The following is a 111,160-nucleotide window of genomic DNA, read 5'->3' as shown; positions in this document are numbered from 1 at the left end:
TCCGGTAGTTCAGTTGGTTAGAATGCCTGCCTGTCACGCAGGAGGTCGCGGGTTCGAGTCCCGTCCGGACCGCCATTAATGTAAACGAAACGATCATGTTTTCGTTTTTTTTGTGTTTTCTTTTACTGTATCTTCTGCTTGGTGTCATAGCCAAGCTTTCTTTATATCGGGAACATCTTGGATATTCCAGCAAAATTCGATAAACTAGGAAGAGCACATATAGGCATAAGCAGGGTTGAAAGGAGATTTTGGTTCATGGATGAATTTGATTTGATACATAGCATTACTCCGCGGACCATTCACCATTCTTCCGTTGATGTAGGAATAGGTGATGATGCAGCGCTCTACACTGCGAAACACGGCGTTCAGGAAATTGTTTGTGTTGATACTATGGTAGAAGACGTGCACTTCAAATTACACTATTCCTCACCTGAAGATATCGGGTACAAGGCGTTAGCCGTTAATATAAGTGATATTGCCGCGATGGGAGGCATTCCTAAGTTTTATCTGGTATCACTTGCGGTACCTTCAAAATGGACTGAATCTGAAATCAAGGCGATGTATGAAGGAATGAATGAACTGGCGAAACTATATCATATGGATCTGATTGGCGGCGATACAGTTTCTACCGCTGACAAATTAGTCGTTACAGTCACTGTAATCGGTGAAATTGAAAAGGGACAGGCCTGTTTGCGCAGCTTGGCAAAACCGGATGATATTGTGTTTGTAACCGGTGAAATCGGTTCTTCTGCAGCAGGGCTTTCTTTATTGCTGGAAGAGACTAATCCTCAAAACTCATCTGTGGAAACGGATTACTTTATCCACAGGCATAAACGGCCTGAGCCAAGAGTAAGCGTCGGCAGATTATGCTCGATTTTTAAACGGGCAGCTTTAAATGATGTTAGTGACGGATTGGCTAGTGAACTGAACGAGATTGCAGAAGCCAGCTGTGTTTCAATTGAAATTGATGAAAGCATGCTTCCAATTCATTCTGATTTGCCTAAGCTTCATCCTAACTGGAAAGAATGGGCTTTGTTTGGCGGTGAGGATTTTGAGCTGACAGGGACGGTTTCAAATGAGGAGTGGGAAGTGTTGAAGCAACAGTGCGCAGCACGTCAACTTCCCATTACAAAGATTGGCCATGTCAGGGAAAAAACAAAATCTAAAGTGATCCTAAAAACAGATCAAACATCAATGATCTTAGAGAAAAAGGGATATAATCATTTTAAATAAGACGGGTGACTTGTGTGAAGCAATTAAAATGGAGAACTGTAAATCCAGAAGAAACAAAAGCAATTGCCAAGCTGACGGCATCGTTTGCTAAACCGGGAGACGTCCTGACATTAGAGGGCGATTTAGGTGCAGGAAAAACGACTTTTACGAAAGGTTTTGCAGAAGGGCTGGGAATTACGCGTGTTGTAAACAGTCCGACTTTTACAATTATAAAAGAATATAACGATGGCTTACTTCCTCTTTATCATATGGATGTGTATAGAATGGAAGATGAAAGTGAAGATTTGGGACTTGATGAATATTTTCACGGACAAGGTGTCTGTCTCGTTGAATGGGCTCATTTAATTGAAGAACAGCTGCCGCAGGAGCGACTGCAAATTGTCATCAAAAGAGCTGGTGATGATGAGCGGGAAATTACCTTTACTGCTGTCGGGAATCGGTATGAAATGCTTTGTGAGGAGTTAAGTAGACATGACAATATTAGCAATTGATACATCAAATTATACATTGGGCATTGCGCTGCTTCGAGAAGACACCGTTATAGCAGAATACATTACATACTTGAAAAAGAACCACTCTGTAAGAGCGATGCCTGCTGTTCATTCATTGCTGAATGATTGTGATATGGCACCGCAGGACCTTTCTAAAATTGTCGTTGCAAAAGGCCCTGGTTCATACACAGGAGTAAGAATAGGTGTGACGTTGGCCAAAACACTTGCCTGGTCTTTAGACATTCCAATAAGTGCTGTATCAAGTCTTGAGACGCTTGCGGCAAATGGCCGGCATTTTGACGGTCTGATCAGCCCAATCTTTGATGCTAGACGGGGACAGGTGTACACAGGTCTGTATCAATATAAAAATGGGCTTTTAGAGCAAGTTGTTCCAGATCAAAATGTGATGCTGGCAGATTGGCTGGAGATGCTAAAAGAAAAGGACCGCCCTGTTTTGTTTTTAGGCCATGATACTTCTCTTCACAAGCAGATGATCGAGGATGTGCTTGGAACAAAAGGGTTCATTGGAACTGCCGCCCAGCATAACCCGCGTCCTTCAGAATTGGCTTTTCTCGGGAAGGAAAAGGAAGCAGCTGATGTTCATGGGCTTGTCCCGGATTACTTGCGGCTGGCAGAAGCTGAAGCGAAATGGATTGAAAGTCAAAAGTAGGGTGATAGGATGAAAACAAAAGCAGCGGTCAGAAATATGCGGCTTGAAGATATAGATCACGTATACGAAATCGAAGCATCCTCCTTTACGTCTCCTTGGACGAAGGATTCGTTTTATCATGAGCTGCTGGAAAATCCGTATGCTCATTATCTCGTGATTGAAAAGGACGGCCATCTTGCTGGGTATTGCGGGATTTGGATTGTGATGGACGATGCCCAAATTACAAATATAGCGATAAAACCAGAGTATCGCGGCCAGTCTTTAGGAGAAACGCTTTTTCGCTCAGCTGTTGAACTGTGCAAAGAAAAAGACGCAAGGCGGCTTTCGCTTGAAGTGAGGGTTTCGAATCATCCTGCTCAAGGCTTATATAAGAAATTCGGGATGCAGCCCGGCGGAATAAGAAAGAACTATTATACTGATAACGGGGAAGATGCGTTAATTATGTGGGTGACGATAAATGAGTGAGCAAAAAGACATGTACGTATTAGGAATTGAAACAAGCTGTGATGAGACTGCTGCAGCTATTGTGAAAAACGGGAAAGAGATCATTTCAAACGTAGTAGCCTCTCAAATTGAAAGCCATAAGCGCTTCGGAGGCGTTGTTCCGGAAATTGCTTCAAGACATCATGTTGAACAAATCACTTTGGTTATAGAAGAGGCGTTTCGCAAAGCTGGCATGACGTATAGTGATATTGATGCGATTGCAGTAACAGAAGGTCCGGGACTGGTGGGAGCGCTTCTTATCGGAGTGAATGCCGCTAAAGCATTGAGCTTTGCACATAACATTCCGTTAGTAGGCGTTCATCATATAGCCGGTCATATATACGCGAACCGTCTTGTAGAAGACATCGTGTTCCCGGCACTAGCATTGGTCGTTTCAGGAGGCCATACAGAACTGGTTTATATGAAGGAACATGGATCATTTGAAGTCATTGGGGAAACCCTTGATGATGCGGCAGGAGAAGCCTACGACAAAGTGGCTCGGACGATGGGATTGCCATATCCGGGTGGACCGCAAATTGACAAGCTAGCTGAAAAAGGGAATGACAATATTCCGCTTCCTCGCGCATGGCTTGAAGAAGGCTCTTACAACTTCAGCTTTAGCGGATTGAAGTCTGCGGTGATCAATACGCTTCATAATGCATCCCAAAAAGGGCAAGAGATTGCTCCGGAAGATTTGTCTGCCAGTTTCCAAAATAGTGTGATCGATGTCTTGGTAACCAAAACGGCGCGCGCGGCAAAGGAATATGATGTCAAACAGGTCCTTTTAGCCGGAGGAGTAGCTGCAAACAGAGGCCTCAGAGCTGCATTAGAAAAGGAATTTGCCCAGCATGAAGGGATTACGCTTGTCATTCCTCCATTAGCTTTATGCACGGATAATGCTGCGATGATTGCTGCTGCTGGTACAATTGCTTTTGAAAAAGGAATTCGCGGTGCATATGATATGAATGGCCAGCCCGGCCTTGAATTGACTTCTTATCAAAGTCTCACGAGATAATAGCGTGAGACTTTTTATATGTTTGTTATTAACAGACAATTCACAATTTATCCACATATCTGGGAGTAATTATAGAGATATTGATGGATAAAGGGCTGAGGTCACTGTTAATAAAGTGGATAAATTCAGAATATTTTGTGGATAGTGTGTATAAAGCGCTTACTTTGTTTATTTATTAGGGGATGTTCTGTGGATAAAAAGCACCTCTAAAAAGAGGTGCTTGACTTTTTTAATCTTCTTCTGTGGATAGTTCTTCCCATTCGGACAAAAGAGATTCCAGCTCCTGATTAAGCTTCTCATTGTCTGCATGGATAGCTTGTACTTTTTCATGATCCTGATAGACTTCAGGGTCACATAGCAATTCATCATTGCGGCTAATGTTCTCTTCAATGGTTTGAACAGTGGTTTCAATTTCTTCAATCCGACGGAGTCGTTGGCGCTCTTTCTTTTTCCATTCTTTTTCTTCCTCGTAGGAACGTTTGGAGTCAGACTTCACTGTAGCTGGCGTTTTATCAGTTTCCTCTTGCTGATTCATTTTCTCCAATTCAAGCTGCTCTGTTTTTTTCTCTGTATAATAATCGTAATCTCCCAGATACTCCTCTATATGGCTTGAAGAAAGCTCCAATACTCTTGTGGCGATTCTGTTAATAAAATATCTGTCATGTGAGACAAATAACAGTGTGCCTGGATAATCAATCAGCGCGTTTTCGAGAACTTCTTTGCTGTCTAAATCCAGATGGTTAGTCGGTTCATCAAGGATGAGAAAGTTGGCTTTTTGAAGCATCAGCTTAGCTAGAGCCAATCTTGCTTTTTCGCCTCCGCTCAGTGAATGAACTGGTTTCAGCACATCATCTCCGGAGAATAAGAAATTTCCGAGACACGTTCTGATTTCTTTTTCTGGGAGCCCGGGGTACTCGTCCCACAGCTCATCAAGGACACGTTTAGAGGAAGTCAACTCAGCCTGTTCCTGATCATAATAGCCGACACTGACATTTGAGCCGTATGAGATCGTTCCTTGATCTGGTTTTAGGGTGTCTATCAATGTTTTCAGTAATGTCGATTTACCAATTCCGTTAGGGCCGACAAGCGCTGCGCTTTCTCCTCTTGTGAGCATGAATGACACTTCTGTTAAAAGCGGCGGCTGGTTTTCATAGCTGATTGTGAGATCCTGAACACGGAGGACTTCATTTCCGCTCTGTTTTGTAATATCAAAATGAAAGTTTGCAGATTTTTCATCGCCAAGCGGTTTTGACATGACTTCCATTCGCTCAAGCTGCTTTCTGCGGCTTTGCGCCCTTTTGGTGGTAGAGGCTCTCGCCAGATTTCGGTCTACGAAGTCCTGCAGCTTTGCAATCTCGTCCTGCTGCTTTTCATACATTTTAAGATCTTTTTCATACTGCGCGGCTTTTTGGTCGAGATAAGCGCTGTAGTTGCCGTGATACTTTTTGCTTTCTGCTCTTGATACCTCGTACACCTGGTTTACTACTTTGTCCAAAAAGTAGCGGTCATGCGAAACGATGAGGATGGCGCCTGAATAGCCTTGTAAATAATGCTCAAGCCAGGTAAGCGTATCAATATCCAGATGGTTTGTCGGCTCATCAAGAATGAGCAAATCAGGCTGTGTTAATAGAAGCTTACCTAAAGCCAGTCTTGTTTTCTGGCCTCCGCTGAGGCTTTGAACCTGTGTAGAATCGTCAAAATGGCTGAAGCCGAGACCATGCAGCACAGATCTAACATCCGCTTCATATTGATAACCGCCCTTATCTTTGAATTCCTGCTGAAGACGGTCGTAGGTTTTCATGATGCTTTCTAATTCACCCGGGTCAGCTGCCGCCATTTTTTCTTCCATAGCCCGCATTTCCTTTTCCATTGCTTTTAAGTGGTCAAAAACAGTCAGCAGCTCTTCTTTTATGGTAAGCTTAGAATCCAAGCCAGTATGCTGGGCGAGATATCCCATTGTAATATCTTTCGGTTTAATAATTTCGCCCTTTTCATACGAAAGCTGGCCTGCGATAATTTTAAGGAGCGTGGATTTTCCGGCGCCATTTCTTCCTACAATGGCGATGCGATCACGATTTCTGACTTCCAGCTTTATATTGTTTAAAATAGTATCAGCACCAAATGATTTGGACAGCTGATTAACTTGTAAGATCATCATATTATTTCACCTCTGCTATAATAAGTTAAGTGTAGCTTATGAACCAGAAGTCAGCAAACAATACATTGGCCATATAAGACATAGAGAAGAAAATAGTGTATGATCTGTTTAAGGAGCGTTTTAATATGAATGGATTTTCTCATTTTAATGAACAGGGCAGAGCCCAGATGGTGGATATCAGCGAAAAATCTTCGACTGTCCGTACTGCGGCGGCTGTTTCAAGCGTACACATGAAGAATGAAGTGTACGAGAAAATACAAAGTCACGATATCGGCAAAGGAGATGTACTGGCTGTCGCACAGGTGGCAGGCATTATGGCCGCAAAGCAAACGTCGAATATCATTCCGATGTGCCATCCGCTTTCATTGAGCGGGGTAGATATATCGTTTGACTGGAAAATAAAAGAAGCAGAAGTTATACTTCATATAAAAGCACAGGTCAAAACGAAAGGGAGTACAGGTGTGGAAATGGAAGCGCTCACTTCTGCATCGGTGTGCGCTCTTACCGTTTACGATATGTGCAAGGCCCTTGATAAGGGGATGGTCATCGGCCCTACTTTCTTGCTGGAGAAGACAGGCGGGAAAAACGGTGACTTTAAAAGAGAACTATCCGAGTATAATTTGGAGGACCAAAAATGAATAAGGATCAATCAAAAATTCCGCAGGCGACGGCGAAACGGCTGCCGCTTTACTATCGCTTTTTAAAGAATCTGCATGCGTCAGGAAAACAGCGTGTATCATCCGCTGAACTCAGTGATGCCGTAAAGGTTGATTCTGCCACGATTCGGAGGGATTTTTCCTATTTTGGAGCTCTTGGCAAAAAAGGATACGGATATAATGTGGATTATTTGCTGTCTTTTTTCCGGAAAACGCTTGATCAGGATGAGATGACAGACGTCATCTTGATTGGTGTCGGGAACTTGGGAACGGCATTTCTTCACTATAATTTCACAAAAAATAATAACACAAAAATTTCTATGGCTTTTGATATAAATGAGAGTAAAATAGGAACTGAGGTAGGCGGCGTGCCCGTCTATAACCTTGATGACCTTGAACAACACGTAAAAGATGAATCAGTTGCCATTCTTACAGTGCCTGCAGTTGCCGCTCAATCCATTACAGACAGATTGGTCGCATTAGGAATCAAGGGAATCCTTAATTTTACGCCGGCCCGTTTGAATGTGCCGGAACACATTCGAATTCATCATATAGATTTAGCAGTTGAGCTTCAGTCACTTGTTTATTTTTTGAAGCATTACTCAGTTTTAGAGGAAATCGAATAGAGGGAAAGGAGGAGCCCAAATATGCCGATCGGTCCTGGAAGCCTTGCTGTTATCGCAATCGTTGCTCTGATTATCTTCGGTCCCAAAAAGCTGCCTGAATTGGGGAAAGCAGCGGGAGACACACTTCGTGAATTCAAAAACGCTACAAAAGGATTAACGAGTGATGAAGAGGAAAAAAAGAAAGAAGATCAGTAAGTTAGGATGACACGAATGAAAGTGAATCAAATGTCGCTGCTGGAGCATATTGCTGAGCTTCGAAAACGGTTGCTGATTGTAGCGCTGGCGTTTGTCGTTTTCTTTATTGCTGGATTTTTTTTAGCAAAGCCGATTATTGTGTATCTGCAAGAAACAGATGAAGCGAAGCAGCTTACGCTTAACGCGTTTAACCTGACAGACCCGCTTTATGTGTTTATGCAGTTTGCGTTTATCATCGGCATAGTCCTGACCTCGCCGGTTATTCTTTATCAGCTTTGGGCTTTTGTGAGTCCGGGTCTCTATGAGAAAGAGCGCAAAGTAACGCTCAGCTACATTCCGATCTCTATTTTGCTGTTTTTAGCGGGCTTATCTTTTTCATATTATATTTTATTTCCTTTTGTTGTTGATTTTATGAAGCGGATTTCTCAGGACTTGAATGTCAATCAGGTGATCGGAATTAATGAATATTTTCATTTTCTTCTGCAGCTGACGATTCCGTTTGGACTGCTGTTCCAAATGCCGGTCATCCTCATGTTTTTGACCAGGCTCGGAATTGTGACACCGATGTTCTTGGCGAAAATCAGAAAGTATGCGTATTTTACGCTGCTGGTGATCGCAGCCCTGATTACACCGCCTGAGCTTCTGTCCCATATGATGGTCACAGTCCCGCTTTTGATTTTATATGAAATCAGTATCCTTATATCGAAGGCCGCTTATCGGAAAGCACAGAAAAGCAGTGCTGCCGATCAGGACGTGTCTTTGGGGCAATAATAAAAAATCCATTTCTCATGAGAGAAATGGATTCAGCGTGTTGACAACCCCCCGCATTCGTTGTCAAGCCTGTGCGTTGGTGCTCACGAATGAAAACATTCGCTCCGCTCCAATGCCCGCCTTTCCTAGACTTCAAGGGTTTTCAATCACGCAGAAAATGACAAAATCCTAAAACGAAAGCCGTTTTAGGATTTAATTTGAATCCATTTCTCATTCAGAAATGGATTTTCTTTATTTTTGGTTCTTTTTGATTTTAAATGAAAAGGCGAACATCTTAAAAGAAATGCTGATGTTGTAAGCGGCGAACACCATCAGCAGGATGGAGTAAAATGACCACATGCTGCCTGGCGAGCTTGCGGCAAGATAAGTAAAGATGCACCCTACGGCAAAGTAGATCATTCCCCAAACTACCGGGTTTCTCATAAAAATAATCCTCCAATAATCAATTGCATTTGTGTGCTCTGCTGTTCAAGGTAATTCCGAACAGGCTCAAGCTGCATGATGACGACGAATGTATTCATCATTAAATGGGCGAAAATCGGCACCCATATCCGTTTTGTTCTGGCATATAAAAAGGCAAAGGTAAAGCCCATTGCTGTATATAGAAGAAGATGCTTCAAATCAGCGTGAACAATACCGAAAATAACCGAGCTGATCAGTCCTGCAAAAAAGAAATTCGTTTTTTCGTACAGCGCGCCGAAAATGATTTTTCTGAAGATGATTTCTTCTAATATAGGCCCGACGATGGAAGAAACGATAATCATGAGCGGGACTGCCTGAATGACATCCAGAATCGCTTGTGTATTTTCTGATTCTCTCCCGATGCCAAAAACATAATATTCAATAGAGCCTGCTATTCCTTGAGAGAAAAGGGCAATGAAAAAACCGGCTATCGCCCAAAGGATAGAAAGTCCGATTGAGTCCTTCTGTCCGTTTCGCAGCGTTTCTTTCGGAACGGTTCTCAGAATGAGCAGAACAACAACGAGACAGGCGATAAAGCTGATAACGGACCATAATCCTTGTGCATGCAGCATATTTTCATCTGTAGGCTGTCCTCCGGCATAACCGAATTTAAATAACAAGGGAATCGCGATTAATGCGGAAAACTGCATGATGATATATGTCAAAATAATAAACCAATACTGTTTTCTCAAATGGTATGTACTCCTTTGTTAAGTGGGTTTCGTTCATCTACAGCTATTGTAACATAATCGGTACGGGGGTGAAAAAGCTAACGGAAAAGGGAGCGGAAAAGAATGATGTAAGCGTGAAAAATTTTTTATCTTATCACTTGAAATTGGAAGGGAGATTCTTTATTATAAGAATTGTGTTAGCACTCTTTAGTGCTGAGTGCTAAAATTACATATTCATACTATTGAGGAGGTTATTACATTGTTAAAGCCATTAGGTGATCGCGTTGTCATTGAACTCGTAGAATCTGAAGAAAAAACTGCCAGCGGAATTGTGTTGCCGGATTCTGCAAAAGAAAAACCGCAAGAAGGCAAAATCGTGGCAGCTGGTTCAGGTCGCGTGTTAGAAAGCGGAGAGCGCGTTGCTTTAGAAGTAAAAGAGGGCGACCGCATTATCTTCTCAAAATACGCAGGTACTGAAGTGAAATACGAAGGTACTGAATACTTAATCTTACGTGAAAGCGACATTTTAGCTGTTATTGGCTAATTCTTAAATAAACAATACTTAAAACATTTGAGGAGGTCTTGTAAACATGGCAAAAGAAATTAAGTTTAGTGAAGAAGCTCGCCGCGCAATGCTTCGCGGTGTCGATGCACTTGCTGATGCTGTTAAAGTAACTTTAGGACCAAAAGGACGCAACGTGGTTCTAGAGAAAAAATTCGGTTCTCCGTTAATCACAAATGACGGTGTAACAATCGCTAAAGAAATCGAGCTAGAAGACGCGTTTGAAAACATGGGTGCTAAGCTTGTTGCTGAAGTAGCCAGCAAAACAAACGACGTTGCCGGTGACGGTACAACAACTGCAACAGTTCTTGCGCAAGCAATGATCCGTGAAGGCCTTAAAAACGTAACAGCAGGCGCTAACCCTGTAGGCGTGCGTAAAGGGATGGAACAAGCTGTAGCGGTTGCGATCGAAAACTTAAAAGAAATTTCTAAGCCAATCGAAGGCAAAGAGTCTATCGCTCAGGTTGCTGCGATCTCTGCTGCTGATGAGGAAGTCGGAAGCCTTATCGCTGAAGCAATGGAGCGCGTAGGAAACGACGGCGTTATCACAATCGAAGAGTCTAAAGGCTTCACAACTGAGCTTGAAGTTGTTGAAGGTATGCAATTCGACCGCGGATATGCGTCTCCTTACATGGTAACTGACTCTGATAAGATGGAAGCGGTTCTTGACAATCCTTACATCTTAATCACAGACAAAAAAATCACAAACATTCAAGAAATCCTTCCTGTGCTTGAGCAGGTTGTTCAGCAAGGCAAACCATTGCTTTTGATCGCAGAAGACGTTGAAGGCGAAGCACTTGCAACACTTGTTGTGAACAAACTTCGCGGCACATTCAATGCAGTGGCTGTTAAAGCTCCTGGCTTCGGTGACCGCCGTAAAGCAATGCTTGAAGACATCGCTGTCCTTACTGGCGGAGAAGTCATCACAGAAGATCTTGGCCTTGACCTGAAATCTACTCAAATCGCTCAATTGGGACGCGCTTCTAAAGTTGTCGTTACTAAAGAAAACACAACAATCGTTGAAGGCGCTGGCGAAACAGACAAAATTTCTGCCCGCGTGACTCAAATCCGCGCTCAAGTAGAAGAAACAACTTCTGAATTCGACAGAGAAAAATTACAAGAGCGTCTTGCTAAACTTGCTGGCGGCGTAGCTGTCATCAAAGTCGGCGCTGCGACTGAAACTGAGCTGAAAGAGCGTAAACTTCGCATCGAAGACGCCCTGAACTCAACTCGCGCGGCTGTTGAAGAAGGCATCGTATCCGGTGGTGGTACAGCGCTTGTAAACGTATATAACAAAGTCGCTGCAGTTGAAGCTGAAGGCGATGCTCAAACAGGTATCAACATCGTGCTTCGCGCGCTTGAAGAGCCAATCCGTCAAATCGCACATAACGCTGGTCTTGAAGGATCTGTCATCGTTGAACGCCTCAAAAACGAAGAAATCGGCGTAGGCTTCAACGCTGCAACTGGCGAATGGGTAAACATGATCGAAAAAGGTATCGTTGACCCAACTAAGGTTACACGCTCAGCTCTTCAAAACGCTGCGTCTGTAGCTGCAATGTTCTTAACAACTGAAGCCGTTGTCGCTGACAAGCCAGAAGAAAACGCTGGCGGCGGAATGCCTGATATGGGCGGCATGGGCGGTATGGGCGGAATGATGTAATACCGACAAAAACCCCTTAATTTACAAGGGTTTGTCGGCAACGGACGTCATTTTTGATGCCCTTTTGATGCCATTTTTAAATTTCGAGGCTTCTCATGAGTTCATTGAACTTGTGAGAAGCTTCTTTTTTTTCTGTCTTTCGTAGTTTGATTTTTTCAGCACTGTTCTATATCGATTTTCAATAGTTTTGATAATCCCGATATGAATTATTCAATTGACCAAAATACAAAATTCCACCGGCTCAGATTCCTGTTTACGTCTTCTTTGACAAACGGCTTACTGTAACTTCAGTAAACTGCACTTCTGTTATGATTAAAAATGGGTTTAAAAATTATTCGTCCAGACCTCTGTTACTTCTCTCCCTATTGCAGACAGGAGATGGTATCCTCTCATAAGACAAAAAAGCCCCAGTTACCTAAATAAATAGTGTCACCAACACTCTTAGACGTTTCCCCAAGGAAAACACTGTCAAAGAGAAAACCTATTAAAATGTCTATTTGTGCTGCTTTTTAGCCACTAAGACGATGTATGTTAAATATATAGACGGCAGAATAATCTGATTCTCAAAAATTCACTGTCAATGTAGTTAGGTTCTTCCACAACATTGATAATATTCATCACGACTCTATGGAGACCGACAATCCAATTATTAACTCTAATATTAGTTTTTTATGATTACCAAGGAGGACTTAATAGTGCATTTCTCAAAAATGATAGATCGCTTGGCTTTATATGATTTACACAGAAAAAGAAGTAAAGATAAACTTTTTTCTGCTGCTATTGCAGCCGATATCGATGATAGAGAGGAATTTTACAGTGCAAATATAGCTGATGTTTCAATTGACTTGAATGAATCTAAAAAAAATTATAGGGTTGGAACATTTCGTTATGAATCCTTAATTCAAACTGGGAATCCTGTTAATGATACTTTAAAAGGGGAGGTTTTTTTAAATGAAAATGATATAGATCAACCCAATGTCATCTTTGTACACGGCTGGCGCATGGATTCGTTCGATAGAATCAAAAAAATATTTCATAAACGTATAATGAACGATTTAGGCTGGAATATGTATTATTATTCTCTTCCATACCATTTTGAAAGAGAACCGGAAAATTCACTGTATAGTGGCGAGTTGATGATTAGTGCAAATATTGATCGTACAATTGAGTCGACAAGACAGGCCATTGTAGATTTACGGGCATTAATTCACTGGATAAAAGCAAATAAAAAAGGCCCTGTTATCATAGTGGGGGTAAGCTTAGGGGGATGGGTTACTAATCTAATTGCAACCCTAGAATCCCAAATTGATGTAGTGGTATCAATCTTTTATGCCAATCGCCTTTCTTATTCAATATGGAACACGATCCCAGGTAAATTCATAAGAGAAGAATTAGAACAAAATGGTGTGACCTATGAAGATTTAACAAAATATTGGAATATCACAGATCCTAGTCAAGCCTTGCCGAAAGTTAATAAAGATAACATTCTGCTGATTTCTGCTAAACATGATCAGTATATTGACTTAAAAGATGCAGATTATTTATGGGAAAGCTGGGGGAAACCCACAAGATACGTCTACAATTGTGGTCATTCAGGTATTGTTCTTTGCCGCAATAAGCTGGCAAATGATACGCTTTCCTTTATACGAGAAAGAATACATACGGGAAAACCTGGTTCAGTACATTTGTAGACTTTAATAAGAAACGAAAGGCCAACTGCAACTTCAGTTGGCCTTTCCTATTTATTGAGTGAGATTGCTGACAGAACTACTATACGTACTAGTCGTTTTCTTTAATCACCATTGCCAGTTCTTCCACCTCTCCCCGAATCCCAATCGCAGGCTCCCACGAATCAATCAAACGAATCGCCTTCTGATTAGATTCCATCGCTTTCGTTTTCTCTCCTTTACGATACAACAGCTGCGCCATTCCGTAGTGATAGTAGATCAGTTCAACTTGATTGGCGTTATGTTTGTCATAGAGCATTTGCTCAAAGGCTTCTTCCGCTTTTTCAAACTGATCACATTTCACGTAAGCGACACCCAGATTGAAATAGGCTTCTATCGTTTTTTCGCCGCCGTATGTGGAGCTGATTTCATTTGCCGCTTCGTATAATTGAATGGCTTCTACATGATAACCTCTCGCAAAGCTTAAGTCACCGCGAACCAATAGAACTCTGTGTTGAATGGTAGGGGAAATCGGTTGATTTTCGATTTCGTTTAAAATGGTCTCTGCTTTTTCCTGTTGCCCGTCTTTTAAAAACAGCCTTGCTTTGAGTGCATGTCCCCAAACCTTTAGATCATAGGCATCGTGAGCGTCTGATTGTTCAAGAATCTTCAGCCCGGCTTCTATTTGCTGAAGCGCTCCGTCTAAATCATTGACTTCCATCAATGCCCAGCCTGAGGTGTCGATTCGGAAGAACGCTTCTCGTGTGTGTTTGCCTAATTGGTGGGCGGCGTCGGCGGCTTTGCATCCGTATTCGATTCGCAGGGGCAGGTTGATTCTGCTTAGAAAATGGCTAATGCGGGTGATGAGTTCGATTAGGATTTCTTTTTGTTCGGTTTCACTTGCCCATTGGATGACCTTTAAGATGTTTGGCCATTCTTTTTTCATTTGATCTAAATTCCGTCCCAGAAGGTAGCTCCAATAGATAGAGTTGGGCTGTTCCCGTTTTAAATGGGTTTCGGCATAATCAATATAATAGTGCGCCCAGCGGCTGCGGGCTTCTTTTTCATATTCGTGATATTCGGATAAGTGCTGTTCTCCGTAAGCGACAACGGTTTGATGCGCTAAGTACTGTGACCTGCCTTCGCTTCGTTCCGGTTGAATCAGCGCATATGACCGCATTTGTTCCATAGCGTAATGAAAACGGCGGGCGTCTAATCCGGCTGCTGCCGCCAGGCTTTTTTCATCAGGCGGCTTGCTGAAAAAGCAAAGCGTCTGCCAGAGCTTTCGCGTATCTTCATTGCATCTGTCCCAGGTGCGGCCAAAGAGGAATTCAAACAATTCCAGCAGTGAGTAGCCTGCTTTTCCAAGCTCATGAATCAACTGCTGAGCGGGGATGTCATCGTCTGACATATAGGCAATGCTGAGTGCCATGGCTTTCGGGTTTCCGGCAGTCGCTGAAATGAATTCGTTTTTCAGGTCAGATGATAGATGTAACAGCTGCTCCAGCTTTTCCCGTTTACGTGGGAGGTTGCATGTTTGTAAGCAGTGATGCACTTCTTGTTGAAAAAATTCGTGGGCATCTGTTTGGTCAAGACCGCTTAGCTGAATGGCTGTCATTTCTCCGAAGCTTTCCCGATAGGTCTGCTTTACGTTTTCCCGCGCTGTGAGGAGGACTTTCACGCCTTGAGGAAGGCTGGTGATAAATTCATGAATGTCACGTTCTGCGGTATCAATACTGTCAACGATCAGCAGGATCGGTTTTTCTCTAGTATAATTGGCTAACGCATTGCGGACGACGAACCGTTTTTCATTGATTGATTTATCGATTTGTTCTGTGCGTCCGAGCTGATAGGCGATCGTATTTAAAAAATCGCTAAAGCTTAATCCTTTCCAATCAGCGCTGACCCAGATGATGCTGTTGAATGCGGGCCAATCTGAAGTATCGCCGACACAGGAATAGGCGGCTTCAAGAGTGACTGTGGTTTTACCCATACCGGCCCAGCCGGTGATTAAACAGACTGGTGACGGAGAAAGCATCCATTGCCGTATCGCTTCCATATCAAAGCTGCGCCCGATAAAGTGTCCTGACCAGCGTGACGGTAGGTTATGCGTGATAGGCTGTTTTGTAAGCGTATTCGTTTCATGGCCGGGTCTGTCATGAAACAGCCGTTTTACTACATTTTCAATTTTATCTTTACTCGGAGCCCCGAATGACCCGTCTTTTCGCAGTGTTTTCGCTTTTTTTAAACAAGACGCTGCCCATACAGGCAGTGCGGGTTTGATGACTGGGATAGTGGTGGTTTCCAGCAGGTCGGTCAACCACTCGATATCCAAGTCGGTCTTTTCGAGAATGATCCAGATCATTCCGAACAGTTTTCCGTCGTCGATTCTCCCGGGAATATAGTTTGCCCCCATCTGTCCGATCCAGCTTTTGATCGTGTTAGAGGAAACCCCCAGCTGGAGCGCGATTTTATCTATGTAAGACTGCCCTGTTTTTTCGTTCTTTTTCCTTCTGACTTTATAATCAGGATGAAGTTTTAGCGTTTTGACGCCAGGTGCCAGCAGTTGTGCAAATTGTTTTCGGTTTTCAAGTTCAGCCATAAGCCTGCACCTCCTATTAGTACTATTTTATCAATCCAGCGTTTTTTGTATATGAAAAAATAAAAGTACAGTGCCGCTGTCCTTTTATACAGCAGGAAAGGCTGTTGAACGTATTGAAAAGCAGATAAAATGGGGGCAGTAACAGAGAAAACAAAAATGTATGCACTTACATTTTATTTTCTAAAGAAAGGAATTTGCCAAATGACTCACACAGTACCTCAGAACATGAAAGCGGCTGTTATGCACAACACAAGAGAAATCAAAATCGAAACATTGCCTGTGCCTGACATCAATCATGATGAAGTGTTGATTAAGGTGATGGCTGTCGGAATTTGCGGATCAGATCTGCATTACTATACAAATGGACGAATCGGCAACTATGTAGTGGAAAAACCATTTATCCTTGGCCATGAATGCGCGGGTGAAATTGCCGCTGTCGGATCATCTGTCGATCAATTCAAGGTGGGAGACCGCGTCGCTGTAGAGCCGGGTGTTACGTGCGGACGATGTGAAGCGTGCAAAGAAGGGCGTTATAACCTTTGTCCGGATGTACAGTTTTTGGCTACACCGCCGGTGGACGGCGCGTTTGTCCAATATATTAAAATGCGTCAGGACTTTGTTTTCTCTATCCCAGACTCACTTTCTTATGAAGATGCTGCTTTGATCGAGCCGTTTTCTGTCGGCATTCATGCGGCGGCAAGAACGAAGCTTCAGCCCGGATCAACAATTGCGATTATGGGGATGGGCCCTGTTGGGTTAATGGCCGTTGCCGCAGCTAAAGCATTTGGGGCAGGCAGAATTATCGTCACTGACTTAGAGCCGCTGCGGTTAGAGGCTGCGAAAAAAATGGGAGCGACTCACATTATTAATATACGTGAACAGGATGCACTTGAAGAGATTAAAACGATCACGGATGATAGAGGCGTTGATGTTGCTTGGGAAACAGCAGGGAATCCAGCGGCATTGCAATCCGCACTGGCTTCTGTGCGCCGGGGCGGAAAATTGGCGATTGTCGGTTTGCCTTCACAGAACGAGATTCCGCTCAATGTGCCGTTTATTGCGGATAATGAGATTGATATTTACGGGATCTTCCGTTATGCCAATACGTATCCGAAGGGAATCGAATTTCTCGCTTCCGGCATTGTGGACACGAAGCATCTTGTAACGGACCAATATTCACTGGAGCAGACGCAAGAGGCGATGGAGCGGGCGCATCAATTTAAGAATGAATGTTTAAAAGTGATGGTGTATCCAAATCGCTGAGTGAACAGGGAGGATCTTTGTATTCTCCCTCTTGTTTACTGGAAATGAAAACGGATTCTTGGGGTGGGAAATGATGATTGAAACAGAAAAAGTAACGGCAATGAATGCGAAGCGTCAGTCAAAATTCAGCACCGGACTGTCCTGGTTTGAACGAATCGGCTATGGATTCGGCGATATGTCGTATAATATAATCTTTCAGTTTGTAAACGCATACTTATTATTTTATTATACAGACGTCGGCGGCATTCAGCCTGCGGTGATCGCAACTTTGTTTCTTGTTGTGCGTGTGCTGGATGCTATTTTTGACCCGATCATGGGATTGATTTTAGATAAAACAAATACAAGGTGGGGAAAAGCAAGGCCATATTTGCTGTGGGTGGCATTTCCTTTTGCGCTATTCACATTCTTATGTTTCACGACGCCTCATTTCGGTGAGACCGGAAATATGGTATATGCGTACGTCACCTATATTCTGCTTGGGATGTCCTTTAGTATGCAAACGATCCCGGTGAACAGCTTAACGGGGAGGATGACGAATTCTGTGGAGGAACGAACGGTTCTGACCACAACCCGGATGATTTTGGTGTATATCGGCATTCTTTTATCCATTTCCTGTGCGACACCGCTTGCAACTGCTATCGGAGGGGAGGATCAGGCGTTTGGATTTCAAATGACGGCGCTCATCTACGCGGCGGTCAGCATCGTTTTGAATCTATTTAGTTTCTTTACTGTACGGGAGCGAATTCAGCCTAAAAAGAGAAAAAAACAAGGGATCAAAAAGACGTTATCCGTTTTATTCCGAAACAAACCCTTGCTTATGTTAATTTCATCATTTTTGGCTTTTGCGATCGGGTTTAATATTAAGCTCAGCACGATGGTGTATTATTTTACGTATAACGTCAACCATAAAGAGTTCGTATTTATGGGCACCGTTTTATTTTTCGGAGCAGCGCTGATCAGCAATTTGTTTATTCCTTTCTTTTCTGAGAAGTGGGGCAGAAAACAAGTCATGATCATCACGGCAGCTCTATCGCTTATTTCTTATGCAGGCCTGCATTTTACGCCGTATTCTTCAATTCCACTCATTTTCATTTGGCTTTTCGCTTCGGGATTTTTCACAACGCCTTTAAATACGCTTGCTTGGGGAATGGTTGCGGATTGTGTCGATTATGCGGAATGGAAAACCGGAATTCGCGCGGATGGTGTGGTGATTTCGAGCATGAGCTTTATTAATAAGCTGGGTGTTGCGTTAGCCGGGTCATTTTCGGCCATTTATTTAGGAATCGCCGGGTATGTGGCGAATACAGACCAGACAGTTGCGTCGTTGAATGCGATTAAAAATATGAATGCTTTGATTCCGGGATTTTTCATTTTGCTTTCTATTATTCTTATCGCCTTCTATCCTTTAACGGAAAAAAGATATAAACACATCATCTCTGAGCTGGAGCAAAGGTCTGCGAGATAAATATATGTAAAATTTTTAATATTCAATGTTGTATTTATGGCAAAAAGTAATATACTGAGACTGTAATCTAGACTTTATAAATGAGTGTGATAATATGCGTAGTCATTCTGTAGTTTGTATTGGGGAATTGTTGATTGATTTCTTTTGTACCGATGTTGACGTTGATTTAATGGAAGGGCGCCATTTCCTGAAAAGTGCCGGCGGGGCACCGGCGAATGTGTCAGCAGCTATTGCCAAGCTGGGAGGAGACGCCGCTTTCAGTGGAAAAGTAGGAAAGGATCCGTTTGGGTATTTTCTGAAGCAAACATTGGACGCTGTACACGTCGATACCTCTATGCTGGTGATGGATGAGAAAGCGCCTACAACGCTTGCTTTTGTTTCATTAAAACAAAATGGAGAGCGTGACTTTGTTTTTAATAGAGGCGCGGACGCTTTGTTTACGCTGGAGGATATTGACCAGGAAAAACTAAACGGAGCGAAAATCCTTCATTTCGGCTCTGCGACGGCACTGTTATCAGATCCATTTTGCTCAGCCTATTTACGGCTGATGTCGATTGCGAAAGACAATGGACAGTTTATTTCGTTTGACCCTAACTACCGTGAAGATTTATGGAGGGGAAGAGTCTCAGAGTTTGTAAGTGTTGCGAAAAAAGCGATCGCTGTAAGTGATTTTGTGAAAGTCAGTGACGAGGAACTTGAGATTATCAGCGGTGTGAAGGATCATGAAAAGGGAGTTGCGATCCTTCATGAGATCGGAGCCAACATTGTCGCTGTGACACTTGGGAAAAGCGGAACGCTTCTTTCCAATGGAAAAGACCGTGAAATCATTCCAAGCATTCCGGTGACATCAATTGACTCAACAGGGGCGGGAGATGCTTTTGTCGGTGCGGCTTTATATCAATTGGCAAACACGGATCAGATTCAATCTGTAGATGCTGATTTTGTGAAACTGCGTGAGATTGTGGCGTTTGCCAATAAGGTCGGAGCTCTTGTGTGCACTAAAATTGGAGCGATTGATGCACTGCCGAGCTTGGATGAGATCGAAGTTTCTTTGTAAATCATTGAAGATGTTTCTTGAAAGTCTTTGGACTTTTGGGGGCATCTTTTTTTATTGCTTACATTTTTGTTCAGGTAAAAAGTTATATATTTTTTGTTTGAAATGTCATTTTTTATTAAAAAAGTGAAACTTTTAACGATAATAAATAGTATATGTAACAAGGGTTACGAATTAGCTTTAGGAGGAACGATATAATGAGTATAATTGGAAGATTTAAAGATATTATGTCTGCGAATATCAATGCTTTATTGGACAAGGCTGAAAATCCGGAGAAAATGGTAGATCAATATTTAAGAAATATGAATAGCGATTTGGCTAAGGTTAAGGCAGAAACAGCAGCTGTTATGGTCGAGGAGCAGAGAGCAAAAAGAGAATATCACGAATGCCAGGCGGATATGGAAAAGATGGAAAGCTATGCAATGAAGGCGCTGCAAGCCGGGAATGAGAGCGATGCGAGAAAATTTCTTGAAAGAAAAACATCTTTGGAGTCAAAGCTTTCTGAGCTGCAGGCGGCCAATCAAATTGCTGCAACCAATGCCGCACAGATGAGAAAGATGCATGACAAATTGGTATCTGACATTGGAGAGCTGGAAGCACGCAAAAATATGATCAAGGCGAAGTGGGCAGTCGCGAAAACGCAAGAAAGAATGAACAAACTGGGCGCTTCTGTTTCAAGTACAAGCCAATCAATGTCTGCATTCGGCCGAATGGAGGACAAAGTAAATAAGGCACTTGATCAGGCCAATGCAATGGCTGAACTGAACAGCGTTCCGCAGGATGATATGGCTGATCTGACTGCAAAGTATGATACTGGCGGTTCAAGCCAGGTTGATGATGAACTTGCGGCGTTAAAAGCGAAAATGATGCTCGATAAGTAATACATAGGAGGCCGCAGCTTTCGGCTGCGGCGTCATTTTATCATAAGATGTGAGAGGGAACGGTAATGATAATATCTTATAAGTGTCCGAACTGCGGCAGTGATATGGCATTTGACAGTGAAACCGGCTCGTTATCCTGCGGCAGCTGCGGAAGACAGGACAATATTGAAAGCCTTCCGAAAGAAAACATTGCGGCGCGGTTTTCTGATGATGAAGCAAAAGAATATCAATGTGAAAACTGCGGCGCCGTTTTGATCACGGAAGCTGAAACGACAGCGACGACGTGCAGCTTCTGCGGAGGTGCTGCAATACTTGCCGATCGTTTATCAGGACATTTGGCGCCGGCGAAGGTCATTCCATTTACAATCAGTAAACAAGAAGCGGAGCAGGCATTTCGAAAGTGGTGCAAAAAAGGCCTTCTGACACCAAGAGGTTTCATGTCGGCTGATCGTATCAAAAGCATCACCGGCATGTATATTCCATTTTGGATGTTTGATTTAAATAGTGAAGTACAGGTGAGAGCAAACTGTACCAGAGTCCATCAATATGAAGAAGGAGATTATATTTGCACGGAAACAGAGCACTTTGAAGCGTTTCGTGATATCAATCTCGATTATTTGAAAATCCCTGTCGATGCCTCTGAAAAAATGAAAGACGAATTAATGGACAAATTGGAGCCTTATTCATACGAAGAGCTGAAGGACTTTCAAACGGCATATTTGGCCGGTTATATTGCGGAAAAGTACAATTATACCGATGAGGAGCTTTTTCCGAGGGCAAAAGAGAAAATCAGCAGTTATATAGATTCATACATCCATTCTACTTTTTCCGGATATACGTCAGTCAATGTGAGGGACAAACATATTCACACGAAAAACGTGAACAGCTTTTACGTTTTGCTTCCCGTTTGGATGGTCAGTTACGATTATGAAAGAGCGGAGCATATCTTTGCGATGAACGGGCAAACAGGAAAGGTTGTTGGAAAGCCGCCGATCAGTCGAGGAAAAGTGGCAGCATGGTTTAGCGGAATAGCAGGCGGGACATTTCTTGCGTTGAAGCTCGTCTCATTGATGATGGGAGGCGGATTTTGATGCGGGGATTTTTAGGGAAAGCGATCTTTGGTGTGCTGGCTGTCTTCATCATGATGCCTTTACTGGGTATCGAAGCGGCAAGAGCCTCTGAATCGCAGCAGCATGTGTACGATCGCGCTCATCTATTGTCAAAAGCGGAGATCGGAAAACTTGAATCTCTCTCGGCAGAGCTGGGTGCAAAGAGAGACACTGATTTCATCATTATTACGACTAAAAGCACAAATGGTGAAGATATTGCCGATTATGCCGGCGATTTTTATGATCGTTACGGAAAAGGCAGTACAGCCATTTTGACCATTGATATGACAAACAGAGAAGTGTTTATCGCAGGCTTCAAAAAAGCCGAACAGTATTTGGACAACAGCAGGCTCAATAGCATCAGAAATACGATTTCATCTGATTTATCCAATGAAAATTATTTTAAAGCTTTTGAGACATATATTCAGCTTTCCTATAAAGATATGGGCATAAAACCGGGAGTAAACCCCGACAACATATTCTTTACATGGTGGTTTCAGCTGATTGCTGCCATCGCAGTCGGGGGAATTGCGGTTTCAATCATGCTTTATCATGCAGGCGGCAAAGTAACGGTTAATGGAAATACATATATGGATCAGCGTACGTCTGATGTGATTGATCAATACGACACTTATATTAGAACGACTGTAACAAGAGAAAGAAAACCATCAGATAAAGACAGCGGCAGCGATGGCGGTGTTACGAAAGGCGGCACGTCATACAGTGGGAGCCGGGGCAGTTTTTAAATGTAAGAAATAGAGAAAGGGAGAGGCGTAATGTCGTTTTTCAGAAATCAATTAGCGAATGTAGTAGAGTGGGAAGAATTTAGAGATGATATGATTTTTTATAAATGGAACAATCGTGAAATCAAAAAAGGGAGCCGTTTAATCATTCGTCCCGGACAGGATGCTGTCTTTTTGAACAATGGGCGGGTTGAAGGAGTCTTTCAAGATGATGGCGATTATGATATTGAATCAGAAATTATTCCATTCCTTTCAACGTTAAAGGGCTTTAAGTTTGGCTTTAACAGCGGCATGCGAGCTGAGGTGCTGTTTGTCAATACGAAGGAATTTACCGTAAGATGGGGAACAAAACAGGCGATAAATATTCCGGCAGCGGGAATGCCAGGCGGGGTACCCATTCGCGCAAATGGCACATTTAATTTCAAGGTGCAGGACTATATCAGCCTGATTGATAAAATCGCTGGCGTGAAAGATCAATATTTTGTAGAGGATATTAAAACCCGTATCATTTCTATTCTGGATCAGCTTCTCATGAAGTGGATCGCAAGAGAAGGGAAAGATATGTTTAATCTTCAAGCAAACGCTTTTGATATTGCCAAGGGAATTCAAGAGGACTTAGATATGCAATTAATAAGCGACGGGATGACGGTCACTGGTTTTCAAATCATGAGCTTTAATTATCCTCAAGAGGTTCAAGATATGATTACAAAGAACGCTTCCTACGGTATGGTTGGGGATGTGAACAGATACCAGCAAATATCAATGACGGATGGAATGGCATCCGGAAAGATGAGCGGAGGCGGAGCGGCTTCGGATATGGCTGGAATGATGATGGGAATGAATATGGCCAATCAGATGATGAACCAAATGAATCAAAATCAGCAGGCACAGTCATCAGGCCCACAGTCAACTGGCAGCGGAAGCAAACCGAATTTCTGTCCAAACTGCGGAACAAAAACGGGCGAAGCCAATTTTTGTCCGAATTGCGGCCAGAAGCTTGTGTAAGACTCATACAGTGAAAAGTCCGGAGTGATCAGCGCTCGGGACTTTTTTATTTAGAAGAATAAGCGTTACCTATTGCTTGCTCCTGAACAGGCCATTTTCGAGCACCCGCTTGGATAATTCCCAGCAGCAATTGACGACGTTCCTTTATTGAATTGACGGCAATTTGAAATGTTTGCTTTGATAAAGCCGGTATGCCTGATTGTTGAAGCTTTGAGATGTCTGGTTCCGGCGGCGCTTGTTCTGCAGGATGGATATAGGCAGTATGAACGGTATCCAGATAGTTTTTGATACTTGAGCGCGCTTCTTTGATATGAAGCTGATTCGGCTGATATTGTTCAGGAATTCCGTATTTGAAAATGGTTAGAGCTTCATCCAATACAGCAACAGCTATAATGGATGATTCCTGATGCTGCGTGCTGTGGTAAAAATGAAGGATGGGGAAGGCGTTATGCTGAGCGGTCAGCTTTCCCAGTTCTGATGAGGCAGCGACAAGAAGAAAATCAATGTCGTGAAAATCTTTGCCATTCCATGCATTATGGACGATTTCTGTTCCGTCATGCCCTAGACTTAATACACTTTGGGCAAAGGAGCGTTTTTGATTAACCGCACTCAAGACGGAAATCAAATACGTGACAGAAAACGTGATCGTAAGCAGTCCTTGAGCTGTTTCAATAATCGTGACAAGCTTCCATAGGCCTCCGTTCGGAGCGAGGTCGCCATTTCCTAATGTAAACATGACATAGCCGGAAAAATAAATTCGGTCTGACCAGGAAGCCGGTTCTTTTGATTGAGTTTCCATAAGTGAGTGAGGGTCACTCGAGTAAATCAAAACCCACCCGCTCCAAAATAGACTGATCCATATCACTAACGTCAGGCATAACAGCAGAGGACCAGCCATACTTAGAACCTTTGCGTGGTCACCGCTGATTTTGCGGCAGCCCTTCCACAGCCAGGCAGACAGGCATCTTGTGATCGGGCCGGCACCGCTCTCTAACCATAACGTGGTCCATAAAAAATCAATCATCCCCGCTGTCAATAATAAAAGGCCTGCAATGATATAACCCTCATTCATTTTGGTTGCCTCCCTTAAGTCAGCCTTCTTTTATTTTCTTCTCTATTTCCTTTTATCCTGAGTCTGAAACAATTGAACGAATGTTTGATTTTACAGAGAAAAATAGGTGGGAGTTACCCAACACTTACTCATTTTTCGATATGAACAGAAAATCACAGGATTTTTGACTTGATTCACACATTTTCATGAAGAAAAACGTTCATTTTCCCCTTGAATTGGTGATTTTCCTTTTATAGAGTAAAAAATTTTCAGAAATTTATATTGACTGAAAGCGTTTTTATAATTATGATAATATCAGATATAACAAAAATGTCACTATAACATCACTACAATTGAACTATTAAGTGACTAATAAATACCAATGAACGATATGCACAAAGAAATGACCATTGTTCTTTTAATGAGAAATGAAATCGCTTCCATCAGGATTGACATGCTAAGAAGAAGGGAAGGTTATGAGGTTATTGGATAAAAACATGAACAACTATTTTCTGAAGCCTGCTTACGAAATGTGAGGAAGGCAGCAGCCCTGGAATAAGTTTTTGACATACGCATTTTGAAAAAGACTGGGGGAAACAGTATGAATAAACAAGGCAATCAAATGTCATTTTTACGTACAATTATTTTAGTCTCCACTTTCGGCGGGCTTCTTTTTGGCTATGATACCGGTGTGCTCAATGGAGCTTTGCCGTATATGGGAGAGCCGGATCAGCTTAATCTCAATGCCTTCACAGAGGGTCTTGTCACCAGTTCACTTCTTTTTGGAGCGGCACTGGGTGCTGTGTTTGGCGGCAGGATGTCTGATTTTAACGGCCGCCGCAAAAATATTTTGTTCCTCGCTGTTATATTTTTTATTTCAACGATCGGGTGTACGTTTGCTCCAAATGTTACGGTCATGATTATTTCCCGTTTTGTGCTTGGTATTGCGGTCGGGGGTGCATCCGTAACGGTGCCTGCCTATTTAGCAGAGATGTCTCCTGTGGAAAGCAGGGGACGGATGGTGACGCAGAACGAATTGATGATTGTATCAGGACAGCTTTTGGCCTTTGTTTTTAATGCGATCCTTGGCACAACAATGGGAGACAACTCCCATGTGTGGAGGTTTATGCTGGTCATTGCGTCACTTCCAGCCTTGTTCCTGTTTTTCGGCATGATCAGAATGCCCGAGAGTCCCCGCTGGCTTGTTTCTAAAGGAAGAAAAGAAGATGCTTTGCGTGTATTGAAAAAAATCAGAGACGAAAAGCGGGCAGCAGCTGAGCTGCAAGAAATCGAATTCGCTTTCAAAAAAGAAGATCAGCTTGAAAAAGCGACGTTTAAAGATCTTTCGGTCCCATGGGTGCGCCGTATTGTGTTTATTGGATTAGGGATTGCGATTGTACAGCAAATTACAGGTGTTAATTCGATTATGTATTATGGGACTGAAATTCTAAGAAATTCCGGTTTCCAAACGGAAGCCGCTTTAATCGGAAATATTGCGAATGGCGTGATTTCGGTATTGGCAACATTCGTCGGAATCTGGCTGCTGGGAAGAGTGGGGCGCCGGCCGATGCTGATGACAGGCTTGATCGGTACGACAACAGCGTTATTGCTAATCGGGATATTCTCACTTGTACTTGAAGGATCTCCGGCACTTCCATATGTAGTCCTGTCATTAACGGTCACATTCCTTGCTTTTCAGCAGGGGGCCATTTCACCAGTGACTTGGCTGATGTTATCTGAAATTTTCCCGCTTCGCCTTCGCGGACTGGGAATGGGTGTTACGGTATTCTGTCTGTGGATGGTGAATTTTGCAGTCAGTTTCACGTTTCCGATATTGCTGGCAGCCATCGGGCTGTCCACAACGTTCTTTATCTTTGTTGGATTAGGAATTTGCTCTGTTCTATTTGTGAAGAAGTTTTTACCGGAAACGAAAGGACTTTCGCTTGAGCAGCTGGAGGAAAACTTCCGCGCTTATGATCACGGCGGGGCGAAGAAGGATTCTGGGGCTGAAGTGATTGGATAATTTAAAAAAGAATCCGCACCCGAGTGCGGATTCTTTTTGGTTTCAAATTAGTTAGGTCTGACAAGGATTTTAACTTGGTTTTTCTCTTTTATAAGAGCCCCGAAGCCTTCCTCGATCAAATCATCTAGTACGATTTTTTTCGTTACGAGTTTGTCAGCTGAGAAATAGCCTTCTTTCATTAATGACAGTACAGCCGGGAAGATGTCACGGTATCCGATAATTCCTTTTACTGAACGTTCTTTGATCACGATATCGTTCGGATGGATTTCAGCACCTTTTTCCCAAATACTGACGATGACGGTTTCACCGGCGATTGTAGTGGACTGGATGGCTTGTCGTAACACCACTGGGACACCAGTGACTTCAAATGCTACGTCAACACCGCCTCCTGTACGTTCTGCAATCTCAGCGACTACATCGTCTGTTTTAGACGGATCAACGATGATCGCGCCAAGCTCCTCAGCTTTTTGCTGGCGTTCAGGAGAAAGCTCAACAGCGTAAATATCGGTTGCACCGGCAGCCTTCAGCGCTTCAATGACAAGAAGTCCGATCGGGCCGCAGCCGAATACAGCCGCTTTGTCGCCTGCTTTGAGTTTGCTTGAGCGGACAGCGTATAGAGCAACTGCAGAAGGTTCAACGAGCGCGCCTTGTTCATATGATAATTCATCAGGAAGTTTGAACAAAAGCTCTTCATCTACAGAGACGTATTCAGAGAAACCGCCGCCTCCGCCGGCTAAGCCGAGGAATCCCATTTGTTCATCAAGGTTGTAGGCGCCTTGGTGGCCGTGTGTAGCAAAAATCGGCTCGACTACGACGCGGTCTCCAACTTTATAATTTTCAACGCCTTCTCCGACTTCGACAACTTCACCGGAGAATTCATGCCCCATTGTGACAGGTGCCGTTTCATTTGTTAATGGGTGCGGTTTGTCAACCGGAATAAAGATCGGGCCGCCTAGATATTCGTGTAAATCACTTCCGCAGATGCCGCACCATTTGACTTTGATCTTTACTTTTCCCGGCTCCGTTTTTGGCTCTTCGATATGTTCAATACGGATATCCTTTTGGTTATGCCATCTTGCTGCCTTCATGGATTACCACTCCTATAACTTTTGATGTGAGTAATTCCGCACCGGTCAATATGAACTGTTCACAAAATCGCCATTTTTAAAACCAAAAAAGAAATGAAATTTTTATATAATATAATCTACGTTTTTTTGAAAAAAGAAACTTTGAAGAAAAAAGGGTCTCGCACACTCTTTTTTCTTTATATGAGAGTATCAATCGTTTACATAGCTATGAATTTGGTTTGAACAATACGGTAATGGTTCGTTCATATTGAATGCGACAACTACTCTATCAATAATTATAACGCTAATACTGCTATTATAATAGGATAATCTTCCATGGTTTATTTTAGCAGAGGTAACTTTTTTGACTTTGTAACATTACTGTAAGGATATTGAAATAAAAAATAGCTGGTTGATCGTGTATAATCTTCCTAGATGTTAACAAACAGGGGGACGAAATGTTGAAGAAAGTCATTTTAGCCGCTTTTATCTTAGTAGGAAGTACTTTGGGAGCTTTTAGTTTTTCATCAGATGCCAGTGCGAAACATGTGAACGGAAATATTACTTGGTATAATGGAGTCGGGAAAAAAGGCTCTTCAGGTAAGAAACTTGGACATTGGGATTGTGCGACCAAAATCGGATTTGACGTTCCTAGAAACGGGACAAAAATCAGAGCTTATGCAAAAGCGAAGCCTAAAAAGGTGATTACGGTTTATAAAAATGATGTTGGCAGAATGCCTAATGCAGTGCTGGATGTTAGCCCTAAAGCGTTTAAAGCGCTTGGATATCCATTAAGCAAAGGTAAAGTAGCGGGGCATTACAGCTATTAATGTACATATATAATCTGGAAAGCAAGAAGTCACATTCTTGCTTTTTCTATTGGTGGAGATAAAAGATGAAAAAAAGAATCATATTTTTGTTAGCAGTGATAATAGCGGCAGCTGCCGCGGGGGTTGCGTTTTATGTTACAAAGGATAAAGGCCATGAGAAGGCTGCTGATGTTTCAGTCAATACCGAAAGCGGTGATGAGCTGCTGGTTTCAATTACAGATACGGATCTGCTGACAAAGTATTATGAAAATGACAAGGTGATCCATGAGGAGAAGCTGACCAGCTATCCGGCATTTGCCTTGGATCAAAAACAGCAGGTGCTCTATTATACGGGCAATAATGAACAGAATGAAATGAGGCTTTTTAAATTGGATCTGAAGTCTCATAAAAAAACGATGCTTTATAAAGGCGCGGAGAGTGCGGACAGTTTATTTTTATCAAAGGACCGTTCAACCATCTATTTCCGCTTAGGAAAAGCGGACGAAAGCAATTTTCGGATCGCCGCTTTTGATCTGAAGACGAAAAAGTATAAAAATCTTTATCCTGCCGCTAATGATCAGGATGACACCGTCAGCAGCTTCTTTTATAACCAAAAAAACGATTCATTTGCATTGCTTCATTATTCTGTAGAAGAAGACTACAAGAAAACAGATGAAGCAAACGAAAAGGGCATCGACCCAGAACCGACAACGATTCATTTTGCGGAAGGCCGCCAACATAAATTTAATGAGCTGAAAAGCCTAAACCAATTTATCAGCGATATTGCTGTTTCTGATGATGATAAACGTATTTTATTCACATCATATACGCAGAAAGGAACGGAGCAAACCGCTTCTATTCAGATGCTCAATGCGGATACGAAAAAGTATGAAAGCATCATCTCAAATCAAAAATCATTTAAGCTGTTAATTGACGCACAGCCTCAGTTCTCTAAGGATGGAAAGAACATTTATTTTCTTGCCGAAGCCAAGGGGGCTAAAAAACTGAAGGATGAAACAGGGCGTGAAGCTAAGGTGCGGACGATTTATTCCTATAGCCTTGAAAATAAGACCTTCAAAAAAGTATGGGAAAATCCAAACGGCATCATCAACAGCTTTTCTGTGATTAACTAATAAAAACCACTCGGCATGAGCTGAGTGGCTTTTTTAATGGATGAGGTGCAGAGCTAATGATCCGAGCCATTTAAAGATATGAATCAGAGGCACTGACAAAAACAGAAGTTCAACATATGAGTTCATTGCAACATTCAGCTTTTTGAACGCAGCTCTTTTTTTCAAGTCTTTTTGCTGCTGGTTTGAGATCACGTTATCACTCCTCTTATATCCATATTATACCATTGAAACAAACAAAAAAGCCCTAAACGTTTACAGTTTTGGGCTTCTTTCTTCGTATTTGGCCTCTTGCAATGAGAGGCTTTTATTCTGAAATATAGAATTTTGTCTCCGTTCGGGGTTTGTTTGCTTGCAGGAGACTGCATTTGTTATAGGGAAGAACTAGCTTGTTTTCGTTTGGCTGTTGTTTTGGAGATTCACTAATGAACGGATGCCGTCGACCATTTTACTTCCGCATAAAGGGCACAATGGCGTATCACTGCTGGCGAAGTTTTTTCGGGTCCAGCCATTACAGTCTTCTTTTGTGCATTCCCAAGTACTCACATCTTCTTTTGGCAGCGGTTCTTGATTTCGTTTGTTATAGTAAGACATAAAGTCACTTCTTCCCTCATGTATTTTACTGCACACTTCTTATTGTCTCATACTTTTCCCTAATCTCCTAATTCCTTTTTCTTTATGACTTTCCAATAACCCCATCTAAAAAGGATAGGAGTGTGCTGTTAAAAGCATCTGGCTCTTCTAAAAACGGGCAATGGCTGCTTTTAGGAAAGGTAACGAGTGTCGCGTTTGGAATATTGCTGCGCAAGTGTTCCCCAGCTGCTGTAGAGAAAAATTTCTTGTCTTCCCCGAAGCACAGCAATGTCGGCACATTGATGTTTTGGAGGGTGCCCCGGTAATCAGCGGCCGTTTGGTTAAATAAAATCGTGCTAGAAATGGCAGCCGGCTGTTTGAGGATTTCTGCCAGCATCCATTCTGTTTCGGTCTCGGCAGGCGGTTCTGCGAACATATTCTGGATGAAGCTTTCGTAGAAAGGCAGCGGGTCAGTTTGAATGGCGTGCATCGCTGTTTTTAAGCCGTCAAAATCAAATGGACCATGTTCCCAGCCCTCCCATTGATAGTCCGAAGCGGATTGATCGATGATCACAGCGGCTTGAATGTTATCATTCCCAAACTGATTGAGATAATCCCATACGACAAAAGCACCCATTGACCAGCCGGCAAGAACGACATGATCAAGCTCCATTGCATTTAGAAATTCCCTTATGTCACGGGCATATTGGGAAATGGTGTGGCCGTGAAGCACTTTGTCAGATTCGCCGTGTCCTCTAAGATCAAGACGAATACATTGATAATTGGCAGAAAGCGCCGAAAATTGTTTGTGGAAAAATTGTCCGCTCATCAGCACCCCATGTATAAACAGGATCGGCGTCCCGCTCCCGTGTGTTTCATAGTAAAGGCGTGTCTGATCTTCTAATGTGATGTATGGCATGTTTCTCCTCCTTTAGTTTCCATCATGAGTATGGCTGGCTGCTGTTGAGCTGATGATGGCAGCTGTCGCGGCTGCCTGCTGCGCTTGAATGACTGTTTCGATAGCGGTGTATAGTCCTGATTCCATCAGCAGATTTTTCTCCATATGCTCACTGAGATAGAGGCTGACAGCAATTTTAAAATTCATTTCCTTTTGCCATTTAAAAGCTTTTTCCTGGTTTAATTCGTCAGTGATGCACAAAACCGTTTTGATATCTGGCTCTTCCAGAAATGTGAGGAGAGCAAGGTCTGGATAATGATAATCCTTTGGTTTTTTGACAGATTCAGTGATCGATTGATATATCTGTTTGCAAGCGGAAACAAGCATTTCGGGCTCTTTTTCACTTTGCAAGGCCAGAATATGGCTGACCTGATGTAAGTACTGTCCTTTTTTAAAGCCGTTGGCTGCCAGCAGCTGATAGCATGTTTCCGCCTTCTGTAGCGCCTGCAAACCTTTTCCGTTTTCTCCAAGCAGTACGGCAAGCGGAACATTCTGAGTTGAAGTGAGGAAATAATGATTTTTCTTCATCTGCTGATAAACAGCTAGCCCCAAGTTCATCTGTTCTTTTTGGTTTGTCGTTTCAGATTTGCCGGTGAGCAAGATCAGAGCGGAAAGGTATGTGAACATATCCCGCTTATATCCTAGCTTCACCATTTCATTGTATACATCGATGAAAGTATGAAATGTTTGTTTTGCCTCATGCTGAAAATGAATGTCCAGAATAGATGCAACAGTAAAGCGGTGGTGTGAATTGAGTGTTGAGAAGCTGCCGATGTTTGATTTGATATAGCTGCTCAAATCATAAAAGCGCTGAAAATCAAACTCTCTTTTATTCACAATATATGCAGAAGAAATGAGCATTAATATCTGATCGTGTGAAACTTTCCATTTTAATTTTGATTTTAATTCAGCATAAATGGAAATGTATTGCTTTGTTTTTTCATGTAGATCGTGTGTGAGCATAAAAAGCAGCTCCTTTTTGTTGTTTTTACGTAATACGATAAATAGGGCCAAAGGTTTCATAAAGAAAAAACTTGCCTGCTAGAGGCAAGTTTGTCGGGTTATTTATGGGGATCAGTTATATCCATCGGTCTCATCATGTCATAGTCTTCATGCTCTAGAATATGGCAATGCCATACGTATCGTCCGCTGTACGGACCGAATGTCGCCGCGATTCTCAGGACTTCACCTGCATGCGCTTGAATGGTGTCTTTCCAGCCCTTTTCACTTGGCGGCGGCGGGACAGCCGGACCGGTATAGGACAATTCCCCGCTTTCTTGATAACGGGCGATATCAAACGGCCGCCGGTCTAATACACGGAAGGAGACTAGATGCAGGTGGATCGGATGTGTTCCGCGTGTCGGGTTGATAATGGACCATATTTCAGTTGTGCCGACTTTTGGTGTTTCTGTGACGGGATCGTGCCAGCGTTTGTTATTAAGCAGAAGGACGGGTCTGCCGTATTCGTCCTGGGTGCCTGCCAGTTTTAACGTTCTGATGTTTTGTATTCTTTCATGCTGTACCGAAGGGTATGAGGCGAGGTACTTCGGCTTTCTGCTTTCGTCTTTTTGTGCCAATGGTTTTGTGACTCTGAATTGCATGATATTCGCATCTGTTTCAGGATTGACGTCACCGCCGCAGCCCGCGCTGTTTGCCAAAATGATCGATTCTCCTTCATATGCTGTGAAGTCAATGATGATATCGTAACGTTCAGCAGGCGCAAGGCTGAAAGAATTCAGTTTAACAGATCGCGGCAGGAGCCCTCCATCTGAACCAATCTGAATAAACTCTCCGCCATTATCGAGTGACAGGTTATAGGTTCTTGTATTGGAGGCGTTGATGACTCGGAATCGGTATTTCCTCGGCTCGACCTCCAAGTATGGCCATACCTTCCCGTTGACGAGTATGGTTTCTCCGCAAAAAGCCGGAACGATTGAAGGGTTAGGCAGTGATGGAGAAGGGTTTTCCGGTGCGCTCGGATAAAACAAAGAACCGTCCTCATTGATCGTGCGGTCTGTGATAAGAAGCGGCACATCGTATTCGTCTGAAGGCAGTTTTAAGCGTTTTTCCTTTGGGTCATGAATGATATAAGCACCGACAAGTCCAGCATAGACATTTAGCCTGGTGAGCGCCATGGCGTGATCGTGATACCACAATATAGCCCCGCGCTGCTGGTTTGGATAATGATAAACCTCTCTTTTGAAATAAGGTCCTGTTTGTTCAAAGTCTTTGGAAAACCAAGCCTCCGGATACCCGTCACTATCATCTGGCGTGACGCCGCCGTGTAAATGAACAACAGTCTTTACCTCGGGCTCTTCATGCTGGCTGTCACTGTGATGAATGGTGTGATCAATTGGAAGGAAATGTGTGGAAGGAAGGTTATTCATCCATTTTACATATACGTTTTCATTTCTTTTAACCTCAATGGTCGGCCCCGGAAATAAGCCGTTGTAGCCCCACAGGCGGGTTGGAGGGAGATCGCGATGGAGCTGATGAGTGCATTCCTCCATGGTGACTTCGTAGTATGTTTTTTCTTTTGATTGCTGTACTGGCTTTAGTGTATCTGGGATTGGGAGAGCATCCACAAATTTTTCAAGTGTCATTTTCATCTGTCCTTATCTAAATTTTCCAAATTGGTATTATAGTTAATGACAATAAGGACGTGATGGTTACAAAAAATCTTCGTGCTGCAGCCCGCCCGAAGAAGAAAATAACAAAATCCTAAACGGCAGGCCGTTTAGGATTTGATCAGCATTAAGGCAGGATATCGGGCTGCTGCTGTGTGACTGGGTTGGCAGCCGCTTTCTCGCTCACCTTGCGTTTTCTGAACACAAGGTAAGAAATCAAAACGATTCCCGTAATGACGCCTGTCAGCAGCAGCTCGTCTCTCATGGAATCAATAAACGCCATGGACACTAAAATTCCGCAAATGGCGATGATGGTCAAGTAGGTTAGGAAAGGGAAGAGCCACATTTTGATCTTCAATGCTTCCGGGTTTGTTTTTTCGAGTTTTTTCCGCATTTTCAGCTGGGAAACAGCGATGACAAGATAGACGAGTAAAGCGATTGCGCCTGATGAGTTGACTAAGAATAAAAAGACGGTATCCGGTGAAAAATAGTTCATTACGACCGCGATATAAGAGAAAAATGTCCCGGCCACAATGGCTTGTACGGGAACGCCTTTTTTGCTCAATTTCATAAAACGGCGCGGCGCTTCGTTTCTTTCTGCAAGAGAATACAGCATTCTGGATGTGGTGTACAAACCTGAATTCAGGCAAGAGAGTACAGCTGTGAGGACGATAAAGTTCATAATCTGTGCGGCTGCCGGCACTCCTATATGCTCAAGTACAGCGACGAAAGGGCTTTCTAAAATATTTGCTGAATTCCATGGCAAAAGCGCCACGACAATGGCGATTGAGCCCACGTAAAAGACGATGATGCGCCATACAACGGATCTGGTGGCTTTTGTCACAGATTCGATCGGGTTGGATGTTTCCCCTGCTGCAATGGCAACGATTTCAGTTCCCATAAAAGAGAAGATGACAACGACAATGCCGAGCAATACGGAGCTGATGCCTTCCGGGAAAAATCCGCCTTTGCCTGTAAGATTCGATAAACCGACTGGCTCACTGCCCGGTGCAAAGCCAAAAATAAAGGCGAAACCAACGATTAGAAAAGCAATGATAGTCACAACTTTAATGAGGGAGAACCAATATTCAAACTCACCGAAAGACTTAACGGAGTAGACGTTTGTCAGGGTGAGCACAATGGTCAAGATCAAACTTGTCAGCCACAGCGGGATATCATGGAACCAGTATTGAATAATGCCAGCACCGGCAATGGCTTCGATCGCGATGACGATCACCCAGAAAAACCAGTACAGCCAGCCGATTGTAAATCCTGCCCACGGTCCGATGGCGTCATGAGCGTATTGAGAAAACGATCCGCTCGTCGGGTTTACGGCAGACATCTCACCGAGCATTCTCATAATAAAAATCACCAATAATCCGGCTAACGCGTAAGAAACAATGGCACCCGGACCAGTCGAGTGAATCACTGAACCGCTGCCTACAAACAGGCCGGCTCCGATTACACCGGCAATCGAAATCATTGTCATATGGCGGGTCTTTAATTCCTTTTTTAATCCTGATTGAGATTGGTTCATAAGTTACCTCCTTTTAAAATGCAATCATTACTGAATATTATGATAATTGAAACTCTATCATAAATATACAGTTTGTCGAAAATTCATGTGAGAAAATATAACGTTTTATTTCAAATTTGTAGTGTTTTGTTTGCGCTTTCATCGAATGCGTGGAAAAAATGTTTCGTTTTTTATTCGCTGTGTGATTTTGCGTAATATTTACAATTCGATAGAATGCGAGAAGCACTGGTGTCATTGGGTTTGATGGGCTTTTTGGCGGAGCAAATAAATTGGATGAGAGAAAAAGTGTTCCATCATCACTATTTTTCTGTGGCGGGTGAATCATGTTTCTGTAGACCCACTGCGGTTCAGCTTTGTAAGATAATAATAGGAAAATGTGAGCGGGGAGGAGGTTTTGTATGGAGAGATATGATGAACTGAAAAAGGGAGAATCCGGGGCGCTGGTCAGCATTGCCGCGTATCTTGTTCTTTCCGCAATTAAACTGATCATCGGTTATCTTTTTCACTCGGAAGCACTTACGGCAGACGGGTTAAATAACACAACTGACATTATTGCTTCTGTTGCTGTGCTGATTGGCCTGCGCATCTCTCAAAAGCCTCCTGACGAAGATCATCCATACGGCCACTTTCGAGCGGAAACGATTGCATCGCTTATAGCATCGTTTATTATGATGGTTGTCGGACTGCAAGTGCTGTTCAGCGCCGGAGAATCTATTTTTTCTGCTAAACAAGAGACGCCAGATATGATTGCGGCTTGGACGGCAGCGGGCGGGGCAGTCCTGATGCTGATCGTTTATCGGTACAATAAAAGGCTGGCCAAAAAGGTGAAGAGCCAGGCGCTCCTTGCTGCGGCTGCTGATAATAAATCAGACGCATTCGTCAGTATCGGCACATTTATCGGCATTGTGGCTGCTCAATTCCATCTTGCTTGGATTGATACGGTCACTGCGTTTGTGATCGGTCTGCTTATTTGCAAGACCGCATGGGATATTTTTAAAGAGTCATCTCACTCTTTGACAGATGGATTCGACATAAAGGACATTTCCGCTTATAAACAGACAATCGAAAAAATCTCCGGTGTGAGCCGTTTAAAAGACATAAAAGCAAGATACTTGGGCAGTACGGTTCATGTTGATGTGGTGGTTGAGGTATCGGCAGATTTAAATATTACGGAAAGCCACGATATAGCCAATGAAATTGAGCGGAGAATGAAGGAGGAGCATGCGATTGATTATTCGCATGTTCATATGGAGCCTTTAGAACACAAATAATTGAGCTTCCTGCCACAGGAAGCTTTTTTTGTGTGTTTTGGCCAGCTTTATTGGAAACAATTTGCTAGAATCGTTTTTTTATACAGATTGCTTTTTGTGGTAAAGTTAGGTTACATTATGATGAATTTTGTAGATGACTAGGAGGAAAAGAATGGCATATCAAGAAGACCTGCATCCTTTGCTGGGGAAAGCAGTTGAACATATTAATAGAGTAATGGTTGGAAAACGAGACATCGCCATACTCAGCTTAGCAGCCCTTCTTGCCAAAGGGCATGTGCTGCTTGAGGATGTACCCGGAGTCGGAAAAACGATGATGGTTCGCGCGCTGGCAAAGTCAATCGGCGCCGATTTCAAAAGAATCCAATTCACTCCGGATTTGCTGCCATCTGATGTAACAGGGGTATCTATCTATAATGCGAAAACGATGGAATTTGAATATCGTCCCGGCCCGATTATGGGAAATATCGTGCTGGCCGATGAAATCAACCGTACCTCTCCGAAGACACAGTCGGCTTTGCTCGAAGCGATGGAAGAGGGAAGCGTCACGGTAGATGGCCATACGATGCAGCTTGCCGCTCCGTTTTTTGTGATGGCAACGCAAAACCCGGTCGAATATGAAGGAACCTATCCTTTGCCGGAAGCCCAGCTTGACCGTTTTTTATTCAAACTTCGGATGGGTTATCCGTCCTTTAATGAAGAGCTTGACGTCTTATCTCTTCAGGAAAAAAGCCATCCGATTGAGACACTTGAGCCGGTTATTGCAAAAGAAGACTTCATCCGTTTACAGCGGGAAGTGCAAAATGTCCGTGTTGATGACAGTATTAAGGAATATATCGTTGAAATCGTGCAGAAAACGAGACAGCATCCTTCTGTTCAATTAGGCGTCAGTCCGCGTGGCTCAATCGCCCTCATGAAAGCGGCACAGGCATACGCGCTGCTGCATCATCGCGACTATGTCATCCCGGATGATATTCAATATTTAGTTCCTTTCACGCTGCCGCACCGGATGATGCTTCATCCTGAGGCAAAATTTGAAGGGATTCAGGCAGAAGCGATCGTAAGGGAGATCATGTCAGCTGTGAAGGTGCCGGTTCAAAGGTCGTCGGTCCGCTGATGAATAAGAAATGGCAATGGCTCGTATATGGTTGGAAGCTGATTATATTAACTTTATTGACGGCTGCTGTTTTTTCTTATGCGATGTTTCAGGGCGGCTTTGTCAGCTGGTTTTTGTTTTACGCGTTTCTCCCTTTTGTCTTGTATGCCGGGCTGCTGGCCTTGTATCCGCTCCGTTCTTTTCAGGCTTCACGGCAAATGGATAAAACACAATCGCATGCCGGGGACAGGCTGGGCGTAACGGTTACGCTGAGAAGGAAGCTGCCGTTTCCCCTGATGTATATGGTAATTGAAGATTGCCTGCCAGAAGGAATTGAGTCCTTCAACCGAGACGAAACCGCGGCCAAACGGCTCGTTTTTCCTTGGTTTAAACGGAGCATGACGATGTCCTATGAATTAGCTCGGATACCGCGCGGAGAGCATCACTTTCATTCTGTCAGGGTGCGAACCGGGGATGTTCTTGGCTTGATTGAAAAAACAGCATTTTTTGAGCTGGATGATACCCTGTTTGTTTATCCATTCTTTCAGCGTTTTTCCTATCAGGTGAATGAGAGGCATCAGGAAGACGGTGTAAGCGGTTCTTCTCCTATTCATCAGCACCATTCCTCAGTCGCAGCAAGTGTGCGGAATTATCAGCCGGGAGACCGGTTTGCTGCGTTAGATTGGAAGACCTCTGCACGGCGGAGCCAGCTGATGACGAAGGAATTTGAGCCTTCTCGCAGCAAAAATCTGTTTCTGCTGATGGACCGTTTTTCCTCAGACGCATTCGAAGAGGTCGTTTCAGTGACAGCTTCGATTCTTCATTCTGTTTTAAAAAACGGCGCGGGTGCTGGTCTGGCTTCCATCGGGAAGGAAAAAAACATTTTCCCTATTCAGGAAGGGGATCAGCATTTTAAGCACATGCTTCGGCATTTAGCCATCGCTCATTGTGATGCGGCAGACCCGATAAGCCGATATGCACGGGAAGAGCTGGGAAAGCCATCTGTTCGCCAAGCTGATCAAGTTGTTGTCACGGGACAGTTAACGGAAGATATGCTGCACCTCGCAGAAATAGGAGGCGGCCGGGTTACGGTGATACTGGCAAAAGAGAAAGATGCTGAGCTCTCTCAAGCTGAAAATGTCATGATTGAACGCATGATGAAACGCCAAATCAGAGTTCGGGTCATGAGGGGCGGGCGAGTTTCGCGTGTTGTTTAGAAAGAGAGGTGACTGGTTCACATGCCGCACGATGATCACAAGGGAAGCCGTTTGAGCTTGCTGTTATTTTATTTTCTGGCTTTTTTATTGCTGTGGGAGTGGCTCAGGCCGCTTGACAGTTTTAATGAAACGAAACATACAGGCTTTTTTAGTGTCTTTATCGGTTTGACGTTTCTGCTGACTTTTTTCAGGATGAGGTGGTTTGTCACCGTTCCTTTTTGTGTCATATTTACATTGATCTCGATACACATCCTGTTTTATCAAGGATCTATATTCGACTTGAGCTGGGTCAGCTCTTTTTTGCAGGATGTCTATCTGAATATCACGCTGATTCAATCTGGGCAATGGAATGACATGATTCCTTCATTTCGGACCCTGCTGTTTTTTGTGCTGCTGTGGCTGCTGGTCTATCTCCTGCATTATTGGGTGATTTACCAGAGAAGAATTTTGTTTTTCTTTATGATGACAGTAGCGTATATTACGATTCTTGATACCTTTACGCCATATGATGCTACTTTTGCCGTCATCCGTATCGTGCTGATCGGCTTCTTTATGCTGGGCCTTTTATACTTGGAGCGCATTAAGCTGATGGAAAGAATCACACTGCCAAAAACATCTGTCCTGAAATGGTTTCTTCCTTTATCTGTATTGGTTTTGGCTGCAACGGGATTCGGACTCGCCGCTCCAAAATCAGATCCAGCCTGGCCTGATCCGGTGCCTTTTCTTAAAAAAATCACTCATCAAGACCGCGTGTCTGCAGGGGAAAGCAAAATCGGATACGGGAATCATGATGAATCACTCGGCGGCCCGTTCCAGCAGGATGCTACACCTGTTTTTACATGGCAGGGAAAAGAGCGTACGTATTTCCGTGTGGAAACGAAGGATACGTATACCGGGAAAGGCTGGATTGAAACAGACACAGGCATGTCGTATCAGCTTAGCAATGGAAAAGTTGAAAATCTGTGGTTTGACCATAAGGTTGCGACAGAGCGCCGCACCGTCCGTGTAAAAGTCGATAAGCACTACGGGTATAACCATCTGATGTATCCGATTGGTGCGGAAATCATTCAGCCAAAGCAGGCTGTCTCACTTGAAATGAACGGCAACACGGAGCAAATTTCTCCGATCAGTGAACAAGCCGGTGAAATCAGAAATATGGGGAATTATACTGTAACGTACAATTCCCCGGTCTATAAGCTGGATGAACTGAGAAAGGTAAAAGTGAGAAAAAACAGTGAGGAGTACACATTCAGCGATCGCTACATGCAGCTTCCAGATTCACTGCCAGAGCGGGTGAGAACCCTTGCGATCAAACTGACTCAGGATCACGACAATATGTTTGATAAGGTGAAAGCGGTTGAGGACTATTTAGGGTCAAATGCGTTCACATATGAAACAGAAAACGTGACCATTCCTAAGAATGATGAAGATTATGTCGATCAATTTCTCTTTGAAACGAAAATGGGTTATTGTGATAACTTTTCTTCCGCCATGGTGGTGCTCTTGCGCTCGGCCGGGATTCCGGCCCGCTGGGTAAAGGGTTATACGTCCGGCGAATACAAAGAAGCAGGAAACAAAAATGGCAACATCTACGAAGTGACAAATAACAATGCCCATTCCTGGGTAGAGGTGTATTTCCCGGAACAGGGCTGGGTTACATTTGAGCCGACTAAAGGGTTTACAAATCCGGCTGAATTTACTTCTTCTGACACAAAGGACTCCGGCAGCGATAACAGCAGCTCGCCGAAGAAAGCAAAACAGAAAGAAGAGAAAAAACAGCCGCAAAAAGAGGAAAAACAAAAGGAAAAGCGGGACCCAGCTGTTTCTAAAAAGCCGTCCGCTTCGCATACCAATGCCGGTGCGGGCTTGTATGCAGCGCTTGCGGTTCTTGCAGTCCTCCTGGTGGCAGCTGTATTGCTGTATGTTTTCCGCTCGTTATGGATTCCTGTTTTCGCCGTGAGGAAATTGAAGCGGCGCAGCGATCAGCACGCGTTTTTTGAGGCATATGCCGCGCTGCTGAAACAACTGAAGAGAAAAGGACTGCCGAAACGAGACAGTGAAACGCTGCGTGATTATGCAAAACGAATCGATGAAAAATACGACATAGAAGACATGTCAAAGCTGACATTAAGCTATGAAAGGGCGCTTTACAGAAATGAAGATTCTTCGGCGCTATGGAATGATTCGAGAGAGTTATGGGAAAATTTAATTAAAAGAAGATGGTCTTGACCACTTATCGACGTGTTGTTAGAATTAGTGAATATTATCGGAGTCTGGGAGCGAGTTGGCCTGACTCCGGCAAACGGCCTTGCCAAAGAGGGCGGAGCGAGCTTCATATCTGTCCTCGTTTTTTTCTGTGTCAAAAAACTTAGAGGAGATTAGGTGACAACCATGACAAAGTTAGTGAATGAAATGATTCTTGTCCTTGATTTCGGCAGTCAGTATAACCAGCTGATTACACGCCGTATCCGTGAATTCGGTGTATACAGCGAGCTGCATCCACATACATTGACGGCTGAAGAAATTAAAAAAATGAATCCAAAAGGAATTATTTTATCCGGCGGTCCAAACAGTGTGTATGATGAAAATTCTTTCCGCTGTGACGAGAAAATCTTCGAGCTTGATATTCCTGTTTTGGGAATTTGCTACGGCATGCAGCTGATGACTCATTACCTTGGCGGTAAAGTTGAAGCGGCAAGCCAGCGTGAATACGGAAAAGCAAACATCCACATCGAAGGCACACCTGATTTGTTCAGAGATCTTCCGAATGAACAAGTGGTTTGGATGAGCCACGGCGATTTGGTTGTAGAAGTTCCTGAAGGCTTCACTGTTGACGCGACAAGCCATCACTGCCCGAACTCAGCAATGAGCAAAGCAGACAAAAAATGGTACGGCGTTCAGTTCCACCCGGAAGTGCGCCACTCCGAATACGGCAATGATCTTCTGAAAAACTTTGTATTCGGTGTTTGCGAATGCGAAGGCGAATGGTCAATGGAGAACTTTATCGAAATCGAAATGCAAAAAATCCGTGAAACGGTCGGAGACAAACAGGTTCTTTGCGCGCTAAGCGGCGGCGTTGATTCCTCTGTTGTTGCTGTTTTGATTCATAAAGCGATCGGCGACCAGCTGACTTGTATCTTTGTAGACCATGGTCTTCTCCGTAAAGGCGAAGCTGAGGGTGTTATGAAAACATTCAGCGAAGGCTTTAACATGAACGTGATTAAAGTAGACGCACAAGATCGATTCTTAGATAAACTAAAAGGCGTTTCTGATCCTGAGCAAAAACGCAAAATCATCGGTAATGAATTCATTTACGTATTCGATGATGAAGCGGACAAGCTCAAAGGCATCGACTACCTTGCACAAGGTACGCTTTACACAGATATCATCGAGAGCGGTACAGCAACGGCACAAACGATCAAATCTCACCACAATGTCGGCGGACTTCCTGAAGACATGCAGTTTGAGCTGATCGAGCCGTTAAACACGCTTTTCAAAGACGAAGTGCGCGCGCTTGGCACAGAGCTCGGCATTCCGGATGAAATCGTATGGCGTCAGCCGTTCCCAGGACCGGGACTCGGAATCCGTGTTCTTGGCGAAGTAACAGAAGAAAAACTTGAAATCGTTCGTGAATCAGATGCAATCTTGCGTGAGGAAATTGCAAATCACGGCTTAGAGCGTGATATCTGGCAATACTTCACTGTTCTACCTGACATCCGCAGCGTTGGTGTTATGGGTGACGCAAGAACATATGATTACACAATCGGAATCCGCGCCGTTACATCAATCGACGGCATGACATCTGACTGGGCGCGTATCCCGTGGGATGTGCTTGAAGTCATTTCGACACGTATCGTAAACGAAGTGAAGCACATTAACCGCGTGGTGTACGATATTACAAGTAAGCCGCCTGCGACGATTGAGTGGGAATAAGAATCAATTAATGGAAACCATCTTTTTGGCAATTTTGCCGGGAAGATGGTTTTATTTGTTTATTACGAACAAAATCCGATTTTGTGTGACTATTGTTCGCTTTTTGTATTGTTTTTTCAAAATGAAGTTGGTACAATAGACACAGAAATCAAATAAGATGAATTCGTATAATCGCGGGAATATGGCTCGCAAGTCTCTACCAAGCTACCGTAAATGGCTTGACTACGTAAACATTTCTTTCGTTTGATATAAATAAAACACGTTTATTTATTCGAACTGAAATCCGTCTGTAGTCAAGCGTCCCAAAATGTATTGGGGCGTTTTTTATTTGGCGTTTTCAGGACAGAATAAATAGCAAAGAGTGAAGGGAGTCAAATAGCTTGAAAACGTTTTTTCAGTTTGATGAGCTGGGCACCAGCTATCGCAATGAAATCATTGGCGGATTAACGACTTTTTTATCTATGGCATATATTTTGTTCGTCAATCCGATTACGCTTGCTTTGGACAGCGTGAAAGATTTTCCGGAGGCGCTGAGAATTGACCAGGGTGCGGTCTTTACGGCGACAGCGCTGGCGTCTGCAGCAGGCTGTATCTTAATGGGATTAATAGCGAGATATCCGATTGCCATTGCGCCGGGTATGGGGCTGAACGCGTTTTTTGCGTTTTCTGTTGTCCTTGGTATGGGTATTTCATGGCAGGCAGCTTTGTCCGGTGTTTTTATTTCAGGTCTTATTTTCGTTGCTCTTTCTTTAACAGGTTTTCGTGAAAAAATCATCAACGCCATTCCGCCTGAGCTGAAATTGGCAGTCGGTGCGGGGATCGGCCTGTTTATTACATTCGTTGGTTTGCAAGGCTCAGGAATCATTACTGCAAATCCTTCTACGCTCGTCACGATCGGAAACATTCACAGCGGTCCTGTGCTGTTAACGATTTTCGGTGTGATTGTCACGGTTATTTTAATGGTGCTTCGCGTGAACGCAGGCGTGTTTATCGGGATGCTATTAACAGCGGTAGCCGGCATGATTTTCGGTTTGGTTCCGGTTCCGACTCAAATTATCGGCAGTGTGCCAAGCCTTGCGCCGACTTTCGGACAAGCGTGGATACACCTCCCGGATATTTTCTCTGTACAAATGCTGATCGTTATTTTAACATTCTTGTTTGTCGGATTTTTTGATACAGCTGGTACACTTGTTGCTGTGGCAACACAAGCTGGTTTAATGAAGGAAAACAAATTGCCGCGTGCGGGCCGTGCGCTTTTAGCTGATTCATCTTCTATTGTGATCGGTGCCGTGCTTGGTACGTCTACAACAACTTCTTACGTGGAATCAAGCTCAGGTGTCGCTGCGGGTGCCCGTTCAGGATTTGCCGCAATTGTAACAGGGATTCTCTTTTTACTGGCTACGTTTTTCTCTCCGCTTCTATCAGTCGTTACGTCAAATGTAACAGCGCCGGCGCTTATTATCGTTGGTGCATTGATGGTGGCGCCGCTTGGCAAAATCGCTTGGGATAAGTTCGAAGTGGCCGTTCCTGCTTTCCTTACCATGATCATGATGCCGTTAACGTACAGCATCGCGACTGGTATTGCCATCGGATTTATTTTCTATCCGATTACAATGGTGTGCAAAGGAAAAGCAAAAGAGGTTCACCCAATCATGTACGGGCTGTTTGTCGTATTTATCCTGTACTTTATCTTCTTAAAATAAGAATTGAAAAACCAGCTGCACCGGCAGCTGGTTTTTTTGTTGCAAAAGATAAAACCATTTCATACGATATACCGTCATGTAGATGTGCCGCCATGCTTTACTTAAATGGAAATTTTACTTAAATGGAAATGACTTGACTGTTCAGGAAGGCTTCGGTACCTTATATAAGTGTTTTATTTTCTTGCTGAATGGTATTCCGCCGTATTTTTTTGATAGGAGTTGCTGACATGACGGAAGAAAGAAAAGAAACGTTTGAAGAAGAAATTAACCAGAGTGAAAGAATAGATGCAGATGAAGAACCGCTATCGAGAATGTCCAGAAAGGCGAGCCGGCAAAGCAAGCAGAAGCAAAAACAAAAGCAGAAACCGCGCCAGGAACGCGGTGAATCAACTGTTAAAGACAAGCTTGCGTCTGTTTGGGCAGCCATCAACAGATATTGCGGTTTTGCGTTCTCGATTTTAAAATCTCCGGCGAAAACTGTCGTAACGGATGGTTTTTCTCATTATAAGTACGGTCTGATTTCAATGCTTATATTCAGTATCATTTTTTCAATTGGGAATTGGTTTCAGTTAAAGGCAAGCTGGAATCGGCCGCTCGGTTTCGGAGAACGCCATCATGCTTTCTATGACGGGTTTTTAGTTGTTCTTGTGTATTTGCTGATCTTTTTCGCGGTAATGGTCTTTGCTATATGGGCTGTCTCCCGCTATATGATGAAGCAGAAGGTGACGTTCAGAGAAGCGGCTGCCGTATTGGGTTCATTGCTTGTACCCGTAATTGCTGTTTCAATCCTTTGGCTGATCTTTGCGATCGTAAATATCCCAATGCTGACAGTACTGTTTACGGTGCTGATCTTGTTTTCCATCTTTTTTATCATCGCGCTGTATGTACAGCGTGTGTACCAGGCGGCACAAGATGCACCAATTGATTATATCTATTGTGTATTTGCAGTGGTTGCGATAGCGCTGCTGTTTACGGCAGTGACTTGGCCTTTTATTTCGGAATATTTTACGGCGTCGCTGATTCCGCTTTAATGAAAAAACCGGCTAATCCTAGCCGGTTTTTTTATGTCACACTTTTTACAAATATATCTAAAAAACATAGTTGATTTGTAGGATTAACCCGTGTATGATGGGGAAAATGCTGAAAACGTCCAGCGCAAAAACCTTTATGTTTAAGGAGGATGATGGACATGGCTGATGTGCTTCGCCGAGCAATTAATCAAAAGAAGCAATTTTTAAAAACCAAATTACTGCTCTCGGAATTTTATCAAGGAAGAGGGGAACAGCTTGCTGACTACACGCTGAGTGAGCTTGAGAAAGAATACAAGTCCCTTCAGAAAATGAAAAAAGAGATCTGACAATAGATATAAAGAGGTGAGTCTGCTGAAAAGCGGGCTTTTTTGTTTTGATTTTGAAAAGGCGAGAAAGAGGGTAAACTACTACTGTTCAACTCATAAAAGCATGTCGAAATATTTTGCTTAAGCTTACGGGCGAAGCTGATTGTAAACGGCTCATTTCTCTAGTAGAATATGAATGCTTTGTGCAAGCTGAAGAGTAGGGGGATGAATAAAATGATGCAAACCATCTTATCAAATGGGATAGCCATGGTTCTCATAATTCTCATTATTAATATTGTCTATGTGTCATTTTTTACGATAAGAATGATTTTAACGCTGAAAGGACAGCGTTATTTAGCGGCCGGCATCAGTACGATTGAAATACTGGTTTATGTGACAGGGCTGAGTCTGGTGCTCGATAACTTAGACCAGATTCAAAATGTGATCGCGTACGCGCTCGGTTACGGTCTTGGCGTAATTGTCGGCATGAAAATAGAAGAAAAATTGGCGCTTGGCTATATTATGGTCAATGTGATTACGAAGGAGCTCGATCTTGATCTTCCGAAGCAGCTCCGTGAAAAAGGCTACGGCGTGACAAATTGGGTGGCAGGCGGGCTTGAAGGCGACCGCACAGCCCTTCAGATCCTGACGCCGAGAAAATATGAACTCCAGCTATATGATACGATTAAAACACTTGATTCAAAAGCCTTTATTATTGCGTACGAACCAAAAACAATCCACGGCGGCTTCTGGGTCAAAGCGGTGAAGAAGAGGAGAATTAAAGAATAATGGCAAAGCCGAAGAAGAAAAAGTTTGAAGTGACAGAGCAGCAAACGATTGATGCGGTGCTTCAGCAAATGAAAGAAGAAGGATATCTGCCTGTAAGGCGAATGGAAGAGCCTATTTTTATGGAAAAAAAGGAAAATGGGTCAATTCAGATCGTTCCGTGCGGGAAAAAAATCGTATTTGAAGGGAAATTGATCTAAAACACGAACATTAGTAGAATGAATTTTTGTATCGTTCGATAATATCGTTGACATTATCCATGTCCGTTGTTAAGATAAACATGAAATCAAAACACGACCTCATATAATCTTGGGAATATGGCCCATAAGTTTCTACCCGGCAACCGTAAATTGCCGGACTATGCAGGAAAGTGATCGATAAAACTGACATGGATATATCGCAGAAGCGAACGACTGACGATACATGTACCATGCCCGGTTTGTATTGCTTCCTCATAAGTGCAATGCAGAGCGGGTATTTTTTATTTTCTGAAAACAAAAGCATTAGAAGGTGGGGAACAGAATGCAGCCGCTAGTAGGAATCATCATGGGAAGCACTTCCGATTGGGAGACAATGAAACACGCATGCGACATACTTGACGAACTCAATGTTCCGTACGAAAAAAAGGTCGTTTCCGCTCACCGGACGCCTGATTTCATGTTTGAATATGCTGAAACTGCTAGAGAAAGAGGCATCAAGGTGATTATTGCCGGTGCCGGAGGAGCAGCGCATCTGCCAGGGATGACGGCTGCGAAAACAACACTGCCAGTCATTGGAGTTCCGGTTCAGTCCAAGGCGCTGAACGGAATGGATTCACTTCTTTCCATCGTCCAAATGCCTGGAGGCGTGCCTGTTGCGACAACATCCATCGGCAAAGCGGGTGCTGTGAACGCAGGCCTGTTAGCGGCGCAAATTTTGTCAGCATTTGACGAAGACCTTGCCCGTAAGCTGGATGAGAGAAGAGAAAATACAAAACAGACAGTGTTAGAAAGCAGTGATCAGCTTGTCTAAACAAATCATCTATCCGGGAGCTGTAATCGGCATTATCGGCGGCGGCCAGCTTGGGAAAATGATGGCTGTGTCCGCCAAACAAATGGGGTATAAAGTCGCGGTCGTTGATCCGGTGAAAGATTCGCCGTGCGGGCAGGTTGCGGATGTCGAAATTACCGCTCATTATAATGACCGTGAAGCGATTCGAAAATTGGCTGAAATCAGCGATATCATCACATATGAGTTTGAAAACATCGACTATGATGCGCTGCATTGGCTAAAAGATCATGCGTATCTCCCGCAAGGAAGTGAGCTGCTGCTCATTACCCAAAACCGTGAAACAGAGAAAAAAGCAATTCAATCCGCGGGCTGTGAAGTCGCACCGTACAGCATCGTCAAAACAAAGAATGAATTGAAACAGGCGGTACAGGAGCTCGGGTTACCCGCAGTTCTGAAGACATGTCGCGGCGGGTACGACGGCAAAGGCCAATTTGTGATAAAAGAAGAGGCGCAAATGGAGCAGGCAGCCGCTCTGTTAGAACACGGAACTTGCATTCTTGAAAGCTGGGTTTCTTTTAAAATGGAACTGTCGGTGATCGTCGTTAGATCGGTAAACGGTGAAATTTCAACATTTCCGACAGCTGAAAACATTCACCACAACAATATTCTTTTCCAAAGCATCGTGCCCGCACGGGTAGAGAAAGGGATTCAGCAGAAGGCTGCTGATCTCGCAGTTAAGCTTGCAGATGAGCTTAACCTTGTCGGACCGCTTGCTGTTGAGATGTTCCTGACAGAGGACGGAGAGCTTTTGGTCAATGAACTGGCGCCAAGACCGCACAATTCTGGGCATTATACGCTGGACCTTTGCGAGTCGAGCCAGTTTGAGCAGCATATCAGAGCGGTATGCGGGCTTCCGCTTGGGAAGACAGATTTGCTGAAGCCGGGCATGATGGTGAATCTTCTCGGCGATGAAGTAAAGCTTGTTGAGGAAGACCCGGAGCTTTTAAAAGAGGCAAAGCTATATATATACGGAAAACATGAAATCAAAAAAGGCCGCAAAATGGGGCATATTACATTTATGAAGCAGCCTGAAGACGAATGGATTCAGGAGATTACAAATAAATGGATGAATAGAGACGGAGGACAAGCAGAATGATCGAACGTTATTCAAGACCTGAAATGTCCGCGATTTGGACGGATGAAAACAGATTTCAAGCATGGCTGGAGGTAGAGATTCTTGCCTGTGAAGCGTGGGCGGAGCTTGGCGTCATTCCGAAAGAAGATGTAAAAGTTATGCGTGAGAACGCGTCATTTGACATCAACCGCATTTTAGAAATCGAAAAGGACACGCGCCATGACGTTGTCGCTTTTACGCGCGCTGTATCCGAATCACTGGGCGAAGAAAGAAAATGGGTGCATTACGGCTTAACGTCAACTGACGTTGTTGATACGGCTCTTTCCTACTTATTAAAACAGGCAAACGATATTTTGCTCAAGGATCTTGAGAGATTTGTTGACATTATAAAAGAAAAAGCGAAAGAACATAAATACACAGTCATGATGGGGCGCACGCACGGCGTACACGCTGAGCCTACAACTTTCGGCTTAAAACTTGCGCTTTGGCATGAAGAAATGAAACGTAATCTTGAGCGTTTCAAACAAGCGAAAGCAGGCATCGAGGTTGGAAAGATTTCCGGCGCTGTCGGCACATATGCGAACATTGATCCATTTGTTGAACAATATGTCTGTGAGAAGCTCGGATTGAAAGCAGCACCGATTTCCACTCAAACCCTTCAGCGTGACCGCCATGCTGACTATATGGCAACACTTGCTTTGATCGCGACAAGCATCGAGAAATTCGCTGTGGAAATCCGCGGACTGCAAAAGAGTGAAACACGTGAAGTAGAGGAATTTTTCGCGAAAGGGCAAAAGGGTTCATCTGCAATGCCGCATAAACGAAATCCGATTGGCTCTGAAAACATGACAGGCATGGCGCGCGTAATCCGCGGCTACATGATGACAGCTTACGAAAATGTTCCATTATGGCATGAGCGCGATATTTCTCATTCTTCAGCAGAACGAATTATTCTTCCGGATGCGACAATTGCGCTGAACTACATGCTGAACCGCTTCTCCAACATCGTGAAGAACTTAACGGTCTTCCCGGAAAACATGAAGCGCAACATGGACCGCACTCTCGGCCTTATCTATTCTCAGCGTGTGCTGCTTGCTTTGATTGACACAGGCCTGACTCGTGAAGAAGCCTATGATACTGTTCAGCCGAAAGCAATGGAAGCGTGGGAAAAACAAGTGCCGTTCCGCGAGCTTGTTGAAGCGGAAGAGAAAATCACGTCACGTCTTTCTCCAGAAAAAATTGCTGACTGCTTTGATTACAATTACCATCTGAAAAATGTTGATCTGATCTTTGAACGTTTAGGTTTAGCATAGAAGAAGCTTTTAGCGGCTTCTTCTAAGCCGCCGCAGTTTGAAAATTCCCAACATTCGGGTTAGGAGGCCTTCCGTGAATATTGTGAAGAATGAACTTTTATACGAAGGAAAAGCAAAAAAGATCTACAAAACCGATGACGAAAACACGCTGTATGTCGTGTATAAAGACTCCGCCACTGCCTTTAACGGCGAGAAAAAAGCAGAAATCAGCGGGAAAGGGCGCTTAAATAACGAGATTTCAAGCTTAATTTTCAAACACCTTCATGCAAAGGGCATTAACAATCATTTTATCGAGCGCATTTCGGAAACGGAACAGCTCATTAAAAAGGTAACGATTGTGCCGCTTGAAGTCGTGGTCAGAAATGTTGTGGCAGGAAGCATGTCCAAACGTCTCGGCATTCCAGAAGGCACGGAGCTTGAGCAGCCGATTATCGAGTTTTACTACAAGGATGACGCGCTGGGTGATCCGCTCATCACAGAAGATCATATTTGGCTTTTGAAAGCAGCGACTCCTGAGCAGGTAGAAACCATTAAGTCCATTACAAAAACAGTAAATGAAGAGCTTCAAAGCATTTTCGACGATTGTCATGTCAGATTAATAGATTTCAAGCTTGAATTCGGTTTAGATGCAGAAGGGCAAGTGCTTTTGGCGGATGAAATTTCTCCTGACACATGCCGCTTGTGGGATAAAGACACGAACGAAAAGCTGGATAAAGATTTATTCAGACGCAATCTGGGAAGCTTAACCGACGCATACGAAGAGATTTTCAAAAGACTGGGAGGCATTCATCATGTATAAAGTAAAAGTTTATGTCAGCTTAAAAGAAAGTGTACTAGATCCACAAGGGAGCGCTGTCCAGCATGCCTTGCACAGTATGACTTACAACGAAGTTCAAGATGTGCGCATCGGGAAATACATGGAGCTTACCATTGAAAAATCTGACCGTGATCTTGACGTGCTAGTGAAAGAAATGTGCGAAAAACTTCTTGCGAACACAGTGATTGAAGATTACAGATATGAGGTTGAGGAGGTAGTCGCACAGTGAAATTTGCGGTGATTGTGTTACCCGGCTCCAACTGTGATATCGATATGTATCATGCTGTAAAGGATGAGCTTGGCCATGAAGTGGAATACGTCTGGCATGAGGAAACAAGCCTTGACGGATTCGACGGTGTGTTAATTCCGGGAGGGTTTTCTTACGGCGATTACTTGAGATGCGGCGCTATCGCCCGATTTGCGAATATTATGCCAGCTGTCAAACAAGCAGCGTCTGAAGGAAAACCCGTTCTTGGCGTCTGCAACGGATTCCAGATTTTACAGGAGCTTGGTCTTCTGCCAGGTGCAATGAGACGCAACAAAGATTTGAAGTTCATTTGCCGTCCGGTTGAATTAATTGTTCAGAACGACGAAACATTATTCACAGCTTCCTACGAAAAGGGACAATCGATTACAATCCCGGTTGCCCACGGTGAAGGAAATTTCTATTGTGATGACGAGACGCTTGCTTCATTAAAGGAAAACAATCAAATTGCTTTCACATACGGATCTAATATCAATGGAAGTGTAAGCGACATTGCCGGTGTCGTCAATGAGAAAGGCAACGTATTAGGCATGATGCCTCATCCTGAGCGCGCGGTCGATGAACTGCTTGGAAGCGCCGACGGTCTTAAATTGTTCCAGTCTATCGTGAAAAATTGGAGGGAAACTCATGTCACTACTGCTTGAACCAAGTAAAGAACAAATAAAAGAAGAGAAACTGTATCAGCAAATGGGTGTCAGTGATGATGAGTTTGCATTGATAGAATCCATTCTTGGAAGATTGCCGAACTACACAGAAATCGGAATTTTTTCTGTCATGTGGTCTGAGCATTGCAGCTACAAAAACTCAAAGCCGATTCTGCGTAAATTCCCGACAAGCGGCGAGCGTGTGCTGCAGGGGCCGGGGGAAGGCGCCGGAATCGTTGATATCGGTGATAACCAAGCGGTTGTGTTCAAAATTGAATCACATAACCACCCATCAGCTCTCGAGCCTTACCAAGGCGCTGCGACTGGCGTAGGCGGAATTATTCGTGATGTATTCTCAATGGGTGCCCGTCCAATCGCTGTATTGAACTCTCTTCGATTTGGTGAACTGACTTCACCCCGCGTGAAGTACTTGTTTGAAGAAGTAGTAGCGGGTATCGCCGGATACGGCAACTGTATCGGCATCCCGACAGTCGGCGGAGAAGTGCAGTTTGACAGCAGCTATGAAGGAAATCCGCTCGTCAACGCAATGTGCGTCGGTTTAATCAACCATGAAGACATCAAAAAAGGCCAGGCGAAGGGTGTCGGCAACACAGTAATGTACGTAGGAGCGAAAACAGGGCGTGACGGAATCCACGGCGCTACGTTTGCTTCTGAAGAAATGTCAGACTCGTCTGAAGAAAAGCGTTCTGCTGTCCAAGTCGGCGATCCGTTTATGGAGAAGCTTTTGCTTGAAGCATGTCTGGAAGTTATCCAATGCGACGCCTTAGTCGGCATTCAGGATATGGGAGCTGCCGGTTTAACAAGCTCAAGTGCAGAAATGGCAAGTAAAGCCGGTTCTGGTATTGAAATGAACCTTGACCTGATTCCTCAGCGCGAAACAGGCATGACCGCGTATGAAATGATGCTTTCTGAATCACAAGAACGGATGCTTTTGGTTATTGAGCGCGGACGTGAGCAGGAAATCATCGATATTTTTGACAAGTACGATCTTGAAGCGGTTTCTGTCGGACATGTGACAGATGATAAAATGCTTCGCCTGACACACAAAGGAGAGGTTGTGTGCGAGCTGCCTGTTGATGCCTTGGCAGAAGAAGCACCGGTTTACCATAAGCCTTCTCAAGAGCCTGCTTACTATCGCGAGTTTTTGGAAACGGACGTTCCGGCTCCGCAAATTGAAGATGCGAATGAAACGCTGAAGGCCCTTCTTCAGCAGCCGACGATTGCGAGTAAAGAGTGGGTTTATGATCAGTATGACTACATGGTGCGTACGAATACAGTTGTCGCTCCTGGGTCTGATGCTGGTGTTCTCAGAATCCGCGGAACGAAAAAGGCGCTGGCTATGACGACAGACTGTAACGCGCGTTATCTCTATCTTGATCCTGAAGTCGGAGGGAAAATTGCTGTCGCTGAAGCAGCGCGCAACATCATTTGCTCAGGCGCAGAACCGCTTGCGGTCACAGATAACCTTAACTTCGGTAACCCGGAGAAGCCGGAAATCTTCTGGCAGATCGAAAAAGCGGCAGACGGCATAAGCGAAGCGTGCAATGTTCTCAGCACACCGGTTATCGGCGGTAACGTATCGCTTTATAACGAATCAAACGGCACGGCGATCTATCCGACACCTGTTATCGGCATGGTCGGCTTAATTGAAGATACAGCACACATTACAACACAGCATTTCAAACAAGCGGGAGATCTCGTATATGTGATCGGCGAAACAAAACCAGAGTTTGCCGGAAGCGAGCTGCAAAAAATGACAGAAGGCCGTATTTACGGCAAAGCCCCGCAAATCGATCTTGATGTAGAGCTGTCTCGTCAAAAAGCACTGCTTGACGCGATTAAAAAAGGCTTCGTTCAATCTGCGCATGATGTGTCTGAAGGCGGCTTAGGTGTAGCGATTGCGGAAAGTGTCATGACGACGGAAAACCTTGGCGCTAATGTGACTGTAGAAGGGGGAGCGGCGTTATTATTCTCTGAATCTCAATCCCGCTTCGTCGTTTCAGTGAAAAAAGAACATCAAGCAGCGTTTGAAGCAGCTGTCAAAGATGCGGTTCATATTGGTGAGGTAACAGCTGACGGAATTCTGGTGATTCAAAGCCAAGATGGACAACAAATGATTCATGCGCAAACGAAAGAGCTTGAACGCGTATGGAAAGGAGCTATCCCATGCTTGCTGAAATCAAAGGCTTAAATGAAGAATGCGGCGTTTTTGGGATTTGGGGACATGAAGAAGCCCCGCAGATCACGTATTACGGTCTCCACAGCCTTCAGCACCGAGGACAGGAGGGTGCGGGCATCGTAGCGACTGACGGTGAAAAGCTGACGGCTCACAAAGGCCAAGGGCTGATCACTGAAGTATTTCAAAATGGCGAACTCAGCAAAGTAAAGGGAAAAGGCGCTATCGGGCACGTTCGGTACGCAACGGCTGGAGGCGGCGGATACGAAAATGTTCAGCCGCTACTCTTCCGTTCCCAAAACAACGGCAGCCTGGCGCTTGCTCATAACGGAAATCTTGTCAACGCCACTCAGCTGAAGCAGCAGCTCGAAAATCAAGGGAGCATCTTTCAAACCTCTTCGGATACAGAGGTTTTGGCTCACCTGATCAAAAGAAGCGGACACTTCACGCTGAAGGATCAAATTAAAAACTCGCTTTCTATGCTGAAAGGCGCCTACGCGTTCCTGATCATGACCGAAACAGAAATGATTGTCGCACTTGATCCGAACGGGCTGAGACCGCTATCCATCGGCATGATGGGCGATGCTTATGTGGTCGCATCAGAAACATGCGCATTTGACGTCGTCGGCGCAACGTACCTTCGCGAGGTAGAGCCGGGGGAAATGCTGATCATTAATGATGAAGGCATGAAATCAGAGCGTTTTTCCATGAATATCAATCGTTCCATTTGCAGCATGGAGTACATTTATTTCTCCAGACCAGACAGCAATATTGACGGTATTAATGTGCACAGTGCCCGTAAAAACCTTGGGAAAATGCTGGCTCAGGAATCCGCAGTTGAAGCTGACGTCGTAACCGGGGTTCCGGATTCCAGTATTTCAGCGGCGATCGGCTATGCAGAGGCAACAGGCATTCCGTATGAGCTTGGCTTAATCAAAAACCGTTATGTTGGCAGAACGTTTATTCAGCCGTCCCAGGCTCTGCGTGAGCAAGGCGTCAGAATGAAGCTGTCAGCGGTGCGCGGGGTTGTGGAAGGCAAACGCGTCGTGATGGTGGATGACTCTATCGTACGCGGAACAACTAGCCGCCGGATTGTCACGATGCTTAGAGAAGCGGGTGCGACAGAGGTGCATGTGAAAATCAGTTCACCGCCGATCGCTCATCCGTGCTTTTACGGCATTGATACTTCCACACATGAAGAATTAATCGCGTCTTCGCATTCTGTTGAAGAAATCCGTCAGGAAATCGGAGCCGATACCCTCTCATTTTTGAGTGTGGAAGGGCTGCTGAAAGGCATCGGCAGAAAATACGATGACTCGAATTGCGGACAGTGTCTCGCTTGCTTTACAGGAAAATATCCGACTGAAATTTACCAGGATACAGTGCTTCCTCACGTAAAAGAAGCAGTATTAACCAAATAAAACTTGAAAAATGACATAAAAGGCAGCGCAGTTCGGCTGCCTTTCTCTTTCTGCCCTCTTTCGGGGAGATATTTTGAAAAGCGCCTTAAAGGAGTGAATAGGATGTCTGAAGCATATAAAAACGCAGGAGTTGACATCGAAGCCGGATATGAAGCTGTAAAACGAATGAAAAAACACGTGGAGCGCACGAAACGGCTTGGCGTTATGGGCAGCCTTGGCGGTTTTGGCGGCATGTTTGACCTGTCTGAGCTTTCTTATCAAAAACCAGTTCTCATTTCGGGAACGGACGGTGTCGGCACAAAATTAAAGCTCGCTTTTTCCATGGATAAACATGACACGATTGGCGTGGACGCTGTTGCAATGTGTGTCAATGATGTGCTGGCACAAGGTGCAGAGCCGCTGTTTTTCCTCGATTATTTAGCGGTCGGCAAAGCGGACCCAGTGAAAATTGAACAGATTGTACAAGGTGTGGCGGAAGGCTGTGAGCAGTCAGGTTCAGCCTTAGTCGGCGGTGAAACGGCTGAAATGCCGGGGCTCTATACAGCTGATGAATACGATATTGCCGGTTTCTCAGTCGGAGTGGCAGAAAAGGACGAAATCGTGACTGGAGAAAACATCGAAGAGGGCCATCTTTTGATCGGCCTCAGCTCCAGCGGCCTTCACAGCAACGGATTTTCCCTTGTCAGAAAAGTGCTTCTGGATGATGCGGAGCTGGACCTTGATACAACATATGAGCCGTTTGAACGCCCGCTTGGCGAGGAATTGCTTGAACCGACAAGGATTTACGTGAAGCCTGTGCTTGCCGCGGTCAAAAGCGGAAAAATCGACGGCATGGCGCACGTGACAGGCGGAGGATTTATAGAAAATATTCCGCGTATGCTTCCGGAAGGCTTAAGTGCGGAAATTGATCATGGCTCATGGCCGATCCCGCCAATTTTTTCTTTCTTGCAAGAGTACGGCAAGCTAAAGGAAGAAGACATGTTCAACGTCTTTAATATGGGTATCGGTTTTGTTTTGGCAGTCAAAGAAGAGCATCTGACAGATGTGATCGGAACGCTTGAAAGCCATGGCGAAAAAGCCTATTTAATTGGGCGTGTGAAAAAAGGTGAAGGCGTCACATTCGGCGGTGCGGCACTTTCATGAAAAAGTTTGCGGTATTTGCATCAGGAAACGGTTCAAACTTCGAAGCCATCGTCACGCGTTTGAAGGAGGAGAACTGGGATGCGTCAGCAGCGCTCCTCGTTTGCGACAAACCGCAGGCGAAAGTCATCGAACGGGCGGAAGCATTCCACATTCCATCCTTTGCATTTGAGCCGAAGTCTTATGAAAACAAGGCTGCATTTGAAAAAGCCATTATTGAACAGCTTCGTCTTCACGAGGTTGAATTGATTGTTCTTGCCGGCTATATGAGGCTGATCGGTGATACGCTCCTTCAAGCATATGGAGGAAAAATCATTAACATTCACCCGTCGCTTCTTCCGGCGTTTCCTGGAATCGACGCAGTCGGACAGGCATACCGGGCGGGTGTGAAGGTGGCCGGAATCACTGTGCATTATGTCGATGAAGGAATGGATACAGGTCCGATCATCGCTCAAAAGGCAATCGAAATTGATGAACATGATACATTGGAAACAATCGAACAGCGGATTCACAAGCTTGAGCATAAATGGTATCCGAGTGTGATTAAACAGCTATTAGGATTAAATAACAGAGGTGAAAAGGCATGACCATTAAACGTGCGTTAATCAGTGTTTCAGATAAAACAAATCTCGTTCCTTTCGTAAAAGAACTGACAGAGCTTGGCGTTGAAGTCATCTCCACAGGCGGAACGAAAAAGCTGCTTCAAGAAAACGGTGTAGATGTGATCGGAATTTCTGAAGTGACAGGCTTTCCTGAAATTATGGACGGCCGGTTAAAAACCCTTCACCCGAATATTCACGGCGGTCTTCTGGCGGTTCGCGGCAATGAAGAGCATATGGCGCAGATCAATAAACACGGGATTCAGCCGATTGACCTCGTTGTCGTCAACCTCTATCCATTTAAAGAAACGATTTCTAAAGAAGACGTCACGTATGAAGAAGCAATCGAAAATATCGACATCGGCGGACCTGGCATGCTGCGTGCGGCATCAAAGAACCATCAAGATGTCACGGTTATCGTCGATCCGGCCGATTACAGCCCAGTGCTAAATCAAATCAAAGAAGAAGGCAGCGTATCTCTTCAGAAAAAACGCGAGCTCGCGGCAAAGGTATTCCGTCATACTGCGGCATATGATGCACTGATCGCTGACTATCTGACAAATGTTGTCGGTGAAAAAGAACCAGAGCAATTCACTGTGACATTTGAGAAAAAACAATCGCTTCGCTATGGAGAAAACCCGCATCAGGAAGCAACTTTCTATCAAACAGCTCTTCCTGTCAAAGGCTCCATTGCGCAAGCAGAACAGCTTCACGGAAAAGAGCTTTCTTACAACAACATTAAAGACGCGGATGCGGCAGTTCAAATCGTTCGTGAATTCACTGAGCCGGCTGCTGTTGCTGTAAAGCATATGAATCCGTGCGGTGTAGGAACAGGAAAAACGATCGCCGAAGCGTTTGACAGAGCGTTTGAAGCGGATAAAACATCTATCTTCGGCGGCATTATCGCGCTGAACCGTGAAGTGGACAAGGCAACTGCCGAAGCGCTTCATAACATTTTCTTAGAAATCATCATTGCGCCTTCATTCAGCCAAGAAGCGCTCGACGTCCTGACTGCGAAGAAAAATCTCCGTCTGCTAACGCTTGACGTATCCGCCGCTGTTCAAAAGGAAAAACAGCTGACATCTGTTCAAGGCGGGCTGCTGATTCAAGATTTAGATATGCACGGCTTCGTTGATGCTGAGATTAGCATTCCGACAAAAAGAGAACCGAACGAGCAAGAGTGGGAAGACTTGAAGCTTGCTTGGAAAGTCGTGAAACATGTGAAATCAAATGCGATAGTTCTCGCGAAGGACAACATGACAGTCGGCGTGGGAGCAGGCCAAATGAACCGCGTCGGATCGGCAAAAATCGCAATCGAGCAAGCAGGGGAAAAAGCGAAGGGCAGCGCGCTCGGTTCGGATGCATATTTCCCAATGCCAGATACTGTCGAAGAAGCGGCAAAAGCGGGCGTTACAGCCATCATTCAGCCAGGCGGATCGATCCGTGATGAGGATTCTATCAAAAAAGCGGATGAATACGGCATTGCCATGGTATTCACCGGCATCAGACACTTCAAACATTAAGGGGATGAAAACGACGTGAATGTATTAATTATCGGTAAAGGCGGAAGAGAGCATACGCTGGCGTGGAAGGCGGCGCAAAGCAGCCTCGTCGAGAATGTATTTGCCGCTCCCGGAAATGACGGCATGGCAGCTTCTGCACAGCTTGTAAACATTGAGGAGAGCGACCACGCAGGGCTTGTCTCATTTGCAAAAGAAAACCAGGTCGGCCTGACCATTGTCGGCCCTGAGGTTCCTTTAATTGAAGGTCTGGTGGATGAATTCGAAAAAGCGGGCTTACGTGTGTTCGGTCCGTCAAAAGCCGCGGCGATCATCGAAGGAAGCAAACAGTTCGCTAAGGATTTAATGAAGAAATACGACATTCCGACCGCAGAATACGACACGTTTACATCCTTTGAAGAGGCGAAGGCATATGTGCAGGAAAAAGGTGCTCCGATTGTGATAAAAGCAGATGGACTTGCAGCTGGAAAAGGCGTTACTGTGGCTATGACAGAGGAAGAAGCAATTGCGTGTCTGCATGACTTTCTTGAAGATGAAAAGTTCGGTGATGCGAGCGCGTCCGTTGTCATTGAAGAATATCTTTCTGGTGAAGAATTTTCTCTGATGGCCTTTGTCAAAGGGGAAAAGGTGTATCCGATGGTGATTGCCCAGGATCACAAGCGTGCGTTTGACGGAGACAAAGGCCCGAATACGGGCGGAATGGGCGCTTACTCTCCAGTTCCGCAAATTTCGGAAGAAACGGTTCGCCATGCTGTAGAAACGATCGTTAAGCCGGCCGCAAAAGCAATGGTACAAGAAGGCCGTTCCTTCACTGGCGTTTTGTACGCTGGATTGATGCTTACTGAAAACGGCTCGAAGGTCATTGAATTTAATGCCCGTTTCGGCGATCCGGAAACACAGGTCGTGCTTCCGCGCATGGAATCTGATCTGGTACAGGTGCTTCTTGATCTTTTAGATGATAAGGAAGTTGACTTAAGATGGAAGGATACCGCGGCAGTGAGTGTTGTGCTTGCATCAGAAGGGTATCCGGAAAGCTACGCAAAAGGCACGCCGATCGGCAGCCTTGCAGCAGAAACTGAGCAGGTCGTGGTCTTCCATGCCGGAACGAAAGCAGAAGGCGGAGAGTTTGTTACAAACGGGGGGCGCGTCGCCAATGTGACAGCTTTTGATGAATCGTTTGAAGCGGCTAGAGACCGAGTGTACAAAGCGGTTGATGAAATATTCAAACCGGGACTCTTTTTCAGAAAAGATATTGGGGCACGCGCTTTAAAGGCTGCCCAAAAATAAGTGAGGAAAACCCGCAGATTAGCTGCGGGTTTTTTGTTATCAAAAAGCGGGATGGCAGCTAGAAGAAGAAAGCACAACGAGCGTGGTTGGTTTTCCATGGGCCATCGAGGCGTCAATAAAATCCTCAAGCGTATGTACCGATTCAGTCACGACCTTTGTCACATAGCTGTACATCCCCGTGATGCGGTGGTTTTCTGCTACATCAGGATGCGATGTTGCAAAGGCAGCGTAGTGCTTGCAGCTTTTCGGCTCCATGAGAATAAAAGCGGTGACATGCTTGTTTAGTTTTTCGTAACAGATATTCGCGCTGTAGCCGGTAATCACTCCTTTGTCTTCCAGCTTCCTGACACGCTCCGCCGCGCTTGGCGAGCTGAGTCCGACAAGCTTTCCCAGCTCAACCATCGTTAATCTGCCGTTTCGCTGCAAATGCGAGAGAATCTGAAGGTCTGTATCGTCCATTTGTCTGGCTCCTTTACATATTTAGGCGAATGAATGAAAATTCCTTTGATCGTAAGGTAATGCTGTTGATTTAACTTCATTGTAGCATATGGATGTCGTCTTATTTTTTCTATAATAAAGCCATCAATCAGAGAGGAGGCATCATGTTGCCAGAATTGCAGCGTTCGATCACTTGGATACAGGGAACGGCGTTAACGATTGGGGCGGTTTTAGGCTGCGGGATATTAATCTTGCCGTCTGTCACCGCGGACACGGCCGGTCCGGCTTCTTTATTTGTCTGGGTATTCATGTCCTTCTTATCCTTTCTTCTTGTCGGCACGCTGGCCCGGCTTGTGAAAATAGCGCCCAGCGCGGGAGGAATCACGGCTTATGTGCAGCTGGCCTTTCAGAAAAAAGCAGGGGCTATTTTGGGCTGGATCATGTTAGGGTCCGTTCCGATCGGCGTTCCCATCATCGCTTTGACTGGCGCGCATTACGTCAGTTACATCACAGAGGCGGCCGATTGGCAGATTACATTGATTGCTGGTTGTATGCTGGCTATATCTATTTTGCTTCATATGAGAGGGATTCAACTATCCGCAAACATCAGTACACTCGTTATATGTGTCATCGTATTTCTGCTTGTCACTTCTATTGCTGTGTCATTGCCACACGTCACGATAGCAGAATTCAAACCGTTTCTTCCGCATGGCTGGTCTGCCGCTGGATCTGTTTCTGTTATGATTTTTTTCTCTTTTGTAGGCTGGGAAATGATTACCCCATTGGCTGAGGAGTTTCATCGCCCTGAAAAAGATATCCCGCTCAGCTTGTTTTTGGCAGCGTCTTGTGTGGCGGGGCTGTATATCTTGCTGTCATTTGTGACGGTGGGAACTCATTCATACGGAGAGAATGGAGAAATTGCATCGCTTGCAATGCTCATCTCAAAAGGAGCAGGGGAAAGCGGTGTATATGTCACGGTATGTTTAGCGCTGTTTATTACATTCGCCACCATCCATGCCAATATTGCTGGTTTTTCCAGAATGGTGTACGCATTGGCGAGAGAGGGGCACATACCCGTATTTTTTGGAAAACTCAGTGCGACAAAACGTACGCCTATCCGTGTTTTGACAGCGATGGCCGCAGTGTTTGGCTTAGTGCTTGCGGCGCATGGCCTGTTTCAAATCGATTTGACGACTCTGTTGAAAGGGCCGAGCGCGGCTTTTATCGCATCTTACATATGTACATTGGCGGCAGCACTGAAACTCCTGAGATGGAGAGATTCAGGCTGGTGGATGGCGCTCGGAGCATTTGTGGCGTGCGCAGTGATTTACTCATTCAGCGGCTGGGCGCTTCTTTATCCGGCAGTGCTGGCAGCTGCAGGATATCTCTATATGAAAACAAAGGGTGGGCATAAAAAAAAGCTCGATCACGTTTCGTGATCAAGCTTTTTCATTTATCCGTTATGCTGGCCGTTATTTCCAGAATCGCTGTGTTGAAACATGTAGGTCACAGGACAGAAGCGCAAGATTCCCGAACCCGCTTTCATGGCCCCCATAAAGATGTAAAAGAGATGCATTCTGCACCAAGGTTTTTTCGTAAACTTTGCACTGGCGGCTGACATAATCGTCAATCCGCATGCGATTCTGAAAACGGCATTGATGAGACTGATGTTTGGCTTCAAGGAAATCCGCTCCTTTTACTTAAAAAAGTTTATTAATCGAACCTTCAAAAATTTGTAACGTTTTTATCGTGCGTGATGAGGAAGGATGTGATACCATGAGTCTAATACATGTAAAGGAGAGTATGTGAATGTCCGAACGCACCTTTAACTGGAAAAACAAAGACATCAGGGCACAGGTTGATGTTGTAGACTCAAAGCTGCTTCCAACGCTCCTTTTACGGAATGCTCTCGTCTTAAATCCATATGTAAAACAATGGCTGAAAAAAAACATTTGGATTTATCAGGACCGCATTGTTTATGTGGGTCATGAACTTCCGAATAGAGCCGAAGAAATTCATACGATTGATTGTGAAGGAAAATACATTGTGCCAGGTTATATTGAACCGCACGCACATCCTTTTCAAATATATAATCCCCAAACACTGGCGGAATATGTGTCTCAATACGGAACAACGACATTCGTGAATGATAACTTATTTTTGCTTTTGCAAAGCGGAAAAAAGAAAGCGCTTACGATTTTGAATGAACTCAAAAAGCAGCCTGTCCAGTATTTTTGGTGGTCACGCTATGACCTCCAGACCGAGGTTCTGAACGAGGACCACGTCCTTCCATTTGACGTCAGAAAACAGTGGATTGAACATCCGGATGTGATTCAAGGCGGAGAAATGACCGGATGGCCTCGCCTGATAGATGGTGATGATTTAATGCTCCACTGCATGCAAGCTACAAAGAAACAGAGAAAACGCATTGAAGGGCATTTTCCCGGCGCTTCTGATAAAACGCTTACAAAAATGAAGCTGTTCGGTGCGGATTGTGATCATGAAGCGATGACAGGTGATGAAGTGATGAGAAGGCTGGAACTGGGCTATTATGTTTCCCTTCGGAACTCTTCCATTCGCCCTGATGTAAGAAAAATCTTGCAAGAACTGCATGAGAAGGGCTTCCGCTATTATGACCACTTCTTTTACACGACAGATGGCGCTACCCCGAATTTCTATAAAGGCGGCATGACAAACGAGCTGATTCGCATCGCGTTAGAAGAAGGCGTACCTGCAATCGACGCCTACAATATGGCATCATTTAATATCGCAAAGTATTACCAAATGGATGATTATTTAGGAGTTGTCGGACCGGGTAGACTGGCATCGCTCAACATACTGGAAGATCCGTTAAATCCGAATCCAGTGACTGTTCTGTCAAAAGGGACTATTCTGCGTGAAGACGGCTGTGATTTGAAGGCGTTTACAAAGACGGACTGGCACAAAGGCGGTCTTGTCCCGCTTGAGCTTTCATATGATATGACGATGGATGACTTGCAGTTTTCTATGCCGATGGGCGTGAAAATGCGGAATGCGGTTATTATGGAGCCATATATGATTGAGATCGACAATTCGATGGAACAGCTCTCGTTTGACCATGATGAAAGTTATTTGACGATGCTCGACAGACACGGGAAATGGCGCGTCAATACGATGATAAAAGGGTTTGCCTCAAGCGTGCAGGGATTTGTAAGCTCCTTTACGACGACGGGCGACATTGTCGCGATTGGAAAAAATAAAGCGGATATGCTGCTCGCTTTCGCCCGCATGAAAGAAATCGGAGGAGGAATTGTTTTAGCGGAGAACGGAAACATTCTGCATGAAATCCCGCTTGCGCTGTGCGGCTGCGCCTCTTCGGAAGCGTATGAAGACGTGCTTGAGAAGGAACAAAAGCTGAGAGATCTTTTGACTGAAAGAGGCTATGAGTTTTGCGATCCTATCTATACGCTGCTCTTTTTGCAAAGTACGCACCTTCCGTATATACGTATTACGCCAAGAGGAATCTTCGACGTCATGAAAAAAACTGTACTCTTTCCATCGATAATGCGTTAAAATATAAAAGAGCAGGGAGCCGACATATGAAAAAATGGATGACAGTTTGCGCGCTGTGTTTCGTGTTTTTTCTGCTGGTATCCTGCCAGCAGAAGGATGCTGTCCCGGATACTGCAAAGAAGCTGAAAGCTCCTTTAACGGGGCTAAAGACTGAACAGAAGGTGACTGAACGCCGGCCTGTTGCTGTTGTGGTGAACAATCACCCGAAGGCGAGGCCGCAGTCGGGTCTGTCTAAAGCCGACATTGTCATAGAAGCGCTAGCCGAAGGGCAAATCACAAGATTTCTGGCCATTTTCCAAAGCCAGATGCCTGAAACTGTCGGACCTGTGCGGAGCGCGCGGGAATATTTCGTCACTCTCAGCAATGGCTTTGACAGCATATTTGTCCATCACGGCTGGAGTCCCGGCGCCAAAGAGCAGCTGGAATCCGGAGCTGCCGATTATATGAACGGATTGGATTTTGACGGAAGCTTATTTTGGAGAGCTGATTTCAGCAAACCGCCCCATAATTCCTACACGTCTTATGATTACATAAAAAAGGCGGCGGAACAAAAGGGATATGAGCTGAAGCAGGAAACAAATCCGCTGCTGTTTCAAACATCAGATGCAAAACCTGCAAATGAATCTTACAATGTTCGGGTAGATTATGGAACAAATAACGTTACAAATCTTGTCGAATACAACTATGATAAAAAAGCTGAATCTTATACAAGAAGCTCTGATGGTGTCATAACGACAGACCGGGAAACCGGAAAGCCGGTTGCAATGCAAAATATTTTCATTGTTGAAGCCAGCCATCATATTATTGATCAAGATGGAAGGCGGGACATCGACTTGGAATCAGGGGGAAAAGGTCTGTTGTTTCAGCACGGAAACGTCATTGAAACAGACTGGAAACAAGTGAATGGCAGAATTGTGCCGGTAAAAGACGGCAAGTGGCTTCCGTTTGTGCCAGGAAAGACTTGGATCAATATCGTACCTGATCTTGATGCGGCTTCCATTAGTAAAGGAGAAGGTGTGTAACGATGCAAATCGATAAATTACGCGGCAAAGAGCTGGACCAGTTATTTAACTCGATCTTATCGCTGAAAGACCTGGAGGAATGTTACCGATTCTTCGATGATCTATGCACAATTAACGAAATTCAATCGCTGGCTCAGCGCCTTGAAGTGGCGCGCATGCTTCGCGAAGGAAACACGTATCATAAGATTGAAACAGAAACAGGCGCTTCCACGGCTACGATTTCCCGTGTGAAACGCTGCTTAAATTACGGGAATGACGCTTATGAAATGGCGCTTGACCGTGTGAAGGAGACGGAAACTGAGTCTTCTTCAAAATAACATAGAACCGCCCTGCCGTTCGGCAAGGGCGGTTTCTTTATGAAACAAATTGATGGATCAGGTTGTCGATATCGATGAGACTGCCATCCTCTTTCCGATAGACAACATGCTCCTTGGAAAAATGAATCGGCGAATTGATCCCTGCTGCGGCTGCAAGGTTAAACAGCCCCTCGCGCAGGGAAATAACGTAGTTGCAGACACGATGCTGTTTTTCCTCAACGCTCAACGCTTTTTGCAATTTCGGATCTGTCGTCGCCACACCTGCCGGACAGGTGTTGGTGTGGCAGACGAGAGCGCGGATGCAGCCAACGGAAAACATCATGCCGCGTGCGATGTTGACAAAGTCAGCGCCGAGGGCTAAGGCGACCGCGATTTTATCAGGAGTCAGGAGCTTTCCGGAAGCAAAGATTTTCAGCTGGCTGCGCAAGCCGTACTGTTTAAGAAGCGTGTCAACAATAGGCAGCGCTGTCATAATCGGAAGGCCGACTGTATCCGCGAGCTCGTAAAAGGAAGCTCCGGTACCGCCTTCACTTCCGTCGATCGTGATAAAATCCGGATGCTTTCCGCTTTTCTGCATATAAGAGAAAAGCTCATGCAATTCTTCAGGATGCCCTGCGACAAGTTTGATGCCGACTGGCTTTCGCCCGACATCTCTAAGTTTTTCAATAAAATCGAGCATTTCAGGAGGGTTTGAGAATTCATAAAAACGGTTCGGGCTGTCAATCGACTTTCCAGGTTCGACATTCCGAATGTCTGCCACTTCCTCTGATACTTTGGCGCCGTCCACATGGCCGCCGCGGGTTTTCGCTCCTTGTGCCAGCTTTAGCTCAAACGCTTTAATCTGGTCAATCCTGCTTTTTCTTTTAAATTCCTCCCATGAAAATTCCCCGTTTCTTTTGCGCACGCCGAATAGGCCCGGTCCGATTTGGCAAATGATATCGGCGCCGCCCTTTAAGTGATATTCAGACAATCCTCCTTCACCTGTATTCATCCAGGTTCCGCCTGCCTGATGAAGCCCTTTTGAGAGCGCCGTAACAGCCCGTTCTCCAAGAGAACCGTAGCTCATGGCAGACTGGCCGACTAAGCCCTTCACATAAAATGGCTTCTCGCATGTATGCTCGCCAATCACCTGTACATCATCAGGATGGAGAAAGTACGGGTCTGCCTTGATATGTTCGGCATGCTCCTTGCGTTTGAACAGATTGTCAGCATCCATTTTATAGATTTGGGTTTCAATTTTTGGCGTTTGATTTACATGCATTTCTTCCCTTTGTTTTGGAAACATAGCGTTACGGATATAATAGCCAGGTTTATCAAAATCTCTTACAGATCCAAAGCCCATCATTCTGCTTTTGTATTTGCCGGAGATGACGGTTTGCTCATATTCCTTTCGTGAAAAAGGCTGCTCCTCATTGTCATTGCTGTATAAATACTGCCTCAGCTCCGGCCCGATTTTTTCAAGGATATACCGAAACCTTCCGATGACGGGATAGTTGCGAAGAATTGAGTGCTCCTGCTGTTTTTCATCCTTTATGTAGATCCAGGCAAACAAGACGATCGGGATAGCGATGATCCCTATGATAAATGCGATGAGTGCTATTATGATGGTTTTCATCTCTCAGCCTCCCTTTTTATGTAACCATTTCCACAGTTGAACACTTTCCAAACAATAGCAGAAGGAATCTGGTGAAAAATGTGTGCTTTTGCCGATACAGGACTCAGCAAGCAGGTACTGCCATATGCTCTCTTTTTTTATGAAAAAAGAATCAAAACACCTTTTTCAGTGAATAACGAGATTAACGGCTTTTTCCGTTTTTCCGCGCTATGTGAATTTGTTATAATGTTTAAATGGTAACAAACGAATGGAGGAACGTATGACGTGTACGATGTAACGGAGTGGAAGCATGTCTTTAAACTCGATCCAAATAAAGATTTGCCTGACGAACAGCTGGAGATTCTTTGCGAATCAGGAACGGATGCGGTCATTATCGGAGGCAGTGATGGTGTAACAGAGGATAATGTCCTGCGGATGATGTCTAAGGTAAGACGGTTTTTGGTGCCGTGTGTCCTAGAGGTGTCAGCGATTGAAGCGATCGTTCCCGGCTTTGACTTATATTTTATTCCGAGTGTATTAAACAGCAAAAACGCGGATTGGATTGTCGGAATGCACCAGAAAGCCATGAAGGAATACGGAGAACTGATGTCTATGGAAGAAATCGTGGCGGAGGGCTACTGCATCGCAAATCCAGATTGCAAAGCCGCGGCACTGACTGAAGCGGACGCCGATCTGAATATGGATGATATTGTCGCCTATGCGCGTGTGTCGGAGCTGCTGCAACTGCCGATTTTTTATTTAGAATACAGCGGCGTGCTTGGAGACATAGAAGCTGTCAAGAAAACGAAGGCTGTATTGGAAACGTCAACCTTGTTTTACGGCGGCGGCATCAAGGATGCGGAAACGGCCAAGCAGTACGCAGAGCATGCGGACGTGATCGTTGTAGGCAATGCGGTGTATGAAGATTTTGACAGGGCTTTGAAAACAGTAGCGGCTGTGAAAGGCGAGTAGTAAATTGTACGGATTTGGTTTATGATAGAACATATGTTTTGTATAGGCGGGTGAACAAATTTTGAATTATATTAGCAATCAATTACTAAGCGGTTTAAACCCCGTTCAGCAGGAAGCTGTCAAAACAACGGACGGGCCTCTTTTGCTGATGGCGGGAGCGGGAAGCGGAAAGACGCGTGTCCTGACACACAGAATTGCTTATTTAATGGCAGAAAAGCATGTGGCGCCGTGGAACATTCTGGCGATCACATTTACAAATAAAGCGGCACGCGAAATGAAAGAACGTGTGGAAAGTATCCTTGGACCCGGCGCGGACGATATCTGGATTTCCACATTCCATAGCATGTGCGTGCGGATCTTGCGCAGAGATATCGACCGGATTGGGATCAACCGAAATTTCTCCATCCTTGATACGGCTGACCAGCTTTCAGTGATCAAGGGGATTTTGAAGGAGCGCAATCTTGATCCGAAGAAGTTTGACCCGAGAAGCATCCTCGGTACGATCAGCAGTGCAAAAAACGAATTGACCGAACCGGAGGAATTCTCTAAAGTTGCCGGCGGCTACTACGATCAGGTGGTCAGCGATGTATATGCTGATTATCAGAAGAAGCTATTGAAAAACCAGTCGCTCGATTTTGACGATTTGATTATGACGACGATTAAACTGTTTGACCGAGTGCCGGAAGTGCTTGAATTTTATCAGCGCAAATTCCAGTACATTCACGTTGATGAGTATCAGGATACGAACAGGGCGCAATACATGCTCGTTAAGCAGCTTGCCGAGCGTTTCCAGAACCTTTGCGTTGTGGGGGATTCTGATCAGTCAATCTACAGATGGCGCGGCGCGGATATCACCAACATCCTTTCATTTGAAAAAGATTATCCGAATGCAAGCGTGATTTTGCTAGAACAAAACTATCGTTCAACGAAACGGATTTTGCGCGCGGCTAACGAGGTCATTAAAAACAACTCTAACCGCAAACCGAAAAATTTGTGGACGGAAAACGATGAAGGCATCAAAATTTCCTATTATCGCGGTGATAATGAGTTCGGTGAAGGACAGTTTGTGGCCGGCAAAATTCATCAGCTTCACAGCTCAGGCAAGCGGAAGCTGTCTGATATCGCCATTTTATACCGGACAAACGCGCAGTCCCGTGTGATTGAGGAAACGCTTCTCAAAGCGGGTTTGAACTATAACATTGTCGGCGGCACAAAGTTCTATGACAGAAAAGAAATTAAAGACATTCTTGCGTACCTGCGCCTCGTATCCAATCCGGATGACGATATCAGTTTCACGCGCATTGTCAATGTGCCGAAGCGCGGAGTCGGCGCGACATCACTTGAAAAAATCGCTTCGTATGCGGCCATAAACGGTTTGTCATTTTTCCAAGCGATTCAGCAGGTTGATTTTATCGGCGTCAGTGCCAAAGCGGCAAACGCGCTTGACAGCTTTAGACAGATGATTGAAAACCTGACCAATATGCAGGATTACTTATCCATTACAGAGCTGACAGAAGAAATTCTTGATAAGACGGAATACAGAGAAATGCTGAAGGCTGAGAAATCGATCGAAGCCCAAAGCCGTTTAGAAAATATCGACGAGTTCCTGTCTGTTACGAAAAACTTTGAACAGAAAAGTGAAGACAAGACACTCGTTGCGTTCCTGACAGACTTGGCGTTAATCGCAGATATTGATCAGCTCGATCAGAAGGAGGAAGAGTCAGGCGGCAAGGATGCGATCACCCTGATGACACTGCACGCCGCGAAAGGACTGGAGTTCCCGGTTGTTTTCTTGATGGGGCTTGAAGAAGGCGTCTTCCCGCACAGCCGTTCTCTCATGGAGGAAGCGGAAATGGAAGAAGAACGCCGCCTTGCGTACGTTGGGATTACAAGGGCGGAACAGGAGCTTTATCTGACCAATGCTAAAATGCGCACCTTGTTTGGCCGGACAAATATGAACCCGGAATCTCGCTTCATTGCCGAAATACCGGATGATTTATTGGAAAACCTAAATGAGAAAAAAGAAACGAGAGCGACGTCTGCGAGAAAAATGCAGCCGAGACGCGGCCCTGTTTCACGCCCGGTATCCTACGCCAGCAAAACAGGCGGCGACACCTTGAACTGGGCAGTCGGAGATAAGGCGGGCCATAAAAAATGGGGAACAGGAACTGTCGTCAGCGTGAAAGGCGAAGGAGAAGGGACGGAGCTTGATATTGCCTTCCCGAGCCCTGTCGGCGTGAAACGCCTGTTAGCAGCATTTGCTCCTATTGAAAAGCAGTAATTGAAGAGGAAAGGAAGAAGCAGATGGACAAAGAAACAGCGAAGCAGCGGGCAGAAGAACTGCGCCGCACCATCAACAAGTATAGCTATGAATATTACACCTTAGATGAACCGAGCGTCCCAGATGCCGAATACGACAGATTGATGCAGGAGCTGATTGCGATCGAGGATGAGCACCCAGACCTCAGAACGCCTGACTCTCCTACGCAGCGCGTCGGCGGAGCCGTGCTTGAAGCGTTTCAGAAAGTCACCCACGGCACACCGATGCTCAGTTTGGGCAACGCCTTTAATGCTGATGATCTTCGTGATTTCGACCGCCGTGTGCGCCAAGCCGTCGGCGACGATGTGGCGTATAATGTGGAGCTGAAAATAGACGGTCTTGCTGTTTCTCTCCGTTATGAAGACGGCTATTTTGTCAGAGGGGCCACAAGAGGTGACGGAACGACTGGAGAGGATATTACGGAGAACCTGAAGACGATCCGCAATATCCCCCTTAAAATGAACCGTGAGCTGTCAATCGAAGTGCGCGGAGAGGCGTATATGCCGAAACGTTCGTTTGAAGCACTCAATGAGGAACGGATTAAAAATGAGGAAGAACCGTTCGCCAATCCGCGAAATGCCGCGGCGGGATCTCTCAGGCAGCTCGATCCGAAAATTGCAGCGAAACGAAACCTCGATATCTTCGTCTACAGTATAGCGGAGCTTGACGAGATGGGTGTGGAGACGCAAAGCCAAGGGCTTGATTTTCTCGACGAACTCGGATTTAAAACGAATCAGGAACGAAAAAAATGCGGCAGCATAGAAGAAGTCATAGTGCTGATCGATGAGTTTCAGGCGAAGCGCGCAGACCTGCCGTATGAAATAGACGGCATTGTCATTAAAGTCGATTCTCTCGATCAACAGGAGGAGCTCGGTTTTACGGCGAAAAGCCCGCGCTGGGCCATCGCGTATAAGTTTCCTGCTGAAGAGGTCGTGACGAAGCTTCTCGATATCGAATTAAATGTCGGCAGAACGGGTGTGATCACGCCGACCGCGATTCTTGAGCCGGTAAAAGTTGCCGGCACAACGGTCTCAAGAGCATCCCTTCATAACGAAGATTTAATTAAAGAGAAGGACATTCGGATTTTGGATAAGGTTGTCGTCAAAAAAGCGGGCGATATCATCCCGGAAGTTGTGAATGTCCTCGTTGAACAGCGCACAGGAGAAGAAAAGGAATTCAGCATGCCGACGGAATGTCCTGAATGCGGCAGTGAGCTCGTCCGGATTGAAGGAGAAGTGGCGCTTCGCTGCATTAACCCTGAATGTCCGGCGCAAATCCGGGAAGGGCTGATCCATTTCGTTTCCCGTAATGCGATGAACATTGACGGGCTCGGCGAACGAGTGATCACACAGCTGTTTGAGGAAAACCTTGTCCGCAATGTGGCAGATTTATATAAGCTGACGAAGGAACGAGTCATCCAGCTCGAGCGCATGGGCGAAAAGTCCACTGAAAACCTGATCAGCTCCATCCAAAAATCAAAAGAAAATTCGTTAGAGCGTTTGCTGTTTGGGCTTGGCATCCGTTTTATCGGATCAAAAGCTGCAAAGACGCTTGCCATGCATTTTGAAAGCTTGGAGAACCTGAAAAAAGCCTCTAAAGAGGAACTTCTCGCGGTAGATGAAATCGGTGAAAAAATGGCTGACGCTGTCATCACTTATTTTCATAAAGAAGAAATGCTTGAACTCTTGAATGAACTTCAGGAGCTGGGCGTAAACACGCTCTATAAAGGCCCGAAAAAAGTAAAAGCAGAGGACAGCGACTCTTACTTTGCCGGTAAAACAATTGTTCTGACAGGAAAGCTGGAAGAGCTGTCAAGAAACGAAGCCAAAGCGCAAATCGAAGCGCTGGGCGGAAAGCTGACTGGAAGCGTCAGCAAAAACACAGACTTAGTCATCGCCGGAGAAGCGGCGGGAAGCAAGCTGACAAAAGCACAAGAGCTGAACATTGAAGTGTGGAATGAAGAACAGTTAATGGGAGAGCTAAAGAAATAAGAGGAGTGTTTTCTATTGAAAAAGACGTTGGCATTGGCGGCAACGGCGGCAGTATTAATGCTGTCTGCCTGCTCGTCAGGTTTCGGGGGGGAGAAGGAGGAAGAGATTACGCAAAAGACGGCGAAATCGTCAGAAAAAGCGATTGTCCCGAAATATAATATCTCTGACTCCTATTACAAAATGGTGCTGCCGTTTAAGGCAGGCAAAGCGCGCGGCTTAACAACGGAACAGCTGAATACAAGGCTGGACATTGACGAGTTTGAAACAGGGCTGATGCGTCTTGCCCAAGATTCTTTCTCGACTGACGATTATCTGTTCCAAGAAGGACAATATTTAGATGAGGATACAGTATTAAGCTGGCTGGCACGGAAAAAAACGGGCTCTGATTTGAAAAAAGCCGAAAAAGAAGATAAAAACTTCAAAAATGAAGGCTTGAATCCAGCGCTCCCGAGCTCTGGTTCAACAGAAGAAAAGAACGAAAGCAGCCCGATTTATTTAGCATCCATGCTTGAGCACGATTATTTAGTCAGAAAAGACAAGAATTCTATCCAGCTTGGCGGCGTCATGATCGGACTGGCGTTAAACTCCGTGTATTACTATCGTGAAAAAACTGGCGACCCGCAAAAAGAAGTGGAGATTAAAGACAGCACGCTTCGCCAGCAGGGAGAAAAAATTGCACAGGAGGTTATTAACCGCCTCCGCAAAAAAGATAATTTGAAGAATGTGCCGATTACCGTCGCGCTTTATAAGCAGGCGTCAAAAACATCGATTGTGCCGGGGAACTTCATCGCCAAAACAGAGGTCAAAGCAGGCTCTACTGATATCTCAAATTGGGATGACATCAATGAAAAATATGTATTCTATCCGGCAGATACAACCACAGCAGAAAAGTACCCGGATGACACCGAGGTCTTTAAGCGGTTTAAAAATTCAATTGAAGAATATTTCCCGAACTATACAGGCGTTGTCGGTACAGCGCTGTATGATAATGATGAAATGAAGAAAATGAAGATTGACATACCAATGCAATTCTACGGAAAAAGTGAAGTTGTCGCGTTTACCCAGTTCTTAACGGGTGAAGTGATGGACTACTACTCTAAGAGCTCAGTTGATGTCGAAGTCAATATCACGTCCTCAGACGGACAGGAAGCGGTCATTATCCGCAATGCTGGAGATAAAGAGCCGACTGTTCATATTTATGACTGATAGAAAACCCTTGTGCCATATTGGCACAAGGGTTTTTATGTTACAATTAACAGGAAAAGGGAAAATATTTCCGCTTCTGCCGAAACACAAATCAAGGGGAGGTATGTTGATGCTGGAAATCGTGTGAAAACAATCATTATCAAATCTATAGCAATGAAAGGATGTTAGACGTGCATAAAGATATCAAAAAAATATTTCATGAAGAGCAGGTTTTGGCAGAAGCTGCAGCGAAATACGGTTTCTCAAAAGATCAGGTGCGTTTTCTGGCTGATGCGGAAAACTATGTATATGAATGTATGAAAGACAATCAACCTTATATTTTAAAGATTACCCATACGATTCGGAGATCTTCTGATTATATAATGGGAGAGATGGAATGGCTCCGTCACCTTGCAATAGGGGGAATTTCAGTAGCCAAACCGCTCCCGTCGCTGAACGGAAAAGATGTAGAAGCAGTGCCGGACGGAAACGGCGGGTCATTTTTATTGAGAGTGTATGAGAAAGCGCCGGGGCAAAAAGTGGATGAATCGGACTGGAATGAAACGCTATTTTATGAGCTTGGCAGATACACAGGCAGCATGCACAGCCTGACAAAAAGCTACAAATTGAGCAATCCCGCTTTCAAAAGACAGGAATGGGATGAAGAGGAGCAATTAAAGCTGAGAAAATATGTGCCTGAAGATCAGATAAAGGTGTTTCAGCAAGCCGATTCTTTGATGAATGAACTGCGGAGGCTCCCGAAAAGCCAGGACAGCTACGGCTTGGTGCATGCGGATCTGCACCATGGCAATTTTAACTGGGATCATGGCAAAATCACGGCATTTGATTTTGATGATATCGGCTACAACTGGTTTGTTAACGATATTAGCATTCTTCTCTACAATGTCCTGTGGTATCCTGTTGTGCCATATGATGATAAAGCTGCGTTTACAGAAGAATTTATGACGCATTTTATGAAAGGGTACTGGAAGGAAAATGAGCTTGACCCTACATGGCTGATGATAATACCTGATTTCCTCCGCCTTCGCCATATGCTGATTTACGGATTGCTGCATCAGATGTTTGACCTTAACACAATAGGAGAAGAGGAAAAAAAAATGCTGGCCGGTTTCAGAAGAGATATAGAGAATGGCACGCCGATTACAGCATTTGATTTTTCAGCACTGGTGTAGATAGAAAAAGCCAATGGGATTCCAGTCCCATTGGCTTTTATAATGTATCACACTTCACGCCGACTACGCCTTCAATGGCTTTAATGTCATAGTAGACGTCGGTCGTGTATCTGTTTTTATGGACGCGGACCTTCACTTCCATAATTGGAAAATCCTTTTCGCCTAGGTCGTCGATCCGAACGGAGTGTGCTTTGATATCTCTTCTTTTCATTTCTTTTAAAATCTCTGTCATTTTGTCTTTATCAGAAAGTGACATTCTGATGCGGATGTCTTTTTCCTGCAGGCGGTCGGGGCCGATTTTTCTGACCACCCATGGGAGAAATTCCACGCTGATCAGGATGAACAGAAGACTGGCAAACGCTTCTTTATAAAAACCGGCTCCCGTAGCCAGCCCGAGCCCCGCTGCCCCCCAGATCATGGCCGATGTCGTCAGGCCGGAAATGACATCATTGCTTTTTCGCAGGATGACACCGGCTCCGATAAACCCGACGCCGGAGATGATTTGTGCCGGCAGACGAAGCGGATCCATCATGATGCGGTAGTATTTAGGGAAATGATATGCCGCATTAATACTGACGATCGTCAGCATGCATGAGCTGACTGCGATGACAATACAGGTTTTTAATCCGAGCGGCTTATTTTTTAATTCGCGTTCAAGCCCGATGACCATGCCAATCAATGTGGCAATGCCCAATTTCAATAAAATATCAGGATCAATGTACCAGCTCAACAGCAACTTCCCCCTTCTCTATGGTGTTTTTTAAATAAATATGATTTTCTCACAGTATTTATAGCAAAACAAGAGCACAAAAGCCACCAAGCTGCGCTTGATGGCTTATTGCTTACTTTTTGCGTTTTAACAGCTTTTCCATGACACCGAATAATCGGTAAGAGGCTTTTGCAGGACGTTTTGTGATCATGCTGACAATAATGCCGGCAATCATACTGAGAATAAACCCAGGAATAATTTCGTACACACCGGTTGATTTTGCCAGGCCGGTTGTAATCCAGATCAACACGGTCGCAGCCCCGACAATCATGGCAGCAAGCGCGCCCCATTCGTTCATTCGCTTCCAATACAGACTGAGCAGAATCGCAGGTCCGAAAGCTGAACCGAAGCCGGCCCAAGCGTATCCGACCAAATCAAGAATGGTGCTGTTCGGGTTCAATGATAAGAGTACCGCGATAACGGCAATGACTAAGACGGACAAACGCCCGATCATGACCAATTCTTTATCGGAAGCTTTTCGTCTGAAAAATGACCGGTATAAATCCTCTGTTACAGCACTTGCTGTGACTAAGAGCTGTGAGGAAATCGAACTCATGATGGCAGCCAAAATAGCTGACAATAAGAACCCTGTAATTAATGGGTGGAACAAGATTTTAGAGAAGATAATGAAAATCATCTCCGGATCTTTTACAGCAACTCCGAATTTATGGGCGTATGCAACACCGATTAAACCCGTCAGCACGGAACCTAGAACTGTAATGATCATCCAGCTCATGCCGATTCGGCGTGCAGGTTTTAAATCTTTAATGTCTTTAATGGCCATAAATCGGACGATGATATGAGGCTGGCCGTAGTAGCCCAATCCCCAGGCTAAATAGGAAATAATGCTAATGACGCTCGCGCCTTTAAAAATATCCAATAAATGTGGATTAACAGCGTCGATTTCATGGAAAGTCGGAGCAACGCCGCCCACATGGGTAAAAGCAACGATCGGCACAAGCACTAGTGCTGCAAACATGATCGCACCCTGCACGAAGTCAGTCAGACTGACAGCAAGGAAACCGCCAAACAGTGTGTATAACACGACAACTGCAGTGGTCAGAAACAAGCCTAATTTGTAATCCGCCCCAAAAGCAGATTCAAACAGCCGTCCGCCAGATACCATACCGGAAGAGGTATACAATGTGAAAAAGATCATGATGATCAATGCAGATACGATTTTCAGCAGTGATGAAGAATGCTGGAATCGTTTATCAAAGAAATCAGGAATCGTAATCGCATCATCCGCCGCTTCCGTATAAGCACGCAGCCTTGGAGCCAGCAGCAAGTAATTTGAGTACGCCCCGATTGTAAGACCTAAAGCAAGCCATAAGGTGGACAGCCCTGTCGCAAACATCGCGCCGGGAACACCCATCAGCATCCATCCGCTCATATCGGCCGCGCCGGCAGACAAAGCAGTAACGAATGGTCCGAGGCCTCTTCCTCCAAGCATGTAATCATTGATGTCAGTGGTTTTCTTGAATGCATACCAGCCGATTAACAGCATGGCAATAAAGTAAATTCCTAAAGATATAATAATTTCAATACTCACGTTTTACCCTCTCTTCATTTCTAATAATGTTGCATCACCTCTCAAATTGATGGTGCCAGTTAAGCAGCCTGGCGTAAGTGCAAAACAAAAGAAATTCTTTTGCGGGTGCACTTGGTAACTTAACCTAACAAAGTATTCCCAGCCATTCAAGCGATGAAACCTTGATCATGAGCGAGAAATACCGTTGCAAACCTAGAAGGGAATAAAGAATAAAACGCTTTCAAAAAATAATTAAAGTAAAAATATTCAGAAAAATATTTCGTTTCTCCTTCGCCTCATTTTAGTATAAAATATATAGGGTATTGTTTCGAAAACACAGGCCTGTCTTAAGGCGTTTTGTTGCTTTAAAGGGCTTGTTTTTGATATGATCAGTATTATATGACTTAACGGAGAAATATGTGGAGGTGGATCATATGTCACGAATTTCAATAGAAGAAGTAAAGCACGTTGCGCACCTTGCAAGACTTGCGATTACTGAAGAAGAAGCAAAAATGTTCACTGAACAGCTCGACAGTATCATTTCATTTGCCGAGGAGCTTAATGAGGTTAACACAGACAATGTGGAGCCTACAACTCACGTGCTGAAAATGAAAAATGTCATGAGAGAAGATGAAGCGGGTAAAGGTCTTCCGGTTGAGGATGTCATGAAAAATGCGCCTGACCATAAAGACGGCTATATTCGTGTGCCATCAATTCTGGACTAAAGGAGGGACACAAGAATGTCATTATTTGATCATAAAATCACAGAATTAAAACAGCTCATACATAAAAAAGAGATTAAGATTTCTGATCTGGTTGATGAATCTTATAAACGCATCCAAGCGGTTGATGATAAGGTACAAGCCTTTTTGGCATTAGATGAAGAAAGAGCGCGCGCATACGCGAAGGAGCTTGATGAGGCGGTTGACGGCCGTTCTGAGCACGGTCTTCTTTTCGGTATGCCGATCGGCGTGAAAGATAATATCGTAACAAAAGGGCTGCGCACAACATGCTCCAGCAAAATTCTCGAAAACTTTGATCCGATTTATGACGCTACTGTCGTTCAGCGCCTTCAAGACGCTGAAGCGGTCACAATCGGAAAACTGAACATGGACGAATTCGCCATGGGATCATCTACCGAAAACTCAGCTTACAAGCTGACGAAAAACCCTTGGAACTTAGAAACAGTTCCCGGCGGTTCAAGCGGCGGATCTGCAGCTGCGGTTGCTGCGGGAGAAGTTCCGTTTTCTCTTGGATCTGACACAGGCGGCTCCATCCGTCAGCCGGCATCTTTCTGTGGCGTTGTCGGTTTAAAACCTACATACGGACGTGTATCTCGTTACGGACTGGTCGCATTTGCGTCCTCATTAGACCAAATCGGACCGATTACACGTACGGTTGAGGATAACGCGTTTTTACTTCAAGCGATTTCCGGCGTAGACAAAATGGACTCCACGAGTGCAAATGTGGACGTGCCTGATTTTCTTTCTTCATTAACTGGAGACATCAAAGGACTGAAAATCGCCGTTCCGAAAGAATACCTTGGTGAAGGTGTCGGCAAAGAAGCGAGAGAATCTGTCTTGGCAGCGCTGAAAGTCCTTGAAGGTCTCGGCGCTACATGGGAAGAAGTGTCTCTTCCGCACAGTAAATACGCTCTTGCGACATATTACCTGCTGTCATCTTCTGAAGCGTCAGCGAACCTTGCACGCTTTGACGGCATCCGCTACGGCTACCGCACAGACAATGCGGATAACCTGATCGACCTTTACAAGCAAACGCGCGCTGAAGGTTTTGGAAATGAAGTCAAACGCCGCATCATGCTTGGAACGTTTGCTTTAAGCTCAGGCTACTACGATGCGTACTACAAAAAAGCGCAAAAAGTGCGTACGTTGATTAAGAAGGATTTCGAAGACGTATTTGAAAAATATGATGTTATTGTTGGACCGACTACACCGACACCTGCGTTTAAAATCGGTGAAAACACGAAGGATCCGCTCACAATGTACGCAAACGATATCTTAACGATTCCGGTCAACCTTGCCGGCGTACCGGGAATCAGCGTGCCATGCGGATTAGCAGACGGTCTTCCGCTCGGCCTGCAAATCATCGGAAAACACTTTGATGAAAGCACTGTATACCGCGTTGCTCATGCATTTGAACAAGCGACAGACCATCATAAAGCAAAACCTGAACTGTAAGGGGTGAAAAGAATTGAACTTTGAAACGGTAATCGGACTTGAAGTCCACGTTGAGTTAAAAACAAAATCAAAAATTTTCTCAAGCTCTCCAACGCCATTCGGCGCGGAGGCGAATACGCAGACAAGCGTTATTGACCTCGGATATCCGGGCGTCCTGCCTGTTCTGAACAAAGAAGCCGTTGAATTCGCAATGAAAGCCGCTATGGCGCTCAACTGTGAGATCGCAACGGATACGAAGTTTGACCGCAAAAACTATTTCTATCCTGACAACCCGAAAGCGTATCAGATTTCTCAATTTGATAAGCCAATCGGCGAAAACGGCTGGATCGAAATTGAAGTCGGCGGAAAAACAAAACGCATCGGCATCACGCGCCTTCACCTTGAAGAGGATGCCGGAAAACTGACACACACAGGCGACGGCTATTCTCTTGTTGACTTCAACCGCCAGGGAACGCCGCTTGTTGAGATCGTATCAGAGCCGGATATCCGCACGCCGGAAGAAGCGTACGCGTATCTTGAAAAGCTGAAATCCATCATCCAATATACAGGCGTTTCTGACTGTAAAATGGAAGAAGGCTCACTTCGCTGTGACGCCAATATCTCTCTTCGTCCGATCGGCCAAGAGGAATTCGGCACAAAAACGGAATTGAAAAACTTGAACTCCTTTGCGTTTGTTCAAAAAGGCCTTGAGCATGAAGAAAAACGCCAGGAGCAGGTTCTTCTTTCCGGCGGCGTCATCCAGCAGGAAACTCGCCGTTATGATGAAGCAACGAAGAAAACCATTCTTATGCGTGTCAAAGAGGGATCTGACGACTACCGTTACTTCCCAGAGCCGGATCTTGTCGAGCTCTACATTGATGATGAATGGAAGGAACGCGTAAAAGCAAGCATTCCTGAGCTTCCGGATGAGCGCCGCAAGCGTTATATCGAAGAGCTTGGCTTGCCTGCATATGATGCGATGGTTCTGACGCTGACAAAAGAAATGGCTGATTTCTTCGAAGAAACCGTTCAAAAAGGCGCTGAAGCTAAACAAGCGTCTAACTGGCTGATGGGTGAAGTGTCAGCTTACCTAAACGCAGAGCAAAAAGAGCTTGCCGACGTTGCCCTCACACCTGAAGGCCTTGCCGGCATGATCAAATTGATTGAAAAAGGAATCATTTCTTCTAAGATCGCGAAGAAAGTGTTTAAAGAGTTGATTGAAAAAGGCGGCGACGCTGAGAAGATTGTGAAAGAGAAAGGCCTTGTTCAGATTTCTGACGAAGGCGTGCTTCTGAAGCTTGTCACTGAGGCGCTTGACAACAATCCTCAATCAATCGAAGACTTTAAAAACGGAAAAGACCGTGCGATCGGCTTCCTAGTCGGACAGATTATGAAAGCGTCCAAAGGACAAGCCAACCCGCCGATGGTCAACAAAATTCTGCTTGAAGAAATTAAAAAACGCTAATAAAAAAGCAGCCCTTAGAGGCTGCTTTTTTTATGGTCAAATTGAGATAAAGACAGAGATGAGAGCACGAAGCCTTTCAACTTCTTTGTCGTTGGTTCCGGTCAAATTGGACAGCATGCCTTTAATAATCGGTTTGCGCGGTTTATCCTGAGTCAATTCTTCCTCGATAACATCAAGTGACACGGTGATATCCTCGGGCAGCGTGCTGTTTTCTTTCACTTTCTGAATGTCCTCAAGCAACTGGTCTTTCTCCGCAGGCATCGGGTTGAAAATGTCTTTTGACACAATCGGATTGAGTGCAGAACGGCTCAGCCCCTGTACAAGATCATCCAGTCTCTCAATAATAAAGGCTGAGATTTCTTCTGCGTCGATATTAAGCTCACCGTTAAATACCATCACGTTCATATAAGAATGCACAATGCCTCTTGCCATGATGGACAGATCTGCGACATACCGCTCGATTCCTTCGCCATAGGATACCAGCAAGGCGTTCCGGTACAGCTTATCCGTCTCTGTGGTAATTTTGTAAAAATATTGCTTGATTTCTTGATTTTCCGGAATGATATTTTCGGTAAGCAAAAGTACGATAAAATCTTTATGATCACGAAAATCCTCAAATTGAGCGCCAATTTGTTTTTTCAAAACTTCTTTAGGCGGCTTTCCAGCAAGATCTTCTTCTATATTTTTCATTTTGTTCATAGACATACCGATATAATATTCACAGGCAGATAACAGCAGCGCTTCTTTCGATTTGAAGTGCAAATAAAAAGCGCCCTTCGAAATGCCGCATTCACTGGCGATTTCTTGGATCGTCGTAGCTGCGAATCCTTTTTTCGCAAATAAACGAATGCTGGTTTTTATAATTCTCTCTTTTTTTTCATTCATGACGTGCTTCCCCTTAATCCTTGAAAAATTTAGTAAAATTTTCTGGTATATGAGTTGACGTTGTTGCGTTATAACGTTTAGTATTATATAGAATGACCAGTCAGTCAATAAAAAATGTAATGGAGGATATGATGAATCACGTTATTAATTTCGTTCTGAAAAACAAATTCGCCGTATGGCTGATGACGATTATTGTAACGGCAGCCGGCTTGTATGCGGGTATGAATATGAAGCAAGAGTCTATTCCTGACGTGAACATGCCTTACTTGACGATCAGCACGACATATCCGGGTGCGACACCAAGCCAAGTGGCTGATGAAGTGACCAAACCGGTTGAACAAGCCGTGCAGAACTTGGACGGTGTCAGTGTTGTGACTTCGACGTCCTATGAAAACGCATCGTCGGTCATGATTGAATATGATTATGAGAAAGATATGGACAAAGCGAAAACAGAAGCAGCTGAAGCGTTAGAAAACGTCAACCTGCCTGATGACGCGAAGGATCCGGAGATTTCACGCTACAGCTTGAATTCATTCCCGATTCTGACGCTGAGCGTGTCCAGTGATAAAGATAATCTGCAAGAGCTGACGAAACAAGTGGAGGACAGCCTCGTTTCTAAGCTTGAAGGCATAGAAGGCGTTGCGTCCGTCCAAGTATCAGGCCAGCAGGTGGAAGAGGTTGAATTCTCTTTCAAAGAAGACAAACTGAAGGAATACGGCCTTGATGAAGATACAGTCAAGCAAGTGATTCAAGGTTCAGATGTGACAACTCCGCTTGGATTGTACACATTCGGAAATGAAGAAAAATCTGTCGTCGTTAGCGGCGATATTGAAACAATTAAAGATTTGAAGAATATGAGAATCCCGACGGCATCTGCTTCAAGTGCAGGCAGCAGCGCAGCATCTCAAGCGGGTGCGCAGAGTGCTCAAGCAGCTCAGAGCGCGCAAGCGGCAGCACAGGCGCAGCAAAGCGCAAGCACAGCAGTGCCGACGGTCAAACTTTCTGACATTGCTACAATTAAAGATGTGAAAAAAGCTGAATCCGTTTCACGCACAAATGGCAAAGACAGCATCGGCATCAACATCGTCAAAGCAAACGATGCGAATACGGTAGAGGTTGCCGACGATGTCAAAGCTGAGCTGAAGAAGTTCAAAGAAGACCATAAAGGCTTCAATTACAGCGCAACTCTCGACATGGCGGAGCCGATCACACAGTCAGTTGACACGATGTTAAGCAAAGCCATCTTCGGTGCTATTTTTGCGATTGTGATTATTCTCTTATTCTTAAGAGATATCAAATCAACATTAATTTCGGTAATTTCAATTCCATTATCATTGCTGATCGCACTCCTTGTGCTGCAGCAGCTTGATATCACATTGAATATTATGACACTCGGCGCAATGACCGTTGCCATCGGACGTGTAGTCGATGACTCCATCGTTGTGATCGAGAACATTTATCGCCGAATGAGACTCAAAGACGAGCCGCTCCGCGGAAAAGCCTTGGTTCGTGAAGCGACGAAGGAAATGTTTAAACCGATCATGTCATCAACGATTGTGACAATTGCGGTATTCCTGCCGCTCGCACTTGTAGGCGGACAAATCGGTGAGTTGTTTATTCCGTTTGCCTTAACGATTGTTTTTGCGCTTGCCGCATCCCTGGTGATTTCAATCACGCTTGTGCCGATGCTCGCACACAGCCTGTTCAAAAAATCATTAACCGGTGCGCCGATTAAAGCGAAAGAACACAAACCTGGCAGACTTGCAAACATCTATAAAAAAGTATTGAACTGGGCGCTGAGCCACAAATGGATCACGTCTATCATCGCTGTTCTGATGCTCCTTGGAAGCTTGTTCCTCGTACCGTTAATCGGTGCCAGCTACCTGCCGTCCGAGGAAGAAAAAACGATGCAGCTCACATACAGCCCAGAACCGGGTGAAACGAAAAAAGAAGCCGAAAATGAAGCTGAAAAAGCGGAAAAAATCCTGCTTGACCGCAAGCATGTCGATACGGTTCAGTATTCATTAGGCTCTGGCAGCCCGCTTGCCGGAGGAGATTCTAACGGTGCGTTATTCTATATCAAATATGAAAGCGACACACCTGACTTTGATAAAGAAAAAGATAACGTTCTGAAGGAAATCCAAAAGCAATCTGACCGCGGAGAATGGAAGTCACAGGACTTCAGCTCTTCAGGCAATAACAACGAATTAACATACTATGTGTATGGCGATTCTGAAAACGATATTAAAGACACGGTCAAAGACATTGAAAAAATCATGAAAGATGAAAAGGATCTGAAAAACGTAAATTCAGGCCTTTCCAGCACATATGATGAGTACACATTTGTCGCTGACCAAGAAAAACTAAGCAAACTCGGTTTAACCGCGTCTCAAATTTCTCAGGCCTTAATGTCACAAACATCGCAAGAACCGCTCACCACAGTGAAAAAAGACGGCAAAGAGCTTGATGTGAACATTAAGACAGAAAAAGACGAGTATAAGAGTGTGAAAGATTTAGAGAATAAAAAGATCACTTCAGCGACTGGCCAGGAAGTCAAAATCGGCGATGTGGCAAAAGTGAAAGAAGGATCAACATCAGATACCGTGTCAAAACGTGACGGAAAAGTCTATGCGGATGTCACAGGTGAGGTTACATCTGACAACGTCACAGCCGTATCAGCTGCTATCCAGAAGAAAATCGATAAGCTTGACCATCCTGATAACGTATCGATTGACACAGGCGGCGTATCAGCGGATATCGCTGATTCCTTCACGAAGCTCGGTTTAGCGATGCTGGCAGCAATAGCAATCGTTTACCTTGTGCTCGTGATTACCTTCGGCGGAGCGCTAGCGCCATTTGCGATTCTGTTCTCATTGCCGTTCACAGTCATCGGTGCCCTGGTCGGACTTTACGTATCTGGTGAAACGATCAGTCTGAACGCAATGATCGGTATGCTCATGCTGATCGGTATCGTTGTCACGAATGCCATTGTCTTAATTGACCGCGTGATTCATAAGGAAGCGGAAGGCCTGTCTACGAGAGAAGCGCTCCTGGAAGCCGGCTCTACACGACTCCGTCCGATCCTGATGACAGCCATTGCGACAATCGGCGCCTTGATTCCATTAGCACTCGGCTTCGAAGGCGGAAGCCAAGTCATTTCAAAAGGACTCGGCGTCACGGTTATCGGCGGTTTAATCAGTTCAACACTTCTGACACTCCTGATCGTGCCAATCGTATATGAAGTATTGGCGAAGTTCCGCAAGAAAAAACCGGGAACAGAAGAAGAGTAAAAAACAAAAAGCCTCAGCTCTGCTGGGGCTTTTGTGCGTTTTCATCTGTAAGATTATGTACATTTTGTTGCGATTTTTTTAACTCATAGTATAATTAAAGGTTGTTAGTGTAAAAATGGATCGGATACTCTTAAGTAGGATGATGAGATAATGAAACGTGCACGCATAATATACAATCCGACTTCAGGACGGGAGATCTTTAAAAAGCATCTTGCCCAGGTCCTGCAAAAATTTGAACAAGCCGGCTATGAAACCTCCACCCATGCGACGACATGCGCAGGAGACGCTACACACGCTGCCAAGGAAGCGGCATTGCGTGAGTTTGACCTGATCATTGCGGCAGGCGGAGACGGAACGATCAACGAGGTCGTCAACGGGCTTGCGCCTTTAGACAACCGTCCGACACTCGGTGTGATTCCAGTCGGCACCACGAACGACTTCGCCAGAGCGCTCGGCATTCCGCGAGAGGATATTTTAAAAGCGGCAGATACGGTCATTAACGGCGTCGCCCGCCCGATTGATATCGGACAGGTCAACGGCCAGTATTTTATCAATATCGCCGGAGGAGGCCGTCTGACAGAGCTGACGTACGACGTGCCAAGCAAACTCAAAACAATGCTCGGCCAGCTTGCTTATTATTTAAAAGGAATGGAAATGCTGCCTTCACTTCGTCCGACAGAAGTCGAGATTGAATATGACGGCAAGCTGTTTCAAGGTGAAATCATGCTGTTTTTGGTCACGCTGACAAATTCCGTCGGCGGGTTCGAAAAGCTCGCGCCGGATTCCAGCCTGAATGACGGCATGTTTGATTTGATGATACTAAAGAAAGCAAACCTTGCTGAATTTATCAGGGTCGCAACGATGGCGCTCCGCGGCGAACACATCAACGACCAGCACATTATTTATACAAAAGCGAACCGCGTGAAAGTCAATGTATCAGAAAAGATGCAGCTGAACCTGGACGGCGAGTACGGCGGCATGCTGCCGGGCGAATTCGTGAATCTGTACCGGCACATTCACGTCGTCATGCCGAAGGAGAAAGCGGAACAGCTGGATGACTAAAACTTGGCTTTGTAAGCCAAGCTCAGAATGTTGACAAAATCCTAAAACAGTTTTCGTTTTAGGATTTTGTCATCTTTTCAGCGTGATTGAAAACCTTTGAAGTCTAGGAAGGACGAGCATTGGAGCGGAGCGAATGTTGAATTCGTGAGCACCGAAGCACAGGACTGACAACGAATGCGAAGGTTTGCCTACACGCTGAAACTTGGCTTGAATAGGCCAAGTTTTTCTTTCGCTTAAAACTAGAGGTGATTATAGATGAAAATGAAACCCCCAGTAGAAAAAAACGAATACTACGACGTGACATTTGAGGATTTGACACATGAAGGAGCGGGCGTCGCAAAGGTCCAAGGCTTTCCGATCTTCGTGCCGAACGCCCTGCCGGAGGAAAAAGCCCAAATCAAAGTCACACGTGTCAAAAAAGGGTTCGCCTTCGGCCGCCTGATTGAGCTGAAGGAAGAAAGCCCGCATAGAACCGACGCCCCGTGTCCAATTTACAAGCAATGCGGCGGCTGCCAGTTGCAGCACATGACCTATGAAGGCCAGCTCTTGTTTAAACAGAAACAAGTCAAAGACGTCTTAGAACGCATCGGCAAGCTGGACCTTTCAAAAGTCACCGTGCACCCGACACTCGGCATGGAAGACCCTTGGAACTACAGAAACAAAGCACAGGTGCCGGTAGGAGAACGGGAAGGCGGACTCGTCGCGGGATTCTATCAGCAAAGAAGCCATGACATCATTGACATGAGCGCCTGCCTGATCCAGCAATCCAAAAACGACGAAGCCGTCCAAGCCGTCAAAGACATTTGCGCAAACTACGGTGTCAAAGCCTACAACGAAGAACGCCACAAAGGCTGGCTCCGCCACATTATGGTCAGATACGGTGTTGTTACGGGCGAAATGATGATCGTCTTCATCACAAGAACAAACGACTTCCCGCATAAAGCGAAGATCATCGAAGACATCACAGCGCAATTCCCGCACGTCAAATCCATCGTGCAAAACATCAACCCGAACAAAACAAACGTCATCTTCGGAAACGAAACAAACGTCATCTGGGGCGAAGAATACATCTACGACCTCATCGGAGACGTCAAATTCGCCATTTCCGCCAGATCGTTTTATCAGGTCAACCCAGAGCAGACAAAGGTGCTCTACGACAAAGCGCTTGAGTACGCGGAGTTGAAAGGCGAAGAAACCGTCATTGACGCCTACTGCGGCATCGGTACAATTTCTCTCTTCCTGGCAAAGCAGGCGAAAAAAGTGTACGGCGTAGAAATTGTGCCGGAGGCAATTGAGGATGCCAAACGCAACGCCGAGCTCAACGGCATCACAAACGCTGAGTTCGCGGTCGGTGAAGCGGAAACCGTAATTCCAAAGTGGTATAAAGAAGGCATCACGGCAGATACGCTAGTCGTCGACCCGCCAAGAAAAGGCTGTGACGAAGCCCTCCTGCGGACAATTGTGGAGATGAAACCGAAGCGGGTGGTGTATGTGTCCTGTAATCCTGGCACGCTTGCAAGAGATTTGCGGATGCTGGAGGATGGAGGGTATCAGACACTCGAAGTGCAGCCTGTGGATATGTTTCCGCATACGAATCATGTGGAGGTGGCAGTGAAGCTTGTTTTAAAAGGTACGGTTGATTAAGCTGTACCTAATTAAGAGGGAAGAGAGGAGAAAAGATTTTAGTGTATCTAATCTTTTCTTCCTCAAATACTTCTATCTCTTTAAAGATTCTAAGTAGAAATTGATTTAAGACTGAATAACTTTCTTCATCATAAATACGTAACATAGGTAATTTAAAGTATTCTATTTTCTTTTGAAAAACTGTAATCCTCTTTATATCTTATCTTGTTGTATAAAGCAGATTGTAATTCAGCTTTTTAGATGGGGAAGATCCCTTAATTGTAGTTAAAATTAAACGAACTGCTCAATTGTAAGCTCTCCTCCTTATGCAAGAGATAGATGTATCAGATCGTATTCGCATCTATAGCAACTTCAGGTAAGCTAGTTTTAAGTTCAAGACTATTTTATTCTCTTGAGTTCATCCCTAATATGCTACAAAAAAAAACTTTCCTCATTAATAAAGAACGCCTTTACGAATGGAGTCGTAAAGGCATTTAACAGTTATTTATGCTAATGCAGCTTTGATTCGGTGAGGCCGTCTTGTAATGTTGCGAGAGGATATCCCGCGTTTAGGCTCATAAATCCTTCGCCGCCAGATTCATATTCGTCCCGGTTTCTAAAATAATTTTCCGCTTTTTCAGCATCCTTTGCTGAAGTTCCGCGTCGGACAAGCCGTAAGCACTGAAATCGAGCCAGATCAGGTAAGGCGCATCGGCTTTATCTTCTGTTCATGTTTTTCTAAAGGTAAGAGATCAATTCACAAGTTTACTGCTTATAATCATCAATGTACTATGTGCGAAGTTAATGACATATCTGTACTGGTAGAGTTCGTTAAATATTTTAGTAAAGGAGAATACAAAAATTTTAATTCTCAAAAGTTCTATTACTATAGTAATATATAAAAAGCTTCAATTACCGCTAGAAAAACAATTGAATTGTTAATGAATTATCTTTAAAAAAGTTATCGATAATGAATACTCCGAGGTGATAATAGTGAGTTTTGATTATATCAAATATAAAGAACAGAATCTTCTTATGCCAATGAAAATTAGTAACAAGGAAGAATACTATAAAGATTTAATGAATATCGAACAAAGTTGGACGGGAAGATTAGACGCTCAAATTTCAAATACATTTATTCAGGAAGCAATACAACTAATAATCAATTCTATTTCTTTATTCGAAAATGGATACTTCGACTGTGCATTTTATTCGTTAAGGCAATCACTAGAGGTATCTACTACAATGGTTTATCTTATGGAATTAGAGCCAGAAAAAAGAAAAACTGAACTATTGAAATGGAAGAAAAAAAGTAAATTTCCGATGTATGGTCAAATGATAAAATTTTTAATTACTAATAGAGATACATTTGCTGATATGAAACAGAAAATGAGTGACTATTTTAATAAGCTTCATCTTGTAAAAGAGCGGCTCAATAAACATGTTCACAAACAAGGATTTAACACTTTTTATGTTTCAAGAAATCAAATTATGAATCGAAATAAGAATAATGACGATTTAATAAGTGATTTTAATTATTGTACAAAAAATTGCATTGGAGCAATTGCGGTATTGAGACTTGCTATCGATCCGTTTCCTGTATTATTAATGGATGAAGACATATATTCTAGAACTAATGATGCTCTTACTGAGGCTTACTCAGAAGACTTTATTCAAAAGTATGTTGGGAAAGAAGGAATTAAAGCTTATAAAGAAACAAAAATGTACTTACAATATTATGAAAACATTATTACTTATGAAAAAAGACATCCTTCTGTATTAGATATAGTGAAACACCAATATATCAATAAAAACAAACTTGATGAAATTCTTAGCCAAATACATTTGTTAAACAAGAATGATATTATTGCTGTGTTAGTGACAAGTTTATCGGAGAAAGTCTCAAATGTATATTTTTATGACGGTTTATTGTTTTATTTTACTAATACAAAATCAGTTAGAGAGAAGTTTTCACTAGATTCAAGAATTTTTAAGAATATTAAAAAATCAAATAATCATATTAATAATACTTACGATGAGGCATACTTAAGTTTTATACAATTTGCAGGTGAAGAGTTGTTTATAGAACATAATGAAGAATTTACTCAGGATGAAATTAATATATTTGCAGAATTATTAACAGAGATTATAAGTGAATTGAAAAAGTATGATTAGTAATATATCTACTATAAATTTATCCTCTTGTACGAAGCAATTCACTGTATATGGGATGGTGATTTTAACAAGATTTCTTTGGATTTATAATTGATCGTTTTAATACATACAATCCATTGCCTTTAAATATACGTCCTTGAATTTTGAGCATTATTGTAGCAGTTAAATTTTAATAAAGTAATTCTATTGCAATATCTATTCGGAGGGGAGTATGTCTAAAGTCAACAATTCTGATTTTTAAAACTATTGACCTTCTTATGGTTATATCAGTTTTTAAAGCCAAGATTAAGTTGCGTTTTGTTTTTTTTATATGCTTAACGATTCTTTGCACACTAGACTTTTACATTTAAAACTATTCTTTAAGTTGGAATAACAACCATCTCTATGAAAAGAAAATTTTAAAGTCAAAAATAATTTTGTGAACAGAACTCATATGTATTTGTATGGAAAGTGTGCTAAAATAAGGTATTGATTTTTTGTATTATTGGAGGGGAGTAAATGGTTCATAAACTACTTCCAAGACCTTCATTTTTAGATACTTGCCTTTTTTTGAAGGTTGTCGGGGATCGAAAAGTTTGGCAGTCAAAAGATGGTAAGAGGCTGTATACATGGGACTCTTTACACGGAGAAGTAGAAGTTTTTAATAAGCGGGGTTTTCACTTAGGAAGTGCAGATCCTAAAACAGGTGCCTTTATTAAATCTGCAGTGAAAGGTAGGAGATTAAATGTCTAAATTGAAATTTATGGATGCATGTATTGAAGGCGAAGCATTAATAGAAGAAATCGATGATTATATTGAAGAATGGCACAATAGTGATTCATTGGAAGAGATTTATGAATTTCTAGGAATGACTTTTGACGAGTATAGTATTTGGGTAGAAAATGCTTCTATGATAAAAACAATTTTTTATGCACGAGAGATTGGTAAATCCATTACTGAACTTATTAAAGAAAATGATGTTCAAAAACTTGTCGCAAGAGCGGCAACTCCTGAAGAAGCTACACAGGTAAGAGAGTGGCTAAAGAGAACCGGTCGGTTATCATAGGGATTGAAAAAGATGGTTGAATCAGTTGCTCGGGAAAAAAAATTAGCGCGAAAAATTATAAAAAAATACTCCCTTAGTCCACCAGTAGATATTCGTAATCTAATTGAGAATTATGCAAAGTGTGAGGAAGATTCATTACCCAATAATGCGGATGCAATTTGTATAATGAATATTGAAAGGCCTTTAGTGATTTTAGATAACGGTAAGTCTGAGAACCGTAAAAGGTTTACTTTGGCACATGAGTTAGGGCATTTAATTATACCTTGGCATAGTGGGATGATTTCATGCCACACTGACAATCAAGATGTTGTAGATAAGGGTGCCTATCACACTATGGAGGCAGAAGCCAATAGATTCGCTGCAGAGATACTGATGCCATCAGAATGGTTAAAAGACATGGTCACTAAACATGAAGAGAAGGGATTAGTAGAATTACTTGAAATTGTTTCGAGTGAGGCTCAAGTATCCATTAGTGCTGCATTTTTCTCTGTAATTAACCATTTGCCGAACGGATACATTTTCTACATAAAAAGCGATGAGTGGTATTCCGGAAGCTTGCGAAGATCCCAAGGTACCAACATTATAATTCCGAAACTAGATGCCGAATACGATTGGAGATTCATGGAGAAATGTGCCGTAGATTATGGTGATTATAAACTAGCTCCTATAAACATTGTCTGGTGGAAGTTTCCCAAGTGCTTAACAGAAGTACAGCTAGTAAAGACAATAGAAGAGTCGGATGATTTGGATCTTAATTACGTATTCAATAAAGTAAGTAGTTATGGTACAGGTGTGTTTGCAGCTTCATTTTTAAATATAATCGGACTTCTTCCACGGGGATATCTAGTAAAGATTAGGGGTGTTGATTATGGGAGACTTTTTAGATCTCCAAACACGAATATAAGTGTTCCTAACTTTAAAAGTTTTGAGGAAGAAGTATACTGGTTTAAAAAGCATGCGAGTAAATCTGGAATATTTGAATATCAAGGGTATAAATATTTTTGGGGATATTTTGTTGTGAAAAATCCAGAGCTAAATACTCAAGATAAGAGATTGTCAAAAAATATCTTAAAGGATATACTTAAAGATTGTTATGAGGATGCAGCTCAAAGACAGAAGTATTTATATAAAATAAACGGGATAGTCGGCTCCCTTAATAATAGAGCCCCGGATGAATTTGAAGAATTCTATAGAATGTTTAAAGAGCGATTTATAGGGGTAGAGATTTTTAGTAAAATAGTCCAGCATCCCGATTTTGAGGTCTTTATCATTAACAAAGTAATAGAGCTTTTAGAAAGAAAGTCTAAGAGTTAATTATTATTTTTTAAAGTTAGCTTATTGACAATCCGTGAGCATTTACTTTAGACATAGAGGGTGTATCTTAGAAGGCAACTAATCCTATTGAAAGTTGCCTTTTTATACATTAAGTAGTAATAATTATACAAGATTAATTACATAATGCTTTCTAAAAGAGATAGATAAAATAAAGGCTGTGATTGAGTAACGTTAGATACAGAGTAGGTTTGCGTTTACAGATTCTTAGAAAAAATTCTGCCTTAAGACCTCATTTTATTGACTTCTTAAAAATAGTTCAGTAAATAATTGAGTTGCCTAAATAAATTAATAAGATGTTTTGGATTATATAATATTTAGTTTATATAATCGTTAAAAAATTCTTTGTCCTAAAACCCAAGTTATTGTATTACCAGATCATTTGTCTTTGGTTGTTGTTCAAAGTAGATTCAATTACATCTTCATAATCAATGAGAACGTTACATTGATTTCAAACTTTAGTGTCAAATTTGTCCGTACTGTAGGGTCATTTTCTTTAAACTCGCTGTGTACTAGAGACGTCTAGTATTTCGGCATAAATCAATTTTACTCCAATCAGAAGAAATTATTTCGTTCAATTTATCTGTGATAAGTTCAAGTGAATTTTCCTTATTTTTGATTACTATGAAATAATTATTTTTCTGTATTAAGATAGCGCTCCAAGAATTCCTTGTTTTTTTACTGTTAGGAACTAAACCTAAATGTTTATATCCCCAAACTACTTGACGTTGAGTACCGTTTAATTCTGATGCAATAACATCTTCATAAATATAATCAATTGAAAATGTTCTAGTGTAATCTAGTTTAAGCGTTTAAACGTAAGGTTAGTCCACACATCTGAGTTATTCGCTTTCCATTCATCCCTTAGTTCATCAAATAAATCTTGTAGTTCGATTAACAAGTTATCATAAATTTGTGCACTTACTTGATAATATTCGGGAATGTCATGCGAATAAATGAACTCTTCACTATTTTTTTGTATTAAAGAAAAAGTATACTTCTCTAGAGTCATCTAAAAAGCTCTACGTATAGAGCAACTTTATTCCATTCTGCTGGAATCATTTCATAAATTTGTTCCGCTATTTTTTGATATAATACGCCCATTTTTTCTTTTCCATAAAAGCACCTCCAGAATCAAAAATAGCCCAGTATAGAAGAGCTATCTTTGATTTATAGATCCTCATACTACTTGGGCGTTGAGGGTACCTTTTAAGTCCATCGGTATAAGCATAATAATATGAAAACTTTAAAATGTCCCTATTGAGGTTCTAATTGGACAAAACATCTTGATTGTTATTGAAGGTTACGGATTATAGTGTGATTACTCTTCTTTATAGTTAAGAGCAATTTCCACGATTTGCTCGGCTGTGTATTCTTCTTCGCTCCAAAAAATTAAATCACTTGGTGCAGGATGAGGGACATTTTCTTCTAATAAATCGATGTATTTACCAATAACCTCATCTTCTAATTCAGGATTCATAATTTTTTTCACCAATGAGACTAATTCTTCTTTTGACATTTTATTCAAGGGTTTATTCTCCTTTTCTTTATTTTAGTTTTTACTTCCTTTTTTTCCGAAATGATAAGCTGGATCTAGTATCTCCTGATGCATTTTTGGAGAAGTAATAATTAGGTTATCTAAATTATACACATCTCCACCTTTATCAATAGGTTGTTTATGGTGTAAAATATATGACTTATGTTTACCATAATGCTCTTTTTTAGGTGCGATAGGGGAGTTCCCATTTTTCATTCTAGCTATATTATTTTTATTAAATTCATTTGCATATTCAGTGTTGGCTACAGATCTCCAGAATTCTTTTCTAAACTCATCAAATGATTTGAACTCCTTCCCAAGAAGTTGTTTGCGTACTTCTTGAGGAATAACCCCTAATTTACCATTGTTGTACATCAGTCTTTCTTGAAGCTGCAGCCCTCTACTTGGAGTTACTTTACCAGTTGCTACACCTGGGATGTTTCTTTTGGTGAATAGAATGCTAGATTCTTTAGTTTCTTCTATAATCTTCTCTAATAAGGGGGTATTCTTAACATTGTGAGTATTACCAATGTCTTGCGCTATTCCTACAAGGGCAGGTTCATATTCATTTTTAGGAAAAGAATTGATGAAGTTTTTTCCTTTTTCTATTCCTGTCTTTACATGTGTAGTAGCCGCTTTTTCTCCAGCTTCAAGCACTTTATCGACTTTGGCAGCACCTGCTTTACCAAGTTTGCTTGTTACTTTCACAGCAGAGCCAGCACCTTTTAGTCCAACGAGGTTCCCGACCACATAGGTAATATAATGAGATCTGGAGTATGCATCTCCGTTAACCATTTTATCATTCCATGAATCCGCTATGTTTGTCCATATGATTTTTGCATAGGAAGGTGTCTTCAATACAGTTGAAATTGTTTTGGCTAATTTTTGTTCTTCGGAGAGCTGGGAAAACTCCCACGTTCCGACAGCTAAATCTTTAACGCCAGTCACAGTATCCTTAGCGACATCGTAGAGACCGACTCCAACTCCTTTCAGAACTTCCCATGTGGTTTCACCAACTTCTTCGAGCTGTTTTGCTTGCTCTAGTTGCACTACATACTGTAACTGTGTAGGCTTAAGGTTCTCATACCCAATCTTCTTCGCAATTTCTAAATATTCATCCGGATCTGAGACACCATTCGCAAGCTTTTTCTTCAGTTTTTCAATCTCGCGTTCCTTCGCTTCCTCTTTCTTAACCTTCAAGTAAGCCTCAGTCCGCTTTTCAATGTCGCCTTTTTTCTTATGTATGTCACTCTCACGGTACGCTTTGGCGTTGTAGTGGATGGGTGTGGCGTTTTTGCCTTTGCCCGTTGCTTCTTGGAGCTTTTGGAAGTCGGATTTGATGAATTGTTCGTTTGGTTCTGACAGGGCGTATTCAGTCTGCAGGTCTTCGTCCAAGGCGTCCAATTTTTCCAGTGTTTTTTTGCGTTTGTCGTTGGCATCGGCCAGCTCGTCTTTGAAGGTTTCTGTTGAAAACAGGTCGAGCGGGAGGATGTCGTTGATATCGTTCAGTATGTCTTTCATCGCTTTTTTCTGTTCAGACATGATGGACTTTGATTTTTTATTGGCATTTGCCAGTTCGTGCTCCAGAAAGGATTCTTCGATGTATGCGTCTGAGAGGCCTTTGTCTTCGGCGGCTCCGGCGATGCTGTTGAAAAATGCGATTTTCATATCGATGTAGTCGATCCACTGGTCGGTGACGCCGACGTGGTCGTGATAGAAGGCTTTGATGTTGCTGGCGCCTTTTCCTGAAAATTCGCTGTCACTGAGATCAGCTACGCTTTTTAACGCTTTTCTCAAGTTGACCATTTGCGTTCTTAGTTCTTTATACTCTTTTGCACGGTCTGTCGCTTCCGAAAGCAGTGTTTTCGCTTCAAATACTTTCATGACCATTTCCCTTCTTTTGTTCACTCAATATCAAAATTTTACCACGGGGCGGGATGAGGGTGGGGGTGAGAACGTGTTTTGGTGGAAAAATGAGTCATTTGGCATGTGTCTTTATTCATGAAGGGATTGTGTAAACATAGTCGAAATGATTATTGGTAGACAGTTAAAGGAGCATTTTGATGAAGAAAAAACGCATTACATTCAGTTTATTAGGGTTAATGGTATGCATCATACTGTTTGTTCAGTTACGCAATAAAGACAGTATCCCTGTCCAATCTTCCGCCATCCACCCCGAAGAAGACCGGATCTTTTTTATCTACTCCAATCCTTTCATAAAAGAAAGCGTGCTGCTTTCAACCTCAACAGGCGAACGGTTTAACAGGCGTACGTTTAAGGTGGCGGATGTGCCTTATATTCAAACGAAATCTTATGCATCAACAGACCTTGTATTATTGGCGGAACACGAGCCTTTTTACTACACGTTGGAGAAGGATGCGATCAAAGAGCATCCGCTTTCAGATCCATTTGCGTTTTGGCATGAGGGGAAGGATGTCTCTGTTAAGGCCTATAATGTTGATACGACGGGAAATGAGATCCACATAAACGACAGAAAAACGAAAAAGGAACATACCCTTACCTTGCCTTCGCTTGTCACGATGGGGGCCAGTGATGAGAACTATATTTATATCATTCAAAGCATGTCTATTTACGTGATTGATAGAAAAACAGAGGAAATGATTGAGACCCTGAGCTTAGCCTCATACGCTGATCAATTCGCAGACTCGAAGGAATTTATTGTTGCGAGCTCGGAGCATGAATTGACTGTGATTGAAAAAGGGACATGGAAAACGACATATATTCCGTATCCTGATGATCTTGAATACGCTGATACCGTATACTATGACAAAGAAAGCGGAAGTTTTTACGTTACGTACGAAGACAAAGAGGGTGAGGCGAACTTGCTGGAGTATGGGAAGGAATTTTCTTTTCATACAAATAGTTTGAATTTCCCTTATATGGAAGCGAAGTTTAAGGGGAATCTATTGTATATAGTTGCCCAGGAAGAGCATAAAAAGGGCATCGGCGGATACGTGGGTGTGTTTGATATCCATTCTAAGGAGATGCTTTATCAGTTTGATTTGCCTGAGGAACAGGTGAAGGTTCAGGATTTTGTTGTGGTTGATTAAAGTGAAAGCTCTTAGCGTCTTTTTCTTTTTTGTTCAAGAGTTGATCTTTGCTGATAACAGTGTCGAAATTCTATGAAACTTTCATTCAAAGTACGCGTATATGAACCAAAAGGAGGACGATGAAGCAATGGGTGGTTCATATTTGAGTGATTTGTGTTCAATGTATCAAAAAGATAAGTTCTTTACCGGATTTGTCCCTGAGGAGCTTTTGACATATGTTTGTGAGTTATTCCCGTTATCGAAGAAAGAAACGGTGACGGCCTTACTGAATTGTTCCATGGGAAGTAAAGCGAAAAGCTTTGTTATGTTTACGAGTAAGGGATTGTACTGGAAGAGATTTGGAGAACAAGAGGGATGTGTGACTTGGGAAGCATTCACTGATATCCAATCGATTAAATCGACGGATGATTATGAGATTTGGTTTGATGGAGTAGAGGTTTTTGATGTCGGCTTCAGTTCATATCCCGCGGATCTGTTGGCAGAGCTGTTGAGGATAATTCAGCAATTTCTTAGTGAAAATGGCTTGGATTTGCTTACGGAACCCCGGATAGATCATGTATCTGTTTCTGCCAGTGAATTGAGGGAAATCAGTATTTTGTTTCAGAACAGCCATGACAAGATGTTCGGTTTGACCAATGGGCTACTGGTCGGTAACGAGATATCTGAAAAGAGAGAGGTACGATTGAGAAAACGGCTGCATATTCCTAAAGATCAGGAGATGATCTCCTTCTGGAGTACTTTTCCCGTGAAGCAAACAGATGGCATCACATTAACAGACAAAGGGATTTATTTTTCAGATCCTTTTCTCAGGTTATTTTATCCTTGGCATGTGTTTAAGGAAACGCCTGTAATGTTAAAAGATCAGGAGTTAATTGTGGGGAAAAAGAATGTCATTCAATTGCTGGAAAACCTGATGCCTGCTAAGGACGTATTTGCTTTTTTAGAACAAGTAAAACGAAGAATCAGCGCTGTTACGAGCTGGTGAATACGTATATGAAATAAGATTGACATGGGACCCTTGCATAAAGGGTTCTTTTTTATGAAAAAAACAAATTGACAGGATGAAAAAACAATTTCTTCCTTCTATATTGTTTTCAAAATTTGGGATTGATAGAATATGACATATCTCATAGAGAAGGAGGGAAGCCGTTGAGTCAAGCCATACCGTCTTCGCGTGTAGGTGTTAAGATTAATGAATGGTATAAAATGATTCGCCAGTTCAGTGTTCCGGATGCTGAGATTCTGAAAGCGGAGGTGGAGCAGGACATTCAGCAAATGGAAGAAGACCAGGATTTGCTGATCTATTATTCTCTGATGTGTTTTCGGCACCAGCTGATGCTTGATTATTTGGAGCCGGGACAAACATACGGGAATCGCCCTACAGTGACAGAGCTTCTTGAAACGATTGAGACCCCTCAGAAAAAACTCACAGGCCTTTTGAAATACTACTCTTTGTTTTTCCGCGGCATGTATGAATTTGACCAAAAAGAATATGTGGAAGCGATCGGATATTATCGCGAGGCGGAGAAAGAACTGCCGGTTGTGTCAGATGATATTGAGAAAGCCGAATTCCATTTTAAAGTGGCCGAAGCGTATTATCACATGAAGCAAACCCATGTGTCGATGCATCATATTCTTCAAGCCTTGGACATTTATCAAAAAAATCCCCTATACAGCATTAGAACGATACAAAGCTTGTTTGTGATCGCCGGCAACTATGATGATTTCAAACATTATGATAAAGCGCTCCCGCATTTAGAGGCGGCGCTAGATTTGGCAATGGACATTCAAAATGACAGGTTTATCGCCATTTCTCTATTGAACATTGCAAACAGCTATGACAGATCAGGAGACGATCAGATGGCTGTAGAACATTTCCAAAAAGCGGCGAAAGTAAGCAGAGAGAAAGTCCCTGATCTGCTTCCGAAAGTCTTGTTTGGATTAAGCTGGACATTATGTAAAGCGGGCCAAACACAGAAGGCGTTTCAGTTCATAGAGGAAGGATTAGACCATATCACAGCACGTTCTCACAAATTTTATAAAGAATTGTTTCTGTTCTTGCAGGCCGTGTACAAGGAGACTGTTGATGAACGAAAAATTCATGATCTTTTAAGCTATTTCGAAAAAAAGAACCTGCACGCTTACATTGAAGCATGTGCCCGGAGTGCTACCGCTGTTTTTGAAAGCAGCTGTCACTTTGAACAAGCTGCTGCGTTTTATCGGAAAGTGCTGAAAGCCCAAGAAGATATTCTAAAAGGAGAGTGTTTATATGCCTATTAAGAAAAAAGTGATGATGTGTCTGGCTGTTACTCTAGTTTTCGGAAGCATGTCGTTTCCAACCCTGACAAACTCCGGCGGATTTAAGGAATCAACAGATCGAAATACGACGTATATCGATCATTCCCTTTACAAACTTAGTGATCAGAAGAAAGCCCTTAGCTAGGGCTTTTTCTTGCTTTACGGAAGACGTTCCATTTTCCACATCGCGGCATTCCTTCTATTTCTAACGCAAGACACTCGAAACAACCAAACCATTTGAGGTATAATGGATAAAGTGAATAACAGTATTTAGATTGATATATATGAAAGAGAGTGGAACATCATGGGCCGTAAGTGGAACAATATTAAAGAGAAGAAGGCGTCTAAGGACGCAAATACGAGTCGGATTTATGCGAAGTTTGGCCGTGAGATTTATGTGGCGGCGAAACAGGGCGAGCCTGATCCGGAATCCAACCAGGCGCTGAAGGTTGTGCTTGAGCGTGCGAAGACTTACAGCGTGCCGAAAAACATCATTGAACGTGCGATCGAGAAGGCGAAGGGTGGAGCGGAAGAGAATTACGATGAGCTTCGTTATGAGGGCTTCGGGCCGAACGGATCAATGATTATCGTTGATGCGCTGACGAATAATGTAAACCGTACGGCGCCGGAAGTGCGTGCGGCGTTCGGGAAAAACGGCGGAAACATGGGTGTGAGCGGATCTGTTGCTTACATGTTTGACGCGACGGCTGTAATCGGTGTGGAAGGCAAAACTGCTGACGAAGCGCTTGAAATCCTGATGGAAGCGGATGTTGATGCACGTGACATTTTAGAAGAGGATGACAGCGCGATCGTGTATGCCGAGCCTGATCAATTCCATGCGGTGCAAGAGGCGTTTAAAAACGCGGGTGTCGAGGAATTTACAGTAGCGGAGCTGACAATGCTTGCGCAAAGTGAAGTAACGCTTCCGGATGATGCAAAGGAACAGTTTGAAAAATTGATTGATGCATTAGAAGATTTGGAAGATGTTCAGCAGGTATATCATAACGTTGATTTAGGTGAGTAAGGAGTGAGCAGGCTGTTATAGCCTGCTTTTTTTGTCCCGGAAATTGTTTTAGCTGTATGTAGGCGGCCGCCTATACGATCTATAAGATATTCTCATACTCTGGACTGTAACCTATGTGAAGGAGAGAGTGAATATGACTGATACAAGACATATGTATGGCGGACCTGGTTTTGGTCATTATCAGGGCTTTGGTATTGGCCACCCGGGCTATGGCATGCAAAGCACAGGCTATCCGGGCTATGGCATGTATGGAGGCCACCCGGGCTATGGCATGCAAGGCTACCCAGATCACGGCATACATGGAGGAGTCGGCGGCTATCCGGGATATGGTGGGTACGGCGGTTACCCAAGCGGCGGCTATGGAGGCTCTCCGGGAACTGTAAGCTATCCGAACATGCACCATGAAAATGATGGCCATCACCACTATTATCACCATCATCATGATGGAAAAGATAATCTTCATCACCATCATCACCATGTTGGAAAGGATAATCATCACCACCATCATGATGGTCATTATGGCCACCATCACCACCATATGGGCCACTGGGGAAAAGACGGTTATAAATAAAAAAGATGATGATAAAAAGAGGACACTCTTGCAGATCAAGAGTGTTTTTTTAGCTTTTTTCTTGACTATTCAGTCTGGAAACTGGTAACATTTGTTTCAGGAGGTGATAGTCTTTTGGGGAGGAATAAAGAATTTGATACGGCGCTTGTTCTTCACAGGGCGATAGAGGTTTTTGGAGAGTATGGCTACGAAGGAACGTCTCTTCAGGATCTGCTCTCTCATTTAGGCATTGCGCGCCAAAGTTTGTATGATACGTATGGCACGAAGCGTGATTTGTTTTTGTCCGCTGTGAAAACGTATCTTGAAGGGAAAAACACTGCCGTTATGGAAAGGCTTGAAGCGCCAGGATCTGTAAAGGAAGCCATTCGTGATATTTTTCAAGAAGGTGTCAATGCCCTGAGGGATCCTGAACGGGCGAAGGCGTGCTATATCATTAACAGCGCGATTGAACAGATTCCGCATGACCCTGAGCTTGCCAGGTATTTTGACAGACAATCCAAGCAGCTTGAAGACGCTTTTTATCAGGCGCTTTTAAGGGCGAAGGATCAAGGAGAATTGAATGGCGAAGATACTGATATATCTGCGCTTGCCCGGTACCTGAATCAAAGCAGGCTGTCTCTGACATTTGTTGCGAAAGTGACGGCTGATATGGATCGGCTTCAGGACCATGTTGACGTGAGTTTATCAGTGCTTGATTAACATGTGGTAAAGGATTCTTTGCCCATGTATGTACTTTTTGGACTGAATAGTCTAGAAATAAAAATGAGGTGATGATGAATGTTGATGAATGAGTTTGAAAAAGCATGTGAAACATTGAGAAAGTTTATGGCTTATATGCTTGAGAAGGACATGAAGAGCTGGACGGAGCTTTGGGATGAGAATGCTGTATTTGAGTTCCCTTATGCGCCGGAGGGATCACCAAAAAGAATAGAAGGAAAAGCGGCCATTTACGATTATATTAAAGATTATCCTAAGCAGATTCATCTTTCTTCATTTACCGCTCCGACAGTGTACCGTTCAGCAGATACGAATACGATGATTGCGGAGTTTCAATGTGACGGCCATGTGGTTGAGACTGGGCTGCCTTATCGCCAAAGTTATATCAGTGTCATCGAAACGAGAGATGGCCGCATTGTGCGTTATAAGGATTATTGGAATCCGCTTGTTGTAAAAGAGGCCTTTGGAGGATCATTTTTGCAAACAGAGGAGAGTGGAAAACGATGAAACAGAATCCGATTTTAATCACAGGCGGGACCGGCACAACCGGCAGCCGAATCGCCAGCCGTTTAATAGAGATGGGACACAGGGTGCGTATTGCGAGCCGGAAAAAGGGCGCGCTTGCTGATGCTGAGTATGTGTATTTGAATTGGAAGGACGCCTCCAGTTTTACGCCTGCTCTGGAACAGGTAAAACAGATCTATCTTGTTGCTCCGGTCGGTGTATTTGATCCGGCTCCCTATGTGCTCCCCTTTTTAAAGGAGGCAAAGCGTCTCGGTGCAAAGCGTGTAGTGATGCTAAGTGCGTCTGTTGTCCCTGAGAATGGTCCCGTGTTTGGAGCGCTTCATCAGGCAGTGCGTGAGTTTCCAGAATGGACGGTGCTGCGGCCTTCATACTTTATGCAAAATTTCATCAATGTCCAGCATCGAATGTCGATTCAAACTGAGGGGCGCATTATCACGGCTTCGGGCGAGGGAAAGCTAGGATTCATTGATGCTGATGACATCGCAGAAACAGCCGTGCGCGCTTTAATTGATGGTGTTCCTCATCAAACACATCATATCCTGACAGGACCCGAGGCGCTGAGCTATGCCGAAGCGGCAGAGATTATCGGTGCAGCGGCGGGACGCCGGGTGGAGCATGTCATCATTTCTCGTTCCGAGCTGCAGCATAAAATGGAGGCAGGAGGTTTGCCCGCGGATTATGCCCATTTTATGGCGAAGCTTGATGAGGCAATCAGCCATGGTGCGGAACATCGGGTAACGGATACAGTGAAGCGTGTGACGGGAAAAGAACCTCGTTCGCTGTCAGAGTTTGCGGCTGCTCATGCTGCATATTGGAAACACTGACCTCATTTTGGACTGAATAGTCTAGAAAGACCTTCGGCGCTTCCGAAGGTCTTCTTATTGAAAAAGCTAAGTCGTGTTTCAGTCATAATCATGCCTCCTGCCTCATACCTATTAAGGTCATTGTTTTTGAGAAAGGAGGAGCCGGAATGAAGGATATGCAGCCGTTTACGCCTGTCAAATCATATACGCCCTTTCACAGCCGTTTTGATCCCTGTCCGCCTATAGGGAAGAAATATTACAGAACGCCCCCTAACCTTTATATGACCTTTCAGCCTGAGCATATGGAGCAGTTTTCGCCGATGGAGGCTTTGAGGAAAGGCACCCTTTGGAAGGATCTCTATGATTTTTATGAAAACCCTTATCGAGGGGGAGACGCACATGGCAAAAAAGGTTGATGCCGAATATTATCGTCAGCTAGAGCAAATACAGGCTGCTGATTTTGTGCTTGTTGAGCTGAGTCTTTATTTGAATACACATCCTCATGATGAAGATGCGCTGAAGCAATTCAATCAATATTCCGGCTATTCAAGGCACTTAAAAAGACAGTTCGAATCCTCTTACGGACCGCTTCTGCAGTTCGGCAACAGCCCCGCGGGCAAGGATTGGGATTGGGGAAAAGGGCCATGGCCGTGGCAAGTATAAGGAGGAATGCCTGAATGTGGGTGTATGAAAAGAAGCTGCAATACCCTGTCAAGGTCAGTACGTGCAACCCGACGCTGGCGAAGTATTTGATTGAGCAGTATGGCGGAGCGGACGGCGAGCTGGCCGCGGCTCTCCGGTATTTGAACCAGCGTTATACGATTCCTGATAAGGTCATCGGCCTTTTAACAGATATCGGCACGGAGGAGTTTGCCCATTTGGAAATGATTGCGACCATGGTCTATAAGTTAACGAAAGACGCCACACCGGAGCAGCTGCGTGAAGCTGGGCTTGGCGATCATTACGTCAATCACGACAGCGCGCTTTTTTATCATAATGCGGCGGGCGTGCCGTTTACCGCGAGCTATATCCAAGCGAAGGGCGATCCGATTGCCGATTTATACGAAGATATTGCCGCAGAAGAAAAGGCGCGGGCGACGTATCAATGGCTGATTGATATTTCGGATGATCCTGATTTAAACGATTCCCTGCGTTTTTTGCGTGAGCGTGAAATCGTACACTCTATGCGCTTCAGAGAAGCGGTTGAAATTTTAAAAGAAGAACGGGATAAAAAGAAGATTTTCTAATAGGCAGATTGGCCTCTCTTTCATACACCCTTTTACATACAGAGAAAATGGTCTGTTTTTGCAGTTTGGTCTGCATTATAATCAAGGTGTGTGTGCAAGCTTACTTTTTGATTGGGAGGCCTTTATGTCAGCTTTTAAGATTGAGAACGAAACGATTGCAGATGGATTTTACGCGTGTCCGGCCGTCTATGAGGATGCAGAATCGATTACCGGGTTGCTCGTCCGAACAGCTGAATGGCTCCGGGATCGGGCTTCTAACCAATGGAGCGGACTTCTGAAAGGGCAAGATATACATGATATCACGGGGTCAATTGAAAAGGGACATGTGTTTGTGTTTAAAAAAGATGAAGAGCTTGCGGCTGTCGTGATGCTGCTGCCTGAACCGAGCGAGTGGGACCGGACGCTTTGGGGAGACGATGGGCATGAGGAGTCCATTTATTTGCACCGCCTCGCAGTAAGCCGCCGGTTTGCGGGACAGGGGCTAGGAGCCCGCGTCCTTCAGTGGGCGGAGACGGGCATACACTTTCCGGAAAAAACGCGGATCCGGCTTGACTGTGTCGCTGATAGCGACGCCCTGCATTCCTTTTATCGGCGTATGGGATATGAATTCATGGGTGCTGATGCGTCCGGATATCATTTGTTTGAGAAAGAGATTACGGCAGAATAAGCGTCCTTTGCAGGGGGCTTTTTTGTCTTTTTCTAAAAGGGAGGCAGGCGATGTGTGGCCAATATTATTTGTGACAGGGATTGTGACGGCTTGTCTGTTTGCTGGCGTATCCGTTTTGATGCGGATGAGATTTCCTGACAAAAGTCGGCCGGAATGGATGTTGGCCGGGCTGATCGTCCTTGGTGTGTTTGCGATCTGGTACAGCCTCGTGTATGTACGCGGCTGGGAAGGGGCTACGCTCGGAATGCTTGGATTCAATGTCATTTTCGGAGCCATTGCCGGATATTTGATCGATAAGGCCATCCGGCGTTACAGGAAAAGATAAGGCTGCTGCCGTCTCTCATCATGTCGAAATTTTCACAGACCGGCAGGAATTTTCTTTCGAAAGGAGAAATACATATTACTTTAAAATGAAAGCGTTTTCCGAAGCGGGAAGGTGATGTTGATGATACACAGTGTGACAAATGGGCTGAATCGTTTTTGTACGTGGGTGATGAGACTGGCCTATTTGAATGTGCTTTGGATTTTGTTTTCTCTTGCAGGCCTGGTTGTGTTTGGGCTGATGCCCGCTACTGCCGCGATGTTTACAGTGGCGAGAGAATGGGCGAAGGGGAATACAGATGCCCCGGTGTTTTCTGTCTTTTTTCGGACGTTTAAAAAGGAATGGCGGGCATCACAGATCCTCGGGCTTATCGTTGTGACGGCTGCCCTGTTTCTGTTTGCGGATATGCGGATAGCGGCTCAGATGGACCAGCCTGTGCTCGTCAATGTATTCCTGAGCATTAGTTTGATTTTCGCGTTTGTTGTGCTGTATGTGTTCCCGGTATTTTCTCATTTTGACGTAAAAATCAGAGAGGTGCTGAGCATCAGCTTTTTCATTGCTTTCAGCCGTCCGGCGGTAACGCTTTTGATGGCGGCGGGCGCTGTCGGTGTGCTTTGTCTAGTTCTGTTTCATGTCACGTTTCTATTGTTTTTCAGCGGGAGTTTCCTCAGCCTGATCTTAACGAAGCTGTCCTTTAAAGCGTTTCGGTCAATGGATCAGCGGCAGGAGAAAGAAAAGGCGGCATGAAGAAAAGAGTTGCTGGCTGGTACAGGCGGATGAAGATTAAGGATAAGCTGTTTGTGTTTCTATCGTTGATTATGGCCGTATCCTTTCTGTTTGTATACAGCGGGGTCCAGTATGCCTTTCATGTGTATGATGAGCAGATTTACCGCAAGTCCTCGGAGGTGCTTCGGATGTCTTCTGAAAGGATCGAAGACGAGCTGAAGAAGATAGAGGATGTGTCATATGAAATCATTACAGACGAACAGATTCAGCGCATCCTGAGCATGCAAAATCGGGATGATACGTATGATCAATATCAAATGAAGCAGGAGCTGTGGGATCAGCTTGCGGGATATGCCAGCGATGAAAAGTACATCGATTCCATTCATGTGATTGATGCCCGCGGCTCAGAGTATTCAGCCGGAAGCAGTTCTTCAGATCTTTTGCAGCAGGAGCAGGAAGAGGTATTTAAGCGAGCGAAAGCGAAAAGTGGAAGAAATCTTTGGATGACGCTCGGCGGGTCAGATCCCGTCCTGATTTCAGCACGGCAGATCAGGTCCTATCACCAGCTGAGTCTGAACGGCTTGGGCATGGTGCTGATCCAGGTCAATGTAAAACAGATGATTCGTGATGTGCCGAAGGATTGGGGCGATTCAGTCGGAGACATTATGATTGCTGACCAAGGCGGGAATTTGGTGTATACGGCACATGCATCAGCGCATGTTCCTGAGGCAGCAAAAGAGACGCTGAAGCACCCCGGTTATGACTTGATAAAAAAGAATGGCAAACGTTACTTTATTTCTTATCTTCAATCATCCTACCAAAATTGGAGCTACTATAACGTTATCCCCTTTGATCAGATGTTCGCAAAAATTTCCTTTATGAAAACAGTGATCGGCACATGCTTTCTTCTCTTTTTCTGTGTGGTTTTGCTTTTCGGAAGGAAAATCGCCAACAGCATCACGGAGCCGATTGAACAGCTTGTGACCGCGATGAAATCGGTGCAGCACAGCGGCATTGAAGCAGGTGTGTCGCTTTCTCTGCCGGAACATACACAGGATGAGGCCGGCATGCTGAACCGCCATTTTACTGTCATGATGAAACGGATTAATGAGCTGATGGAAGAAAATGTGGAAAAACAGCTCATCATTAAAGAAACCGAATTGAAAGCACTGCAAGCCCAGATCAATCCGCATTTTTTATATAACACGCTCGAGTCCATCAATTGGCTGGCCAAGGCGAATCAGCAAAAGCAAATCTCAAAAATGGTGGAATCGCTCGGTTTTCTTCTGCGAAACAGCATACATATGAAGAAGGATATCGTGACCATTCAGGAGGAGGCGGACATTGTACGTCACTATATGACCATTCAGCGATTTCGATTTGAAGAGCGCCTGAATTTCACGTTGGATATTGACGATGAGGTGAAGCATTGCCTCATTCCGAAACTGACGCTCCAGCCGCTTGCGGAAAATGCGATTCAATACGCGCTTGAACCCTTTACAAGGCCATGCGCCATCCGGATTCAGGCGAAAAAGGCGAAGGGCTGTGTCTGTATTACGGTCGAAGATAACGGCCCTGGCATGGATGGACGGATTCTTGAATCAACGGGTGGAAGAGGAATCGGACTTTGGAATATTCGCGAGCGCATCAGCCTGACATTCGGAGAGCCATACGGATTGCGGATTCATAGTGAGCATGAAAAGGGGACGAGGATTGTGATCACAATACCGTGCCGAAATGAGGTGGTGTGATGTATAAAATACTGCTGGCTGATGATGAGAGGATTATCCTTGATGGAATGGCGGGAATCATTGAGTGGGAGTCGCTTGGCGCCTCATTGATCGGAAAAGCGCAGAACGGACATGAAGCATATGAAAAGATTGTACATAAGCAGCCGCATATCGTCATCACAGACGTCAAAATGCCCGGCATGGACGGGCTTGAGCTGATCAAAAAGGTGTCAGCCGTCAGCCCGTCGGTGCAATTTATCGTCCTGTCCGGGTTTGGAGAGTTTGAGTACGCAAAGGAAGCCATGAAATATGGGGTGAAGCATTATTTGCTGAAACCCTGCAATGAACAGCAGATTATCAGCTCGCTGGAGGAAATCATTGCTGAGCTGAAGCGGCAAGATGTGCACAAAAAGAAAACAGCCCATCTAAAACACGAGCTCGACCATATCCGTTCCTTTGCAGCCGATCAATACTTGGAAGGCTTGATCGCCGGTGTGGCCCAGCTTTCTCCGCCGCCTTCACTTGCCGGAAAAAAGATCCGCCTCTTGATCTTAAAAGGGGAACAATCTATTGATGCTGTAGCCAGAGAGGCACTCGGATCGGCACTGACAGCGGTTTGCAGCAGCGGAGAATGGACCGTACTCGCCGTAGAGGAGAACGCCGCTGAAAAGGTGGCGGAGGTTTTTGCAACCCGCAAGATGGCCATCAGTCAGGCGGGAGAACTCCGGCACGCGGGGCAGCTGTTTCGTGACACAGCTGAAGCGTCTGGTGACCTGCATGGGAGCGCAGTGATTTCGAAAATGATCAGGCTTATTGCCGACGAGCTCGGAAATCCGAATCTGTCCTTAAAATGGGCGGCGAAGGATATGTTGTTTATGAATCCTGATTATCTCGGGAAGTTATTTAAGCAGGAAACAGGCGAGAAATTTTCCCAATATGTTACACGAGTGCGTCTTGAACATGCGATGAAACAGATGAAAATGAGGCGGGACGCGAGTGTATCAGAAATTGCTGAAGAAATCGGGTTTGGCGATAATCCGAAGTATTTCAGTCTTGTTTTTAAAAAATATACCGGTCTGACACCGTCAGAATTCAGAAGAAAACAGGGAGGCGCTTCCGCAGGATAGCCATCTCTGTTTTTTTGACTTTCGCCACTGTTTTTTGAGTGTTTCGCCCTATCCGAACGCTTTAAAATAAAATGTAAGCACTTACATTAAAGGGGGGATTGGTTTGAAGAAGATTTGTTACGTGCTGTTATCCCTTGTCTGCGTCTTTTTTTTCAGCGGATGTTCAGCGGGTGAAGAGGCCTCGGGAAAAAAAGAAGACGTTACACTCAGAATCGCGTGGTGGGGCGGGCAGCCAAGGCATGATTATACAACAAAGGTAATTGAACTTTACGAGAAAAAGAATCCGCACGTCCATATTGAAGCGGAATTTGCGAACTGGGATGACTACTGGAAAAAGCTTGCGCCCATGTCTGCCGCCGGCCAGCTTCCGGATGTCATTCAAATGGATACCGCTTACTTAGCCCAATACGGAAAGAAGAACCAGCTGGAGGATTTAACGCCGTATACAAAGGATGGAACGATTGACGTCAGTTCAATCGACGAGAATATGCTGTCGGGCGGAAAAATCGACAATAAGCTTTATGGATTTACGCTAGGTGTCAACGTGTTGTCTGTGATTGCCAATGAAGATTTGCTGAAAAAAGCCGGTGTGTCTATCAATCAGGAAAACTGGACGTGGGAGGATTACGAGAAGCTGGCGTATGATCTTCAGGAAAAAGCCGGTGTCTACGGTTCCAACGGAATGCATCCGCCTGATATTTTCTTCCCTTATTATTTGCGCACAAAGGGTGAGCGCTTTTATAAAGAAGACGGCACTGGCCTCGCGTATCAAGATGATCAGCTGTTTGTCGATTACTTTGAACGGCAGCTGAGGCTGGTGAAAGCGAAAACGTCCCCAACACCTGATGAAAGCGCACAGATTAAAGGGATGGAAGACGATTTTATCGTCAAAGGCAAGTCAGCGATTACATGGAACTACTCCAATCAATATTTGGGCTTTGCCCGGCTGACAGACTCGCCGCTGTCTCTCTATCTGCCGCCGGAGCAAATGAAGGAAAAGGCGCTGACATTGAAGCCGAGTATGCTGTTTTCCATTCCGAAAAGCTCTGAGCATAAAAAAGAGGCAGCGAAATTTATTAATTTCTTCGTGAATAATGAGGAAGCGAACCAGCTGATTAAAGGTGAGCGAGGCGTTCCAGTCTCCGACAAGGTGGCGGATGCGATTAAACCGAAGCTGAATGAGGAAGAAACCAACATCGTGGAGTATGTAGAAACCGCGTCAAAAAACATCAGCAAAGCCGATCCGCCAGAGCCTGTGGGAAGCGCGGAGGTCATCAAGCTGCTGAAGGATACGTCAGATCAGATTCTGTATCAGAAGGTATCGCCGGAAAAAGCCGCCAAAACGTTCCGGAAAAAGGCCAATGAGATATTAGAGAGGAATAATTGACGGGAAATGGGGCTGACGCAATGAAAAAAAGCCGGAGTATAAGAAAAGACAATCTGGCGGGATATGCTTTTATTTCTCCGTTTATCATCGGGTTCCTATGCTTTACGGTGATTCCGATGGGGGCGTCCCTGTTTCTGTCCTTCACGAGCTATGACTTGTTTACGGCGCCGAAATGGATCGGGCTCGACAACTTTAAGGAAATGTTTACGGGTGACGAAAAGTATTGGCAGTCTCTGAAGGTGACGTTTACGTATGTGCTTGCCGGGGTTCCGCTCCGCCTCGGCTTCGCGCTTTTTATCGCTGTCATTTTAAACAATGCAGCAAAAGGAACGGCCATTTACAGAACGCTCTTTTATCTGCCTTCGATCATCGGCGGGAGCGTCGCCGTGGCGATTATGTGGCGCAATATTTTTGGCAATGACGGGGTCATCAATGCGCTGCTGTTTTTTGTCGGGATTGATCAAAAAATTCTTTGGTACCAGAATCCGACAAGTGCGCTGTGGACATTGATTCTGCTGTCCGTCTGGCAGTTCGGGTCGTCAATGCTGATTTTTCTGGCCGGGCTGAAAAACATTCCGTCTTCGTATTTGGAAGCGGCAAGTGTGGATGGGGCAAATCGGGTGCAGCGTTTCTTCAAGATCACGCTTCCGATCCTTACACCGATTATTTTCTTTAACCTAGTGATGCAGACGATTTCTGCTTTTATGACATTTACACCTGCCTATATCATTTCGAAGGGCGAGGGCGGGCCGCTTGACGGGACACTTCTCTATTCGCTCTATTTGTTCCAGCGGGCGTTTAACTATTTTCAAATGGGCTACGCATCGGCGATGGCGTGGGTCATGCTTGTCATTGTCGGGCTGATTACGCTCATATTGTTTAAAACATCGTCATATTGGGTTCATTACGAGTCAAAGGAGGAATGACGGATGGAGCCGGTCAACGAGCCTGTCAGAAAAGCCCCGGTTTTTGAAAGAAAAAAAGCCGGGCGCGTCAGTCCCAAACGCATACTGTTCCATGTTTTTACGGCAACGCTGGCGGTGTTACTGCTGTACCCGGTCATTTGGCTGTTTGTCAGCTCGTTTAAAGAAAGCGCCAGTATTTTTACAACCTCACATTCTCTCATTCCCGACCCTTTTATTCTCAGTAACTATGCTGAAGGGTGGAAGGGCATTGCGGGACAGCCGTTTTTGACGTTTATTAAAAACTCGGCGATTATTGTCGGGCTGTCAACAATCGGTGCCGTCCTGTCATCGGCTGTCATTGCGTACGGATTTGCGCGTATTCCGTTTAAGGGAAAAAAATTTTGGTTTGCGTGCATGATGGGGACGTTAATGCTGCCTCATGAAGTGTTGATGATTCCGCAGTATATTATGTTTGCGAAATTAGACTGGCTGAATTCCTTTAAACCAATTGTCGTTCCGCAATTTTTCGGGCATGCGTTTTTTATATTTCTGATGATCCAGTTTATCCGGACGATTCCCGAGGAGCTGGATGAAGCCGCGCGAATCGACGGATGCGGGCGCTTTGCCTGCTTTTGGCGAATCATTCTCCCGCTGATTGCCCCCGCGCTTGCGACGTCTGCG

102 protein-coding genes, 5 pseudogenes and 2 riboswitches (1 of these 109 cut by a window edge) are annotated in these 111,160 nt (G+C 44.2%); of the genes and pseudogenes, 84 read left to right on the top strand and 23 right to left on the bottom strand.

The window, feature by feature from the left end:
* Positions 1-255 precede the first annotated feature (255 nt).
* The 5 genes from thiL to tsaD are packed head-to-tail and all read left to right on the top strand — an operon-like array spanning position 256 to position 3,892.
* A complete protein-coding gene (gene thiL / locus AC07VD_RS19960; RefSeq protein ID WP_122895380.1) occupies positions 256-1,233 on the top strand; it encodes a thiamine-phosphate kinase in 978 nt (325 codons plus the stop codon).
* Between the two features lie 14 nt (positions 1,234-1,247).
* A complete protein-coding gene (tsaE, locus tag AC07VD_RS19955; RefSeq protein WP_021481343.1) occupies positions 1,248-1,724 on the top strand; it encodes a tRNA (adenosine(37)-N6)-threonylcarbamoyltransferase complex ATPase subunit type 1 TsaE in 477 nt (158 codons plus the stop codon).
* A complete protein-coding gene (gene tsaB / locus AC07VD_RS19950) occupies positions 1,705-2,394 on the top strand; it encodes a tRNA (adenosine(37)-N6)-threonylcarbamoyltransferase complex dimerization subunit type 1 TsaB (RefSeq protein ID WP_003234078.1) in 690 nt (229 codons plus the stop codon). The genes tsaE and tsaB overlap by 20 nt, the downstream gene beginning before the upstream one ends.
* Positions 2,395-2,403: 9 nt before the next feature.
* Positions 2,404-2,859: a ribosomal protein S18-alanine N-acetyltransferase gene (rimI, locus tag AC07VD_RS19945; protein ID WP_003243019.1), complete on the top strand. Its 456-nt coding sequence runs from the start codon at positions 2,404-2,406 to the stop codon at positions 2,857-2,859.
* Positions 2,852-3,892 (top strand): tRNA (adenosine(37)-N6)-threonylcarbamoyltransferase complex transferase subunit TsaD, encoded by a 1,041-nt coding sequence (gene tsaD, locus AC07VD_RS19940; RefSeq protein ID WP_003234076.1) that lies wholly within the window; start codon positions 2,852-2,854, stop codon positions 3,890-3,892. Before rimI ends, tsaD begins: the two co-directional genes overlap by 8 nt.
* Positions 3,893-4,121: 229 nt before the next feature.
* Here tsaD and AC07VD_RS19935 read toward each other — a convergent pair whose 3' ends face one another.
* Complete coding sequence (locus AC07VD_RS19935) at positions 4,122-6,050, bottom strand: ABC-F family ATP-binding cassette domain-containing protein (protein WP_124059945.1); 1,929 nt, start codon at positions 6,048-6,050, stop codon at positions 4,122-4,124.
* A 125-nt stretch (positions 6,051-6,175) separates the two neighbouring features.
* Here AC07VD_RS19935 and moaC point away from each other — a divergent pair, with 125 nt between their 5' ends.
* The 4 genes from moaC to tatC are packed head-to-tail and all read left to right on the top strand — an operon-like array spanning position 6,176 to position 8,298.
* Positions 6,176-6,688 carry a cyclic pyranopterin monophosphate synthase MoaC gene (moaC, locus tag AC07VD_RS19930; protein WP_003243499.1) on the top strand — a complete coding sequence of 171 codons (513 nt, stop codon included), beginning with the start codon at positions 6,176-6,178 and terminating at the stop codon, positions 6,686-6,688.
* On the top strand, positions 6,685-7,332 hold the full coding sequence (locus tag AC07VD_RS19925; RefSeq protein WP_003234073.1) for a redox-sensing transcriptional repressor Rex: 648 nt from the start codon (positions 6,685-6,687) through the stop codon (positions 7,330-7,332). Before moaC ends, AC07VD_RS19925 begins: the two co-directional genes overlap by 4 nt.
* A gap of 21 nt (positions 7,333-7,353) precedes the next feature.
* The gene (tatAY, locus tag AC07VD_RS19920; protein ID WP_003234072.1) at positions 7,354-7,527 is read left to right on the top strand and encodes a sec-independent protein translocase protein TatAY; all 174 of its coding nucleotides are present in this window, start codon (positions 7,354-7,356) and stop codon (positions 7,525-7,527) included.
* A gap of 6 nt (positions 7,528-7,533) precedes the next feature.
* The gene (gene tatC, locus AC07VD_RS19915; RefSeq protein WP_494721961.1) at positions 7,534-8,298 is read left to right on the top strand and encodes a twin-arginine translocase subunit TatC; all 765 of its coding nucleotides are present in this window, start codon (positions 7,534-7,536) and stop codon (positions 8,296-8,298) included.
* Between the two features lie 231 nt (positions 8,299-8,529).
* Here the strand turns inward: tatC and AC07VD_RS19910 are convergent, their stop codons facing one another.
* Together AC07VD_RS19910 and AC07VD_RS19905 are read right to left on the bottom strand one after the other, a co-directional pair.
* The gene (locus tag AC07VD_RS19910) at positions 8,530-8,721 is read right to left on the bottom strand and encodes a YdiK family protein (protein WP_003225680.1); all 192 of its coding nucleotides are present in this window, start codon (positions 8,719-8,721) and stop codon (positions 8,530-8,532) included.
* A complete protein-coding gene (locus AC07VD_RS19905) occupies positions 8,718-9,452 on the bottom strand; it encodes a CPBP family intramembrane glutamic endopeptidase (protein WP_003234069.1) in 735 nt (244 codons plus the stop codon). The genes AC07VD_RS19910 and AC07VD_RS19905 overlap by 4 nt, the downstream gene beginning before the upstream one ends.
* Positions 9,453-9,690: 238 nt before the next feature.
* On the opposite strand from AC07VD_RS19905, the gene groES reads away from it, so the two are divergent.
* The 4 genes and pseudogenes from groES to AC07VD_RS19885 all read left to right on the top strand — a co-directional run bounded on the left by groES (position 9,691) and on the right by AC07VD_RS19885 (position 13,344).
* Positions 9,691-9,975: a co-chaperone GroES gene (groES, locus tag AC07VD_RS19900; RefSeq protein ID WP_003155970.1), complete on the top strand. Its 285-nt coding sequence runs from the start codon at positions 9,691-9,693 to the stop codon at positions 9,973-9,975.
* Between the two features lie 46 nt (positions 9,976-10,021).
* The gene (gene groL / locus AC07VD_RS19895) at positions 10,022-11,653 is read left to right on the top strand and encodes a chaperonin GroEL (protein ID WP_003234067.1); all 1,632 of its coding nucleotides are present in this window, start codon (positions 10,022-10,024) and stop codon (positions 11,651-11,653) included.
* Positions 11,654-12,208: 555 nt separating this feature from the next.
* A pseudogene (locus AC07VD_RS19890) lies at positions 12,209-12,510 on the top strand (abhydrolase domain-containing 18); the annotation flags it as partial.
* A gap of 144 nt (positions 12,511-12,654) precedes the next feature.
* A complete protein-coding gene (locus tag AC07VD_RS19885) occupies positions 12,655-13,344 on the top strand; it encodes an alpha/beta hydrolase (RefSeq protein ID WP_494721963.1) in 690 nt (229 codons plus the stop codon).
* 88 nt (positions 13,345-13,432) lie between these two features.
* On the opposite strand, the gene gutR is transcribed toward AC07VD_RS19885, so the two are convergent.
* On the bottom strand, positions 13,433-15,922 hold the full coding sequence (gutR, locus tag AC07VD_RS19880; RefSeq protein ID WP_494721960.1) for a glucitol operon transcriptional regulator GutR: 2,490 nt from the start codon (positions 15,920-15,922) through the stop codon (positions 13,433-13,435).
* Between the two features lie 201 nt (positions 15,923-16,123).
* Here gutR and gutB point away from each other — a divergent pair, with 201 nt between their 5' ends.
* From gutB to AC07VD_RS19845, 7 genes are all read left to right on the top strand, one after another.
* Positions 16,124-17,185 (top strand): sorbitol dehydrogenase, encoded by a 1,062-nt coding sequence (gutB, locus tag AC07VD_RS19875; protein ID WP_124059949.1) that lies wholly within the window; start codon positions 16,124-16,126, stop codon positions 17,183-17,185.
* A gap of 73 nt (positions 17,186-17,258) precedes the next feature.
* On the top strand, positions 17,259-18,650 hold the full coding sequence (locus AC07VD_RS19870) for an MFS transporter (RefSeq protein ID WP_494721962.1): 1,392 nt from the start codon (positions 17,259-17,261) through the stop codon (positions 18,648-18,650).
* 94 nt (positions 18,651-18,744) lie between these two features.
* Complete coding sequence (locus tag AC07VD_RS19865; protein WP_128737608.1) at positions 18,745-19,707, top strand: carbohydrate kinase family protein; 963 nt, start codon at positions 18,745-18,747, stop codon at positions 19,705-19,707.
* Between the two features lie 194 nt (positions 19,708-19,901).
* Complete coding sequence (locus AC07VD_RS19860) at positions 19,902-20,585, top strand: PspA/IM30 family protein (RefSeq protein ID WP_494721959.1); 684 nt, start codon at positions 19,902-19,904, stop codon at positions 20,583-20,585.
* A 65-nt stretch (positions 20,586-20,650) separates the two neighbouring features.
* The gene (locus AC07VD_RS19855; protein ID WP_041336778.1) at positions 20,651-21,676 is read left to right on the top strand and encodes a TFIIB-type zinc ribbon-containing protein; all 1,026 of its coding nucleotides are present in this window, start codon (positions 20,651-20,653) and stop codon (positions 21,674-21,676) included.
* On the top strand, positions 21,676-22,440 hold the full coding sequence (locus AC07VD_RS19850; protein ID WP_123374294.1) for a TPM domain-containing protein: 765 nt from the start codon (positions 21,676-21,678) through the stop codon (positions 22,438-22,440). Before AC07VD_RS19855 ends, AC07VD_RS19850 begins: the two co-directional genes overlap by 1 nt.
* 30 nt (positions 22,441-22,470) lie before the next feature.
* Complete coding sequence (locus AC07VD_RS19845) at positions 22,471-23,442, top strand: SPFH domain-containing protein (RefSeq protein ID WP_124059951.1); 972 nt, start codon at positions 22,471-22,473, stop codon at positions 23,440-23,442.
* 46 nt (positions 23,443-23,488) lie between these two features.
* Here AC07VD_RS19845 and AC07VD_RS19840 read toward each other — a convergent pair whose 3' ends face one another.
* Positions 23,489-24,514, bottom strand: a complete 1,026-nt coding sequence (locus tag AC07VD_RS19840; RefSeq protein WP_124059952.1) for a potassium channel family protein — start codon at positions 24,512-24,514, stop codon at positions 23,489-23,491.
* Positions 24,515-25,094: 580 nt separating this feature from the next.
* Between AC07VD_RS19840 and iolT the strand changes: the two genes are divergently transcribed.
* Positions 25,095-26,516, top strand: coding sequence for a myo-inositol transporter IolT (gene iolT / locus AC07VD_RS19835; protein ID WP_019712787.1), 1,422 nt, complete (start codon positions 25,095-25,097; stop codon positions 26,514-26,516).
* A 47-nt stretch (positions 26,517-26,563) separates the two neighbouring features.
* Here the strand turns inward: iolT and bdhA are convergent, their stop codons facing one another.
* The gene (gene bdhA, locus AC07VD_RS19830) at positions 26,564-27,604 is read right to left on the bottom strand and encodes a (R,R)-butanediol dehydrogenase (protein ID WP_029946299.1); all 1,041 of its coding nucleotides are present in this window, start codon (positions 27,602-27,604) and stop codon (positions 26,564-26,566) included.
* 437 nt (positions 27,605-28,041) lie between these two features.
* On the opposite strand from bdhA, the gene walM reads away from it, so the two are divergent.
* Entirely contained in the window at positions 28,042-28,413 is a 372-nt protein-coding gene (gene walM, locus AC07VD_RS19825; protein ID WP_003234013.1) for a cell wall metabolism protein WalM, read from the top strand.
* Positions 28,414-28,478: 65 nt separating this feature from the next.
* Entirely contained in the window at positions 28,479-29,525 is a 1,047-nt protein-coding gene (locus AC07VD_RS19820; RefSeq protein ID WP_124059953.1) for a PD40 domain-containing protein, read from the top strand.
* A 33-nt stretch (positions 29,526-29,558) separates the two neighbouring features.
* Here the strand turns inward: AC07VD_RS19820 and AC07VD_RS19815 are convergent, their stop codons facing one another.
* From AC07VD_RS19815 to AC07VD_RS19785, 7 genes are all read right to left on the bottom strand, one after another.
* A complete protein-coding gene (locus AC07VD_RS19815) occupies positions 29,559-29,717 on the bottom strand; it encodes a hypothetical protein (protein ID WP_003243985.1) in 159 nt (52 codons plus the stop codon).
* A 189-nt stretch (positions 29,718-29,906) separates the two neighbouring features.
* Positions 29,907-30,116, bottom strand: coding sequence for a cold-shock protein (locus AC07VD_RS19810; protein WP_003234008.1), 210 nt, complete (start codon positions 30,114-30,116; stop codon positions 29,907-29,909).
* 82 nt (positions 30,117-30,198) lie between these two features.
* Positions 30,199-31,014: an alpha/beta fold hydrolase gene (locus AC07VD_RS19805; RefSeq protein ID WP_029317396.1), complete on the bottom strand. Its 816-nt coding sequence runs from the start codon at positions 31,012-31,014 to the stop codon at positions 30,199-30,201.
* 12 nt (positions 31,015-31,026) lie between these two features.
* Positions 31,027-32,016 (bottom strand): DUF4003 domain-containing protein, encoded by a 990-nt coding sequence (locus AC07VD_RS19800; RefSeq protein ID WP_124059954.1) that lies wholly within the window; start codon positions 32,014-32,016, stop codon positions 31,027-31,029.
* 98 nt (positions 32,017-32,114) lie between these two features.
* Positions 32,115-33,656: an outer spore coat copper-dependent laccase CotA gene (cotA, locus tag AC07VD_RS19795; protein WP_072175441.1), complete on the bottom strand. Its 1,542-nt coding sequence runs from the start codon at positions 33,654-33,656 to the stop codon at positions 32,115-32,117.
* A 151-nt stretch (positions 33,657-33,807) separates the two neighbouring features.
* Complete coding sequence (gabP, locus tag AC07VD_RS19790) at positions 33,808-35,217, bottom strand: GABA permease (RefSeq protein WP_024571787.1); 1,410 nt, start codon at positions 35,215-35,217, stop codon at positions 33,808-33,810.
* Positions 35,218-35,254: 37 nt separating this feature from the next.
* Positions 35,255-35,542 carry a hypothetical protein gene (locus AC07VD_RS19785; RefSeq protein WP_336805521.1) on the bottom strand — a complete coding sequence of 96 codons (288 nt, stop codon included), beginning with the start codon at positions 35,540-35,542 and terminating at the stop codon, positions 35,255-35,257.
* A gap of 73 nt (positions 35,543-35,615) precedes the next feature.
* Here AC07VD_RS19785 and mneS point away from each other — a divergent pair, with 73 nt between their 5' ends.
* From mneS to purD, 22 genes are all read left to right on the top strand, one after another.
* Complete coding sequence (gene mneS, locus AC07VD_RS19780; RefSeq protein ID WP_015382984.1) at positions 35,616-36,488, top strand: manganese transporter MneS; 873 nt, start codon at positions 35,616-35,618, stop codon at positions 36,486-36,488.
* Positions 36,489-36,639: 151 nt separating this feature from the next.
* Positions 36,640-37,602 carry an AAA family ATPase gene (locus tag AC07VD_RS19775; protein ID WP_181218463.1) on the top strand — a complete coding sequence of 321 codons (963 nt, stop codon included), beginning with the start codon at positions 36,640-36,642 and terminating at the stop codon, positions 37,600-37,602.
* Complete coding sequence (locus AC07VD_RS19770; protein ID WP_494721958.1) at positions 37,602-38,798, top strand: DUF58 domain-containing protein; 1,197 nt, start codon at positions 37,602-37,604, stop codon at positions 38,796-38,798. Before AC07VD_RS19775 ends, AC07VD_RS19770 begins: the two co-directional genes overlap by 1 nt.
* Positions 38,799-38,819: 21 nt before the next feature.
* Positions 38,820-41,027 carry a DUF4129 domain-containing transglutaminase family protein gene (locus AC07VD_RS19765; RefSeq protein ID WP_494721957.1) on the top strand — a complete coding sequence of 736 codons (2,208 nt, stop codon included), beginning with the start codon at positions 38,820-38,822 and terminating at the stop codon, positions 41,025-41,027.
* Between the two features lie 162 nt (positions 41,028-41,189).
* Positions 41,190-42,731 carry a glutamine-hydrolyzing GMP synthase gene (gene guaA, locus AC07VD_RS19760; RefSeq protein WP_024571783.1) on the top strand — a complete coding sequence of 514 codons (1,542 nt, stop codon included), beginning with the start codon at positions 41,190-41,192 and terminating at the stop codon, positions 42,729-42,731.
* Between the two features lie 143 nt (positions 42,732-42,874).
* A riboswitch (purine riboswitch) is annotated at positions 42,875-42,976 on the top strand.
* A 135-nt stretch (positions 42,977-43,111) separates the two neighbouring features.
* The gene (pbuG, locus tag AC07VD_RS19755; protein ID WP_086343532.1) at positions 43,112-44,434 is read left to right on the top strand and encodes a hypoxanthine/guanine permease PbuG; all 1,323 of its coding nucleotides are present in this window, start codon (positions 43,112-43,114) and stop codon (positions 44,432-44,434) included.
* A gap of 227 nt (positions 44,435-44,661) precedes the next feature.
* A complete protein-coding gene (locus AC07VD_RS19750; RefSeq protein ID WP_014479057.1) occupies positions 44,662-45,465 on the top strand; it encodes a DUF6574 domain-containing protein in 804 nt (267 codons plus the stop codon).
* 158 nt (positions 45,466-45,623) lie between these two features.
* Complete coding sequence (locus tag AC07VD_RS19745) at positions 45,624-45,791, top strand: Fur-regulated basic protein FbpA (RefSeq protein ID WP_003244066.1); 168 nt, start codon at positions 45,624-45,626, stop codon at positions 45,789-45,791.
* A gap of 213 nt (positions 45,792-46,004) precedes the next feature.
* Positions 46,005-46,559: a DUF2179 domain-containing protein gene (locus tag AC07VD_RS19740; RefSeq protein ID WP_015482896.1), complete on the top strand. Its 555-nt coding sequence runs from the start codon at positions 46,005-46,007 to the stop codon at positions 46,557-46,559.
* On the top strand, positions 46,559-46,756 hold the full coding sequence (locus tag AC07VD_RS19735) for an NETI motif-containing protein (RefSeq protein ID WP_003219403.1): 198 nt from the start codon (positions 46,559-46,561) through the stop codon (positions 46,754-46,756). Before AC07VD_RS19740 ends, AC07VD_RS19735 begins: the two co-directional genes overlap by 1 nt.
* Positions 46,757-46,835: 79 nt before the next feature.
* A riboswitch (purine riboswitch) is annotated at positions 46,836-46,937 on the top strand.
* A gap of 141 nt (positions 46,938-47,078) precedes the next feature.
* Positions 47,079-47,567, top strand: coding sequence for a 5-(carboxyamino)imidazole ribonucleotide mutase (gene purE, locus AC07VD_RS19730; RefSeq protein ID WP_003244134.1), 489 nt, complete (start codon positions 47,079-47,081; stop codon positions 47,565-47,567).
* Positions 47,560-48,702 (top strand): 5-(carboxyamino)imidazole ribonucleotide synthase, encoded by a 1,143-nt coding sequence (gene purK, locus AC07VD_RS19725; RefSeq protein ID WP_024571649.1) that lies wholly within the window; start codon positions 47,560-47,562, stop codon positions 48,700-48,702. Before purE ends, purK begins: the two co-directional genes overlap by 8 nt.
* Complete coding sequence (gene purB / locus AC07VD_RS19720; protein WP_003233955.1) at positions 48,699-49,994, top strand: adenylosuccinate lyase; 1,296 nt, start codon at positions 48,699-48,701, stop codon at positions 49,992-49,994. The genes purK and purB overlap by 4 nt, the downstream gene beginning before the upstream one ends.
* Positions 49,995-50,067: 73 nt before the next feature.
* A complete protein-coding gene (purC, locus tag AC07VD_RS19715) occupies positions 50,068-50,793 on the top strand; it encodes a phosphoribosylaminoimidazolesuccinocarboxamide synthase (RefSeq protein WP_015252656.1) in 726 nt (241 codons plus the stop codon).
* On the top strand, positions 50,786-51,040 hold the full coding sequence (gene purS, locus AC07VD_RS19710) for a phosphoribosylformylglycinamidine synthase subunit PurS (RefSeq protein WP_003219409.1): 255 nt from the start codon (positions 50,786-50,788) through the stop codon (positions 51,038-51,040). The genes purC and purS overlap by 8 nt, the downstream gene beginning before the upstream one ends.
* Positions 51,037-51,720: a phosphoribosylformylglycinamidine synthase subunit PurQ gene (gene purQ / locus AC07VD_RS19705; protein WP_080529008.1), complete on the top strand. Its 684-nt coding sequence runs from the start codon at positions 51,037-51,039 to the stop codon at positions 51,718-51,720. The genes purS and purQ overlap by 4 nt, the downstream gene beginning before the upstream one ends.
* Positions 51,704-53,932, top strand: a complete 2,229-nt coding sequence (gene purL / locus AC07VD_RS19700; protein ID WP_129092299.1) for a phosphoribosylformylglycinamidine synthase subunit PurL — start codon at positions 51,704-51,706, stop codon at positions 53,930-53,932. The genes purQ and purL overlap by 17 nt, the downstream gene beginning before the upstream one ends.
* The gene (gene purF / locus AC07VD_RS19695; protein ID WP_003233947.1) at positions 53,908-55,338 is read left to right on the top strand and encodes an amidophosphoribosyltransferase; all 1,431 of its coding nucleotides are present in this window, start codon (positions 53,908-53,910) and stop codon (positions 55,336-55,338) included. The genes purL and purF overlap by 25 nt, the downstream gene beginning before the upstream one ends.
* Before the next feature lie 102 nt (positions 55,339-55,440).
* Positions 55,441-56,481: a phosphoribosylformylglycinamidine cyclo-ligase gene (gene purM, locus AC07VD_RS19690; protein WP_003233945.1), complete on the top strand. Its 1,041-nt coding sequence runs from the start codon at positions 55,441-55,443 to the stop codon at positions 56,479-56,481.
* Positions 56,478-57,065, top strand: a complete 588-nt coding sequence (purN, locus tag AC07VD_RS19685) for a phosphoribosylglycinamide formyltransferase (RefSeq protein ID WP_021481301.1) — start codon at positions 56,478-56,480, stop codon at positions 57,063-57,065. Before purM ends, purN begins: the two co-directional genes overlap by 4 nt.
* The gene (purH, locus tag AC07VD_RS19680) at positions 57,062-58,600 is read left to right on the top strand and encodes a bifunctional phosphoribosylaminoimidazolecarboxamide formyltransferase/IMP cyclohydrolase (protein ID WP_024572879.1); all 1,539 of its coding nucleotides are present in this window, start codon (positions 57,062-57,064) and stop codon (positions 58,598-58,600) included. The genes purN and purH overlap by 4 nt, the downstream gene beginning before the upstream one ends.
* Before the next feature lie 15 nt (positions 58,601-58,615).
* Entirely contained in the window at positions 58,616-59,884 is a 1,269-nt protein-coding gene (gene purD / locus AC07VD_RS19675; protein ID WP_086343535.1) for a phosphoribosylamine--glycine ligase, read from the top strand.
* 39 nt (positions 59,885-59,923) lie between these two features.
* Here purD and AC07VD_RS19670 read toward each other — a convergent pair whose 3' ends face one another.
* A complete protein-coding gene (locus AC07VD_RS19670; protein WP_015252648.1) occupies positions 59,924-60,343 on the bottom strand; it encodes an Lrp/AsnC family transcriptional regulator in 420 nt (139 codons plus the stop codon).
* A gap of 143 nt (positions 60,344-60,486) precedes the next feature.
* Here AC07VD_RS19670 and AC07VD_RS19665 point away from each other — a divergent pair, with 143 nt between their 5' ends.
* The gene (locus AC07VD_RS19665; RefSeq protein WP_342819708.1) at positions 60,487-61,761 is read left to right on the top strand and encodes an APC family permease; all 1,275 of its coding nucleotides are present in this window, start codon (positions 60,487-60,489) and stop codon (positions 61,759-61,761) included.
* Between the two features lie 14 nt (positions 61,762-61,775).
* Here AC07VD_RS19665 and AC07VD_RS19660 read toward each other — a convergent pair whose 3' ends face one another.
* Positions 61,776-62,003 carry a YgaP family membrane protein gene (locus tag AC07VD_RS19660; RefSeq protein ID WP_047182212.1) on the bottom strand — a complete coding sequence of 76 codons (228 nt, stop codon included), beginning with the start codon at positions 62,001-62,003 and terminating at the stop codon, positions 61,776-61,778.
* 128 nt (positions 62,004-62,131) lie between these two features.
* On the opposite strand from AC07VD_RS19660, the gene AC07VD_RS19655 reads away from it, so the two are divergent.
* From AC07VD_RS19655 to AC07VD_RS19645, 3 genes are read left to right on the top strand one after another with little or no spacing between them, the layout of a single operon-like run.
* Positions 62,132-63,874, top strand: coding sequence for an adenine deaminase (locus AC07VD_RS19655; protein ID WP_349612310.1), 1,743 nt, complete (start codon positions 62,132-62,134; stop codon positions 63,872-63,874).
* A 26-nt stretch (positions 63,875-63,900) separates the two neighbouring features.
* Positions 63,901-64,896, top strand: a complete 996-nt coding sequence (locus tag AC07VD_RS19650; protein ID WP_077671605.1) for a DUF3048 domain-containing protein — start codon at positions 63,901-63,903, stop codon at positions 64,894-64,896.
* 2 nt (positions 64,897-64,898) lie between these two features.
* Complete coding sequence (locus AC07VD_RS19645; RefSeq protein WP_003219429.1) at positions 64,899-65,213, top strand: YerC/YecD family TrpR-related protein; 315 nt, start codon at positions 64,899-64,901, stop codon at positions 65,211-65,213.
* Positions 65,214-65,250: 37 nt separating this feature from the next.
* Here the strand turns inward: AC07VD_RS19645 and AC07VD_RS19640 are convergent, their stop codons facing one another.
* Positions 65,251-66,828, bottom strand: coding sequence for an FMN-binding glutamate synthase family protein (locus AC07VD_RS19640; protein WP_336805513.1), 1,578 nt, complete (start codon positions 66,826-66,828; stop codon positions 65,251-65,253).
* A 264-nt stretch (positions 66,829-67,092) separates the two neighbouring features.
* Between AC07VD_RS19640 and pcrB the strand changes: the two genes are divergently transcribed.
* From pcrB to AC07VD_RS19615, 5 genes are all read left to right on the top strand, one after another.
* Entirely contained in the window at positions 67,093-67,779 is a 687-nt protein-coding gene (pcrB, locus tag AC07VD_RS19635) for a heptaprenylglyceryl phosphate synthase (protein WP_003233922.1), read from the top strand.
* Positions 67,780-67,840: 61 nt separating this feature from the next.
* A complete protein-coding gene (pcrA, locus tag AC07VD_RS19630) occupies positions 67,841-70,060 on the top strand; it encodes a DNA helicase PcrA (RefSeq protein ID WP_015383008.1) in 2,220 nt (739 codons plus the stop codon).
* A gap of 23 nt (positions 70,061-70,083) precedes the next feature.
* Positions 70,084-72,090 carry an NAD-dependent DNA ligase LigA gene (gene ligA, locus AC07VD_RS19625; protein WP_041333598.1) on the top strand — a complete coding sequence of 669 codons (2,007 nt, stop codon included), beginning with the start codon at positions 70,084-70,086 and terminating at the stop codon, positions 72,088-72,090.
* A gap of 15 nt (positions 72,091-72,105) precedes the next feature.
* Positions 72,106-73,296 (top strand): CamS family sex pheromone protein, encoded by a 1,191-nt coding sequence (locus AC07VD_RS19620; RefSeq protein WP_076458660.1) that lies wholly within the window; start codon positions 72,106-72,108, stop codon positions 73,294-73,296.
* Positions 73,297-73,457: 161 nt separating this feature from the next.
* Positions 73,458-74,468: a phosphotransferase enzyme family protein gene (locus tag AC07VD_RS19615; protein ID WP_494721956.1), complete on the top strand. Its 1,011-nt coding sequence runs from the start codon at positions 73,458-73,460 to the stop codon at positions 74,466-74,468.
* Between the two features lie 37 nt (positions 74,469-74,505).
* On the opposite strand, the gene AC07VD_RS19610 is transcribed toward AC07VD_RS19615, so the two are convergent.
* Both AC07VD_RS19610 and opuE read right to left on the bottom strand, forming a co-directional pair.
* Complete coding sequence (locus AC07VD_RS19610) at positions 74,506-75,204, bottom strand: MgtC/SapB family protein (protein ID WP_010886431.1); 699 nt, start codon at positions 75,202-75,204, stop codon at positions 74,506-74,508.
* A gap of 106 nt (positions 75,205-75,310) precedes the next feature.
* Positions 75,311-76,789, bottom strand: coding sequence for a proline transporter OpuE (opuE, locus tag AC07VD_RS19605; protein WP_003242814.1), 1,479 nt, complete (start codon positions 76,787-76,789; stop codon positions 75,311-75,313).
* 413 nt (positions 76,790-77,202) lie between these two features.
* Between opuE and gatC the strand changes: the two genes are divergently transcribed.
* From gatC to gatB, 3 genes are read left to right on the top strand one after another with little or no spacing between them, the layout of a single operon-like run.
* Entirely contained in the window at positions 77,203-77,493 is a 291-nt protein-coding gene (gene gatC, locus AC07VD_RS19600; protein ID WP_003219442.1) for an Asp-tRNA(Asn)/Glu-tRNA(Gln) amidotransferase subunit GatC, read from the top strand.
* A 15-nt stretch (positions 77,494-77,508) separates the two neighbouring features.
* The gene (gene gatA / locus AC07VD_RS19595; RefSeq protein ID WP_003233901.1) at positions 77,509-78,966 is read left to right on the top strand and encodes an Asp-tRNA(Asn)/Glu-tRNA(Gln) amidotransferase subunit GatA; all 1,458 of its coding nucleotides are present in this window, start codon (positions 77,509-77,511) and stop codon (positions 78,964-78,966) included.
* 13 nt (positions 78,967-78,979) lie between these two features.
* Complete coding sequence (gene gatB, locus AC07VD_RS19590) at positions 78,980-80,410, top strand: Asp-tRNA(Asn)/Glu-tRNA(Gln) amidotransferase subunit GatB (protein ID WP_494721955.1); 1,431 nt, start codon at positions 78,980-78,982, stop codon at positions 80,408-80,410.
* A gap of 14 nt (positions 80,411-80,424) precedes the next feature.
* On the opposite strand, the pseudogene AC07VD_RS19585 reads toward gatB, so the two are convergent.
* Positions 80,425-81,295: pseudogene (locus tag AC07VD_RS19585) on the bottom strand (TetR/AcrR family transcriptional regulator).
* A gap of 131 nt (positions 81,296-81,426) precedes the next feature.
* On the opposite strand from AC07VD_RS19585, the gene srfP reads away from it, so the two are divergent.
* The 3 genes from srfP (at position 81,427) to rlmD (ending at position 87,291) form a co-directional block, all read left to right on the top strand.
* Positions 81,427-84,585 carry a surfactin resistance protein SrfP gene (srfP, locus tag AC07VD_RS19580; RefSeq protein ID WP_342819705.1) on the top strand — a complete coding sequence of 1,053 codons (3,159 nt, stop codon included), beginning with the start codon at positions 81,427-81,429 and terminating at the stop codon, positions 84,583-84,585.
* A gap of 150 nt (positions 84,586-84,735) precedes the next feature.
* Positions 84,736-85,647, top strand: a complete 912-nt coding sequence (locus AC07VD_RS19575; RefSeq protein ID WP_003233894.1) for a diacylglycerol kinase — start codon at positions 84,736-84,738, stop codon at positions 85,645-85,647.
* A 255-nt stretch (positions 85,648-85,902) separates the two neighbouring features.
* Complete coding sequence (gene rlmD / locus AC07VD_RS19570) at positions 85,903-87,291, top strand: 23S rRNA (uracil(1939)-C(5))-methyltransferase RlmD (RefSeq protein ID WP_342819704.1); 1,389 nt, start codon at positions 85,903-85,905, stop codon at positions 87,289-87,291.
* A gap of 484 nt (positions 87,292-87,775) precedes the next feature.
* Here rlmD and AC07VD_RS19565 read toward each other — a convergent pair.
* A pseudogene (locus AC07VD_RS19565) lies at positions 87,776-87,989 on the bottom strand (cystathionine beta-lyase); the annotation flags it as partial.
* A gap of 274 nt (positions 87,990-88,263) precedes the next feature.
* On the opposite strand from AC07VD_RS19565, the gene AC07VD_RS19560 reads away from it, so the two are divergent.
* The 4 genes from AC07VD_RS19560 to AC07VD_RS19545 all read left to right on the top strand — a co-directional run bounded on the left by AC07VD_RS19560 (position 88,264) and on the right by AC07VD_RS19545 (position 91,804).
* Positions 88,264-89,445, top strand: a complete 1,182-nt coding sequence (locus AC07VD_RS19560) for a hypothetical protein (protein ID WP_217020608.1) — start codon at positions 88,264-88,266, stop codon at positions 89,443-89,445.
* Between the two features lie 498 nt (positions 89,446-89,943).
* Entirely contained in the window at positions 89,944-90,177 is a 234-nt protein-coding gene (locus AC07VD_RS19555) for a colicin E3/pyocin S6 family cytotoxin (RefSeq protein ID WP_217020610.1), read from the top strand.
* Complete coding sequence (locus tag AC07VD_RS19550) at positions 90,170-90,490, top strand: hypothetical protein (RefSeq protein ID WP_217020612.1); 321 nt, start codon at positions 90,170-90,172, stop codon at positions 90,488-90,490. Before AC07VD_RS19555 ends, AC07VD_RS19550 begins: the two co-directional genes overlap by 8 nt.
* 12 nt (positions 90,491-90,502) lie before the next feature.
* Positions 90,503-91,804, top strand: coding sequence for an ImmA/IrrE family metallo-endopeptidase (locus AC07VD_RS19545; protein WP_494721954.1), 1,302 nt, complete (start codon positions 90,503-90,505; stop codon positions 91,802-91,804).
* 651 nt (positions 91,805-92,455) lie between these two features.
* On the opposite strand, the pseudogene AC07VD_RS19540 reads toward AC07VD_RS19545, so the two are convergent.
* The 3 genes and pseudogenes from AC07VD_RS19540 to AC07VD_RS19530 all read right to left on the bottom strand — a co-directional run bounded on the left by AC07VD_RS19540 (position 92,456) and on the right by AC07VD_RS19530 (position 95,243).
* Positions 92,456-92,926 (bottom strand): annotated as a pseudogene (locus AC07VD_RS19540) (antitoxin YezG family protein).
* A 217-nt stretch (positions 92,927-93,143) separates the two neighbouring features.
* Positions 93,144-93,350, bottom strand: coding sequence for a bacteriocin immunity protein (locus AC07VD_RS19535; RefSeq protein ID WP_095714359.1), 207 nt, complete (start codon positions 93,348-93,350; stop codon positions 93,144-93,146).
* 24 nt (positions 93,351-93,374) lie between these two features.
* Positions 93,375-95,243 (bottom strand): T7SS effector LXG polymorphic toxin, encoded by a 1,869-nt coding sequence (locus tag AC07VD_RS19530; RefSeq protein ID WP_342819701.1) that lies wholly within the window; start codon positions 95,241-95,243, stop codon positions 93,375-93,377.
* Between the two features lie 179 nt (positions 95,244-95,422).
* Between AC07VD_RS19530 and AC07VD_RS19525 the strand changes: the two genes are divergently transcribed.
* The 20 genes and pseudogenes from AC07VD_RS19525 to AC07VD_RS19430 form a co-directional block, all read left to right on the top strand.
* On the top strand, positions 95,423-96,430 hold the full coding sequence (locus AC07VD_RS19525) for a hypothetical protein (protein WP_494721953.1): 1,008 nt from the start codon (positions 95,423-95,425) through the stop codon (positions 96,428-96,430).
* 142 nt (positions 96,431-96,572) lie between these two features.
* Positions 96,573-97,415 (top strand): hypothetical protein, encoded by an 843-nt coding sequence (locus AC07VD_RS19520; protein WP_494724397.1) that lies wholly within the window; start codon positions 96,573-96,575, stop codon positions 97,413-97,415.
* A gap of 164 nt (positions 97,416-97,579) precedes the next feature.
* Positions 97,580-98,710: a response regulator aspartate phosphatase RapH gene (rapH, locus tag AC07VD_RS19515; RefSeq protein ID WP_494721951.1), complete on the top strand. Its 1,131-nt coding sequence runs from the start codon at positions 97,580-97,582 to the stop codon at positions 98,708-98,710.
* The gene (gene phrH / locus AC07VD_RS19510; RefSeq protein ID WP_426723018.1) at positions 98,700-98,873 is read left to right on the top strand and encodes a phosphatase RapH inhibitor PhrH; all 174 of its coding nucleotides are present in this window, start codon (positions 98,700-98,702) and stop codon (positions 98,871-98,873) included. Before rapH ends, phrH begins: the two co-directional genes overlap by 11 nt.
* A 159-nt stretch (positions 98,874-99,032) precedes the next feature.
* Positions 99,033-99,752, top strand: a complete 720-nt coding sequence (locus AC07VD_RS19505; protein WP_129092307.1) for a YebC/PmpR family DNA-binding transcriptional regulator — start codon at positions 99,033-99,035, stop codon at positions 99,750-99,752.
* A gap of 133 nt (positions 99,753-99,885) precedes the next feature.
* Entirely contained in the window at positions 99,886-100,323 is a 438-nt protein-coding gene (gene yeeK / locus AC07VD_RS19500; RefSeq protein ID WP_042978011.1) for a spore coat protein YeeK, read from the top strand.
* Positions 100,324-100,437: 114 nt separating this feature from the next.
* Positions 100,438-101,022, top strand: a complete 585-nt coding sequence (locus AC07VD_RS19495; RefSeq protein WP_024571799.1) for a TetR/AcrR family transcriptional regulator — start codon at positions 100,438-100,440, stop codon at positions 101,020-101,022.
* A gap of 78 nt (positions 101,023-101,100) precedes the next feature.
* On the top strand, positions 101,101-101,547 hold the full coding sequence (locus AC07VD_RS19490; RefSeq protein WP_032722988.1) for a nuclear transport factor 2 family protein: 447 nt from the start codon (positions 101,101-101,103) through the stop codon (positions 101,545-101,547).
* Positions 101,544-102,409 (top strand): annotated as a pseudogene (locus tag AC07VD_RS19485) (NmrA family NAD(P)-binding protein). The gene AC07VD_RS19490 and the pseudogene AC07VD_RS19485 overlap by 4 nt, the downstream one beginning before the upstream one ends.
* Positions 102,410-102,535: 126 nt before the next feature.
* Positions 102,536-102,784 (top strand): spore coat-associated protein CotJA, encoded by a 249-nt coding sequence (gene cotJA, locus AC07VD_RS19480; protein ID WP_003219489.1) that lies wholly within the window; start codon positions 102,536-102,538, stop codon positions 102,782-102,784.
* Positions 102,768-103,031 carry a spore coat protein CotJB gene (gene cotJB / locus AC07VD_RS19475; protein WP_003219491.1) on the top strand — a complete coding sequence of 88 codons (264 nt, stop codon included), beginning with the start codon at positions 102,768-102,770 and terminating at the stop codon, positions 103,029-103,031. Before cotJA ends, cotJB begins: the two co-directional genes overlap by 17 nt.
* A gap of 14 nt (positions 103,032-103,045) precedes the next feature.
* Positions 103,046-103,615 (top strand): spore coat protein CotJC, encoded by a 570-nt coding sequence (gene cotJC, locus AC07VD_RS19470; RefSeq protein ID WP_003233850.1) that lies wholly within the window; start codon positions 103,046-103,048, stop codon positions 103,613-103,615.
* 124 nt (positions 103,616-103,739) lie between these two features.
* Positions 103,740-104,282 (top strand): GNAT family N-acetyltransferase, encoded by a 543-nt coding sequence (locus AC07VD_RS19465; protein WP_494721950.1) that lies wholly within the window; start codon positions 103,740-103,742, stop codon positions 104,280-104,282.
* Between the two features lie 22 nt (positions 104,283-104,304).
* On the top strand, positions 104,305-104,607 hold the full coding sequence (locus AC07VD_RS19460) for a YesK-like family protein (RefSeq protein WP_015715470.1): 303 nt from the start codon (positions 104,305-104,307) through the stop codon (positions 104,605-104,607).
* A 114-nt stretch (positions 104,608-104,721) separates the two neighbouring features.
* Complete coding sequence (locus AC07VD_RS19455) at positions 104,722-105,351, top strand: YesL family protein (protein WP_128737632.1); 630 nt, start codon at positions 104,722-104,724, stop codon at positions 105,349-105,351.
* A complete protein-coding gene (yesM, locus tag AC07VD_RS19450) occupies positions 105,348-107,081 on the top strand; it encodes a two-component system sensor histidine kinase YesM (protein WP_077671624.1) in 1,734 nt (577 codons plus the stop codon). The genes AC07VD_RS19455 and yesM overlap by 4 nt, the downstream gene beginning before the upstream one ends.
* A complete protein-coding gene (gene yesN, locus AC07VD_RS19445) occupies positions 107,081-108,187 on the top strand; it encodes a two-component system response regulator YesN (RefSeq protein ID WP_494721949.1) in 1,107 nt (368 codons plus the stop codon). The genes yesM and yesN overlap by 1 nt, the downstream gene beginning before the upstream one ends.
* 103 nt (positions 108,188-108,290) lie before the next feature.
* The gene (locus AC07VD_RS19440) at positions 108,291-109,574 is read left to right on the top strand and encodes an ABC transporter substrate-binding protein (RefSeq protein WP_044052605.1); all 1,284 of its coding nucleotides are present in this window, start codon (positions 108,291-108,293) and stop codon (positions 109,572-109,574) included.
* Positions 109,571-110,500 carry a carbohydrate ABC transporter permease gene (locus AC07VD_RS19435; protein ID WP_003233835.1) on the top strand — a complete coding sequence of 310 codons (930 nt, stop codon included), beginning with the start codon at positions 109,571-109,573 and terminating at the stop codon, positions 110,498-110,500. The genes AC07VD_RS19440 and AC07VD_RS19435 overlap by 4 nt, the downstream gene beginning before the upstream one ends.
* Positions 110,501-110,503: 3 nt before the next feature.
* Positions 110,504-111,160, top strand: the 5' portion of a protein-coding gene (locus tag AC07VD_RS19430) for a carbohydrate ABC transporter permease (protein ID WP_014479106.1). 234 nt of this gene lie beyond the right edge of the window; 657 of the gene's 891 nt are visible here — the first part of the coding sequence; its start codon is at positions 110,504-110,506; its stop codon lies off the right edge, out of view.

The organism is Bacillus sp. GW821-FHT01G09 (genome assembly GCF_059422205.1).
Note: the sequence above shows the minus strand (reverse complement) of the source record. Positions and strands in the feature narration are given on the sequence as shown.

Bases quoted from the DNA above. Each gene is read 5' to 3' on its own strand.
- thiL (WP_122895380.1), top strand. From the start codon at position 256: ATGGATGAATTTGATTTGATACATAGCATTACTCCGCGGACCATTCAC.
- tsaB (WP_003234078.1), top strand. From the start codon at position 1,705: ATGACAATATTAGCAATTGATACATCAAATTATACATTGGGCATTGCG.
- rimI (WP_003243019.1), top strand. From the start codon at position 2,404: ATGAAAACAAAAGCAGCGGTCAGAAATATGCGGCTTGAAGATATAGAT.
- tsaD (WP_003234076.1), top strand. From the start codon at position 2,852: ATGAGTGAGCAAAAAGACATGTACGTATTAGGAATTGAAACAAGCTGT.
- AC07VD_RS19935 (WP_124059945.1), bottom strand. From the start codon at position 6,050: ATGATGATCTTACAAGTTAATCAGCTGTCCAAATCATTTGGTGCTGAT.
- moaC (WP_003243499.1), top strand. From the start codon at position 6,176: ATGAATGGATTTTCTCATTTTAATGAACAGGGCAGAGCCCAGATGGTG.
- AC07VD_RS19925 (WP_003234073.1), top strand. From the start codon at position 6,685: ATGAATAAGGATCAATCAAAAATTCCGCAGGCGACGGCGAAACGGCTG.
- tatAY (WP_003234072.1), top strand. From the start codon at position 7,354: ATGCCGATCGGTCCTGGAAGCCTTGCTGTTATCGCAATCGTTGCTCTG.
- tatC (WP_494721961.1), top strand. From the start codon at position 7,534: ATGACACGAATGAAAGTGAATCAAATGTCGCTGCTGGAGCATATTGCT.
- AC07VD_RS19910 (WP_003225680.1), bottom strand. From the start codon at position 8,721: ATGAGAAACCCGGTAGTTTGGGGAATGATCTACTTTGCCGTAGGGTGC.
- groL (WP_003234067.1), top strand. From the start codon at position 10,022: ATGGCAAAAGAAATTAAGTTTAGTGAAGAAGCTCGCCGCGCAATGCTT.
- AC07VD_RS19885 (WP_494721963.1), top strand. From the start codon at position 12,655: ATGGATTCGTTCGATAGAATCAAAAAAATATTTCATAAACGTATAATG.
- gutR (WP_494721960.1), bottom strand. From the start codon at position 15,922: ATGGCTGAACTTGAAAACCGAAAACAATTTGCACAACTGCTGGCACCT.
- gutB (WP_124059949.1), top strand. From the start codon at position 16,124: ATGACTCACACAGTACCTCAGAACATGAAAGCGGCTGTTATGCACAAC.
- AC07VD_RS19870 (WP_494721962.1), top strand. From the start codon at position 17,259: ATGATTGAAACAGAAAAAGTAACGGCAATGAATGCGAAGCGTCAGTCA.
- AC07VD_RS19865 (WP_128737608.1), top strand. From the start codon at position 18,745: ATGCGTAGTCATTCTGTAGTTTGTATTGGGGAATTGTTGATTGATTTC.
- AC07VD_RS19860 (WP_494721959.1), top strand. From the start codon at position 19,902: ATGAGTATAATTGGAAGATTTAAAGATATTATGTCTGCGAATATCAAT.
- AC07VD_RS19855 (WP_041336778.1), top strand. From the start codon at position 20,651: ATGATAATATCTTATAAGTGTCCGAACTGCGGCAGTGATATGGCATTT.
- AC07VD_RS19850 (WP_123374294.1), top strand. From the start codon at position 21,676: ATGCGGGGATTTTTAGGGAAAGCGATCTTTGGTGTGCTGGCTGTCTTC.
- AC07VD_RS19845 (WP_124059951.1), top strand. From the start codon at position 22,471: ATGTCGTTTTTCAGAAATCAATTAGCGAATGTAGTAGAGTGGGAAGAA.
- AC07VD_RS19840 (WP_124059952.1), bottom strand. From the start codon at position 24,514: ATGAATGAGGGTTATATCATTGCAGGCCTTTTATTATTGACAGCGGGG.
- iolT (WP_019712787.1), top strand. From the start codon at position 25,095: ATGAATAAACAAGGCAATCAAATGTCATTTTTACGTACAATTATTTTA.
- bdhA (WP_029946299.1), bottom strand. From the start codon at position 27,604: ATGAAGGCAGCAAGATGGCATAACCAAAAGGATATCCGTATTGAACAT.
- walM (WP_003234013.1), top strand. From the start codon at position 28,042: ATGTTGAAGAAAGTCATTTTAGCCGCTTTTATCTTAGTAGGAAGTACT.
- AC07VD_RS19820 (WP_124059953.1), top strand. From the start codon at position 28,479: ATGAAAAAAAGAATCATATTTTTGTTAGCAGTGATAATAGCGGCAGCT.
- AC07VD_RS19810 (WP_003234008.1), bottom strand. From the start codon at position 30,116: ATGTCTTACTATAACAAACGAAATCAAGAACCGCTGCCAAAAGAAGAT.
- AC07VD_RS19805 (WP_029317396.1), bottom strand. From the start codon at position 31,014: ATGCCATACATCACATTAGAAGATCAGACACGCCTTTACTATGAAACA.
- AC07VD_RS19800 (WP_124059954.1), bottom strand. From the start codon at position 32,016: ATGCTCACACACGATCTACATGAAAAAACAAAGCAATACATTTCCATT.
- cotA (WP_072175441.1), bottom strand. From the start codon at position 33,656: ATGACACTTGAAAAATTTGTGGATGCTCTCCCAATCCCAGATACACTA.
- gabP (WP_024571787.1), bottom strand. From the start codon at position 35,217: ATGAACCAATCTCAATCAGGATTAAAAAAGGAATTAAAGACCCGCCAT.
- AC07VD_RS19785 (WP_336805521.1), bottom strand. From the start codon at position 35,542: ATGATTCACCCGCCACAGAAAAATAGTGATGATGGAACACTTTTTCTC.
- mneS (WP_015382984.1), top strand. From the start codon at position 35,616: ATGGAGAGATATGATGAACTGAAAAAGGGAGAATCCGGGGCGCTGGTC.
- AC07VD_RS19775 (WP_181218463.1), top strand. From the start codon at position 36,640: ATGGCATATCAAGAAGACCTGCATCCTTTGCTGGGGAAAGCAGTTGAA.
- AC07VD_RS19770 (WP_494721958.1), top strand. From the start codon at position 37,602: ATGAATAAGAAATGGCAATGGCTCGTATATGGTTGGAAGCTGATTATA.
- AC07VD_RS19765 (WP_494721957.1), top strand. From the start codon at position 38,820: ATGCCGCACGATGATCACAAGGGAAGCCGTTTGAGCTTGCTGTTATTT.
- guaA (WP_024571783.1), top strand. From the start codon at position 41,190: ATGACAAAGTTAGTGAATGAAATGATTCTTGTCCTTGATTTCGGCAGT.
- AC07VD_RS19750 (WP_014479057.1), top strand. From the start codon at position 44,662: ATGACGGAAGAAAGAAAAGAAACGTTTGAAGAAGAAATTAACCAGAGT.
- AC07VD_RS19745 (WP_003244066.1), top strand. From the start codon at position 45,624: ATGGCTGATGTGCTTCGCCGAGCAATTAATCAAAAGAAGCAATTTTTA.
- AC07VD_RS19740 (WP_015482896.1), top strand. From the start codon at position 46,005: ATGATGCAAACCATCTTATCAAATGGGATAGCCATGGTTCTCATAATT.
- AC07VD_RS19735 (WP_003219403.1), top strand. From the start codon at position 46,559: ATGGCAAAGCCGAAGAAGAAAAAGTTTGAAGTGACAGAGCAGCAAACG.
- purE (WP_003244134.1), top strand. From the start codon at position 47,079: ATGCAGCCGCTAGTAGGAATCATCATGGGAAGCACTTCCGATTGGGAG.
- purB (WP_003233955.1), top strand. From the start codon at position 48,699: ATGATCGAACGTTATTCAAGACCTGAAATGTCCGCGATTTGGACGGAT.
- purS (WP_003219409.1), top strand. From the start codon at position 50,786: ATGTATAAAGTAAAAGTTTATGTCAGCTTAAAAGAAAGTGTACTAGAT.
- purL (WP_129092299.1), top strand. From the start codon at position 51,704: ATGTCACTACTGCTTGAACCAAGTAAAGAACAAATAAAAGAAGAGAAA.
- purF (WP_003233947.1), top strand. From the start codon at position 53,908: ATGCTTGCTGAAATCAAAGGCTTAAATGAAGAATGCGGCGTTTTTGGG.
- purM (WP_003233945.1), top strand. From the start codon at position 55,441: ATGTCTGAAGCATATAAAAACGCAGGAGTTGACATCGAAGCCGGATAT.
- purN (WP_021481301.1), top strand. From the start codon at position 56,478: ATGAAAAAGTTTGCGGTATTTGCATCAGGAAACGGTTCAAACTTCGAA.
- purH (WP_024572879.1), top strand. From the start codon at position 57,062: ATGACCATTAAACGTGCGTTAATCAGTGTTTCAGATAAAACAAATCTC.
- AC07VD_RS19670 (WP_015252648.1), bottom strand. From the start codon at position 60,343: ATGGACGATACAGACCTTCAGATTCTCTCGCATTTGCAGCGAAACGGC.
- AC07VD_RS19665 (WP_342819708.1), top strand. From the start codon at position 60,487: ATGTTGCCAGAATTGCAGCGTTCGATCACTTGGATACAGGGAACGGCG.
- AC07VD_RS19655 (WP_349612310.1), top strand. From the start codon at position 62,132: ATGTCCGAACGCACCTTTAACTGGAAAAACAAAGACATCAGGGCACAG.
- AC07VD_RS19650 (WP_077671605.1), top strand. From the start codon at position 63,901: ATGAAAAAATGGATGACAGTTTGCGCGCTGTGTTTCGTGTTTTTTCTG.
- AC07VD_RS19645 (WP_003219429.1), top strand. From the start codon at position 64,899: ATGCAAATCGATAAATTACGCGGCAAAGAGCTGGACCAGTTATTTAAC.
- AC07VD_RS19640 (WP_336805513.1), bottom strand. From the start codon at position 66,828: ATGAAAACCATCATAATAGCACTCATCGCATTTATCATAGGGATCATC.
- ligA (WP_041333598.1), top strand. From the start codon at position 70,084: ATGGACAAAGAAACAGCGAAGCAGCGGGCAGAAGAACTGCGCCGCACC.
- AC07VD_RS19615 (WP_494721956.1), top strand. From the start codon at position 73,458: ATGTTAGACGTGCATAAAGATATCAAAAAAATATTTCATGAAGAGCAG.
- gatC (WP_003219442.1), top strand. From the start codon at position 77,203: ATGTCACGAATTTCAATAGAAGAAGTAAAGCACGTTGCGCACCTTGCA.
- gatA (WP_003233901.1), top strand. From the start codon at position 77,509: ATGTCATTATTTGATCATAAAATCACAGAATTAAAACAGCTCATACAT.
- srfP (WP_342819705.1), top strand. From the start codon at position 81,427: ATGAATCACGTTATTAATTTCGTTCTGAAAAACAAATTCGCCGTATGG.
- AC07VD_RS19575 (WP_003233894.1), top strand. From the start codon at position 84,736: ATGAAACGTGCACGCATAATATACAATCCGACTTCAGGACGGGAGATC.
- rlmD (WP_342819704.1), top strand. From the start codon at position 85,903: ATGAAAATGAAACCCCCAGTAGAAAAAAACGAATACTACGACGTGACA.
- AC07VD_RS19555 (WP_217020610.1), top strand. From the start codon at position 89,944: ATGGTTCATAAACTACTTCCAAGACCTTCATTTTTAGATACTTGCCTT.
- AC07VD_RS19550 (WP_217020612.1), top strand. From the start codon at position 90,170: ATGTCTAAATTGAAATTTATGGATGCATGTATTGAAGGCGAAGCATTA.
- AC07VD_RS19545 (WP_494721954.1), top strand. From the start codon at position 90,503: ATGGTTGAATCAGTTGCTCGGGAAAAAAAATTAGCGCGAAAAATTATA.
- AC07VD_RS19530 (WP_342819701.1), bottom strand. From the start codon at position 95,243: ATGAAAGTATTTGAAGCGAAAACACTGCTTTCGGAAGCGACAGACCGT.
- AC07VD_RS19525 (WP_494721953.1), top strand. From the start codon at position 95,423: ATGAAGAAAAAACGCATTACATTCAGTTTATTAGGGTTAATGGTATGC.
- phrH (WP_426723018.1), top strand. From the start codon at position 98,700: ATGCCTATTAAGAAAAAAGTGATGATGTGTCTGGCTGTTACTCTAGTT.
- AC07VD_RS19505 (WP_129092307.1), top strand. From the start codon at position 99,033: ATGGGCCGTAAGTGGAACAATATTAAAGAGAAGAAGGCGTCTAAGGAC.
- yeeK (WP_042978011.1), top strand. From the start codon at position 99,886: ATGACTGATACAAGACATATGTATGGCGGACCTGGTTTTGGTCATTAT.
- AC07VD_RS19490 (WP_032722988.1), top strand. From the start codon at position 101,101: ATGTTGATGAATGAGTTTGAAAAAGCATGTGAAACATTGAGAAAGTTT.
- cotJA (WP_003219489.1), top strand. From the start codon at position 102,536: ATGAAGGATATGCAGCCGTTTACGCCTGTCAAATCATATACGCCCTTT.
- cotJB (WP_003219491.1), top strand. From the start codon at position 102,768: ATGGCAAAAAAGGTTGATGCCGAATATTATCGTCAGCTAGAGCAAATA.
- cotJC (WP_003233850.1), top strand. From the start codon at position 103,046: ATGTGGGTGTATGAAAAGAAGCTGCAATACCCTGTCAAGGTCAGTACG.
- AC07VD_RS19465 (WP_494721950.1), top strand. From the start codon at position 103,740: ATGTCAGCTTTTAAGATTGAGAACGAAACGATTGCAGATGGATTTTAC.
- AC07VD_RS19455 (WP_128737632.1), top strand. From the start codon at position 104,722: ATGTTGATGATACACAGTGTGACAAATGGGCTGAATCGTTTTTGTACG.
- yesM (WP_077671624.1), top strand. From the start codon at position 105,348: ATGAAGAAAAGAGTTGCTGGCTGGTACAGGCGGATGAAGATTAAGGAT.
- yesN (WP_494721949.1), top strand. From the start codon at position 107,081: ATGTATAAAATACTGCTGGCTGATGATGAGAGGATTATCCTTGATGGA.